This is a genomic window from Cyclobacterium sediminis, from assembly GCF_054781075.1.
Genome location: NZ_BAAGVC010000002.1, coordinates 1 through 115,343 on the forward strand (window position 1 = coordinate 1; position 115,343 = coordinate 115,343).

Below are 115,343 nucleotides of genomic sequence, written 5' to 3' on the forward strand. Positions count from 1 at the left end.
TCCGCTTTATCGTGGTACTGTAAGTTAAATGAAACTTCTTAAAAATTAAAACACTTACTATATTTGAAAAACAAAAGTGTCAACCATTTTCAGGACGAGACCGATGGATGGGAAAATAGTGACTGGAATGGATGGACTGGAAGTGATGCCTATAGAGCGGAAAAAGCTTATGCGGAGAGCAGTGGTGGCTATGGTTTTGGAGGATCTTTTAAAGATGGAAGCGGTAAGGAAGTTGGGTTCGTAAACGGGCAGCTTCAAGTATGGTATCCTATGGGAGGTGATTTAGCCTTTCAGGTAGAAGGAAAAGGATTTGTTGATCAGTACTATTTTGGTGCTTGGGGGGATCCGATTGGGGGGAGTAATAACGCCATTAACACCACGTTAAACTTATCTGGCGGAATATTATCAGCTCCAGCTGGAACTATGTCGTTACGCGGATGGGGGCATGATATGCTTCTGAAGGAGAGCCAATGGCTTGGTAATAATGGAAGATTATATTCAACAAAGTTTTATGGGAGCAATAAGTGGCTTTCGGGTACCCAAAAGGCCTTTAGGGCAGCTGGATCAGCTGCCAAAGCTGGGGGAAATATCCTTGGAGGTTTAGGAGTTATGGTAAGTGTAGGTTCGTCTTATAATGCATTTTTGAATGACAGAGATAACACATCCACTTGGGTTGACCTTACTATTACAGGAGGATTATTTATTGGAGGTTTAGCGGCGGGAATAACAGGGGCACCAGTCGTTGCTACCTTTGGGATATTTTATGGAGTCTATCGTCTGACAGTTGGCTCAAACGGAGATGCTTTAATTGATCAATATTTTGGATATCGATGAGAAAGACCTTTTATACCTACTTATTCTGGTGTTTTTATAGCATGGTGCGGAAAAGAAAAGGTGACACAAGCCACCAAAGGGCGGCCGTATTGCTATCAGTTTCTGAATGTTTACTGATAATAGTAATTCTTTCTTGGTTAGGAATAATTTTTTATGATTCAAGTTATAGTTTTTCCTTTAGATCAATAGACTTTAGGTATGTATTTGGTATAATGGTACTGATTATAATAGGTCTTAACTACTTTGTACTTCTCAGAGACAAAAGATACGTTAGAATAAACAGTTTATATAAAGGAAAATATTCTGAGCGAAAGGCTAAAGCAATTGCAATATTTATTCTTTTTATAACCTTTTTTGGCATGATTGCGTCTGGCATTTTTCTAAGTAAAACTATTAATGGTTGGTAATCAAATCATATACCTGTTCAACCCTGCCTGGGTGTAGTATTCACTACACCCTTGTATTCCTAACCTCCTTTGAAATCGTCATCCTTTTTATGCCATTTGCAATGGCTTAAAAAAGCACTTCTTACGTAAACAAAAGTTTGCAATTTTGACTATTGTATGATTTAGGCGGAAATAAACCTCCAAGCTGTTCCTGTTTTCTTATTATTCAGCAATAATCATTTGTATATTCTGTGGAGATAAACTACTTTTAGTTATGAGGGAAGCTTATCAAATCAGCGTTCAGAAAATCCTGCCATGGCAGCTATGGTCCCAGGCTTAAGCCCCTATCATTTTGGGTTTAATAATCCGGTTCGGTACAGTGATCCGCTTGGACTGATGGGGCAGGATGCAGGGATATGGGGTACGGGAGATACCTACGCCTCAAACAATTCCCAAAATCCCTTTGACTTTATGCCCAAATTTACCCGAACCAATCCGGGTTCTGGGAATCATTGGTCGGATGAATATAGGGATCCGTATCATAATTGGATGTCGATGGATACCGATAGTTTTAACGGTATGGATTATATACTTAAGTATAAGTGGATAGATCATCCAGACTATACAGTAAAAGATCCAAAAGGAACTTATGTTACAGCAAAGCAATCTGAATTTGTATTATATCATGCTGTACAGAATAAAGGGATGACAGATTTTTCTAACTTCAACCATGCCTTAAACATAGGTAGCGGTATTTACGGTGCGATGCAGGGTCTTACCTCCAGTCAAGGTTATTGGCTTGGTAAGAATGGGAAATATTATGAAGGGTTTTCAGGTCGTGGACCTAATCAATACACTGGAAGTAGAGGCTCTGCATTAAAAGCTGCTAATACTTATAAATTGGCAGGGAATGCTGTTGTTTTAGGGCAGGTAGTGCTTGGTGGATATATGACTTATGAAGGCTATGTAGCAGATGGTGCCCAATTCGGGTATAATGCCCAAAGGGCAGCAGCAAGCAGTGCGGGGGGTATCGTTTTAGGTTTGGCAGGAGCAGAAGCTGGTGCATTAATAGGTGCTAGTATAGGAGTTTGGTTTGGTGGTATAGGAATATTTCCAGGAGCGGTAATTGGTGGGGTAATCGGAGGTTTTGGCTTCGGTGTAGGTGGAAGCTATTTAGGTAGTCACCTAGGTGAAAGTTGGGTTGACTCTTATCATGGACGTTAAGTAGGTGAAGATGAAAGAAAGAGTTGAATTATGGCTAAACATCATTCATTACTGCTTCTACAAAGCTGAATACAAGCGCCATATGCTATCGAACAAATTAAATCCTTTTGTTCTTCTAGGCAGGATACCGGTAGTAAAGAGGAAATTTAAAGAGCAGGGGACTACCCTTCTGGATTCTACAAATAAAATTTGGACAGACAAACGACTGGGTTTTGGAATCATGATATCTGGCGGGGCATTAGCGGGAATTGTAACTTTTTTATTATGGGGCTTTGTAAGTACTTTTTTAGGCTTTTTGAATGTTTATTTCTTAGTTAAGCCAACTTACGTTTTTGCCTACGCAATACTTTCTTTTATTCTTTGTTACTATAGTGTTTTCAAGGGAGATAAGTATGTCAAGTACTTCAAGAAGCTAGATAAGCGATCAAGGAGTGAGAAATGGAGATATGCTTTATTATCGCTTTTGTTTGTGGTTGGATCAGTAGCTCTGTGGCTATACAGTTTTAGATTTTTACCGAAACTTTAATGCGTTAGCTCTTGCCTAAGACTGGCTTTGAGTAGAAAAGCAGAGAGTAGATCCATAACCGCCAACTGGGTGTAGAATCCTCTACACCCTCATATTCCTAATCTTTATTAAAGTCGAGAATCTTTTTTGGCCATTTGCAAAGGCCTACTAAAGTACCTCTTAATAATCAAAAGATTAAAATTCTGACACTATAAGGCTAAGGCTCCAATATAGCATCCAAACTGATCCAAGGTTTGTTCTATTAACTTTCAGTATTTATTTGTAATCCCCTCCTAGTTATAATTTGCAATTACACCTTTCTATCCACCTTAATAAAATTTAGGGAAACTATTCTAAAATGGCCATTTGCAATGGCCAACTAAAGCCGACACTAGGTTATGATTAAATGGAAGGGAGATAAAATATTTTCGAGATTCTTGCAAGGGCAATAATTCGGGTAAACCGGGCAACTTATTTTTATTTAATTGCCGGCAACCAATCTAGTGTTCCGAAAGCTAATACACTTGACCTTCAACTCAAATTCAAACCAAGGAATACATGTATTTTTAATGGCTAAATGAAATTAATGGTTATTTATCCTTTCCCTTTACATAAATTGTACTTTACGGTGATATTTTTTAAAAGTATTTCAGTATATTACCTGAGGCATTTAATGAGAGAAAAAGCAGATCCATGAAATTTGATAAGTCTTATTTAGTTTTACTATTTACATTTTTTAATATTTTCCTATTTGCACAAAATTCCAGTGGCAAAATTTTTGAAAAAACTATTCAGTGGAAGCCTGAAAATGGGAAAAATGGATGTGATGCAACAATAAACTTAAAGCTCAATTATTATTTAAAAAATGACAGGCCATGGGTCAACATTTCTTATTCCATTGAAAAGGGGAATACCGTTTATTTCGAAGGAAAACAATATGCAAGGCAGCAAATAGGAGAAGAAGCCTACAATGCTATTAGGGTGCAATTCCCAAGATTTGTGGTTGACCTTTATGAAGGCAGTAATTTTATTACATCAATTGGCTTCGATAGTAAAGGAAATATGACCTATGGAGGAGATTGGCTAAACATATTCGAGGGTCATATACATGCAGAACACACCAAGCGAAATCTTCCAAGTGGAGAGAGAGCTAAAGAGATTTTTTTAAGCAATGCATTTTCTATTAAAAATATGCGCCTCACTTATATTGATGCAGTAAATTTCCATTTGGTTAAAATGTATGCTTTGGGTGAAAATGATAAAAGTGCATCAGCTACTCCAAGTACTGACTCCGACCAACCGGTAAGCAACAATAATGGCTACGAAACTTCTCAATCAAATTCCTCAAGCTACCAAAGTGGCACAAGTGCTGCAAATTCACATTACCAAAACGCCTTAGAAAGACAACAAGTTTATACCCAAAATTTAGAAGCCGCCGCTACTCAAATAGTTAATGTGGGTTTAAGTATTGCCAACGATATTCAACAAGCTAGGATTAGGAATGTAAATAATAAGAATGAAAACATAAGGGAATATCTTGAGGAAATTATCCCTTTAGACAAGGAGTGCGAAGCCTTGTATACAACGGATTATTCAGCCTTTCTTGTAAAGGAAAAAACATTACGAAGTTATGAAAACCTAGCCATTGATAATTTAAACTGGCTTATTGAAAAGGAAGGTGACGCAAGGTATAAAAATTTAAAATCAGAAATTTTTTCCAACCAAGTAAATAGACTAAAGAAAATATTGGCGTACAATACGGCACAGCTATTAAAAAATGAGAAGGAACTTGAAAATATGGCGCTAATCAATGAGTTTTATTATGTTAATTTAAATGAACTGATTGATTTCGCAGGAGATTTGTCTACAGATTTGGGCTATCATAACAATAATGTTCATGGATCAACAGGATATGGATTGTTTAAATTTTGGAGAAATTTTGTTGACGAAGAGAAGAGTGAAAGAGCTCGGAAAATGTTAGCCTCCAACGAAACAAATAAATTTTTAGATCCTATCTATGAAATATTTTTTTATACAAGACAAAATTATGTCAGTGACTATTATGACAAAAAAGCCATTGATTTATTTAACGCAGCCAATGATCAAACCAAAAAGTCATTGCTAATTGGTGTGCTTTTTGGAAGAAACTATGCTAAAGATTTAGATTGGGATCAATTGTACATAAAAGATGACCGACTATTGAAGTTGTTTTTGGAAAATACTAACGAAAAAATATATTATTATGAAATTGAATTTAATGGAACCAAAGGGAAGGAAAAAATGCCTTTGTATAAATTTTTAAATTCAAAATATGGATTTAAAAATTCAGCGTCTAATGCCCTTGTAAAAGATTGGTTAAAAAGGGATAAAAAATTAACCGGAAAAAATCCGGATGATTTTGTTGAAGAACAATTGGCAAAAGAAAAAAAAGCCTCTCTTCTTGAAAATGAAAATATTGAAATTAGAAATTTGATTTCACAATCTCAAGTACTGTCTGAAAGTGGAGATTTTAACAAAGCCCTTACACTCATTCAAAAAGCTAGAGAGGATTTCCCTGACAACTATGATTTATTAATAACAGAAGCACATATTTATAATAAACTCAATAATAAAGACCGTTTTTTAGAACTACTCAAGGAAGGAGAAAAGTCAGCTAACGCAAACGATATATTGTTTTTTAATATTGGCGTACTTGAACAAGGGAATGAAAATTATGATGAAGCAGAAAACTATTATTTAAAAGCAATTGAGATTAATCCTGAATATGTTGATGCTTATTATAATTTAGGAATTGTGTACAGTGAACAAGCAACCTTACTTAAAAATGACATCAATAATTTCATAGATCAACCTGAAAAATACGACGAAATCTTTCTAGCCATTATAGAAATTTTCAGAAAGTCAATTTCAAGCTATAAGCATGCAGTAAAGTTACAGGAATACGATTATGACACATTATTTGAGATAGGATTCACCTGTACTGCACAAGCAAATGAAATCGGGAAGCAGGCCAATAAAAAATTAGAATACCCAAAAAAATACGGCTGGCTTTATTTGAAGAGGATGGAAATGTACAATCATTCATTGTTCTTTTTTAAAAAAGCGCAACAATTGGATGATACAGATGAGGACTTAAATCAAAACATAATAATCCTTCAAAAAGTTGTGGATGATTTTAATGAGAAGCGCAAGAAAAAAAGCTAGGCTATCTTGAGGGATTTTAGGCTAGCAGTAATTCAACTTTAGTATCCCACTTTGGCTTCTTTCAGGATTCGGCTGTCTCCCACCTAGTTGTAATTTGCAATTACGCCTTTTATATCTTTAATGCATAATTATTTTAATGCCATTTTTATTGGTAAGCCAAGTCCGATTGTTATAAATGTAAGAACCTAAATAGCATGAATTATTTTTAGAGATTTCGGTTAAGACAGGCATTATTAAAAACCTTCAAGCTTTTTTTCCTCAAGTGCTGCAAGGATACAGGTGTAATAGTGGAGGGTATTAGGGATATCTTCCCTCTTCCCATTGAAGGTGATAGTTTTTTGTAGTTTTATATTACAAGCAGTAGGGAAAAGCCTTGCTGAGCAGATCAGCATACAGATTTACGCTAATTTTAAAAGATGCAATACAGGCTGGTCAAGTCGCACCAATTGTGTAAAGTTTAAACCTTTTTTCCCTTTTCTTCTCTTTTATCATTTGATGGATAGGGGAAATATTTCGAGGCCTTGCATTAACTTTTATGGATCAATTTGCATTTAATTATTATTGATTCAATAAAAAGTTACATTTCACACCAGATCAATCTTAATAAAGTTAAATTTGTGTAAAATGTTTTAGATGTTATTTTTAATAGGTGTAGGATTTAGTGGTTTTACCAGCATCTTTTTTACATAATGACATGCAAAAATTTAAATAAAAATATGGACCGATCAATTTTTGATTTTGCTCCTTTTCCAATGTGGATTTATGATTTGGTAACATTTCGTTTTCTTGCCGTCAACAAGGAGGCCATTCGTTCTTATGGTTATAGTGAGAGGGAATTTCTAAATATAACGATTAAGGACATTCGTCCTCCGGAGGATATCCCAAGACTAGAAAGAGCAGTAAAAGAAGCCAGAACCCGTTCTGAATTGTATAAAGAAAGCCTTTATAGACATAGAAAAAAGGATGGCACTATAATTTATGTACAGATAAAAAGCAATCATATTACATTTAATGGAATAAAAGCTGAGATAGTTACAGCCATTGATCTGACAGACCGCTATGAAAGAGAGCAAAAAATAGAGGGGCAAAAGAATTATTTAAAAGCGATTGGCACCATAAGCCAGTTACTTTTGAAATCCAATGACTGGCTTCAATCTCTAAACGCTTGTTTTAAAATCGTTGGGGAAACCATTGGAATTGATCGGATCTACTTTTTTCAAAATAACCTAAAGGATAAGACCACTTCCCAGAGGTTAGAGTGGAGTGGTGAGGCGATAGCACCTCAGATTGATAATCCTAAACTTCAAAATATTCCCTTCTCAGAATTGCCTTTATTTATGGAAGCTTTACAGAAGAAAAGCTATTTCGAATCCATCGTTAAAGACCTTCCACAGTCGACCCTTAAAACCATGCTGTCACAGCAGAATATCAAATCTATACTTGTCCTACCATTATGGGTTAATGAATTGTTTTATGGCTTTATAGGCTTTGATGATTGTACGCAAGAGCGAGAATTTTCAGAGGAAGATTTTCAATTGATACAAGTGCTTACCACAAATTTGGCCCATGTGATTAAACAACTTGAAGCTTATCAAGAGCTCTCCTACAGAGAAGCAAGGTTTAAATCTTTGATTGAAAATGGAAAAGATCTTATTGCGATCATAGACAAAAACGGGAATTATAATTACGTAGGGCCCACCTCAAAAACAGTTTTGGGAATTGCTCCGGATGAATTTATAGGTAAAAATGCTTTTGAATTTATCCATAAAGAAGATCAACCTCGTATAAAGGATTGTTTGGCTGGAATTTCAACGGTTAAATACATGACCATCGAACCTTACCGTTTTCTGGATGCCAGTGGGGACTGGCGATGGATTCAGACGGAGTTAACAAACCATTTAGATACGCCATTTATTTATGGAATTGTAGCCAATACACATGAAGTTACTGCAGAAGTGAAGCAGGGAAGGATTGAGAGGATGACAGCTTCTTTAGCCAAAGAAATTGGAAAACCCGGGAAATTATCAACCTGTTTCAATCAAGCAATAAGTCAGTTAACTGATTTAAATGGTATCGATTATAGTGAAATTTGGTTGGTCTCTCAGGAAGCAAGTCGATTAGACTTGATTTCTTATTCCTTTCAAAATGAAAAATTTTCTTCGTTTTACGAATACGGAAAAGAACACACCTCTTTTACTCTAGGGGAAGGTCTTCCGGGTTATATTTGGAAAGAAAATGGTCCTATTTTGTGGAAAGATTTACCAACCAGAAAAGAATTTGTTCGAAACCCCGCTAAATTTAATACAGCAATGGGTTTTCCCATTGCTTATAACAATGAGTTTATTGGTTGTATTCTTTGTTTTTCATCAAATCGGGAAGATGAAATAGTAGAGGAATACCATTTGCTTAAAGAAGTCACCCAATTTCTTGGGCCGGTAATTAAGCAAAAAATTACTGAAGAAGAATACCGCAATTTTTTTAATATTTCTCCGGATCCGCATTGTATCATAGGTTTTGATGGATACATCAAAAAGTACAACAAAGCCTTTCAAAAATTGATGGGGTATAAGAAAGAAAAGTTACTCGCTAATCCTATTTATCATTTTATTCACAAAGATGATAAAAAAGAATCCCAAACAAGGCTTCAATCCTTAATCGCTCATCAGTCCTCCCTATCTCATACGTCCCACCCTAAATACGAAGTCCGTTTTGTGACTTCCGATGACCATATTATATGGTTGGTATGGAGTGTTACGGTAATTCAAGAATCGAAAATTATTGTTTCGGTAGCCAAGGACATCACTGAAGAAAGATTGGTTCAAGAAAAATTGGAAGTGGCATATAAGCAGTTAAAAACTGCCCAAAAAATTGCCAAGCTTGGCTATTGGTCCAGGAATCTTGATTCAGAGCTTTCTGTTTGGTCAGAAGAAACGTATCGCATTTATGGCTATTCACCTCAGGATTTTATTCCTACCCAAATTAATATTGCCCAAACCTTCCATCCTGACGATCGACACCTGATGGAAAAAGACCCAATTGGGTTATTAGAGGATAATAATGTTCAAAGTTTTGAACACCGTATATTGACAGGTAAGGATAGTATTAAATGGGTCCATCAGGAAATTCGATTGTTAACCGATAAACAAGGCCAACCTTACGGAATAGAAGGAACCATACAAGACATTACTGAACGTAAGCTATATGAGAAAGAATTGGCACTAAGCAATGAGCGATTTAGGTTAGCCATGAAAGCAAGCAATGAGTTTATTTGGGAGCTTGACCATCAAGCCGGAATAATTACTAGAGGTAAAGGAGGAAAATCAATGTTTGAATTTAATAGTATTGAAGGCTTTAATAAAAAGAGTTCCTGGTTTAGTAAGATTATAACAGAAGATAGGGAGAGGGTATGGGATTCTTTACAAGATACCTTAGCTGATAAATACGAATCCTATTGGAGTTCAGAGTATAAGGTTTTGTCTGAAAAGGGTAGCATTATCTATTTTATTGATCGTTGTTATATATTACGAGATGATGCTGGTAACCCAATAAGGTCCATAGGTTCGGCATTAGATGTTACTTCTTCTCGCCAACAATTAGATAAAATTAAAATTCAGAACAAAAAGCTAAAAGAGATAGCCTGGCTTCAATCGCATGTAATTCGGGCTCCTCTGGCAAGAATCTTGGGATTAATTAATTTATTCGAAAACATAGGTGATGATGATGAGGAAATGACCAGGGATCAAATAATACAAATGATCACGACATCAGCTCATGAATTGGATGGGGTGATTAAGGATATTACCACAAAAATAAATGCAGAAGATATTGGTTAAGCACAGAACGAATGTTTAATTTCCCCGAATTTTAAAGGCGTTTTATTTATAACCGAAGCAATCTGAAGGGTTGCTACGCAACGTCAAAGCCAGGTAGATGAGCGGAGTCGAAGCTTTAGGTTAACATATCCGAAATAACTACTTCTTTGGTTCCGCTCAGGGTCCGGTGATACCATCGCAATTAGCTTTAATTATGTACCGTAAAAGGTCTGTTTACAATTGTAATTCCAGATTAGGGATACTTTTTAGTTGTAAAGACACTGTATGAAAACCAAAATTTTTTAAACTCGGATTATGTAATAGAATTTCTCCGCCCTGACAAGGTCAGGGGTGAAGCCTGTCCCGTGTTTACGGGAAGTGTTGCAATCGCAAGACCATCAGGCTGTTTGGATATTTTAGCGTAGCACCGCTAAGGTGAAATTGAAAACAGCAACCGAGTAGCTGATTTTAAAGCGATTTCAGCACGTAATAGATTGTCTATTGCATATTTCGGGTTAAAATTAAACCTCAGATTGGAGATGTATAAAGCGTCTTAGATAAACTTATTTGCACCAATTTACCCTTTTCCATAAAAACCTGTAGTAGGTCTTGTTTTGTCTTACCGTGGTTGTAAAATACAAAGTCCAGGAAATATTTTTCTAAAAAAATGCCCTAAGCTCTTGCAGTGAAAAGCCCGGTCTTGGTTCATGTGCTCTTTTTAATAGCAAATCATCCTGAATAAAATCATCAAGGAAAATCAAAAAAAAGGACACATAATTTAAAAGGAATCGTTCTCTAAATTTTTTTTGTAAAACTTAAACTTCATTTTATTGATAACATTATAAATTTTCTTAAATTTAGATAAGGTTGAGAAAAATAATTACAGCTAAGCATAAATATATCTTGGAACAATGGGATATGTAGCAACTCATGGTCTAGTTGATAGTGAAATATCCTGCTTGTCAATTGATGCTTAATTATGATTATTGGTTTCTCAAATGCCCGAAAAACTCATGAAATTTAACCTGAACTATGCAATAGCTATTTTATTTAGAATTGAAGTCAGTTCTAGATTAATTGTTTTGCTGTTTGTTTGAGATTTCACTCCTTGGTAAGAAACCTTTGACATAATATTGATTTAAAAATTCAAAAGTGCCTGGCATTAATGACAAACTGAGTAAATAGATTAGGGCATATTTGTTACTTATTCAATAGGGAATTATGGTTGAGCTAGGGGGGTAAAAACTTCGGGTTTGCAGTAATAATATCTTTTAAAAATGAAAAGGCTCTTGGTTACCAGAGATAAAACTAAAGAATTTTATTATATCGAATGGGCAATTTCCTTAATTGCTTTGCTTTTCGGTGTGCTGGTAATTTTAGGTTGGTTTTACAATGTTAGCCTATTGCAATCATTAATTAACTCCTTCACCAATTTAAAGATTAATACCGCATTGATAATATCACTTTCAGGACTTCATATGGTTATCAATCTAATTTATGAGTCAAGAAATCTTATAATTTTAAAAAGTCTTTCTTTTTTAATATTTGCAATAGGAGCATTTACCCTTTCAGAATACTTTAACTTATTTCCTTTTTCAATTGACAATATTTTGAAATTTGATAACCATTCTAATGGTTATCCTGGAAGAATGGCTCCTTCAACGGCAATTTGCAGTATTTTGTTAGGCTGCTTTTTTTGGGTGGAAAACTCAAAAAGGAGATTGGTACGGAGAATTGGTGTCTTTTCATTAATGTTTATTATTGCCCTCACGATGGTAGGTATCATTGCTTTCATGGAAGGGGTATCTACTTCAGAGAGAGGTATATTTTTCAGTACGATGGCGCTCTCTACATGTATTGTTTTTTTTTCAATTTCAAGTATAAAACTGGTCAATAATCCCAATGCTAATCTAATTGATTTAATCGCTGGCAAACATCAAGGAAGCGTATTGGTAAGAAAAACCATTCCTTTGTTGGTGCTATTCCCTATCCTCTTCAATTACCTATTCATGTGGGGAGTAAATAGTAATTACATCTCTTCGGATTTGAGCCTAATTTCCTTCGCCTCAATTATCATTACCTTAAGCATTTTATACATCAGTTTCCTGGCAGTAGGTTTTAATGAGGAATCTGCAAAAAGAGAAAAAGCAGAGAGTGACCTTAAAAATAACAACCTTTATTTAAAACAATTTAAAGAAGGTTTAGATCGGGCCTCCATCGTTGCAATTACAGATAAGAAGGGGGTAATTACTTATGTCAATGATGTTTTCTGTAAGATTTCTAAATATTCTAAAGGTGAATTGATAGGAAATACTCATGCCATAATCAATTCCGGATACCACAGTCAGCACTTTTTTAGAAACATGTGGAAAACAATCAGTTCCGGTGATATTTGGGTAGATGAAATAAAAAATAAAGCAAAGGATGGATCCTATTATTGGGTTTTGACTGCAATTGTTCCATTTAAAGATGAAAACAATCAGATCACTGAATATATGGCCCTCAGGCAGGATATTACTGATCGAAAAGTAGCCATTCAGGTAAAACTGGATTCTATTCAAAAACTTGAATACAAGAACAGAGAATTGGAGCAATTTGCTTATATCGCTAGCCACGACCTTCAGGAACCCTTACAAACCATTCTAAATTACACCTCATTGCTCTCTAGTAATGAATCAAATAATCTGGATGAATTAGAACAACAAAGCATGCTATTTATTCAGGAGGCTGCAGGTAAAATGCGAAAGCTTATACATGGACTTCTGGAATACAACTTATTAGGAAAAAATTTAGAAAATCATAAAATAGACACACAAAAATTAATCAAGGAAGTAATTGAAGAGGTTAATAACATTATCATTACCAGAAAGGCAACTGTTGAAGTGCTGAAATTGCCCCCAATTTATGGCCACAAGGCCTCACTAAAGCTTCTTTTCGAAAATCTAATTCTAAATGGTATAAAATTTAGTAAGGAAGACCGCCTGCCTAAAATTACTATTTCCGGAGAGCAAGTGAAAGATCAGGTAGTTATAAGTGTAAAGGACAACGGCATAGGTATAGATAAAAAGTATCATGAAAAAATTTTCGATATTTTTCAAAGAATAAATAAGAGGGAAGCTTATGAAGGTCTTGGCATAGGCCTTTCTTATTGTAGAAAAATAACTGAATTGCATGGGGGAAAGATCTGGGTAGAATCAACTTTAAATGAAGGAAGCGTATTCAAAGTATTGATAAACCAACATAGGAATGACTAAAAAATTAAAATGTGTATTGCTAATTGATGATGACAAGTCCGCAAATTTCCTGCACAAGTTTGTCATCAATAAAACTGGTCTAGTTGAGAATATTGTGGACGTACAGAGTGGGGAGGAAGGCCTTGAGTTTCTACGACAAAAAGAAGATAGTAAATACCCTAAAACTGATTTAATTTTTCTTGACATCAATATGCCTGGGATGACAGGGTGGGATTTTCTGGAAGAGTACAACAAACTTGATGAAAGTCTGAAAGGTAAGATTATGATTATCATGCTTTCCACTTCAGATAATCCTGAGGACAAGGAGAAAGCTTCAAAAATAGGAACTGTACACGATTTCCTTAATAAACCCTTGACCGTGGAAAGGTTTACAAAAATTGTAGAACATTTTTTTTAGCGACTTGCCTATTTTCAATGTTGCAACTATTAATAGCCTTTACCAAATCCAAAATACCTGCCCATTCAGCTCCGCTCAGGGTCCGGTGATTTTATCGGAATATAATTGACAAATCTCCTTAAAAAGGTTCCTGTCAAGCCTTTACTGCCCCAGGTTTGAATTTGAGGAAAACAAGACGACCCAATAATAGCCATGGGAAACCATGCATAATGAAATCTCCCCAATCGATTAATTGCATGCCATTGGCACCACCGGCTATCCACTTAATTTTTCCCCAAAAATGGGGTTCCGGGAAAAAGGGTGCCAATCCCAACCATGCGCACATGATCAGCACCAATGTCCAATTATTAATGGGATTCTTAACTGTGTTGACTTCTTTTCTGACCATGCTTTTCATCATTTCTTATCCAAAGGTAAAAAGACAACATCTTCAATATGGTGACAATGGTTACAGAAGTTAATTTTATCCCAAAATAAATTATATGACTATTTATAAAATTTAAAATATAGGAATAATAGTAGGCCTAATAAAAGTGCCATGCCCCCGATAAAAGGATAAACGCCTACATTACTGATGAGCGGAAGGGCGATGCCTGTGACAATCCCCCCACCAACAATAGGTTCATAAAGGGGTTGCTTATAGCTAAAGGTGGAGGTGAATTTTTCTGCTTTATTGCCCGCTCTTTTGATCAAAATTAATCCAATGGCTGTGGTGCCGGTAGATTGACCAAATTCTCCTAAGGCTCTTAATCGCCATTCTTTGGGAAAGAAAATTTTCCCCATCAAAAAATAAATGGCAATATTATAGCCTACGCCGGCTCCACCAAGAATTAATAATGGGGCCAAATTATCCGTCAAAGCTTTAATGGAAAGGCTTCCAATGGCGGCCACAATAAGTAGGTCCAGTGAGAGGTTGGTGATATAATTGATGTGCTTTCTACTGATATAGCCTGTTAATTTTGCTTTTTCAGCTATCACTTGTACGGCTAAACCAGACAGCATGGCCACGGGAAACAATGGAATGAATTTATTTATTTTTGACTCTTCTTGAGAAAATATAGCCATCTCACTATAAGCTAGCCCTTTTAAAAATAACCAACCTAAAATTATGGTGAGCCCAACGATGGCTATCTGTAATGGGAAAGACACCTTCTTTACTTTTTCCAAGTTGTCATCTTTCTCTCCATTGTCCGACATTTTCATATCATGTGTTTCCTCCTTGCCATTTACATTAGACATAATGGTGCCAAAAATTATGGCAGAAACTAGCCCTATAGTGGCAATACCAAGCCCTAAGTCTACTCCCTGTTCAAAGTCTATGGCAGAGAAGGTGTTTTTCAATCCGGCCACGGTACCATGTCCTCCCTGAAAACCAATGGCAATCAAAGCACCTGAAACTACATCGATGTCAAACATCGGTTTAAGCAGGAGTAGAGCAATAAGCAAGCCCACAATATATTGCCCAAGGGCTAGGGTGTAACCAAAGCATAGATTGGGCATGCTTTTATTTAGGATGGTCTTGAAGTTGGGGATATTTTTACCAAGGAATAGGCCCGCAAAAACCACTACAATCAAGTAGGCCGGAAAATCCTTCCAGATATTTATACTCTCCTCAGGAAGCAAACCCTCAGGTAGCGCACCTATTCCGATGCTTTTAGAAATAAGGGGGCCTAGAAGATCCGGCCCAAGCAGTAGTGCCAGCACACCACCAATTAGCGAGGCTGGGATCATTAATTTTTTTAGAAAGGCCTCTTTAAGCACATAGGCAATAAAGAGGAAAAGGGTAATCAATAGCAAGGCATTAAAAAACTCAAATGTCGCAAATTTCTCCATGAATCTGTTTGATTTTTGTACGGTGAATTAATTCCGGATTGATTTAAAATGGCCAGGGGGTTTAGGTGTATTTGAAAACTGTTACAATGTTAAGGCTGTCCGTAAATGCGGAGTTTTATCAGCCATTTAGATAATTTAAGTTTATCCAAAAAGACTTTATCCGTTTTTCAATAGGATGCATGTTGGAATTCCGATTGCCTATTGAGAGGATAAAGCATTCAATTCACCCCTTTGTTTTGCCATAATATTTGGCAACTAAATTTGTTTTTGGTCATTCTATAGGGCAATTATTGGAACAAAAGTTTTGCCAAAAAATAAAAAGTACAGCTTTGATTTTTATATAGTTAACAATAATAGGAAACCCAAATTGAAGTTCCTTTTTTGAATTATTATTGAGATTAGCCAACCGGTAAAAGGTGCATTATAAATAAAATGAGCATGAGCTTTTTTAGCGAAAGCGTTGTTTTATTGGCTTTTGGAGTGTTTGTTGTCAATTATTCCTTGGTATCAGTTGATAATCTACCATAGAATCACATCCAAAACTTGGCTGTGATTGCAATTATCCCTCTCTCAAAATGAGTTCTGAAATTTGCGAAATAGTACGGTAAAGGTCATCTGCAATAGCCTAGCCCAATCTATGGGTTTTTTTAAAGGACTTTGTATCGATTATTTCACCGTTGATTTGAGCCAAATTTCGGCCAATGCCGGCCAGGTCTCTCCGGCAGGGTTGCCATTCCTTAGTCCATAGCCATGTCCTCCTTTGGGAAGTAAGTGTAAGGAAACAGGGATTTTATTGTCCCTCAATGCTGTGGCAATTACCAAAGCACTATTGGCATGCGCATCGTCGGCTGTAGCAAAAAGAAACATAGGAGGAGTGTTGTCGTCAATTTTTAGTTCAGGAGTAAGGCTTCTATTTTCACCCTTGTCAAGGTAGGCAGGGTAGATCAACATGGCAAAATTTGGCTTGGAGGATAATTTGTCCTTGGCATCCTGAGCTTTATAGGTTACCTCATTGTACCGTGTACTTGCGCGGGCTGCCAAACTTCCGCCTGCTGAAAACCCAATTACGCCAATCTTTTCAGGATCCAATTTCCATGCTTCTGCTTCGCTTCGGACAATGCGGATCGCCCGTTGTATGTCGTTCAATGCGCCTTCCTGCTTTTGCGGTACCCGGTATTCCAGGACAAAGGCTGTGTAGCCCAAAGTATTCAACCATTCAGCTACCTCATAACCTTCTTTATCGATGGCTAAAATACGATAACCTCCTCCGGGGCAGACAATAACGGCTGCTCCATTGTTTACTTTATCATCCGGTAAAAAAACCTTTAAAGTAGGATCGGTTACATCGGTCAACCTGGTCACTCCTCCACTGTTGTTATCTGTGACCACTGCCGGGTGTTTCGGGGCTGTTTCTCCCGGCACTTTATCCGGCCAAATGTGAATGAGCTCGTCATTTTGAGCTTGCGCAACGAAAACAAGTGAGAAAAAAAAGGAGCAAAGGATAAGCATTACTTTTTTTGGCTGCGGTTGTGTTTTCATGGGAGGCTTTGGTTGTTGACTTTTAGAATCAATTCAATTTCATAAATGGTTCCGCTTGTAAATTCCCTTTTAAATAAACGTCAAGGAAGTAAACGAAGCTTTAATATACCCTAAAAAAAATATTCTACCAATAGCTAATCATAGCAATGGTAGAGAGTGGTTATCTAAAAAAATAATAGTTGAAATTCTTAAACCCTGAGTTAAAAATTAACAGAAAAGAGGGAGCGTGATTTTTTTTAACCAGCTCTGAGTTGGTCTGCTTCTGGGTAACCTTCATTAAAAATACGATCTAAAAAAATATAGACCTAACCAATAGGCGGCCTGTTAGAACCACCTATTAGGGATTTACTCCTCCATCTTCAATTCACTCTTCAGCACTTTGATGGTCAGAACATTATTGTCGGAGGAAATTATTTCCCATTCCTTTGCTGTTTCGCCTCCCCAGAATTTGCCCTGAATAGTGATTATCTGATCATTTTTGGTCCAGCTTCCTTTAAAATCATTGGTGACAATGGGAGGTGTGCCACAAAAACCACTGTTGGCACGGTGAATAAAAGTGCCATCGCTTAGAAAGCGATAACCATAAGTGTTTTCCTGCAATTGGTCAACTTTCTCCATTATCAGCTCATGCTCATTATAAGAAATATTGCTCCAAGAGCCCACGGGCATCGGGCCTGTTTCTGAAGCTGAAAGTTGAGGGTCTTCCACACAGGAAACGATAAAAAATAAAGTTATCAATAGCATTGTAAATGTGTTTTTCATCACTGTTTTTATTGGTTTTTCCCTTGACGAAGCCTAAAAAGGTTTTGTTGAGGTTATTATCAAAAAAGATGGGATTTTCTCTGCCACTTTTTACCTTTACATCATTTCCTTTGGGAATTGTTTCCTAAAAAGGTGTTAACTTATACAAACCTATACTTAGGCTGAAGAAAGATATGGATTTGTAGCTTTTGAATGATCCCTACTGAAGCGGTTGATGGTTATTGAATTTGCAGTAAAGCCTGATGAGAGCTTTAGCGTGAGAAAAGATTTCTTTTATTAATTAGTAACGAATGCATTTACTGAAGAAGACCCTCCTGTTAATACCATTGATTTTATCAATAGCCTTTCAACCCATATATGCACAACAAATCAACAATGGGAAAAGGCCAAACATTGTTTTTATCATGGCCGATGATTTGGGTTATGGCGACTTGGGTGCATATGGACAGGATTTGATCCAAACCCCCAATATAGATGCCTTGGCTAAGGAAGGTATGGTATTTAGTCAAGCCTACGCCGGGGGACCGGTATGTACCTCATCCAGATCTGTGCTGATGACCGGCCAGCACAATGGGCATACAGTAGCCAGAGACAATGTGCCACATTATCCTACATACCTCCAGGAAGGAGATATTACCTTGGCTATGGTCTTGAAGGAGTCCGGATACCGGACGGGAGGGGTAGGAAAATGGTCCTTGGGAGATGCCAAAACGGAAGGTCGAGCCACCAATATGGGCTTTGATACTTGGACGGGCTATTTAAATCAGGACCATGCCCATTACTATTACCCCAGTTACTTGGATCATGACGATAGAAAAATACTATTAACGGATAATCCCATCCTAAGAAACAATTACAGTCATGACATTCTCACCAATTCGACTTTAAATTTTATTCGCAAGCATAGAAAAGCGCCCTTCTTTTTTTATGCTGCCTATACCAGTCCTCATTTTTCTGCCCCTGAAGAAGATGAGCATGGTTTGACAGTTCCTTCCACTTACCCCTATACGGAAAAAAATTGGCCTGAGGCAGCCAAAAAATATGCAGCCATGATTTACCGTCTTGATAAGGATGTGGGCAAAATTGTGGCTCTTTTGAATGAGCTAGGCCTTAGGGAGAATACCTTAATTGTCTTTACTTCAGACAATGGAGGACACAGCAATGTGTGGAAAAAATTCAGGACCAATGGAAAGCTAAAAGGGTATAAACGAGATCTGTATGAGGGAGGGATAAGGGTACCTTTTATTGCAAGTTGGCCCGGTGTAATCCCAACCGGGCAAAAATCAGATGAGCCGATTGGTTTCCAAGACATGCTACCAACTTTTGCCGAACTGGGCAGGGCTCCCGTTAAGGCGAAGATTGATGGGGCCTCTGTTTTTGAGGCTCTGAAAGGCAATCCATTACCCAAAAATGAGCGGGTATTCTATTGGGATTTTGGTCATACCAGAGAAAGGTATGATCAGGCTGTGAGAATGGGTAAATGGAAAGGAATCCGAAGAGGGCAGGGCCAAGCGATTGAAGTATACAACCTTGCCGAGGATATTTCTGAACAATATAATCTGGCGGATGAAAATCCGGAGTTGGTAGAAAAAATGGACAAGTTAATGGATGCCATGGTGGTGCCTTCTCCTAGGTACTCGGTTGGTGAAATATATACAGGAGGTCCCATTTGGAAAAAAGACTGGTAAAGGGATGCATTCATTTCAAGTAATGAGCAATTTCTTTTTGTACATAATCGGACATAATCTTGTACGGAACCGTAGCAAGGAAGGGCTTGATATTGTCTTCAAGCCCTTGAATCCTTATTCAAGGGCCTATTATTTTTTGGCACTTAATTGGCCTTTATTTTCCCAAAAGAAAAATCCATTTAATTCATGAGAATATTTATCGGAATGATCCTTTGGGCCATCTTATTGGTGCTTTGCTGGCCTTTAGCCTTAATTGTTTTATTGTTATACCCTATAATATGGTTGGTATTACTGCCATTCCGCTTGCTGGGATTTGGGGTAACCCTTACCCTTTCCATGATATTTGCCTTGTTTATGTTGCCATTTACCCTGATGCGGGCTTAATTACCTCTTGCTTATAAGGAGCAAACCCATATAAGTAATCGCCGCATTTACCAGAAGGATTTCAAAGCCAAACTGAAAGCCATTGAACCAGCTGGCAGCGTTCCAGTCCAGGATAAACGAAAGGACAGGGCTTAAAAGACAGATAAAGGGTACCCATTTGTCCCTGACGCTAAATCTATTACTAAGTCCAAAGGCAAATAGACCGAGCAAAGGCCCATAAGTGAAACCTGCTGCCTTGAATACGGCACTTACTACACTTCTGTCGTTCACCTCATTGAATGCAACAATGGTTAGGAAAACCAAGAAGGTAAATCCAATATGGATCCAACGTCTGGTTTTATCTTGGTCGATGTTATTGCGCTCAGGAAGGTTGACAATGTCTATACAAAAAGAGGTGGTCAAGGCCGTTAAAGCGGAATCGGCGCTAGAAAAAGCTGCAGCAGTAATCCCCAATAAAAAGACCACACCTGCCAGGGTTCCAAAGTGGTTCAATGCCAAGAAAGGGAACAATTCATCTGTGGCCTTTGGTAGCTCAATGCCATTAACTTCTGCGTAATGGTAAAGCAATACCCCTAAACTTAAAAAAAGTAAGTTTGAAATAAAGAAGGTAATGGAAAACCAGAAGATGTTTTTCTGAGCATCCTTTTGATTGCGACAGGTCAGGTTCTTTTGCATAACGTTCTGATCCAGCCCGTTCATGGCAATGGTAATAAAAATACCACCTGCAAACATCTTGAAGAAATTCTGGCTAGAATTGCCTCCCCAAACAAAGATGGAGGACAAATCGCTTGCTCCAACCACGGTCAATAATTCAGAGGTACTTTTGTCCAGGTGTTTGCCTATTACCACAATGGTGATCACCACCGCCAAAAGCAAAAATATGGTTTGTAGGGTATCTGTCCATACAATGGTTTTGATGCCACTTTTATAGGTATAAAGCCAAATCAGCACCATGGTGGTCAATACAGATGCATAAAAGGGAATATTGAAGGCGTCAAAAAAGGCAAGTTGTAAGACAGTAGCAGCCAAAAAGAGCCTAAAAGAGGCACCGATGGTTTGCGAAATAAGAAAAATGGTGGCTCCAGAAAGGTAGGCTTTCTGCCCAAATCTTGTTTTGAGGTATTCGTAAATTGAGATCAGGTTTAATTTGTAAAAGAGCGGTATCAATATCAGGCCAATAACTGCATAGCCAACCATGTTTCCCATTACAAATTGCAAATAGGCCCATTGCGTGTTGCCTACCTCTCCGGGTACGGAGATAAAGGTAACCCCTGATAAGGCAGCACCCACCATGCCAAAGGCCACCAAGAACCATGGGGATTCCCTGTTTCCTGTATAAAAAGTTTGGCTATCAGATTTGAGTGAAGTGAGGTAACTTATCAATAATAAAAGTGCAAAATAAGCGGCGATTACACCAAAAACGAGCAATGGACTCATGGTTCTCTTTTTATAATATATTTTTTATCCCCAATGATAGGCATTTTCTTTAAATCATTTTAATGAGACGCCACAAATTTGGTATCTTTCAATCGAATTTGATTTGTTTGAAAGTATGGCCAATTATATTGAAAATAGCATAAGCTTTAATGCTGCGAGACATCTAGTACTATCTTTAATTGATTTAGCAAAAAAAGGATTGCTTACTTTAATTTTGCTTTCCATTAATTTTGTCTCACTTTTTGCACAACAAACGCCTCCTTTTTTGGCAGAGAAATATGAATATTGGGCAGATTCGGTTTTGGCTAACTTAAGTCCTGAAGAACGAATTGCACAGTTGATTATGATTCCAGCCTATTCCAATAAGGACAAGGTTCATGTGGATTCCATTGCAGGTTTGGTGAGAGAATACGGTGTAGGGGGGATCATCTTTTTTCAAGGTGGACCGGTTCGTCAGGCACAAATGATCAACCAATTCCAACAAATTTCCAAGGTGCCATTAATGATAAGCCTGGACGGAGAATGGGGGCTCAAAATGCGATTGGACAGTACGGTTCGTTTTCCTTATCAAATGGCTTTGGGAGGATTAACAGATGAAAGCCTGATTTATGAAATGGGGGCAGAAGTGGCCCGCCAGGCAAAAAGAGCCGGAATCAATGTGAATTTTGCGCCGGTGGTGGATGTCAACAATAATGCGAATAACCCGGTAATCGGCTTCCGTTCCTTTGGTGAGGAAAAAGAAAATGTAACCAGCAAATCATTGGCTTATATGAAAGGCATGCAGGACAATGGTATTTTGGCTTCTGCCAAGCATTTTCCAGGCCATGGAGATACAAATGTAGATTCACATTATGGGCTTCCTGTGCTTCATTTCTCCAAAAAACGGCTTAAGGAATTGGAGTTATACCCTTTTCAGCAATTAATGGATCAGGGATTGGGCAGTGTAATGGTGGCCCATATGGAAATCCCCGTTCTTGATAGTACAGTAAACAGCCCCTCTAGTCTTTCCAAACCCATTGTTACAGACTTGTTGAAAGATGAAATGGGTTATAAAGGGCTGATTTTTACAGATGCTTTAAATATGCAGGCTGTCGCAAAATATTATCCTCCTGGAAAGGTAGATGCCAAGGCTTTGCTGGCAGGGAATGACATGCTGTTAAATACCATGAATGTGTCTGCTGCCATTGCGGAAATAAAAGCTGCCATAACACGTGGTGAGATTAGCCAAGAAGAAATAGATAGAAGGGTATTAAAGGTATTGAAAGCAAAAGCCTGGCTTGGACTAGACCAATGGGCACCTGTAGAAACAGATCATTTGATTGCTGACTTGAACAATTCTTCAGCCAACTTTTTAGCGGAACGTTTGACAAAGGCCTCCCTTACACTGCTTAGGAATGAAGAAAATGTATTGCCGGTAAAAGGACTTGAAAACACAAAAATAGCAAGCCTATCTTTAGGAGCGAATCAAAGAACTGAGTTTCAACACCAGCTAGAAAGGTACAGTCCAATGGATCATTTTGTTTTCCCAAAAGAAGGGGATGTGAATGATATAATTGCCTTAAAAGAAAACCTTGCCGGTCACCAGTTGATCTTGGTAGGCATTCATGGACTTGGGATAAGACAAGGGAGAAACAACTTTGGAATAAGTCCTGAAATGGTAACCTTATTGAGAACACTAATAGAAAGCCATACTGTAATAGTAAGCGTTTTCGGTAATGTTTATAGCTTGGGGAAAATTCAGGGATTGGAAAATGCGGCCGGGGTAATAGCGGCCTATCAAGAAACCCCTCTTACACAGGATTTAACTGCCCAAATGATATTTGGTGGAATTGGTGCGCAAGGAAAATTGCCTGTTACCATCAACTCATTTTTTAAGCGAGGAGACGGGTTGCAGTTAGAAGGAGGGATTAGAATGGCCTACACATCTCCCGAGGGAGTTGGATTGTCTTCTAAAGATTTGGCAGGCATCGATTCCATTATGCAGCTAGCGGTTAAAGGCAAAGCCATACCCGGAGGACAGGTTTTAGTGGCCAAAAGTGGTAAGGTTTTTTACCACAAGGCTTTTGGCTACCACACTTATGATTCCTTAAAGGAGGTGAAGCCGGATGATTTGTATGACCTTGCCTCTGTAACCAAAATTAGTACTTCATTGGCTGCATTTATGCATTTGAAGGGTTTAGGAAAGTTTGATGAAAACAATACCTTAGGGCATTATTTAACAGCGGCAAAAGGAACGAATAAGGAGGATTTGAAATACAAGGATATTTTAACGCATCAGGCCAGATTACGTTCATGGATTCCCTTTTGGATGTCCACTGTAAAGAAAAACGGGAAGTTCAGATGGTTTACCATGAAGAAGGATTCTTCAAAAAGATTTCCTATAAAGGTTGCAGATAGCCTGTACATTCACCGTAATTATGCAAGGAAAATTTATAAGGAAATATTTTCCTCCCCTCTTAATGCCGAACCGGGATATGTTTATAGTGATTTGTCATTTATTCTTGCACCAAAGGTAGTAGAAGAGATCACCGGCGAGTCCTTTTATTCCTATTTAGAAGAAAACCTTTACAAACCCTTGGGGGCCGGATCGCTTACTTTTAATCCTTATTTAAAATTTGAATTGGATAGGATTGTTCCTACTGAATATGATTCTGCTTTTAGAAAACAGCTTTTACATGGAATGGTACATGATGAAGGGGCAGCAATGCTCGGGGGAGTGAGCGGCCATGCCGGATTGTTTGGCACAGCCAACGATGTGGCCAAGCTGATGCATCTTTACCTAAATGATGGGTTGTATGCTGAGGAACAGCTCATTGCTTCGGGAGTGGTGCATGAATATAGCAAATGCGTATATTGCGATGAGGGAAATTATAGGGGGATGGGATTTGACCGGCCCAATAAACCGGGTGATCCAAATGGAAATGCTGCTCCGAGTGTCTCGGAAAAGAGCTTTGGGCATTCAGGCTTTACCGGTACCTATACCTGGATAGATCCTGAAAATGAAATCGTCTATGTTTTCCTTTCCAACAGGGTTCATCCAACCAGGGAAAATCGAAATATTTACAAACTGAATTTGCGAACAAACATATTAGAGGAGGTCTATAAGGCTATAGAAAAAGCAAAGAGTAGATAGTAAATAATCCTTTTATGCTAAGTCACAAGTGACGCATTGATGTAAGCTGAAGTTATAGACAGGCACCCGCTGATAAGTATAGGTTATTCTAATACCATAATAATAATAATAATAATAATAATTGGGGAATAAGATGGGGGAAAGTTGTTGAAAGGAGGCCTTTTTTTTGCTTGTTGGTCAAGTTTAATACTCACCTTCCACTATTTTTCTCTTAAGATTTTTCACCTTGTCTAAAGTAAGCGGCTTGACAATATAATCACTGACATGCTCATATTTTTTGGCTTTGTCCATTTCGTCTTTGTTAATGGATGAAGAAATCACAAAGATTTTAATGGGATGATCTAAAGTAACCTCTCCAATTTTATCCAATAATTGCCAACCATTCATCAGAGGCATATTGATGTCAGTAAGGATAACATCTGGAATAGGTTCATTGTTTTCAACCCGCTGGCGAAAGTCTTCCCATGCTTCTTCACCATTTAAGAAAAACAGTGCTTTTTTGGTAAAAGCGGTTATTTCTATAATTTTTTTAGTCCCAAAATTATAAAGTGGGTCATCATCTACTATGTATGTTAGCCCTATCTCACCCATAAAAAGTATTTGTTATTTGAAACATTAATTGAAGATAGAGATTTCATATAGACTATCACTGGTTAAACTATTCAATACTATCTAGTAAGGGTCAAGAAGTTAATCTTCCTTAAAACAGCATCTTTAGTCGTTGTGGGTGGCCAAAACGCCAAAGAACTGTTTCATGTATGTTTGGCAACTCTCTACAAAAAATAACGAATTGCCAAACAAACCTAAATTTAAATCATTTAATTTAATTTTTTCTATATTTAGCTTTAATTTTTCCTAAAATGGAGACGAATATCAGATCTCAATTGTATAATTAGATTTAAAATGTTTCAAATCAAAGTTTGTTTTATATAGGGCTTGGTCGTTTCAATAAGAACATATTTTTCTATGAAGGGGCATTTTTGTTTTTTTTCATTTACTTTACAGTATTAAAAGTGTTAAGACCTAAATACAACCTTTCTATGAAACCATTATTTTCGATTGCGGTAATTTTATTATTTATAGCTTTTGGCTGTCAGTCAGGAGGAAATGTAGAAACAAGTGAAGAATCAAAAGAAATGAAAAATACTTTAAGCGCTGAAAAACCCTTATTGAGGCATGTAGTCCTTTTTTCTTTTAAAGAGGAGTCAAGTCCAGAAGATGTAGCCAAAGTTGAGGAAGCATTTATTGGGCTTCAAGATAAAATTCCTCAGATTGTAGGTTTTGAATGGGGGACCAATAATAGTCCTGAGGGATTAAACAAAGGGCTGACCCATTGTTTTTTGCTCACTTTTGAGAGTGAAGAAGACAGGGACGCTTATTTGCCTCATCCTGCCCATAAAGCATTTGGCGAAGTGTTAACGCCTCATTTAAAAGATGTTACTGTGGTTGATTACTGGACCAAATAAATTTAAATGGATAAAGCAATGCCATTTCAATTTGATGGCATTGCTTTATCCATTGGTTGTGATAAGTTATCCCATTGTACCACAGCCTGTAGAATTGGAAAAATGCTGCATTTAAATCTATTACTTAATGTTTATGCGGTAAAGTTTTTTCATCCATGCTTACATCTTTCTCAGAACGAATCTGCATGCGGTAATATACCAGGATTTCCTCGGCGCCTTCAGTCAGGACGGCATCTTGAGCAGCTTTGGCAATTGCCATTAATTTTTCTTCCGGACCTTCCATTACAGTTTCGAAGGGAGTAACCTCGTATTTCACTCCTGATGCAGCAATAACTGCTATGGCTTTGTCTACCAATTCGTAGCTGTCCCGGTCTTTACTTTTAGGGACTATCTGGATTCCAAGATTTATATTTTTCATGATGCTATTTATTGAATTGATTCATGGTTTTTTCCAGCCCTATAGTGCTAAACGCTGTGATCATGTCAATGGTTTTGTCCATATATATTGGCAGGGTATCGATTTCTTCCTGTGACCACCTTCCCAATACATAATCTATTTGCCTACCTTTTGGGTAATCATCACCAATTCCAAACCTGAGACGTGCATAATTTTGGCCACCTGTTAGTTCTTCGATATTCTTTAAGCCATTGTGCCCGGCGCTAGATCCTTTGGGCTTCAATCGGAGTTTGCCAAAAGGGAGAGCCAAGTCGTCTACTACAACCAAGACATTCTCTTTTGGTATCTTCAAGGTTTTCATCCAGTAATTAACGGCTTTTCCACTCAAATTCATATAAGTGGTAGGTTTGATTAAATGCAATTGTCGACCTTTGTGTTTGAGCAAGGAGGTAAAAGCAAGCCGGTTACTTTCCCAGCTCAAATTCTTCTGATCAGCCAATCTGTCTAATACCAGAAAACCAATATTATGTCTTGTCAATTCATACTCCGGACCGATGTTTCCCAGTCCAACAACAAGGTATTTCATACGCTTTTTCGCCTTTTACAATCTTCAATTTTTAAAACTAAATAGTTATAGCCAATTAGGGAGTAGGGTATTCAATGAAAAACTTCTTTCTAAAGGAGTTAATCCAATAAGCCAGGAAAGTAGGGTAACAGCCTTTGTTTTTCATCAAAGCTCATTAATTCACCAATAGGTTATTGGGCTTCACTTGCATTGGATGGCCCTACTTAAAGGTGAAGATAAAAAAATCCTGTTCCGTGAAAAACAGAACAGGATTAAAATTTTATAAGAGAAATGGCAAGGATTATCCTTCTTCTTCCTCCTCATCGCCTTTCTTACCTCTCAAGGCTCTTGGAACACCTACGGTGGCAATTGTTACGTTTGGACTGTTAAGTAATTCAAACTTCTCAACACTTAGGTCTCCTACTTTTACAGATTTACCCAATTCAAGGGTTGAGATATCAAATGGAATCTCATCGGGAAGGTCGTTAGCAAAACCTTTAACCAATAGGGTTCTGGTTTTGATTTCCAATTTACCACCTTTGATGATACCTGGAGAAGAACCGTAAGGTTTCACAGGGATTTCCATCTTAATTGCCTTTTTATCGCTAAAAGCTAAAAAGTCTGCATGAAGTAAAATTTCACTTACCGGGTGAAATTGCGCTTCTCTAAGAATTGTTTTAATGACAGTTCCTTCAATATTCAGATCCACCATATGTACTTCAGGTGTGTAGATTAAGTCTCTGAATAATATAGCCGGTGCTACGAAGTGAATTTGTTCTTTAATACCCGGTCCGTAAACAACACAAGGAACATTTCCCTCTTCGCGGATTGCGTCAAGAGATCTTCTGTCGAGATTTGCTCTTTTAAACCCTATAATCTCAAGTGATTTCATAATTTATGTTTGGTTAAAATAATAAATGCTTAAATAAATAGTGAACTTATAGAGGAGTTTCCTGTAACTGCATGAATTGCCTTTGCAAATAAATCTGCTACTGTTAACACCTTTATTTTAGAGGATTCCTGTCTTACTGGGATTGTATCGGTTATGACCAATTCTGAAAGAACGGAATTCTCAATATTTTCATAGGCCTTGCCAGACAAGACTCCATGAGTGGCAATGGCTCTAACCGAAGTTGCTCCCTTATCCATTATGATTTGGGCGGCTTTGCACATGGTTCCGGCAGTATCGACCAAGTCGTCTATCATCACCACATCTTTTCCTTTTACATCTCCAATCAACTGCATTGACGCCACTTCGTTGGCCCTTTTTCTGTGCTTATCACAAACGACCATGTCTACCTCAAAATGCTTGGCGTAAGACCTCGTTCTACCCACTCCTCCAACATCCGGAGAAGCAAATATAAGGTTTCCTAAATCCAAGCTTTTTAAATAGGGCACAAAGATAGCTGATCCATTCAAATGATCCAAAGGAATGTCAAAGAATCCCTGAATTTGTCCTGCATGAAGATCACATGTCATGATGCGGTCAGCACCTGCGGATGTAATCATGTTGGCAATAAGTTTGGCGGCAATACTAACCCTGGGCCTATCTTTTCTATCCTGTCGTGCATATCCAAAATAGGGAATTACAGCACAAACTTTGTATGCACTGGCTCTTTTGGCTGCATCTATCATCAGGCATAATTCTAATAGGTTATCTGCTGAAGGATTTGTGGATTGTATCAAAAAGACATTACAACCTCTGATCGATTCATTATAACTTGGTGACATTTCTCCATCGCTGAATTTAGCTAGGGTCAAGTCGCCAAGTGCTTGGCCATAGGATTTGGCAATACTCTTGGCCAAATGGGGAGTATTTGAACCTGAGAAAATTTTTGTCTCGGGCATGATATTATTTTTTTAGGTGGATTTTGTACAAAGGAATAACAAATGTAAGAAAAAAATGATGGTTACCTTTTCTTGATAAAAATAAAAAATTGGTAGTTCATATTTTTGAATCACCTAAAAGCCTTATAATTCTAAATTGTCATAAGTCTCATTTAAATAATCAATTTCTTCTATGATCCGCTGTCCTAGATCAAAAAGGGGTTTGTCTTCTTTGGCTTTTTCTATTTGATTCGTTAATTCTAAAAGGATGAAAAAGCCTGTGGTACCAGCTGAATTTTTTATTTTTTTAATAATTTGTAATAAAAAAATTTTGTCCTGTGACTGGAGAGCTTGTTTTAAATAAGTTTTATTCTCTTGTAGGTTTTCATGGGCAATTTTCAATAATTCCTTTCCTATTTCCTTGTCTCCGTCGAATAGATTCAATAGATGTACTTTATCAAAATGCTTAGGCTTATAAACAGTGTTGCTCTCCAATTCTTCTTTTTCTAATGAATCTGAATTTATAGGCCTAAGAAGCTTAATAATTTTTTCTGTTAATTTGTCCTGTACCAAAGGTTTGCTCATGTAATCGTTCATGCCTGAATCAATGCATCTTTCTTTCTCTCCTTTAACTGTTCCGGCTGTCAATGCTATGATTGGGATTCCTTTGCCATGATCAATTGTCCGAATGGCCTTGGCAGTCTCATACCCGTTCATTATAGGCATCTGAATATCCATTAAAATTAAGTCAGGTTGATTTTTAATCACATGTTCGTAGGCCATTAGCCCATTTTCTGCTTCAATTATATTGATGGTAGGACTTATTTTTGACAAAATTATTTTTGACAACTTCATGTTCACCGGATTGTCTTCAGCAATCAGGATATTAAATTCCTGATTGGTTAAGAAATTTTGATCTATTCCTGATTCTGATGGACTTTGAGAAAATTCACTGTAACTGGGGTTTTGCAATTTTTGAAACACTTTATCAATTTGATGGTTTTTAATTGGCTTAATTAAGCGATGATGTACGTTTAGTTTAACAAGTTTTTCCTTGTCCAACTCATTGTCATTTGAGCTGGATAGAAGTACTACTGGAACTTTCGCTATATTTTGGTTGCTTAGGGATCGGATTTTTTCTATTGTTTCAATACCATTAAGAAAGGGCATTCGTAAATCCATTAACACCAAATCCAACGGCCATTCTTTTTCCAATACTTGAAGGCCTTCCAGTCCATTGGTTGCTTCAAGGCATTGTATGTTTTTTACTTCTAGAATTTCTTTCACCAAATATAGGTTGGTTTGATTGTCGTCCACCACCAAAACTTTGTTTAAGCCATGGTTTTCGCTCCACTTTTCTTTCTCTCCTTCTTCAGATTTCAGGTGAAGATCAAAATAAAACAAGCTCCCTTGGTTGGGCTCGCTTTTTAGTTCGAGTTTACTGCCCATTAAGCCCAATAATTTATTAGAGATGGTTAATCCTAGACCTGTACCGCCAAATTTTCTTGTAGTACTTGCATCTTCTTGGGAAAAAGCATCAAATATTTTAAGCTGCTTGTCATAAGATATGCCTATTCCTGTATCTTTTACAGAAAATCGGAATTTTATCGTTTCATTATTGGGGTCATTTTCGAGGGTTTCTACCTTCAATTCTACCTCTCCTTTATGCGTGAATTTAATTGCATTCGTTAGGAGGTTTACCAATACCTGTCGTATTCTAATGTCATCACCATATACAAATCGAGGTAAATGAGGAGAAAGGTTAAGGATGAGCTCCAGACCCTTTGAATGGGCCTGATAATTTATAATATCCGCTACCTGAGTACCAAGTTCAAATATATCCACCTTGTCAATGGACAATTCCATTTTACCAGCTTCAATTTTTGAGAAGTCTAAAATGTCATTTATGAGATCTAATAAGGAATGAGCCGAATGGTAAACGGTCTTCATGTACTGAAGCTGGGTCTCAGTTAAAGGTGTTTTCATCAATAAATCAGAAAAACCTATCACACCATTCAACGGTGTTCTAATTTCGTGACTCATATTGGCTAAGAAATCAGATTTTGCCCTGTTGGCATTTTCTGCACTCTCTTTGGCAGCTTTGAGTTGGCTATCAAATTCCTTTCTTGCACTAATGTCTTGAAAGGTGCCGTACATTAGTAGTGGCTTTTCTTCCTGATCCCAAGAAAATACTCTACCAATTTCAAGGACCCAAACCCAGTGGCCATCCTTATGCTTTATGCGGATTTCACATTCATAAACTTCCGTCTCTTTATTAAAATGTTTAGCCAGGCCTTCTTTTTTAAGTGCCATGTCTTCGGGGTGGCATAAATTGTTCCAGTCTTCCTGAAATAAGATGGTTTGCTCGTCAATACCATAACCTATAATTTCCCAAAATCTTTGGTTAACTAAGATTTGATTGGTGCTCATGTTCCATTCCCAAGTTCCTGTATTGGTACTGGTAATGATCGCATTGAGCCGTTTCCCGTTTTCTAATAAAGCCATTTCAGCTTTCTTTCTTTCACTTATATCGTTGGTTATACCAACCATGCCTGTTATCTCCCCGGTTTCGGTTTTCAAGGGCAATTTAGAAATTAAACAGAAACGTTTGGTTCCATTTTTCTGTTCAAGGACAACCTCTTTATTGATGATACTTTTCCCGTCTTTTATCACCAATTCATCTTCAATTCTAGAGGCTTTGGCAGTTTCTTTTTTAAATAATTCTTCGTCCTTTTTGCCCAGGACTTCTTTCTCATTTGATAAACCGATGTACTCTAATTCCTTTTGATTAATGAGTGTCTTTTCAAAATTTGTGTTTTTTGTATAAATATTTATTGGGATGTTATCAATTATAGTTCTAAGAAGGGTGCGTTCCTTGTTGATAGATATTGCAGCAGCCTCCAGTTCCTCATGGGCTTCTAGGTAGCCGGAAGTATCCATTCCATTGCATAATACAAAAGGGGCTCCATACAATGGTTCAAACATGACATTGTTGATCTGGAAGGTAATCGTTTTTCCTGACTTGGAAATTAGCCTTCCTGTACCATTATATGCTTTATCGGATTTTATTTTTTGGAGGTATTCGGAGAAAATGTCTTTATTTACCACCAAGTCAAACATGTTTATTTTTAATAGCTCTTCCTTAGTGTATTCTAAAATTCTAATACCAGAATTATTGATATGTAAAATTCCCCCATCTAAATCATGCTTAATCATCAACCCCTGAGTGTTTTCGAAAAAATCCTGGTATTCTTTTATCGTCTGCTCAGTTTCGATTTCTTCACTTTTTTGTCGACTGATATTATTTACGATACATAATATATCATTATCAGTCAATAGCATTTTTTCAAAGGTCACTTCGAACCATTCGGTTTTGCCATTGATTTCAAGATTGTATTCATGTTTTTGCTTTTCTCCTGTTTGTAGTGCCTGGGTAAATAATTTCTGAAAAAGTTTAACCAAATCGGGTCTAAATCCGACTTCACTTATTTTTTTATTGAGAAATACTTTCGGAGGGAATTTTAAATGTTCTTCGTTGGCCGTGAAGTATTCTCTGAAAACTTGATCTTCATCTAGTAAAAATACAACATCTCCAATGTTTTTAAGTATAGTCCCCGTTTTTTGATTGAAGGAGCGTAGTTTGATTTCTTTGAAGCATAAATCGATTTGATTTTCTATTTGCTCAGCAAAAACTTTTAAGGTTTTCCTTTGACTATCCAGAAGCTTTTTAGGCTTATGATCAAAAATGCACAATGCACCAATAGGAAAACCTCCCGGTGAAAATATAGGATGACTCGCATAGTAAGTTACCAAGTTCCCCTCAAGTTCCAGTTGTTGCTGTAAAAAGCGAGGGTCTTTCGTTAAATCAGGAACCTCAAATTCTCCATCCCTCGTAACCAAATAAAAACCCTCTGACTGTTTACGGGAAATTTCACTTGTTTTTAAGCCTGATTTGGATTTAAACCACACCTTGTCATGTCCTAAAACAGTAACCAAGGCTATAGGCACATTAAAACTGTCAGCAATCAATCCGGTAATACTATCAAAAGTCAGATCAGATAAATCGCCTAGCGATTGAACAGTATTTACTGCCTTCAACCACCTGGAATCTTTTTCTGGGTCTTTATATACGGAAATGCTCATTTCAGATAAATACAGTCAATTAAATGGTGATTTTAAAGAAATTTACAAGTATTTCCTAAATATTCACTAGTAATTTTTAAATTTTTGACATGGAAAAATCCATGAAATTATTTGATAATCAAAATTATTAATTTATATAACATTTTTGATTATGTGAAAGTTAGAATTTTGAAATTTAAATATTTATAAGTAATCAGGAATGTTAATGGTTTCGATCAATTTTTTTTAAGATGAAATGAATTTCCTAATATTCCTTTTAAAAATACCTTGTCTACATCATCTAAGCTTTAAATATGCTTCCAAATTTATTAGCTTTAATTGTTTTCTTTGAGAAGATTTTTAGAAAAAATAGTAAGAAAAAGAAGAAAATTCAACTGAGAATTACTGTTTTTTGACACTGGCGGTAAATTATGAATGTAGCTTTGAATTTAAAATGGAAGGAATATGATACCTTTAGGATACTAATTTCAATAATTAATTTATGCTTGTTCAATGAAAAAAACACTTGAAAACAAATCATTTTTTTTGCTGGCAATCCTTGCCATTACAATATTGATGTCCGGACCTATTTATGGTCAGAAAGCAAAAGAATTAAGAGTGATGTCCTATAATATTCATCACGCCAATCCACCTTCAAAGCCTGATTTGATTGATATAGATGCGGTTGCCAAGGTAATAAACGCTTCCAAACCTGATTTGGTGGCCCTACAAGAGGTAGATGTAAACACCAAAAGATCAGGAGTTAACCTAAATCAAGCCAAAGAATTGGCCAAATTGACCGGGATGAACTATTACTTTGAGCCTTCCATGCCATATCAGGGTGGTGGGTACGGAAATGCTATCCTTTCAAAATTTCCCATTGAAAAACAGTTTTTTCTTCAATTGCCTGGCAAGGAAAATTCTGAGCCTAGATCTGTATTAATTGTACAAGTAACTTTACCCGGCAACCAAAAAGTGAAGTTTGCTTCCACGCATCTTGATTTTAAAAATGATGCGATTACTGCTCTGCAAACTCAAGCTGTCGTTTCTTATTTCAGTAAGGAGAAAATACCCGTGCTTATTGCAGGAGATTTTAATGCCATACCTAAGTCTGAGGCCATACAATTAATGGATAAGAAATTTGAAAGAACCTGTCAAGAAGATTGTCTACCTACTATTCCTGTCAATAAACCCAATAAAGCCATTGACTTTGTATTTTATAAGCCCCGGAAAGCATTTGTTGTAAAGCACCATGAGGTTATTGCAGAAAGATATGCATCTGATCATTTACCGGTTTTTGCTATTTTAGCTTATTAAATTACGGCTGTGGTTTGTTCTTGGCAAATGGAACGCAAATGTACCATTTGGCCATACTTAAAAATTACTAAAAGTGGATCCTGCTATCATCATTTTTGGTTTTAAATTTCATTTGAATTCTATACTTTGGAATGAAGTTTATTTTATAAAAATATTTGGTTAAAAATGTCTGCTCTAATTTCTCAGTAAGTATTATTTACTCATTACTCATTACTCATTCACCTACTTAAATAAAGGGTAGTAAATTAAATAGGTATGAACAAAGTGTTTGGTTTGGTTTTTTTAATTGGTTTGGCTTGTTCCATTCCTGAAGGGGAAGGGCAAGAAATTAGCCAAGGAGAGCGTTTCAGGGTATTGGGTTATCTTTTTGTTAATGACGAATTAGAGGAAGAAGTTAATAAAATTGATTGGTCTTCCTATACTGACATTAATTTGGCCTTTGTACAGCCGGATTCTAATGGGGATTTTGTAGAGAGTAGAGGTTATAAATATTTGGTTGAAAATGCTCATATGAACAATGTTCGGGCCTTCATCTCCATTGGTGGCGGAGCTCCTCCAGAATATTTGGGTGATCTAATGCAGCCATCACACAGAAGTCATTGGGTGCAACAAATAGTAAAATTGGTAAATAATTATGGCTTTGATGGAGTAGATGTTGATTTAGAAAATGCCTTGATCAATGAAGACTACGCTCCTTTTGTCAAGGAATTGCATCAGGCTTTAAAAATGTCCGGAAAATTAATGACAGCCGCCTTGGCAAGTTGGAATGGAAACAAGATATCGGATGAGATATTAGGTCTATACGATTTTATAAATATTATGTCCTATGATGAAACAGGTCCATGGAACCTAGAGATAGTCGGACAACATTCTCCTTACGAAATGGCAGTTAACGATATTCATTATTACCATAAAGAGAGAGCTGTTCCAAAATCCAAGTTATTGCTTGGTTTACCTTTCTACGGCTATGGTTTTGGCTCAGGAGTTCCTGCAAGTTTAAGGTATAAGCATATCTTAGAAACTTTTCCCAATGCATATTTACAAGATAGCATTGTTTCCAAGGACGGTGGAGTGCTCTATTATAACTCTCCGGGACTTATTGGTAAAAAGACAGCATTGGCCAAAGACTTGGAGTTGGCTGGGGTGATGGTCTGGCACATCACGGCAGATGCTGAGGGCCCGCACTCCTTATTAAAAGCCATCAATGATGAGCGCTAACCTTAATATGATTGAATAAGATTAAAAATTAAAAATATGGATTTAAAAATAGCATCAGCTCAATTTGAAAATAAGAGTGGAGACAAGGAATACAACCTTAACATGATTGATGAAATGAGTAAAAAGGCTGCTGAGGAAGGTGCAGATATTATTGCCTTTCACGAGTGCTCCATTACTGGATATTCCTTTGCCCGCAAATTGACCAAAGATCAAATGTTGGACCTTTCGGAGTATATCCCTGATGGGCCGAGTATTCAAAGGTTGATTGAGATAGCAAAGCAAAATAAAATCACCCTATTGGCAGGTCTTTTTGAGAGGAGTAAAGATGGAGAGATTTATAAATCATATGTATGCGTAGATCAAAATGGTTTGCAAGCCAACTATCACAAACTGCACCCATTTATTAATCCTCACATTAAACCAGGCTCAAACTATTGCGTGTTTGATTACAAAGGGTGGAAATGTGGTATTCTGATTTGCTATGACAACAATATAATTGAAAATGTAAGGGCAACCTGCTTGTTAGGTGCCGAAATAATTTTTATGCCACATGTTACCATGTGCACTCCTTCCACTCGGCCAGGAGCCGGATTCGTGGATCCTAAACTTTGGGAGAACAGAAAGAACGACCCTACTTCTTTGCGAATTGAATTTGATGGCATGAAGGGTAGACAATGGTTAATGAAGTGGTTGCCTGCAAGAGCGTATGACAACGGGATATACGTGGTTTTTTCTAACCCAATTGGGATGGATGATGACCAGTTAAAAAATGGATGCTCGATGATAATAGACCCCTACGGTGATATTATTGCTGAGTGTAGAAAACTCAACAATGAGTTTGTAATAGCAGATGTAACCCAAGAAAAGCTAAAACTTGCGGGAGGATATCGTTATAGAAATGCCCGAAGACCGGGATTATATGGTTCAATTATTGGCCAAACACACGATGCCAGTCAAAAGGTGTCATGGCTGGACAAATAAAGAATAAAATGGTAAGTCAAATACCTGAATGCTTTTACAGAGTAAGCGTAAAAGCCTTAATTCGCGATAAAAAAAATCGTTTTTTGTTGGTGAGAGAAGACAATGGCTTTTGGGAATTGCCCGGAGGTGGATTGGATTTTGGGGAATCTCCAATAGAAGGTCTGAAAAGAGAAATATGGGAGGAAATGAAATTAAGTACCAGCTATATTTCTACCCAACCCTTGTACTTTTTTACTATAAAAAACCACAACAATATTTTTATAGCCAATGCCATGTATGAAGTGCAGCTGGAAAGTTTAGCATTTCAACCAACTTCTGAGTGTATGGAAATTAGGTTTTTTTCTCCCTTGGAGGTATATAAGGAATTGAAAGTATTCCCCAATGTATTGGCTTTTGCTAAAATATTCGAAAAAGAACCTTTAGACTCATCGCCCAAGGTTTAGCAGAAAAATTAAAAGTGAAGGATGTGTCGGGGCTCGAAATAAAATTGAGCTTTGATAAGCCCAAATTTTATTACCACCTGATCAATTTTGCTAAAAATAAGTAGCACAATGAAGGCCTTGGTGCTTTAATTGAAATGAATATTTACCTACAAACTTCATTTTTACATCTTGGCAATTAGATGCGGATGGTCTTAATAATCATTGTTTACGTAAACATCTTCATTTTTGGATTATTTATAGTATTTTGCATGGTAAAAATGCCCAGGAACCTATTTTACTAAATTTTGAATTTCCGAGTGTGAATTTCAGCTCAGCATTAAAAAAGAAAAAATGAATAATAGTCCAAACAGAAGAAGCTTTTTCAAAAAATCATTGGTCCTGGCCGGCGCATTTTCATCGGGTAGTCTCTTTAATCAATTGCATGCAAAGGATTTTGAAGAGAAAGCCAATATTTATAAAGATTTAAGTCCGGAAGAAATGGCAAGCAACGAGGATTATTGGTCTTTAATTCAACAGGCCTATCCGGCAAGCTCTTCTCCGGTGTTGAACCTTAACAATGGAGGTGTTTCTCCTAGTCCTAAATTGGTGCTGGACGCCGTAGACCGATATGATAAAATGACTAATATGGCGCCTTCTTATTATATGTGGAGGATTTTGGATCAAGGGAGAGAGCCACTGAGACAAAAATTAGCAGATCTTGGGGGCTGTGATCCCGAGGAAATCGGTATCAATAGAAATGCGACAGAAGCACTCAATTCGGTGATTCATGGTTTAGATTTAAATAAAGGAGATGAGGTAATTGGTAGTATTCAGGATTACCCCAATATGATGAATGCGTGGAAGCAAAGAGCCATGAGAGAGGGGATTGTTTACAAACAATTGTCATTTGATTTCCCAATTGAGGATGATGAATTAATCGTCGATAGGTATAGAAAGGCAATTTCTCCTAATACCAAAATCATACATGTAACACATGTAATCAATTGGGTAGGGCAGATCATGCCGGTGAAAAGATTTGCCAAATGGCCCATGAAAGGGGTATTGAAGTGGTTGTTGATGGTGCTCATTCTTTTGGACTATTAGATTTTGATATACCTGACTTAGGTGCGGATTATTTTGGTACCAGTCTTCATAAGTACCTTTCTGCGCCTATAGGTACAGGCATGATGTGGATTAAGAAAGAGCATATTTCTAAGGTATGGCCGTTATTCTGTGATCAAGATCCTACGAGAGGAGATATCAGGAAATTTGAATCGCTCGGTACCCGCAGTTTCCCTTTGGAGCAGGGGATAGGGGAAGCTATTAATTTCCATAACGCAATAGGGAGAAAAAGGAAAGAAGCACGTGCCAGGTACTTAAAGAATTATTGGGCTGAAAAAGCAATTAAAATCCCGGGCGTGAAGCTGCATACTTCGTTGAAGGCTGACTACAGCTGTGTGATCGCCGGGGTGTCCATTGGTGGTATGACAACTAGGGAACTTGAAAGTACACTTTTGAAAAAGTATAAAATCCACACTTCACCTGTCAGTTATGAAAATATAGATGTTGTCCGTGTTTCGCCACACGTATACACCAAACCTAGTGATTTGGATAGGTTGGTGAAAGCTTTAGAGGAATTGGCAAGCAAATAAAAAGTTATATAATTCATGTTAACAAAGCCGTTGGTTCGGGCCTAATAGGTTTGGCAGTGGCTTTTTTTGCCAAAAAGGCCAAGGTATATCTGTAAAAAAAACAATTTAATCTGCATGCAATCAATTGTCTATTTCAGGTGAAATCAAAGAAGTAGGTCCTTTGAATAGGTAGGTAACCATAGGTCTGATGCCATGGTACATCCTTGTTCCTGTTTTTGATTTATTAAATTGCGTTTTAAAAAAAAATAAAGTTATTGAATTAGGTTGTATATTGTCAAACACTTGATTAAAGATTTGTATAGCTATTTTTTCATCCTTTTTCTTATCTTTAAGGAATTACGTTTTTTTTATATAAGTACACCTGCAACGCAGGGATTATTTAATGGAGAACCAGGATTGTAGAAATTGAATGGGTAGTTTAAGTAATATGTTTTATTTGAAGGGTTTATTTTTTTGCTTTATTAGTTTAGCTTCATTCCAATCTTTTGCCGGCGATTTAGAAACCATAGATTCCTTACTTAAAGCATCTGTAGCGGTCCAATACGATCACAAAGACAAAGCCATTTCATACGTAAATCAAGCGAAAGAACTAGCTGGAAATATCGATGACCCCAAGTTAAGTGCAAGGATTAATAATCAAGAGGGTACAGTTTATTATATATCAGGAGAGTATGAGCTTGCGTTAAGGCGATTTGTATTGGCTTATGAATATGCTGTACAAGCTGAGGCTGTAATTGAAAAAGAAATGGCCTTAAATGGAAGAGGACTTGTGCTAATGGTGGAAGGAGAGTATGAGGTGGCAAAAGGGATATTTGAGGAATGTATAGCCATTAATCATTCATTGAATGACAGCGTCAGATTAGCCAAAAATCATTTCAATTTAGGAATACTACAAAATGAATTGGGTGACCTTGAATTATCCATGAATCACCTGAAAACTGCGAGTGATTTCTTGACTAACTTTCCTGATAAGCACTTAAACCTTATGGTAAATAACCGAACAGCCAAGGTCTACCATGAAATGGGTGCCTTGGAAAAGGCTTCGGAGAAATACATTGATGTACTTCAAGATAGTCTAACCCTCTCAAATTGGGAAAAAACCTTTGCATTGACAGGTTTAGCTCAAATAAAGTTTGAAAATGGATCCATAGAAGAAGCCTTGGATTTAGGTGAAGCTGCTTATGGTACGGCTGTAATTCACGGCGCTCATTGGGATTTACAAAACATTACTCAATTACTTAGTGAAATATATAAAAAACAGAAAGAATTTGACAAGGCTTACCATTTTTTGTCCTTGAGTAAGTCTTATGGAGACAGCCTTTATAATGAGGAGAAAAGCAGGCAGATAGCTAGGTTACAATTGAAATTAACTCAAGCAGAAAATGAGAATTTAAAAGTAGAAAGTGAAAAAGACCAGGCTTTGCTTAAGCAAAGGAATAGGCTTTTAATTTTTTTAAGCCTTTTAGTGCTTTTATCAGGTTTTGCCGTTTACTTTTTTCGTAAAAGTGTGAGGCTAAAAGAGCGCTTTAATGCTTCTCTTCAGAAGAAAAACAATGCAATTGAAAAACAAAAACATCACATACATGAGCAAAATAAGAGTTTACTTGAAATGAATCTGGCCAAAACCAAACTTTTGGGCATTATTTCTCATGACCTAAGGTCTCCCATAAACTCCATTAAGCAATTGTTGGAAATGAAAGGGAAGGGGTATTTCAGTGAAGAGGATGAGAATGAAGCTTATGAGCTGTTGGCTGTTCAAATTAAAAACACCGAAATAATGCTCAACGAACTCTTGCAATGGGCAAACAGGCAAATGGATGGGGTGAAACCTAACCCTACCACAGTAAATCTGTCCCAAACCGTAACTGAGGTATTGCTTGGTTATAGTTTTCAGATTAAAACGAAGCTTTTAAAACACGATCATCAAATCGTAAAGAATACTGACATCATAATTGATAAGATGCAGTTAAAAATTATTTTTCAAAACTTAATTGGTAATGCCATTAAGTTCACTCCTGAGCGTGGGGAGATTAAAATCTATTATGAATTGAATGAAAACTTTGTCATAGGTCATATTGAAGATTCGGGTGTGGGTATAGATCCTAAATACCATGAGTTGATCAATGGTAAGGGGTATTCAAGAATTCCTTCGGCGAGGGGGACTGCCAATGAAAAAGGAACGGGTTTGGGCATTTTACTCGTAAAGCAATTTATAGACCTCAATGGAGGTAAATTTAAAATGAAAAATAGAGAAGGAGGTGGTACCCATTTTATTTTGTTTTTCAAACGGGATTAAGCTTAGCTCCTATGCCTCGCCTCTTTAAGGGAAAAGGCTAATAGGAGCTAAGAATAAACCCTTTATCTAAAAGGATAAACAAAACTGCCAAACCTATCGAAAATTGCTCGGTCTAACTCTTCTTGGTGCTCAGGGGCAGCTATTTTTTTTAACTCATGAGCCCTTTGAGAAAGGTTTTTTCCATACAAATAGGCTGTTCCATATTCTGTTACCACATAGTGGACATGTGCTCTGGTAGTTACTACTCCTGCACCTTGCTTTAAAAATGGCGTTATTTTGGATTGACCTTTATTGGTGGTAGCGCGCAAGGCCATTATTGGTTTACCATCATCTGACAATGCCGCTCCCCTAATGAAATCCATTTGACCACCTACTCCGGAATAATGATAACTCCCAATAGAGTCTGCGCAAACCTGTCCAGTGAGGTCTATCTCTACACATGAATTGATGGAAATCACTTTTGGATTTCTCCTTATTGTGGCTGTATCATTTACATAGGCGGCCTCATGAAAAGAAAATGCCGGATTATCATTGATGCTTTCATAAAGCTTTTGGGTTCCTATTACGAAAGAGGAAACAATTTTTCCGGGATGTTTTACCTTGTATTTGTTCGTTATGGCTCCTGAATTAAAAAGATCTATTACCCCGTCAGAGAACATTTCCGTATGAATACCTAGGTCTTTGTGGTTTGTAAGGGATTTTAATACGGCATCTGGAATCCCCCCTATTCCCAATTGAAGCGTGGAGCGATCATCTATCATTTCCGCAATATAATGACCGATTTTATAGTCGGCCTCTTGTAGTTTGGATGAATAATTTACTTGCGGTAAAGGTTCATCTACTTGAATGGCGGCGTCTATTTTGCTAACATGTATTTGCCCGTCACCCATAGTTCTGGGCATTTGCTTGTTAATTTGAGCGATCACAATATCTGCTGTATCTACTGCCGGTCGGGCAACATCTACGGAGGTGCCCAAAGTGCAGTATCCATGCTGATCCGGAGGAGAAACATTGATAAAAGCCACGTCTATAGGTAAAATTCTTTTCCTAAATAGTCGCCCAATTTCACTTAAAAAAACCGGTACATAACCTCCCTGATCAGTGTTAACTGCATTTCTGATATTCTCTGAAACAAATAAAGAATTCAGATAAAAACTCCCCTTACATGATTGGTCTGCCAAAGGCATTTTGCCCAAAGTAGTGATTGATACTACTTCTACATTTTTCAATTCATGTTTCCTATTAGCCAATGCATTTAGTAAGGATAGAGGAGTTGCAGCACTGCCATGAATAAAGATTCTTTGGTTGCTTTTTACGCAACTTACTGCTTCGTCGGGGCTAACGATTTTAATTTGATTTCCCATTTCAAGTGAGATTTTATTGTTAGGTTAATATTTAAAAATTAAGTCATAAACCCTTAAAAGGAAGGCTGTCTTTTGGTTTTATTTTGATAACCTAAAGTTACAATTAATTGATCGACTGGCCAATTTTACTAGAGAAGTTGGTATGAAAATTTATCAACGATTTGTGATAAGTTGGAGGATTCCAATACGATATATGGCTTATTAATTAAATTTATGACCCCTTCTGTTTAACCCGGCAATTTTTTATGAGTAGAGGCTGTGCTGTGGAAAAAAAGAGTATTGTCAACCCTATTTGTTTTAGAAACGTTAATATTTATTAATAATTTATCTTTTTACTTGTTAAGGACGCTATTTTTTTAATCTTGAACCTTCAATTTTTTAATTATAAGCACAAGCTTGCTTAATTTTGTTTCCTAAAATATAAAATAGATTACAAATCATTTAAAATAAAAATCAATTGTTATGAATAAGAAAGAAATAAGACTTCACATGGTTGCTGATAGAGAATACGAAGCAGTTAACCCGGAAGGGAATAAAGTCCAAATGGACATGTATGATAGCACTGAAAAAAAACATCAATCGCCGATGGAACTATTGCTTTCCGGATTGGCAGGGTGCTCTGCAGTAGATGCTGTGCTCATGATGAAGAAAAAGCGCAAACAAGTAGTGAATTTTGAGATACATGCTGAAGGGATAAGAAATGATGGTACGCCTGCATTCTATAAGTCTATTCATTTACATTTTATCCTCACCTCTCCTGATGCCACTGAGGTAGAGTTTGGTAAAGTAATTAAGTTAGCTGTTGACAAGTATTGTTCAGTGGCCTCTAGCTTGAAATCTACAATCACTCACTCCACAGAAATTAAAAAGCCTTTATGAGGGTTGTTAATGAACTTGTCAAAGAAGGGATTAGGATTAGTTTGTTCGATTGGAACAATAAATATATTCTAAAATTTGAACTTGGAAATATGGAGCAAACTTTCAAGGTTCCTTCTATGGATGTGCTTGAAGAAAGTGATTTAGAGGCGCTGATGGAAGGTCAATTCTTTGAAGAGGTGAAAAAAAGGTTTGATGAAATGCACAAGTCTCTTCAAAAAGTAACAAAAAATTTCTAAATTTGTATATAATTTAAATATTTAAAGATGTAATATTTATATTCCTAATTAATATTCCGTTTTTATTGTGTTTTAATTGAATTTAAGAGATTTAATATTTTAATTATAAATATTTGTTATTATTAAGTGCTTTTATTCGAATTGATAAAGCTTGTTCACCAGTGTTTTAAAATGATGTTTTGTATTTAAACTTCTTGCAATATTATATTGTGCCTAAGGCTGTTATTCCTTGGCCTGTCAATAAAAAAAAACTGTGATGTTTGAAAGTACTAACAATATTTAAATACTAATCATTGGAGATAAAAGATATCAGATTATTTGATGCGCTTGAAAGCAGTGATAATAAGGAAGGCATATGCCTTATTAGATATAGATGACCAATAACAATAATATTCAGAAATATGAAATGCCACAACCACCGGCGACAAAAAATCGCTGGTGGTTGGTAGGCTTGGGAGCTGTGTCAATAGTGTTTACCTTGCTTCTAGCCTTATTTTTTTACAATTCTATTTCGAAAAACCTCATAGAAAATAAGGCTTTTTTCCTAAATAAGCAGGTGGAATTTGCAGCACATGAAGCTCAGAGATCTTTCAAATATTTCAATGAAGACTTGCATTTTTTTCTTGAAAACCAAGAGCTTATCAATAGAGAAGGCTTGGATGATAATTCCGAAAAAATGGATTCTCTTAGGATGGGTAAGTTATTAAGAACTTACCATCAATTAATTGATACTTTAAGTATTAGTATCGGGGATATCGGCCATATTTATACCTTGGGTGAAAATGATAGACTGATTTCCAATCCAATAGAAAGTGATAGGATGAACAGTTATAATGCCTCCTCATCTTTGGTAATCACTTCGAATGCCGGAAATATAAAAGTTGCTGTAAAACTAAATATTGAGAATTATTTTGAAAACCTATTGGACAACTATTATTTGGGACCCAATACTGGTAAACTGGTTTATGGAAAGAACGGTTTTTATAAACTAAATAAAAAAGGACCTGTATTTTTTCAGGATGAAATAATCGAAAGTGAAATTATACATGAAATCAAAAGTGGGGTAGAAGGTAATTATTGGATCCATATCACTGAAGACAGAGGAGAAGAGGGCAAGAAGTTTCTTTTGGTTCAATATCCTTTTCAATTAGTTAATCTAAACGAGAACTTTGCCTTTGTTTTTGTTCAGGAAAAACCCTCTATTGATGCGGGGATATTCGAAAACTATTTCCATTTATTTGCTGCCTTACTCGTTTTGTTGGCAATAGTAGTTGCATTCATTTTTAAATATTTCAAAATCACCAAGGAGAATAGTAATTTCCTTGAAAAAAAATCCAAAAACTTAAACCAATTATTAAAACAACAGACCATCTTGCTTCAGCAATCTAAAGGCTTTATCTATTATCAGGATCGTGAAGATAAAATATATAAGGTAAGTGAGAATGTAAGCGAAGTTCTGGGGTACAGCCCTGACGAGTTGGTAGGCAGTTCGGTCAAAGATTTAATTCTTGACCAAAAAGATGAATTTTTGAAATCCAGAAATACACTAATTGAAAAAAATGAAGGGGTGTACCATTTCGAATTTACATCGGAAATGAAAAATGGCGATTCCATCAGGGTTAAGATTTTTGAAAAATTAATATATAGTAATGATTTGAAATTTGAGGGGTCTGTTGGGATTTTTACAGATATTAACGCCAAATATATAGCAGATCAAGAGTTGTTAAAAAGTGAAAATAGGCTACGATCGGTGTTGAACTGTTTGCCTGATATAATTTTTATTTACAATAATCAAGGCGTATACCTTGACTATTATGTGCAACAAGAAGAGCTTTTGGTAGTCCCTCCTGATCAATCGCTAGGTAAGAAAATTGATGAAGTTTTGGGAGGCGAAGCAGGAGAAAAGGCGATGCATGCATTCAATAAAGTTATTACGACCGGTAAGATGCAGACTGAAGAATTGGACTTGCTATTGGATATAGGCCGTAGATACTTTGAAGTTAGGTTTTTTAAACTGGATGAAGATAGAGTGATTTCAGTTGCCCGAGACATTACCGGGCAGCGGCTATGGGAGCGTGGTCTTAGCGAGGCCAAAGAGGCAGCCGAACTGGCCAATAGGGAGAAATCCAGTTTCTTGGCAAATATGAGTCATGAAATTAGAACGCCATTGAATGGGCTATTGGGAATCACTGGCTTACTATTTAAGACTCCGCTTTCCAAAGAGCAGAATGAACTTCTGTCAATAATTAGTGATTCAGGAGAGTCCCTATTGAATATAGTAAATGATATACTTGATTATTCTAAAATTGAAGCAGGGAAAATGGAGTTGGTTCCGGTTTCCATGGATTTAACTGCTGAATTGGAAAAAATAATAAAGGTATTTTCCGGTATGGTTCAACAGAATTCTCTGGTTATTAACTTAAATATTGAGAAAAATATCCCCAAAATAATTATACTTGATAAAGATAAACTAGCTCAAATTTTTTTTAATATCATCGGGAATGCAGTAAAGTTCTCTAAAGTGGGAGGACAAATAGATATTAATATAAGTGGGGAGTTAATTTTCACAAAAAATCTAATTCTTACCTGCACAGTTAAAGACAATGGGGTGGGTATAGCCAAAGATAAGATTCCACAGTTGGTGAAACCATTTACTCAGGCGAGTGATTCCTCAAATGGTGATTATAAGGGAACAGGGCTGGGCTTGGCCATTGCAAATAAACTAATCGAGTTAATGGGAGGTGTGCTCCATATAGAGAGTGAAATTGACAAAGGATCGACTTTTTCCTTTGCACTTATTTCACAAGGAAGTGAAGAAAAATTGAATGATCCTAAGGAGGCATTTATAAAAAGTGAGGACCAAGCTATTGAGGAGTTGGCCAAAGAGCATCCGCTTGATATTTTGCTGGTGGAAGACAATGACATAAACTTAAAGTTTATGCTTATGCTTTTGTCACAAATGGGGTATACGCCGAAAGTGGCCTTGGATGGCCTTGAAGCCATAAGTGCGGTAGAAGAAAAACGTTTTGACTTGATCTTTATGGATAACCAAATGCCACGAATGAATGGGATGGATGCAACTAAAGTAATTAGGGGAATGGGCAATGGTCAAAAAGCAATGATTGTAGGTTTGTCCGCCAGCGTATTTAAAGAAGACATTGCGTTAGCGATGAATATAGGGATGAATGACTATCTAACCAAACCGGTTAAGATTCATCAGATCGTAGAGAAAATCAAGAACTGTATCATCTGGAAAGAAAACGGATTTAAATAACCGTTTTCATATCAAAAAATTCCAAGTAGTCAGCCACTTTTTTAACAAACATTCCACCGAGTGCGCCATCCACCACTCTATGGTCATAGGAGTGAGATAATATCATTTTATGCCTTATCCCAATCATATCTCCTGTGGGGGATTCTATCACGGCCGGTTTTTTGGTAATGGTACCAACTGCCAATATGCCAACCTGTGGCTGAACAATAATTGGGGTGCCCATAATATTACCAAATGAACCAATGTTCGATAAGGTGTATGTTCCACCTTTAAGTTCTTCAGCACTCAATCTATTCTCTCTTGCCCTTAATGCAAGTTCATTTATTTTTTTCGATAGACGTGAAAGTGTTAATTTATCTGCATTTTTTATTACAGGTACAATTAGATTACCATTGGCTAAGGCAACTGCAACACCTATGTTAATGTCTTTTTTCTTGATGATTTTATCTCCCTCTACCGAAATATTCATCATAGGGAAGTCTTTTAATGCTTTGGCAATGGCCTCAACGAAAAAAGGAGTAAAGGTGATTTTCTCACCTTGTTTGGCTAGGAATTCGTCTTTAATTTTATTTCGATAAAGTACAATGTTTGTCAAATCCGCTTCAACGAAAGAGGTGACATGGGCAGAAATGTTTTTCGATTCCAACATTCTTTGCGCAATCATCTTCCGCATCCTATCCATTTCTAGAATTTCGTCTGTTTGACCAGCGGAAGAGGATAGCTGAGCAGCATCTCTCTTTGAAATATAGTCCAGGATATCTTTTTTTGTTACCCTACCACCTTTGGCTGTTCCTGAAATTTCAGCTAATTCCCGGTGGCTGACATTTTCTTGGGTGGCAATGCTTTGAACCAAGGGAGAATAAAATCTTTTTTCTTCAATATTGGAAGGTTCATCATAGGAAGCTTTTCCTAGAATAAGACTTGTGTATTCGGGAACATCCTGTAAAAGCTCTTTATCGTTATCTATTGAAGGGTTCTCCAAGTCTGGAAGATGGTCCTGGTCATCAGATTCATCTGCTTTTACTTCAATAATAGCAATTGGTTTCCCTACTTCGATGATCTCTCCTTCTTTGGCAAGTATTTTCTTCAATACTCCGGCATGTGTGGCAGGTACCTCTGTGTCTACTTTATCCGTAGCCACTTCCAATACGGATTCGTCTTGTTCTATCAGGTCTCCTTCTTTCTTTAGCCATGAAAGAATAGTGCCTTCCATAATGCTCTCTCCCATTTTGGGCATCACCATTTCCACTGTTGCCATAGCTTTTACTTGTATATTTAATTCTCCCTAGCTATAAAACTAAAATTTAGTAATTGGTTTACAAAAGGAAAATCCCTAAAATTTATTTAGTATTTTGTAAGATTGTCTCCCTCAATAAGTTTAAAGAGGCAGTACTTGTTAGTTGAATATTAATAAGACGGTCTTTTGTTAGCTGTAACTTACGTGTACGGCAATTTTCCCCGTCATGGCATGCGATCCACACAAGTCCTACAGGCTTCTCTTCTGTTCCTCCTCCCGGGCCTGCGATCCCACTTGTAGCTAATCCGTACGTAGCTTTAAACTTAAGCCTAACTTGCTTGCTCATCTCTATCACAGTTTCTTCACTTACAGCACCATTAGTTATAAGTGTTTGTGGATTCACATCTAGCAACTCTTCTTTAAAGTCATTATGATAGGGAATGATGGATCCATTGTAATAATTACTAGATCCGGGGATACTGGTGATAACATGAGTCAAATATCCACCTGTACAACTTTCAGCGATTGCCAGGCTTTTTTTCCGTTGAACCAATTCATGGCCCAATGAAGAAGCTATGGTGTCGGTGTCATAGCCATAAATGTATTCAGCAATCAATGGCTCCAGTTGGATGACTTGTTCATTTACCTCAGCAGCCAAAGTTGCTAAAGATTCACCAAAAGCGGTTAATCTCAGCTTAACTTCACCCAAGGAGGGGAGATAAGCCAATCGTATATGTGAGGGTAATTGTTCTTCCCATGTAGAGATCTTGTCAGACAGCCAACTTTCTCCTATTCCAATTGTTTTTATCAGCTTGTGATAGATTACCGGTAATTTGAACTTCTCTTTGATTTTAGGAATTACGGTGTTCTCCATAAGGTATTTCATCTCATGAGGAACGCCCGGCATTGACATCCATGCGACACCATTCTCTTCAAACCACATTCCCGGAGCCGTACCAACGGCATTCGGAATATAGGTGCAATTGGAAGGCAAATTGGCCTGATTTTGGTTGGTGGGAGTTAGCACTTTTCCTCTGTTTTCAAAAAAGACCCGAAGATCCTCAAGAGCTTGAGGGAATAACTTTACTGAAGCATTAAAGAAGTCTGCCAAGACATGCTTGGTCAAATCATCTTTGGTAGGTCCCAAGCCTCCTGTCATCAATACAATATCCACTTCTTTTGAAGCGGCTTCAAATGCCTGGGTCATGGCTTCGGGATCATCTCCGATGGTGGTCTTCCTTTTCACCCTTACCCCAATTTTATCCATTTCTTCACTTAACCATTTACTATTGGTATCCAATATTTGGCCATAGAGCAATTCATCGCCTATAGATATGATTTCTGCTGTAACAGGTTTATGCATGTGACACGGTTTTAACCTTAATTGGTTTCAAAATTAACTGTTTCCTTTGAGCAATGATTAATTTTGAAAGAAATCTTTATTGAAAAATTACTTTATGGAACAGCTTTTCTTTTATAGGTCACAAACGAAAAATTGAACGGGTTGTTTTCATCTTTTTGATAGTTGCTTTTATCGCTAATTGCCCAGTTTTCTTTTTTAAAATCCGGAAAATAGGTGTCTGCTTCAGGAACAGCATCTATCTCAGTTATGATCATTTCATGACAATAGGGTAAGGCAAGTTTGTAAATCTCTGCTCCTCCCAAGATAAAAATTTTTTCTAACTCTTTTTCTTTTCCTATAGCAATTGCCTCTTCCAAACTGTGTACCACTCTATGACCTTCGGGAACCGAATAATTTCGGTTACTAGTGATCACTATATGGGTTCTGCCGGGGAGGGGTTTTTGCAATGTTTCAAAGGTTTTTCTGCCCATGATAACATGGTGACCTGCTGTGGTTTTTTTGAAGTGCTTAAGGTCTGCAGGTAGGCGCCAAGGCAAGTCTCCTTTTATGCCGATTGCATTGTTTTTGGCCTTTGCAACTATAATAGAAACGATCAATGGATAGGGAGATATTTATGCATAATTAATTGGCCTTCATTGGATTTGGATAGTCAGCCAACTCAAATGATTTCGGTTGGTTGGTATCAATTTTTATAATTTTCATTTCAGTAGAAATACCTTCATCATTGTCCATGAAATACATTTCCATGATGTTACCATCAGGGAAATTGGTGAAATAAGAGCTGTTTTGTTCTTTCATTTTTTTTGTGATTAGAGGGCTGTTTTTGCTCCAAAACCCTTCTAATCCTTCTACAGGATTCTTGCTGATCCAATAAGTACCTTCTCCATCCTCAGAAACCATTTGGTACTCTTCACAGGTATATCCTAAAATATTTTTTGTGTTTCCTGTTTTTTCAAAGGAAGTATTGCTTAAAGAATTCCCATTATTGTCAACTTGATAGTTGTCCATCATACCACCATAGTCCATTCCAAAGGCCATACTTGATTTTTCCTTTTCATTTTCTACCAAAATGACAGTGGCATTGTTCTTATGATCCATAATAATCACCGATTTTTCGGACTTATTTTTACCTTCGGGATCTATGAATTCCATTCCAAAATAATCAGCATTGTCTGTTAGAAAGGAATTAAAATTCATCGGATCTTCTTCTTTCCCTTTTTTATTGGTGCTTTTTATTTCTATTACGGCCAATCCTGTAAAGTTATATTCACTTTCCGTATCAACATTCATATTGATTGATCCCATCACTTTACTGAAATCGTAGGAAGGTTCACTTGAAGCCCCCTCTTGATCAGAATTTTCCCCATTAGGGCTCCCTATATTGTCTCCGTAGAGATTCCTAAATGTTTTTTCAAGTTGCCTTTGCGTGGCCTTTTCAACTTCCTTTTCTACGGTCTTTTCTACAGCCCTTGAAACCCCTTGTGAGGCAGCTCTCTTTATTTTTCGCAGAAGTTGTGAATGGGCATCAAAACTAAAGCCGGACAAGACTATTAATAAAAAAAACAATGATTTAACTTTCATAGCATATTTTATTTATACATAATTTAAAGTTATGAAATATTCGCAAAAAGTCCTAAAGTCTGAATTAGTGTAGGTGATTGGTTAGATTTCAAGTATATATTCTATGATTCCGGCGTTTTTGCCTTTAGGTCTCGTGACAAGTAAAGGTACCGTATTATTGACTTGTATGAGTCGTTCTGCGAGGCTACCTATAAACAAGGCAGTAGCAGCTGTTCTGCCCTTGGCGCCTATGATAATGAGGCTGGCATCTATTTCTTTTGCCTTATTGATAATGTCAACCACAGGGTCATCGTCTTCATCTTTCGTATAGAGCGGTTTAATTTTGTGCCCTTTTGCGTCAATTTTCCGAATGAATTTTTTGTAATTAACCTCAGCATTCATGAGCATGATCTCACTAAACTCTTCATAGGTTTTGCCCGTAAAATGATACCCGGAAGGAACTGAATAAACATTTTGACAAATAATTTCTGATTTACCTTTATTTTTTTCTGTAATTTCAATGGCCTCCTCTAAAGCATCTTTGGAATAATCTGAGAAATCACTTGGTACAAGAATTCTTTTTACTTTTGGACTACTGTTCTCAGGCACAATTAAAAGAGAGCAGGAAGCCCTTCTTGCCAATCGCTGTGTGATTACTCCAGAACCACTGATACTCGTTTTTTTACCCACAAGTATTAAATCTGCCGATTTTTCACTGGCTAGTTTAAGTATCTTCTTGGAAAGCTGCCCCTCTCTTACAACAAAGCTGGTATTTATTTTCAAATCAGGATCCAAATTCTCTTTGACCACTTGTTTCATCTGGGTCTTCCTTTCCTCTACTATGTTATTAATCAGGTTGGGGAATTCAGACAAGACATCCTTTGGGATACTTAAATTTCGAATAATATTGGTGAAATAAATCTTTTTGGACTGGTTGCTTTTTGCTATAAATGCGGCAAATTGTACCAATGTTTTGTCCATTTCAGATTGGTCAAGACAAACAATGATTTTTTTGATTTGATACATTATTTTAATGATTAATTGTTCTGTCAGGTGAATGTTTTGCGACAATGTCCCAAGCCAAACTCAATTGCCTAAGGTTTTTAAATTAATAAAATAATTTCTTAATTCAATTTTTTATAGCCGGTTTTTAAAAGATTAAATAAGGGCTTAAGCTTTACCTCTTTGAGCCGGCAATGCGCAAATACTGGAGGCGGAGGTTTGAGGTTTCCTCATATAGATTGTATATTTGCATTGTGGTTCGGATCAGCGACATGTTCAAACTTCACAATTGATTAATATACCGAGTGAAGCGCATTTTCAAAACCAGGCCTCATCTTTCTTAGGAAAGACCTCGCATCATTTATGATGAAGGATAACAGTGGAAGGTTGCGAGAAAGGCGCAGCTCAAATCTTGTTTAACTGGAGGTTTGTAACACTCCATGGTTCGGACCATATTAAAAGGGGGACTGCTTGTCAGTCCCCCCTTTTTTTTAATAAAGTACTCTAAATCTGATGGTGCCTTGAATGGCCTTCAATTCGTCTATTACCTTGCTACTATACGCTTTGTCTATATCCGTGATGACATAGCCAATTTTCTCATTTGTTTTGAGATATTGACCCACAATGTTTATGTCAAAATCAGCCAATGTATTGTTAATTTTGGCCATGATGCCGGGCTCATTTAGATGAATATGAATTAGTCTATGCGCGTCGTGCAAGAAAGGTAACTGAATATTTGGGAAGTTTACACTATTATAAGTGTTTCCGGTATTGATATATTCAATGATTTTGCCCGGAACAAATCGAGCAATGTTTTGCTGAGCTTCCAACGTACTGCCTCCAATATGGGGAGTTAAAATAGTATTCGGTAATCCTTTTAAAGCAGACTCAAAGGGTTCAGTATTGTTCTTGGGTTCTTTAGGAAATACATCTATTCCTGCACCGGACAAGTGGCCGGAATTTAATGCATCACGAAGTGCAGGTACATCCACCACATGCCCTCGACTAAGGTTGATTAGATAGGCTCCTTTTTTCATTTTCGCGATTTTTTCCTCGTCTAGCAGGAGCTCATTGTCCTTCCTACCGTCCACATGTAAGGAAATCACATCACATGTTTCAAGAAGTTCATCTAAAGAATCTACTTTCGTAGCATTTCCTAACGCAAGTCTTTCCACCAAGTCATAGTAATACACATTCAATCCCATGTTCTCTGCTAAGACTGATAATTGGGAACCAATATTACCATAACCAATGATTCCCAGCTTCTTGCCCCGAATTTCAAAACTTCCATTGGCGCTTTTATTCCACTTGCCTTCATGCATGCTGGTGGTTTTGTCAATCATACCGCGCATCAAAAAGATGATCTCTGCAATGGCAAGCTCCACAACAGATCTGGTGTTGCTAAATGGCGCATTGAATACCGCAATGCCTTTTTCCTGACAGGTTTCTAAGTCGATTTGATTGGTGCCAATACAAAAAGCACCTATGGAAATTAATCGCTCTGCATTTTCTAAAACCTTTTTGGTGACTTGGGTTTTGGAACGAATACCAAGTACGGATACTTTTTTGATTTTTTCTGCAAGTTCCTCTTCTGAAAGAGCAGAACTGATGACTTCTACATTGTAGCCCTCTGCTTTCATTAATTCAATCCCTATAGGGTGAACATTTTCCAACAAAAGTACATTGATTCGGCTTTTTGGATAAGAAAACTTTTTGTTCATTTTATTTACATAAAGAATCTCATCTAAGCTAGGAGCGATATGATCAGCCTTGGAAGATACAGATGGTCTGTGAATATTCTCCGTAAAAGCATAAAACTTATTGGCAACACCTGAAGCTTTTATTTCATAGTCAGTATATCCATCTCCGATGACATATATGTCACCACTGAGGTTCAATTTTTTGATTGTTTCAGGTTTACCATTGTTTTTGGACAATGGGTTGTTTTCATTAAAACCGATGATTTTACCGGATTCATCATACACAAATTCATTGGCAAAAACATTTTCCGGTTTGATGCCGTAACTTGTCACGATTGGAGCAACAAAATCCTTAAAACCATTGGAAATGATGTAGATGTCAGCTCGGTTTTCAAGCAAAAACTCTTTATTTCTTTGGAATGAATCTGAAACTTTTTTCTTTAATTCAGAAATCAATTCAGAGATTTGATCTTTGTTGGCATTCAAAATCTCTACCCGCTTGACAAGGCTCTCCCTAAACGTGAGTTTACCTTCCATTCCCTGATCGGTAATGTCCTTTATTGATTGTAGCTTTTCAGCCTTAGCAGGATCATCCCTAAGACTGATTTCACCTAAAATATCCAAAGCTTCTACCTTTGTAAAAGTGCTGTCAAAATCAATAATAAACTTTTTGGTGGCGGTCATTTCTAAGCAATTTTTTATGAGTTGCAAAATTAATAGATTATCGGGGAAATTTTAATTATTAGGATAAAATTACTTGGGAACATTTCAGGGATTTTCCAACTTTCTAGCCCCTTCTTAGTTTTAAAAGCAAATGAATTTAGAATTATGAAACCTTTTCTTTCTCAAATGGATTTAAGAAGGAAAAGAAATTAACTTTGAGTAATTCGACTTTTAGCAAGGACAATTACAATAAAAATTTTCCGAATGCCTTTAGCAATAGATAACATAAGAGTAGGCCGAGTTTATAAGCTTGTAAATTTTGGAGAAATCAGATTTTTGGAAGTAATGGAGAGGACCGGCAGGGAGAATTTCATGATGAAAGATTTGGATACTTTGGAACTTTATGAACTCGAAGAATTATTACGTTGGGGGAGAGGTAAAGATTATGACTTGGACGAAGTACGTTAATTGATTTATAAATGAATGAAGATAATAGTTTAATAGGCGCTATCGCCAAAGCAAAATGTCCCAAATGCAGGAAAGGTAATATTTTTCCTGTTGCGCTATTTAGTTTTCGGAAATTATCAGAAGTAAACCATAACTGTCCCAACTGTGGCGCAGAACTCGTTCCCGAACCGGATTTTTATTATGGGGCCATGTATATAAGCTACGCATTATCTGTTGCTTTATTTGTGAATGTTATGATTGTTCTTAATTATGTTTTTGACGATCCTGACCTTATGGTATACATTCTTTCAGTCTTGTTTTTCAATGTGCTGTTATTGCCTATTATGCTTAGGTATTCTAAGGTGCTTTACCTTTATTGGTTGGGAGGGATATCTTATCAAGAAAATAAAAACAATACTGTACATTAAATCTGATTATTCATTTTTAAACTTTGAATTGTAAAATTGTACACTACTAGTTAGTTTTACTTACAGAAAATAAGTCTACTATAGTATTATTATATAGGTCTTACTAAAAATTTATTATGCACCGAATACTGAAAAATATTGTAATACCTGTGAGTCAAGAGATTTTCATTAAGGACCCAATAAGTTCAGCCCTTGGAAAGCGAATTCTTAGTGAAAGCCTTGTTTTAATAGAGTTAAGGGGGATTGAAGCATTTAATTTTAAACTGCTTTCCATTCATGTGGAATGTACAGAAGCTGCGATTTACAGGTATTTTGAAAACAAAAATAAATTGTTGCTTTATTACATCAATTGGTATTGGGGGTGGCTGGAACATAATCTTGTGTATAGCATTTCCAACTTAGAAAGCCCTGCCGAAAAAATTAAAATGGCGATAACCCTTCTCGTGGAGGGTCCCATTTATAAAGAGAATTTTTACCTAAACATTAGTTCACTGAAGAAAGTTGTATTGGAAGAATCGAATAAATCTTTTATGAGTAAAGAGGTGAAGTGCAAAGCGAAAAGTAAATTGCTGCATCAATTTTATGATTTTAGTGAGCGCCTTAAAGATTTGATTTTACTTAATAATCCCGATTATCCTTTTCCAAAAGTATTGGTTTCAACGCTCATTTGGTCAACCATTCTGAATGGATTTAGCCAATTGTATGGTGCAGATTTAATTGAAGAGAATTTTAATGAACAGAATAAAGTGGACTTTTATTACAATTTGGTTTTTAATTCGCTTAAAAGATGAATGAACAAATAATTAATACTCCTCTAAAACGTTTTTTTAGTTTATTGAAGAGTGAAAAGAAAGAGATTTATGCGATCTACTTTTATGCTGTACTCAATGGTTTGGTCTCCTTGTCCTTACCTTTGGGGATTCAGGCAATTCTAAATTTTATTTTGGGAGGAAGGCTTACCACTTCCTGGGTTATTTTAGTAATTGTGGTGGCTCTAGGGGTGGTCTTTGGTGGCTTTTTACAGGTCAGTCAGCTTTACTTATCAGAAAAATTACAACAGAGGGTGTTTAGTAAGTCAGCTATAGAATTTGCCTACAGGTTACCAAGGTTAAAGATGGAAGCCTTAAGAGGCAATTATGCCCCTGAGTTGGTCAATAGGTTTTTTGATACCATTAATTTGCAAAAAGGACTTTCAAAATTACTTATAGACTTTAGCACGGCTTCTCTTCAGGTCTTTTTTGGTTTGGTATTACTGGCCATCTACCACCCATTTTTCATCATTTTCTCTCTGGTCTTGGTTCTTACCATTTATTTGATTTTTAAATTCACCAGTCCAAAAGGAATGAAAACAAGTTTGAAGGAATCCTCCGCAAAGTATGCATTGGCCTATTGGTTAGAGGAGATAGCAAGAACTTTAGAAACATTCAAACTATCAGGATTTTCCTCCCTGCCCTTTAAAAAAGTGGATGAACTTGTAAAGGAGTACGTAAATTTCCGTAATTCCCATTTCGCAGTATTGATTTTCCAGTTTAAGGCCTTGATTGCTTTTAAGGTTCTTATTGTAGTTATATTATTGGTCGCAGGAAGTTTATTACTGTTGAATAATGAGATTAGTATTGGGCAATTTGTGGCGGCAGAAATCATCATTGTACTTATTATTAATTCAGTAGAGAAAATAATCCTTAGTCTGGAAACAGTGTATGATACCCTCACTGCTACTGAAAAACTTGGACTTATCATGGATATGGACTTGGAGCGGACAACGGGCAAGGCCAACGTATTCAATGAAGATTTGTCAGGTTTAGCTTATGGATTTAGGAATCTAAGCCTTCAGTCAAATGATAATAAATACGCCATACTTAACAATATCAATTTGGAGATTAAAGAAGGGGAGAAGATAGTGCTCACCGGTTCTAGTGGAGCAGGGAAAAGTACCTTATTACAAGTAATGGCAGGATTGGTTGAGGATTATCAAGGTAATGTAATTGTCAATAAATTGCCTATGGATACCTTATCCTTGGAGAAACTAAGGTCAATGATAGGTGATAGCTTGTCGAGGCAGTCCATATTTCATGGTACCATAAGGGAAAACATTACGGTAGGAAAAGAAGGGGTGGACGAAACGAAACTGAGAGAAGTGCTAGAGATTGTAGGGCTCAATGATTTTGTTTTCCGGCTAAAAGATGACTTGGAAACTGTTCTTTTGCCGGAAGGTAAAAGCCTTAACAATTCAGTTATTAGTAAAATAATTTTAGCCCGAAGTTTATGTTTTAAACCCAAATTGCTATTACTAGAAGAAGAGCTCAATTATTTGAGCAAAGAAGAATCTGACAGCGTCTTTGATTTTATTTTTTCAGGCCCTTGGACGCTGGTATTGGTCTCAACTAGGGATGTGCTCTTGAAAAAAGCAGACAGGGTTCTAGTAATGGAAGCCGGAGAAATTGCATACTCTGGGGATTATTCCGGATACAAATTTTACCAAAACAACTTGAATAACCGTTAATCTTATGTTAAATATTTCTAGAAATTCGATCAAAGAATTAATTGATCTCAATTCCTTTGAAAGTTATAGGTTGACCATATCAAGTAACCAAAGCAGGAGAAGGATAAGGATTTTATTGTATTTGTTGATGACCGGCTTTGTTTGTCTATTCTTACCCTGGACTCAAAATTTTCGGTCGAAAGGTACTGTTACTGCACTAAAACCTGAACATAGACCTCAGACCATCCATTCTGTGATTCCAGGTAGAATAGAAAAGTGGTATGTTCAAGAAGGAGAATTTGTAGAAAAAGGGGATACCATACTTTATATCTCTGAAGTGAAGGAACAATACATGGATCCTGATTTATTGAACAGGACACAGTTACAGGTAGAAGCCAAGGAATTGTCTGTGAAGTCATATGAGGAAAAAATCAAAGCCCAACAACAACAGCTTTCGGCTTTGGAGCAGAACAACAAACTGAGAAAAGAACAAGGGCAAAACAAACTTAGGCAAGCCCAATTAAAGGTGCTTTCTGATAGTATCATGCTGGAGGCTGAAAAGGTTAATTTTACGGTGGCAGAAAAACAGTACCTTAGGATGGAAAAGCTATATGAGGAAGGCTTGAAATCACTTACTGACCTGGAAACAAGAAAAATAAAACTACAAGAAGCCAACGCAAAAACCTTAAGTGCAGAAAACAAATTGTTGGGTAGTCGAAATGAATTGATTACAGCACAAATTGAATTGAATGCCATTGACAATGATTTTAGAGATAAACTGGCGAAAGTAAATTCGGAAAGATTTTCAGCGCTTTCAGGGCAATACGATGCGGAGGCCGGAGTCAATAAGTTGAAAAACACCCTGACCAATTATACAGTTAGGTCCGGAATGTATTATGTGCTGGCTCCTCAATCCGGATATATAACCAAAGCCATCCAAGTAGGTATTGGAGAGACCATTAAGGAAGGTGCTGAAATTATAAGTATCATGCCTGAAAATTATTCCTTGGCAGTAGAGATATATGTTGACCCCATAGATCTTCCTTTGGTAAAATTAGGAAGTAAAGTACGGTTTATTTTTGATGGCTGGCCGGCTATTGTTTTCTCAGGATGGCCTGAGTTATCCAATGGAACCTTTGGAGGGGCCGTCATCGCAGTAGATAATTTCACCAGTGCCAATAATAAATATAGGGTTTTGGTGGTTCCAGACCCGGATGAAGAACCTTGGCCTCAGGCTTTGAGGATTGGAGCAGGAGCTGATGGAATAGCATTACTAAACGATGTTCCTGTCTGGTATGAGATTTGGCGTCAAATGAATGGTTTTCCACCAGACTATTATACCCTTCAGGAGTCAAAGGAATTGAAAAAACAGACAAAATGAAATATAGCTTAAGTTTACTTGGACTGTTGATGGTTTTGTCCTTGCCTTTAAGCGCACAAGACGATAAGCTTTCTTATGATCAATTCATGGAATGGGTAAAGCAATATCATCCCGTTGCAAAACAAGCTGATTTGTTGTTAGACCTTGGAAAACAAGAAGTGAGAAAAGCGCGTGGAGGATTTGACCCCTATTTATATGGAAGTATTGACGAGAAACAGTACAAAGAAAAAGAATATTACAATAAAGAAGAGGCGGAGCTCATATTGCCTACTATAGCAGGGGTTGAGTTTCAGGGCGTTTTTGAGAAAAATCGAGGTACCTACCTAAATCCTGAACTGAATGTACCTAACAACGGGCTTTATGCCCTGGGAGCATCAATAAATGTTGGAAAAGGCTTGTTGATCGATAAGCGCAGAGCAGCGCTAAAACAAGCCAAAATCTACAATAAAGCTACTCAGGAGGAGAGAAGGCAAAGTCTAAACTTGCTCTACTATGATGCGACGGCCGTTTACTGGAAGTGGGCAGGAGCTTTTGCTGATTTGAAGATCAATGAAGAGGGCTTGCGGGTGGCTAAAGAAAGATTTGAAGCTGTGAAAGGAAGTTTTGAACAAGGAGATCTTCCGGCAATTGATACGGTTGAAGCTTATACTCAGGTATTGAATAGAGAGATTAAACTACAAAAGGCAGGCTATACTTATTATTCAGGCTTGCAGGAATTAAACGTTTATCTCTGGGATGCTGATCAAAACTCCATAGACCTTTCGCCTTTAATAGCCCCTGAACCACTCACAGGAAACAATGCGTTCACATTGGATGAAGACTACATCAATCAGGCTTTATTTAACCATCCTGAGTTACGTATACTGGATTATGACTTGGCTTACTTAAATATTGAGCGCAGATACAAAGCCGAGCAGTTAAAGCCAAAAATTAAATTGAAATATAATTTTTTGACAGAAACACTTGGCGGGTTGGAGCAAGTCGGATTTTATGAAAACAATTATAAGTTTGGTATTCAGGTTTCTACCCCTCTATTGCTGAGAAAAGAGAGGGGAGATCTAGGCTTGACTCGGGTGAAAATCAAGGATGTAAATTATAAAAGGGATTTAAAGCTTGAGCAATTGGGGGCAAAGCTTAGAAAAGTTATTAATGAATACAATGTATTGAACCGCCAATTAAATTTTTTATCTCAAAATATTATAGGCTTAGAAACCTTACTAAGGGGGGAAAGGATGAAATTCGATATGGGGGAAAGCTCATTGTTTTTGATTAATGCCCGAGAAAAAAGTTTGTTTGATTCTCAATTGGTCTATAATAGTGTATATGTGGACTTAATCATTGCCTATTCAAAAATTAGAACTGCAGCTGGCCTGGGATTTGAGGGGCTATAATTATGAAGCAATTTTATGTGTTCCGAGGACTGACATGGCCGTTTAGATACCTGTTTTCTTTATTAAAAAGAAAATTGGGTAAACTTGATGTATTGCGAATTGAAGTTTTTGTGGTGTTAGGAAATGATACACACCTATTTGTTAAAGGCCGTGTGGTTGAAGCCTATAAACAAAGTAGACCTTCTGGCAAGCAAAACGTTTTTCATAATATCCTAGCCACATTAAGAAGGTATGCAGGGAGTAGTGTACCAGAGGCAAAAGTAAAGCTAAGTTTGGGAAAGCTGAATACGATTCTAATTACAGATGAGGAAGGAGTTTTTGAGCGGTACCATGAATTTGAAAATGAAGAAGAAAAAGTGGCGCATGATATTGAACTTTCCTTAATTGAAGAGGATGGGTTGAAAGCTGAAAAGAAGTTTATAGTAAAAAGTGTGCTTAGATTTCATAAAACTTTTCCTCGGGCATTAATTTCAGATATAGATGATACAATCATTATTTCGAAAGCTACAAATATTCAGGAAAAATTTTGGCTTTCGGTTTCCAAGAATGCTTACACCAGACGGCCATTTCCCGGAGTAAGTGAATTCTATCGTTTGCTTTCTTCCAATGGTGTTTACCCTGTGTTTTATGTTTCCAGTAGCGACTGGAATCTTTTTGACTTAATCAAAGATTTTATGAACTACAGAAACATTCCCAAAGGCCCAATATTATTGAAAGATCATCATATGAGTTTGAGAAATATTTGGAAATCCGGGGGAGGCAGCCATGATCACAAAGTAGATAAAATATCATTTTTGATGAACTTTTACCCCAAACTAAACTTTGTTCTTATTGGCGATAGTGGTCAACATGACCCAGAAATTTATGCCGAAATTATCAATAAGTATCCGGAAAGAGTGGAGGCTGTATACATTAGGCAAGTAGGAGAGGTTGATGAAATTAGAGAAAAAGAATTAAATGCCTTACTGCCGGCGAATAGAATAGCATGGGTCAAAAATTCAACTGAAGCCATTGAGCATGCAAAGATTTACCTGGACTTATAGCACTGTAAAGGTAAGATATAAAGCTTTATCGAGGGGTTAAGCAAAAAATAAGCTAAGGAATAAAGAAGGATCAATTTGAAATATATTGCTAATTGTAAGTGTTCTGCTGAAACTAAAAACTACAATAAAGATTTTAACTTTTCGTGAGTTAGCGGTTTTTCTATAAATCCACTTACAAAAGGGAATTCTCTGGATCGTTGCCTATCCTGAAAGTCTATGGAGCTTGAAAGCATGATGATACGATCTTCTCTTCTACTTTCAAGGTCTAAATATTGACCTAAAAAATCCCAACCATTCATAACGGGCATATTAATGTCAACAAGAATCAATAACCTTTTTTCCAATTGTGGATCCCTGAGGTATTCAAGTGCCCTTTCAGCCTCTAAAAATTCAATGGTTTTGGGGGATAGATTTAATTTGTTGATTAACCGTTTATTGATCAGATTATTAATGGGGTCATCATCAATTAAAACAATTAAATCGAATGGATACATTGATATATGAATAAAAACTTTTCTCTCTCTCGTTCTCTTACACCGGAAATTTAACACTATAATTTCACTATTAAAATAAAGTGTGAAATTTTTGACCTCAAAGTACCGTTAAAATTCAAAAATTGATTTAATAAACAACTGATTTCCTATTCCTTAAATTTTTTATAAATTTTTAGTTTTATTTTTAATCTTTATAGCCTTGATTAGAAAAGGTGGTATTCTGATCCTCTTTTAGGTTTTTCTGTATATTCTATAAAATTCAAAACCAGGCCATGCAAGAATAAAAAGTTCAAACAATAGGGCTAAAAAACATATAAAAAAAGGGAAGCACATCTGTGCTTCCCTTTAATAATTTTCAAGAAAATGGGATTACATCATTCCACCCATTCCTCCGCCTCCTCCCATTGGAGGAGCTGCCGGAGCTTCTTCTTTAATATCTGCTACTACACATTCTGTGGTCAATAACAATGCTGCAATAGAAGCGGCATTTTCTAAAGCAAGACGTGTTACTTTAGTAGGGTCTATGACACCTGCTTTTAATAAGTCTTCGTAGCTATCGGTTCTTGCATTGTAACCGAAATCTCCTTTAGAATCTTTGATTTTATTGATAACTACAGAACCTTCTCCACCTGAATTAGAAACAATTGTTCTCAATGGAGATTCAACAGCCTGCTTGATAATGTTGATTCCAGTATCTTCGTCTTCATTAAGACCTTTAAGTTTTTCAAGGGCTACAGAAGCTCTGATGAGTGCTACACCACCCCCAACAACTACACCTTCTTGTACAGCAGCTCTAGTAGCGTGTAAGGCATCATCTACTCTATCTTTTTTCTCTTTCATCTCCACTTCAGTGGCCGCCCCAATATATAGGATAGCAACTCCACCGGATAGCTTAGCTAACCTTTCTTGAAGTTTTTCGCGGTCATAATCAGAAGTAGTTTTTTCAATTTGAGATTTAATCTCATTGATTCTAGCTTCAATTGCTGCCTTTTCACCTGCACCATTAACAACAGTAGTGTTGTCTTTGTCGATGTTTACTTTCTCAGCAGTACCTAGGTAATCAATGGTTACATTCTCTAGTTTATAGCCTCTTTCTTCAGATATTACTGTACCACCGGTAAGGGTAGCAATATCTTCCAACATTGCTTTTCTTCTATCACCGAATCCTGGAGCTTTTACAGCAGCCACTTTAAGTGCACCTCTGATTTTGTTTACTACCAAGGTAGCCAAAGCTTCACCATCTACATCTTCAGCAATGATCAACAATGGCCTTCCTGACTGAGCAACAGGCTCCAATACAGGTAGCAATTCCTTCATTGCAGAAATTTTCTTGTCGTAAATAAGGATATATGGGTTTTCCAATTCAGCCTCCATTTTCTCAGTATTGGTGGTGAAATATGGAGAAAGGTATCCTCTGTCAAATTGCATACCTTCAACAGTTCTTACTTCTGTCTCAGTACCTTTGGCTTCTTCTACAGTGATCACACCATCCTTACCAACTTTTTCCATGGCATCTGCAATCATTTCACCGATTTCAGAGTCATTGTTGGCAGAAATAGTACCTACCTGAGCAATTTCTTTTGAAGTAGAGATTTCTTTAGAGGCAGCTCTTAATTCAGAAACGATTGCTTCTACAGCTTTATCAATACCCCTTTTAAGGTCCATTGGGTTAGCACCCGCAGCTACGTTTTTGATACCTACAGAGAAAATAGACTGTGTCAATACAGTGGCAGTAGTGGTACCGTCACCCGCATCATCAGCTGTTTTAGAAGCTACTTCTTTTACCAATTGAGCTCCCATGTTTTCAATAGCATCTTCCAGCTCAATTTCTTTAGCTACAGTTACACCATCTTTAGTAATGCTTGGTGCACCAAATTTCTTGTCCAAAATTACATTTCTGCCTTTTGGTCCGAGTGTTACTTTAACTGCATCAGCAAGAGCGTCAACTCCTTTTTTTAGACGATCCCTTGCGTCGGTATTGAAAAATAATTCCTTAGCCATTTTTAAAATTTTTTTTAATTTAAATTAATTAAACTTGATTATTAGACCTGTAATTAAAGGATAGCGAAGATGTCCGCTTCTCTCATGATCAAATAATCAGCACCTTCTACAGATAGCTCAGTGCCGGCGTACTTACCATACAAAACAGTGTCGCCAACTTTTACAGTTAATGGCTCATCTTTTTTGCCATTACCTATGGCTACAACTGTACCTTTTTGTGGTTTTTCTTTGGCAGTATCAGGGATATAAAGGCCTGAAGCCGTTTTTTCTTCTGCGGCAGCGGGTTCTACCAAAACCCTATCTGCTAGAGGTTGGATGTTAACTTTAGACATGTGATTTAGTTATTTTTAAAGTTTGATTTCTATAATACAAAAACCTTATTTACACTTTCTGTGCCAATCATGTTTTTTAATTTATTACTGACATAAAGTCTTGATTAAGCTTCAATAATGTCAGGCCGGTCCTTTTATGAATTTTGCATTCCTGTCAGTTTTGCTGATGATAATTGCGATTCCTGACATATTTACGTATTTTATCTATGAAAATTTAATGAGCTAAAATATGAGAAACTTATCAGACAACTGGATAGCTGAAGGCTTGATTGATTTTGAGTACAAAAAATATTTGCTTTTGGCTTATCTCAAAGAAGTTGAACATGAATTTAAGTCAGTAAAACTTTACCCTCCTCTCACAGAGTTGATTTCTCATTACCATAAACTTAAACATTTTGATACGAACAAAAACCATATCAATTCAAAATTTCCTAAAGAAATTCAATCCTTTGATCTGAAAAAAGTATCCATAAACTATAAGAGTAAAACTGAGGATGATGAAACCATGAAAGAGTTGGTAAGTATAATTAGCTATGCCCTTCCTCAAATAAAAAAGCATATCGAAGAGGGGAAAAGTATTTATGATTTTATTGAAAATCAGTTGGAGATAGAACCTGTAGGGCTATCTGCTCTTTATCAGAAAGAAGGTTATGCACTGGTCTCTAATGGTTACTCTAAAGAGATTTTGGTCTATCGATATAAAATTGATTTGTTTCAAAACAACTTGGACAAATACAGAGGTATTGCTCTCAAGTTTATCGCTTCCATTAAAAAAAGCATCACAAAAACCTGCCATCAAATCAAACTGGATTTGATCAAAAATTTCAAAGACTTGCCAAATCCATCCACTTGGCGTATTGTGTCAAAGAATGCTATTCCTCTAGAGCAAAGTTTACTGCCTATAAGCAAGCGCTTGCTCCTTAAGCATGTTGAAATTGAATAAAAAAAGGGAAGACTAGTCTTCCCTTTTTTATTCAAGCAATGATTTATTCTTTTAGTCTTCCTTTTTCAATAGTGAATTCTCATTTGAGACCAATATTGGTGTAGGGCTGCTTTTTGCGGCGCTTTTAGCTTCTGCTTTTTCTTTGAAGCCCTCTTTTTCTGCTTGTTCCCTCAACTCTCTGTTTTTTATCACCTCATCACCAGGTTTACCAAACAAGATCTGGTAGACTTCCTTAGAGTCCTTTGCCTTACGGATGTCTTTCACTATGTCCACCCATTCATGAAATACCAAATAAACAGGATTGTATGAAGTAACTGGTTTGGTGATTCCATAAGTAGGTCTTTCTTTCTCCTCCATAAAAGTTCCGAAAATTCTGTCCCATATGATAAAAGTGGAGCCATAATTTTTATCTAAATAATGCTCATCACTTCCGTGGTGAACCCTATGGTGGGAAGGTGTTACAAAGAAGTATTCAATTGGTTTAGGAAGCTTTTTGATATACTCAGTATGAATCCAGAATTGATACAAAACAGCCACTTGATGACAGATGAAGAAAACGAATGGATTGAAACCCATCAGCATTACAGGTACAAAGAAAATAATTTTAATATGTTGTGTCCAACCTAAACGGAAGGATACAGAGAAATTATATTTTGCAGAATTATGGTGTGTAATGTGTGTAGCCCACCAGAAACGTTGCTCATGAGTGACCCTGTGCGCCCAATACCTCGCCAAGTCTATGGCAAAGAAACAAAAGATAAAAGACCACCAAGTGGCAGGGATTTTCCATGGTACAATATTCCAACAGAACAAAGCAACCCCAAAGGTGAAGGCTTTGATCAATGCACTAATTCCTACATTCACCAGTCCAATAGTGGAGGCTGCCAAGAAATCTTTTTTATCGTATGTGTCCTTTTTTTGATATAAGCTGATGCCCCATTCTATAAAAACCAATAAAAACATCACAGGAGCGGCCCATAAAATGACATTAGGCCATTTATCAGCGCCTAAATCTTCCAGACTTAAATGATTTTCAAACATAAATATAAACTTTGAGTTGTTTTTTTAGGATTTTAAAATGTCAATTTAATCATATTCCCGCTCATCTTCAATTTTTGCATCCTTAAATAATATTAAAATTTTAAATAAAAAAGGCCTGTTGATTTCAACAGGCCTTAGAATTTCGGTAAGCGGAATAACTTATTCTTCAGTATCGGGGCTTGTTTCTTCTGAAGCATCTTCTTCATTTCCTTCAGCAGGCAAAATGGACTGGTCGTCAAAAGACGGAGTAAGAATTTGCTTTTGGGCATTCTCTACATTTGGAGAAGAAAACCCTGATGAGCTACTGCTCTCATGAAAGGCCGAAGAACCCAATGATAAGGCCAATATTGCAACGGCTAAAACCCATGTAGCTTTTTCTAAAATATTCCCTGTTTTGGTGACACCCATAATTTGTGAGGCACTTCCACCAAAAGCTGCTCCGGCACCTCCCTTAGAATTTTGACCTAAAATGACCAAAATCAATAAAACGGCCAAAACGATGATGATACTTATGATTACTGTAAACATGCTAGTTATATTATATTATTCTCTTAACTTCTCAATTTGGTCTGCAAAGTAAGCCCTTTTCTTTGGAAAGTTCAATATTAATTTTTGATATATTTCCACAGCTTCATTTTTTTTATTTTGCTTGACCAATAATTTGGCATAGGACTCTGAAAGCATTCTGTGATTTAAATGAGTACTTTGTTCAGACAAGTCAGGCAATGCTACAGACTCATCCAATTTATCTTTGCTTAGCCGAATAGGTTTCTCCTTGAAATCATCAATTAATTTTTGCTGGGCTTTTTTGTTTTTCTTGGCTGAAGGTTTTTTTCTTTTTTTCTTGCTTTCAGTGACGGGATCTTTTTTATCAGCTTTTTTTTCTAGGTCCTCCTCCTTTTTTTTTACATGCGATTGATTTTGCTCATTGGATGGTGGAGCTGTTTTTTTTATTTTTTTTAAATTTTCCTCCAAGCGCCTCAATATTTCATCCCTTTTTGGTCTGGAAGTATTGTCCGTAACAGTTTCTTGTTTTTGTGTAGTTGTTTTTTCGGGTATGGGCGGAGCAATGGTTGATACTATTTCCTTTGTTTCATCCCTGTTAGCAAGTGCTTCCGGAGGCGTAATGGGTTCGTTTTGGACAATTGGAGAGGAGCCCGTTAGGAGGCTTTTTAATCTTTTCCTATCCGGACTAACCACTGCGGCCCAGTGAAGTAGGGTTTTAGAGGCTCCTGAAGCCTTGTCCCATTCGTATTTAGCTGCAATTATTTTTGGCGCCAAAAAGTAGGGGTACTTCTCTTGAAGTTTCAATGCATTTTTTAAATCTGCATTTTCAAGGTCATTGGCCTTACTTACTAAGTCTAAAAATCCCTGAGCGTTCACGACGTTTCTTTTTAAGTGTAGATGTTAAATTTAACAAATTTTACCAATTGGCCACAGTGGAAGTGAAAATATCCTGTATGATACCCTCAAAAATAGTTTCCACCAATTCCGATTCTACCTCGAGGAGTGTAGTGTTGCTTGGGTTGTAGTCTTGGAAATAAGAAAAGGTTTTTTTCGTATTTTCTTCTTCGTTTTTAGTATTGATGAATTCTACTTCCACCCTAATGGTAACCCGCATCTGACCGGCCCTATCAGGCTGATTGGCATTGGTGCTGGAAACTGTGGCTTGTGGGCTAATGGTATATCCGGTAATAGCCCCTGAAAATTGTAGGTCACCACTGTTTTGAATCAATTCCAGTTGTGTATTTCTTTGGAAATAATCCTTCAGGTCTTCCGTAAACAATTGCCCCATGTTCGCAGGCCCTCCTCCTGAATCATTAAAGAAATTTGCGACAGAGAAAGTATTCGTCACATTGTAATCCAGCGTGGTACCCGTAAAACTGTACTCAACTTTGCAGGCTGAAAATAAGACCGTAAAACTAAAAAAGTATAAGCAGATTTTATTGAATGTCATATTGTTTGATCTTCCGATAAAGTGTCCTTTCAGAGATTCCCAAATCCATCGCTGCATATTTTCTTTTGTTATGGTGTTTTTTTAGAGCTTTGGTAATCAATTCTTTTTCTTTTTTCTCTAAAGAAAGTGAATGGTCGTCCTCCTCATGTATGATGTCTTCAATGATGTCCTCTTGGTAGTTTTTTCTGCCAATTTCTGCTTCGTCTTTTATTTCTTTTTTCGCTCCTAAAGTCTCCAAAACTAGCGGAAGATTCTTAGATGGTTTGTTGCTCTCTTCGTACTGGTTTGAGGATTCCATGTCATCAAAAAGATTTTGATGCTTTTTCATGATGTTTTGATCCAAGCCCCCGGAATGATAGGATTCTAAAATTAATTTTTTTAAATCCGTCATGTCTTTTTTCATGTCAAAAAGAACCTTGTACAAAATCTCACGCTCAGAAAAATCAGAAAAAGCTTCTTTTTGATCATTATTCCCCTGAATGGAGGCAGGCAAGCTGCTTTTTTCCTTGGGTAGATACTTGATTAATGTTTCTGCATCAACTTCTCTTTCCTGTTCCAATAACGAAATTTGCTCTGCTAAATTTTTCAGTTGTCGGATATTTCCCGGAAAAGGGAAGGTTAATAATATATCCCTGGCATCCTGGGTAAGGGTGATGGGCCTTACCAAATACTTTTCAGAAAAATCTGTAGAAAACTTCCTAAACAATAATGCGATATCATCTCCTCTTTGCCTCAAAGGGGGAACAAAAATTGGGACAGTGTTTAAGCGGTAATACAAGTCTTCCCTAAATTTCCCTTTTTCTACAGCATTTATGAGGTTGACATTCGTGGCTGCAATAACGCGGACATCTGTCTTTAAAACTTTGGATGAACCGACTTTAATAAACTCCCCGTTTTCCAAAACACGCAATAGACGGGCTTGAGTTCCAAGAGGCATTTCACCGATTTCATCTAAAAATATGGAACCCCCATCAGTGACCTCAAAATAGCCTTTCCTGGCCTCGTGAGCACCGGTAAAGGAGCCTTTTTCATGCCCGAATAATTCGGAATCAATTGTTCCTTCAGGTATGGCCCCACAGTTAATAGCTATAAATTTCCCATGTTTTCGTTTGCTCAGTGCATGAATGATTTTAGAAAAAGATTCCTTACCACTACCACTTTCTCCGGTGACCAATACAGTCATTTCCGTAGGCGCAGCTTGCATGGCTACCTGAATGGCATGATTTAATAATGGACTATTTCCAATTATCCCAAACCTTTGTTTGATACTCAATATTTCCGAAGCACTGATAGAGATCATGGTTTTGCTATTTATCAATTGATTATTTCTCCAAATAAGGTTGCTGAGGTGCAGTCGGTGATTTTAACCTTGACATAATCACCAATCTTCAAATCTCCTTTTGGAATAATCACTACTTTGTTCGCTGAGTTTTTTGCCTTTAGCTGTTCGGTAGATCTTTTAGAAACTCCTTCTACCAGGACTTCTTGTACTTGGCCTATTTCCCTTTTATGCCTGATCATAGATAAAATGCTTTGTTTATCTATGATTTCTTGCAACCTGCGTTTTTTTACTGCCAAAGGAATATCATCCGGGTATTTCTTTGCAGCCAAGGTACCGGGTCGCTCTGAATAATAGAACATATAAGAGAAATCATACTGAACGATGTCCATTATGCTTAGGGTGTCTTGGTGTTCTTCCTCTGTCTCTGAACAAAAACCTGCAATCATGTCGGAAGATATGCCACAATCCTCACCAAGAATTTCACGAATCTTTTGAACCCTGTTGAGGTACCAGTCTCGGTCATAGGTCCTATTCATCAAATCCAGCACCCTGCTATTGCCACTTTGCACAGGTAAATGAATGTATTTACAAATATTGTCGTAACGTTTCATGGTATACAAGACCTCATCCGTGATGTCTTTGGGATGAGAAGTAGAAAATCGAACCCTGAGTTTTGGGTTAACCTTGGCGACCATTTCCAACAAGTCAGAAAAATGTACAACCTCAGTGATTTCGGACGCTTTTTTATTGAGCCTCGCTTTATTGTTCTCTTGAGGAGACCATTTGTAACTGTCCACATTTTGCCCCAGAAGGGTCACCTCTTTGTACCCTTTGTCAAATAATTCTTGAGCTTCTTTTGTAATGGAATAAGGGTCGCGACTCCTTTCCCTACCACGGGTAAATGGAACCACACAAAAGGAACACATATTGTCACAGCCCCTCATGATAGAAATAAATGCACTTACACCATTTGAATTAAGGCGAACAGGTGAGATGTCAGCGTATGTTTCTTCTCTGGATAAAAATGTATTGATGCCTTTTTGCCCTTCTTCGACCTGCCCAACAAGATTAGGTAAATCACGATAGGCATCCGGTCCTACCACCATATCCACCAGCTTTTCTTCTTCTAGCAGTTTTTCTTTTAGGCGCTCTGCCATGCATCCCAATACTCCTATTTTTAATTCCGGATTGGCACTTTTGATTTGGTTAAACTGACTTAGCCTTTTGCGTACGGTCTGTTCTGCCTTGTCCCTTATAGAACAGGTGTTTAGGAAAATGACATCCGCATTTTTATAATCTGAAGTTGTATCAAATCCGGTTTCTTTCATGATAGAGGCTACAATCTCACTATCCGAAAAATTCATTTGACAACCATAGCTTTCGATATACAACCGCCTCGACTTCCCGGTATTTTCGTCAGCCGTTACCTTAAAATCACAGGTTTTTGCCTCCTCCCCACTGATGATATCGATATCTTTAATAATATTTTCCATTGACTAACTATAATTTCAGATCGCAAATTTAATAAAATACCGACATATTGACAGTAGTTCACTTTATTATTCTGACATTACTTTACTAAAAGCCGGATTTGTATTAAGAATTTGAGCACAATAAAATTTTTATAGACTTCCTTTTAGTGTTAAGCTCTGCTGATTAAGAGGTTATGTATCAACATAGATAAAAACTATTATTATATAGAGATAATCAATTTTTACTATGGGTGTATTCTTCCTACTTTTATTCAAGCGAATCAATAACATAAACCATTATTAAAAGTCTAGTATCATGGAAGAAGAAAACAAGCATAACAAACTAACGACAGCTTCGGGTAGAATATATGTCGAAAATGAAAATTCAAAAACAGTTGGTCCAAGAGGCCCGGTGCTTTTGGAAGATTATATACTTCATGAGAAGATGGCTCACTTTAATAGAGAGCGAATTCCTGAAAGAGTAGTTCATGCCAAAGGATCAGGTGCATTTGGAACCTTTACGGTGACAGATGATATATCAGCCTATACCAAGGCGAAAGTCTTTAATAAATTAGGTAAAAAGACCAAAGTCTTCCTTAGATTTTCTACAGTGGGTGGGGAAAAAGGATCTCCGGATACCGAAAGAGATCCTAGAGGCTTTGCTGTTAAATTCTATACAGAAGATGGCAATTGGGATCTTGTGGGAAACAATACTCCGGTGTTTTTTATTAAAGACCCCAAAAAGTTTTCAGATTTTATCCATACCCAAAAGAGAGACCCCTATACCAATTGTAAATCGCCAACCATGATGTGGGATTATTGGTCACTGACTCCTGAGTCCTTGCACCAGGTTTTAATTTTAATGAGTGATAGAGGAACGCCCGTAGGTTATAGGCATATGAATGGTTATGGTTCTCATACCTTTTCCATGATCAATGCAAAAAATGAAAAAACCTATGTAAAGTATCATTTTAAAACTGCTCAGGGAATCAAGAACTTTACAGATGAAGAAGCTGCTCAGATGAAAGCCAAGGATTTGGATTTCTCTCAAAGAGACCTTTTGGAATCCATTGATAAAGGAGATTTTCCAAGGTGGAACATGAAGATTCAAGTCATGACACCTGAACAAGCTAGAAAGGTTGATTTTAATCCTTTTGATGTGACCAAGGTTTGGCCTCATTCGGAATTTCCGTTAATTGATGTAGGTGTATTGGAGTTGAATCAAAACCCTGACAACTACTTTCAGGATGTAGAGCAATCTGCTTTTGCCCCTGCCCACCTGATAGATGGCCTGGGTTACAGTCCTGATAAGATGCTTCAGGGAAGATTACTTTCTTACCCGGATGCACATAGGTACAGATTAGGGGGCAATTATGAACAAATTCCTGTAAATAGATGCCCTTATGCGGTAAATAACTACCAACGAGATGGAATGATGAGTGTGAATGGCAATGGAGGAAGAAAGCCCAATTATTGGCCAAATAGTTTTGATGAAGTTGAGGTGGACAAAACTTATCAGGAACCTTCTGAACAACTTGAGGACAATATTGTTGATTGGTACGACAGGAATAGCAAATTAGGAGGGAACGATCATTATTCCCAACCTAGGGCTTTGTTTAGGGATGTCATGAGTAAGGAAGAGCAAGACAATACCATAAAAAACACCATAGGGGCGATGAGGGGGATCTCGGGGCCCAAAAGGGATCAAATTATAAACCGACAGCTATGCCACTGGTTCAGAATGGATGAGGAATTTGGAGCACGAGTAGCTAAAGGTTTTGGTGTAGATTTAAATGCTGTGATGGCTGCATCTTCGGGCGCACATTAAAGATTTGGTATAATAATTGATATTTGTATACCCGGTGAACGGAATATTGATTTTTAATTCAGGAGTGGATCGTTCGTCCACTCCTTTTTTTAGTTAAACACATTACTTTGGCACATAACTTAGGTAAAAAGATTTTTAAAATTGGAGGATGGATTCTGCTCGGCCTAGGTCTGTTGGTGCTTGTTATTCTTTTATTTATCCGTAGTCCTTTTGGGCAAGATATTATCGTAAGCAAGGCCACCCAATACCTTGCTGAAAAAACCAACAGCAAAGTTAATATTGATAAATTGTACCTGACATTTCGTGGTAATCTTTATTTGGAAGGGCTGTATTTGGAACAACCCAATGGAGATACCCTTGTATACAGTAATAAACTTGAAACAGGACTCGAATTAGTGCCATACCTTTCAAGCAATAAAATCAATGTGTCAAGACTAGAATGGAAAGGACTCAAGGCCAATATAAAAAGAGATAGCACAGGGTCCTTCAATTTTGATTACCTGATGGAGGCTTTCGTAAGCCAGGGAAGTAATACTGATACCACAACTGCTGATACCATGTCTTCGAACGAAAGCAGTTACCCTGATATTAATATAGGACCGGTCAATTTAGAAGATTGGGACCTGCAATTTACTGATAAGCTAATGGGCCTATCAGGATCGCTTAATCTCGGTAAACTTTCCGTAGCGATCAATGGAATGGACTTGAATAAAATGGAATTTCACGTAACTGAAATTTTATGGGAAAATTCAGCCCTTTCTTATCAACAATTCAAGCCTTTGCCGGCTAGTGAAGATTCTTCCGAGAGTGATATGCCAATGCCATTGTTGGTATTGGACAAACTTTCCTTAAAAAATATTAATGCCGACTATCATTCTTTGCCCGATGGAATGAAAGTTCAGGCCAATCTTGGAGACTTTTTACTTGAAATGCCGGAAGCCAATCTTGATAAGCAAAAGGTATTAATAAAGCGCTTGTCTCTTTATGATTCACGGATTGATTACCAAAGTGAAACAATAGTTGAGGAGGAAAAAAAGACCGTTGACAAGGAAGATTCCGTAGCGCCATTTGCATGGCCGGAATGGGAGGTGGAGCTTTCCACTATAGACCTTTCCAATAATCAAATAAATTATGGGGTAAATGGTGTTCAGGGTCAAGCCGGTGAATTTAATCCGGAGGATGTTGGTGTGAAAGATTTTATCCTACAGGCCAATAACCTCTACTATAAGCCTAAAAAAGCCGGTTTTTCTTTAGATAAGTTTGGCTTTACCGAACGTTCGGGTTTCAAACTTGAAAACTTTCAGGCCCGGTTGTTCTTAAATGATTCTTCTTTGCAAGTAAACGAGTTATCTGTAAATACAGGGCATAGTGGTTTGGAGGGTGATTTTAACCTGGAATACCCTAGTCTTGTAGCAGTTATGGATGAACCTGAAAAGGCATCCATGGCATTGGCCATCCAAAATGTAAACCTGGGAGTGGAGGATGCTTATTACTTTGCACCTTCCCTGGGGAATAATCCCTACCTCAAGACTTTTGAAAGGAAAAGCTTTCAGGCTTCCTTGCTTGCCTCAGGAAATAGGAACAAGGTTCTCCTGAAAGAGATTGCCGCCAAATGGGGGAGAAATACAAGCATGGACATCTCCGGAACACTTTCCAATCCCTTGGATACCGATCGGCTTGCATGGGATTTGGATAAGTTCAGCTTTGTTTCCACGGCAGCAGATTTGAACCTCTTTACACCGGAAGATAGTTTGGGTATCAAGTATCCTCAAAACTTGGATCTTTCAGTATCTTCAGCAGGATCGCTTGATGATTTTAATTTAGAAGCTAAACTGAAAGCCTACAATGCTTCAGTAGCATTGGCTGCAGAACTGTCTACAGAACAAGGGGCCTATAATTTTGACTTAAATTCTACCATTTCGGCTGTGCCCTTAGGTAAAGTAATGGGAGATACCCTTACTTATGGACCACTGGATATGGAACTGGCGGCCCAGGGAAAGGTTGGATCACTTGACAGTCTAGATCTTAGTTTAGATAGCAAGCTGATTAATTTGGTGTATAATGGGCACAATTATAAAGGTTTAAAATTGAGCAGTGAAATTGTAGATGGGGAAGGCCAAATCAAAGTGAACCATAAAGATGAGATGCTGGATATGGATTTATTAGCCAATGTGTCTTTAACACCTTCCAATTATAAGGTGGATATGGATTTGGAACTCAAAGGGGCGGACTTGTATGGGCTTAATTTTAGTGCTAAAAAATTAAGAACCCAATTTTCTTTAAACGCAGCTTTTGAGGGCAAGCTGGAAAACTTTGATCTTGAATCAAAATTGACAGATGGAACCCTTGTATTAGACGATCAGGCCTACCCTATGGGAGGAATGGATCTTTCACTACGGGTTTTACCTGATTCAACGGACTTTAGTATTCAGAGTAATTTATTAAATGGATTCTTGCAGTCCAATGTAAGCCCGGGAGAAACATACGAAGGCCTATCCCGACATTTCAACGGATATTTTCTTGACAGCGCCTCTCTTTCTACTGAGCAAGTTTCAAGGCCTGTTAACGTGGACATGGACTTTACCATACCTTCTACATTGCTTTTGCAGCGAGTGATTTTACCTGGCTTAGAAGAGATGGACGAAGGGTCAATTGAAATGAAATTCAATGAAAAGAAAGCCAAATTAAATGGGCGGATTAACTTTCCTTATCTTTCTTATTCAGGAGCAGTATTGGATAGCTTGGATTTAAATGTGCTAAGTGACTCGTCTAACTTTGAATTTGATTTTGGAGTCATGGCCTTGTCTTTTGGGAGGTTGGCAATAGGTCCGACTTATTTTTCCGGTGAAGTATTGGAAAATCAATTGTATGTTAATTTTAATGCTTTGGATGAAGAGGAAGTATTGGCAAATATTGATTTTGATCTGGGATTTGGAGAGGATTCCATGCGATTGCACATCAATCCTGAAGGCCTGATTTTTAATAAATTGAAATGGGAGGTAGCAGAAAACAATGCTTTTACATTGGCTGATAATAAGGTGTTTTTTGAAGCTTTTGAGTTTTCAAGAGAAAAGCAACTTGTGTCTTTCGGGAATGAACCGGGAGAGAATTCATTTGATCTTACCTTCAATGATTTCAGGTTAAGAACTTTCACCAGTTTATTGAACCCTGATGAAATTTTAGCTGCAGGGTTGGTCAACGGTGCCATTAAAATAGAAAACCCCTTTGGAGCCACCGGTTTACAAGCCGACTTAACCGTGCAAGATATGGCCTTGCTCAAGGTGCCTCTCGGTAACTTGACTTTAAAAGCTTCGGGCAATGATCAAAAGAATTATGATTTTGACCTAATGATCAAAGATCAAGGCGTGGACCTGGATCTCACAGGTGGTTTTGTAGCGGATCCTCTAGGGGCCAAGCTCAATTTGGCGCTGGACTTGAATAAATTTGACTTGGACATATTGGATGGACTTACGGCCGGAGCCATAAGCGATGGGAATGGATTTATTTCAGGTGAATTTAAAGTGGAAGGAAGTTCTTCAGACCCAATTTACTCCGGAAATTTAGCCTTCAATGAGACTGAATTTACCGTTGCCACCTTGAATGCTCGCTTTGCAATTGACAAGGATGAAATAAGGGTGGATAATCAAGGTGTGTACCTGAATCAGCTGACCATTAAAGATGACCAAGACAATAACTTTGTACTGGATGGGGATATCATTACCGAAAATGATTTTATCAACCCTCAATTTGACCTCTCTTTGACAGCGGATAATTTTAAAGTGCTGAACTCTACGCAAGAAGACAATGATTTATTTTATGGTGATGCATTGATTGGAGCAGATGTAACCATAAAAGGAGACTTGAATTTACCCATAATAGATGCCGATATTTCAGTCGACAAGGGGACAAACTTAAGTGTGGTGATCCCTGAAAGTCAGCTGGATGTGGTGGAAAGGCAAGGGGTAGTCACCTTTGTCAACAGAGAAAACCCTGAAGATATCCTTACCAAAAGACTCGAAGAAACAAGCAATTCAGGCTATACCGGCTATAAGGTAGATATGCTATTAAATGTATCTTCGGAAGCAGTTTTTAATCTTGTAATTGATGAAAGATCCGGAGACAATTTAATGGTGGAAGGGGCGGCAAATCTCCAATTGAATATGGATCCAAATGGGAGAGTGACCTTAAGTGGGATTTACGAGTTGTCCAAAGGCCATTATGAATTGAGTTTGTACAATTTGGTAAGCAAGCGGTTTGAAATTCAAGAAGGAAGTACCATTAGCTGGGCAGGTGATCCCATGGATGCCAATATGGATATTACGGCAATATATAGTGTTAAAACCTCTGCTTCAGACTTAATGACAGCCACAGCATCCGGGGGATCCCGAGAAACAATGTCCAAATACAGGCAAGAGTTTTCTTTTATCGTTTACCTTAATATAGATGGAGAGCTGCTCAAACCTGAGATCTCATTTACAATGGATATGCCTGAAGACGAAAGGGGAGCATTGGGTGGTGCCGTATATGCGCAAGTGAAGCAATTGAACAACCAGGAAGGGGAGTTAAACCGCCAAGTTTTTTCATTATTGGTGTTAAATAGCTTTTTTCCTAGTGGAGATAATTCGGGCAGTGGAGGAACCGCAGCCATGGCCAGATCCAGTGTGAGCCAGTTACTTTCAGGTCAATTAAATACCTTTACCAACAGTTTAGTAGGGGGGACAGGATTAGAATTAGATGTGGGGTTGGATAGCTTTGAGGATTATCAAGGAGATTCCCCACAGTCAAGGACCCAGCTCAATGTAAATGCCAGTAAAAGGTTTTTAGACGATAGGCTAATTGTTCAGGTAGGTAGTCAAATTGACATAGAGGGAAGTTCTTCTACAGGCACAGGTAATTCTCTGCTAGGCAATGTTAGTGTAGAGTATTTAATTACCGAAAATGGACGCTATAGAGCAAGGGGCTTTAGAAAAAATCAATTTGAAAGTTTTATAGATGGACAATTGGTTGTCACCGGGCTTTCTGTAATTTTCAATAGAGAGTTCAGTAAATTCGAAGACCTCTGGAGAGGTATAGATTCTAGGAGAAAAGAACAAGAAAATCAAGCAGAAGAGGAGAACAATGAAAATTAATAAATGCTATACTTTATTCCAATTATCAAATATCAAGTCATTGTTAGCAATGGCTTTACTATTACCCTTGTGGTTTTTGGTAAGTTGTAGCGTTTCTAAATATATTCCTGAAGACGAAAAATTATATACGGGAGCCACTTTGAAAATCAATAGGGATTTCTCTGTAAAAGGTTTTAAAGCGATTAACGCGGAACTTGAAGGCCTGCTCGAGCCCGAACCCAATGCTAAATTTTTGGGAATGCGGATTGGTTTGTGGAGTCACTATAAAATGCAGCAGGAAAATCCGGGCTTTATCAATCGATTTATTTATAAGAAATTGGGAGAAGAGCCTGTGTATTTAAGTGATGTGGACGCCGAAAAAACCCAAAGCCTGGTTGTAAACAGACTAGATAACAATGGATTCTTTTTTTCTAGGGTGAGTGCAAATGTGGAGGCCGGTCCCAAAAAAGCATCAGTTAACTATTCGGTAGATTTGGCTAAACCCTATGAATTGGCCACCTATCAATATGAAAAAGACAGTTCTGCAATAGACCGTGGCATCAGGGAATTGCTTGATAAAACAGAAATAGCTGAAGGAGATTACTTTTCTCTGGAAATGATGAAAAATGAAAGGGTAAGATTAAATGAAGCCCTTAAAAATAAAGGTTTTTATAATTTTAACCCTGATTTTTTAATTTTTGAAGCCGATACCAACCAATATGAAGATAAAAGGTTTGACCTCTTTTTAAGGCTCAAACAAAATGCGCCTGAAAAAGGTATAGTGCCCTATGAAATTCAAAATATCCGTGTCTATCCTAATTATTCTATGGATAAATATGGGCAGGAGACAGATACGACCTTGGTTGACAATGTGATGGTTATCCAAAATGAATTGACTTTCAAGCCTGATTTACTCGATCAATACATATTGATTGAAAAAGACAGCCTTTATAATTCGAAAGACACACGATTAACCAGTAGTAGATTAACTGGTATTGGAAATTTTCGGTTTGTGAACCTGAGGTATACAGAAACAGATACCAGTCTGAGCGGAGGGAAAGGGAAATTGGATGCAAATATTTACCTTACTCCGTTAGACAAGCGCTCCATTAGGGCCGAATTACAAGGTGTTTCCAAATCCAATAATTTTGCCGGCCCCACTTTATTATTGAATTATAGAAATAGAAATTTATTTAAGGGAGGGGAAACATTTAATCTAACGGCAGAGGTAGGCTATGAAAGCCAAATTGCCGCAGGTGATAGAGAAAGTTTAAGTGCTTTTGAAATAGGCTTAAAAGGTGATTTGATCTTTCCTAGAGTGGTATTTCCTATTGCCATTAAAGAAAGATTTGCTTATTCCGTACCCAAGACAAAAATTAGTCTTGGCACTGAGTATCAGGATAGACGAGGTTATTATAAGTTAAACACGGTTTCGGCTACTTATGGATATTTCTGGAATGCCAATCGTTTTGTTTATCATGAGATCACTCCCATCTCACTAAACTTTGTAGACATCTCCAATACTTCTAGTGAATTTGAAGAAATATTGGAGGACAATCCATTTTTAAGGCAAAGTTTTGAGCATCAATTCATCGCAGGAATAACCTATAATTTTGCTTATAACAAGCTAATGGATAAATACAGGGAGCATAGTATATATTTTGGAGCCAATTTAGACCTGGCAGGGGGCGGATTGAGGTTGTTGAACAATGTATTTAACAATCAAGACCAGAACAAATTCTTGGGATTTAACTATGCCCAGTACAATAAAGGGGATATCGATTTTAGATATTACTGGAGATTTACAGAAGAAAAATTGCTTGCTGTCCGCTTGTTTGGAGGTGTAGGACTTCCTTATGGCAACTCCGTTTCCCTACCATTTGCCAAACAGTTTTTTTCCGGAGGGCCCAATAGTATCAGGGCTTTTAGAATCAGGTCTTTGGGACCCGGATCTTTCACTCCTGAAACCGAAACCACAGCCAATTATTTTGATCAGGCAGGTGATATAAGGTTAGAAGGAAATTTAGAATTTAGATTTCCAATATTCTCTTACCTTAAAGGAGCCACTTTTGTAGATGTAGGTAATGTTTGGCTGGTTAATGAAAATGAGGCATTACCCGGAGGTAAATTTGGAAAAGATTGGTTCAAAGAGCTGGCAGTGGGAGCCGGAATTGGGCTCAGAGTGGACATTGAATTTTTTGTAATCAGGTTTGATTTAGCTACCCCTCTTAGAAGCCCCTCCTTGCCGGAAGGAGAGCGTTGGGCTTCAGAATTTAAATTGCAGGATAGCGACTGGAGGAATAGCAACTTAGTTTTTAATTTTGCCATAGGCTACCCTTTTTAAGGACCGGTGTTTAACTTTTCCTTGGTTTTAATAAGGCTGGACAAATAAGCCAACATGGCCGGTGTAACCACAGAGAAAGTAAGTAATTTCCCTAAATTACTTGACTTTTTCATGGCTAAAGTAGCGCCAATAACAGCCAATGGTATCCCATATTTCAATCCAAACTGTAGGTATTCTTTTTCTCTATTCATGATTTTTAAAATTATATAAACAAAATGCACGGGAGCTTTTAAAAGCCGTATTAATTGGTTTTTTATAAGCTGATTACAGTAAATAATAGATTGTGCTTAAGGTAGCAGATAGTGCAATTCTTATGCCGCAAAGGGCAAAAGGTTTGAATCGAATATAAGTAAACTTAAGAATGTTTTAAAAGAGATAAGGTTCTGTATATGTGGCGTTCTTTTATAAAAAAGTATACTGAATTTTTGAGAGCCTATAAATCCACCAAAAGCCTTAGGTTTAATAATCAAACTTAAGCTGTTCACCTGAGGGCCTGTCATGGTCATCTGAAATAAGATTAGAAAGACTTATTCCTAACAAGCGAATGGGTAGATTTAGTGCTTCCTGATGTAGGAGATCCAAAGCAATTTCTTCCATCTTTTCTAGAGCTATCGGATTTACCTGTGTTTTGCTACGAGTTTGAAGGCTAAAATCATTGTATTTGATTTTGACGGTAATCGTTCTGCCTTTTGCATGGTTTCTTTCCAGTCTTCGATAAAACTCCGGTAAAATATTTTCTTTAAGTGTAGCTTCTATGGCTTGAATAGCTGATAGGTCCTTGTCGAATGTTCTTTCCACTCCAATTGACTTCCTGATTCTATCGGGTTTGACTTCACTCTCATGAATACCCCTGACAATTTTATAGAAGTGAAGCCCTGATTTCCCAAACCTTCCGGTTAAAAAAGGCAATGAAAATTGTTTAAGGTCATAGCCATTGTAGATCCCAAATGCATTCATTTTCTTGGCCATTACCTTGCCGATGCCGTAAAATTTCTCAATGGGCAATTTCTCTAAAAAGGCTTCTGCTTCTGCCGGTGTGATCACCGCCTGTCCATTGGGCTTGTTCAAATCAGAAGCAATTTTAGCAAGGAATTTATTGTAAGATATGCCTGCAGATGCGTTTAACCCCGTCTGTTCCTTGATTTTTTTACGGATATCCTTGGCTATTAAAGTAGCAGAGGGGAGTTCCAAAAAATTGGTGGTCACATCTAAAAACGCCTCATCTAGAGAAAGGGGTTCCACAAGGTCGGTATAGCTCAGGAAAATCTTCCTGATTACCATAGAGATTTCCTTATACCTTTCAAACCTGGGTTTTACAAAGATTAAATTGGGGCATTTAATTGCTGCCAGTTTTGAAGACATGGCTGAGCGGACACCAAATTTTCTGGCCTCATAACTGGCAGCAGCCACCACCCCCCGTTCTTTGTTTCCCCCGACAGCGAGCGGCTTGTTTTTATATTCTGGATGATCCAATTGTTCTACCGATGCGAAAAATGCATCCATGTCTACATGTATGATTTTCCGGTAGTTTTCCATGGTTTATTATACGGTTCCTTGGGCATGCATGGCTTTGGCCACTTTTTCAAAAGCGCCTATATTGGCAGCATTGAGGTAATCCTGTTTTTTCAAATCATGCTTGCTGATGGTTTCCAGGCATTTTTCATGAATACCTTTCATGATGGTTCGCAATTGCTTCTCCAAGTCACTTTTTGTCCAATAGTTACCCATTCTGTTTTGCGTCATTTCAAGTCCTGAAACGGCTACACCTCCGGCATTGCTGGCTTTACCCGGTCCATAAAGCACATTGGTTTCTTGTAAATAATTTATGGCTTCCGGCGTGCAAGGCATATTTGCTCCTTCAGCCAATAAAAGTAATCCATTTTTTTTGAGAAGCTTGGCATCTCCTTCATTCAATTCATTTTGTGTGGCACAAGGGAAGGCACAATCTGCAGGAATAGACCAAATGTTTTCACTCCCTGCTGCCGTAAATGTGGCCGATTCAAATTTTTCCGCAAAAGCTGAAATGCTTTTTCTCTGCCCATTTTTTACAGTTTTCAAAAAATCTAATTTTTCTTCCGTCATCCCTTCCGGATCATGAATAAAACCCGTGGAATCAGAAAAGGCAACTACCTTAGCCCCTTCTTGTAGCAGTTTTTCTATAGCAAATTGAGAGACATTTCCTGCACCTGAAACCAAGCAAACTTTGTCATTTAAATTCTCATCAATCTCTGTGAGCATAAAGTGGGCGAAATGGATTAAACCATAGCCTGTCGCTTCGGGCCTTAAAAATGAACCTCCCCAATCCTTTCCTTTTCCCGTTAAAACTCCCTGGAATTCATTTCGTATTTTTTTGTAAGTCCCAAAAAGATAGCCTATTTCTCTTTCTCCGACGCCTATGTCTCCCGCAGGAACATCTGTGAAATGCCCTATGTGTCGATAGGCTTCCATCATCCAGGCTTGGCAAAATCGCATGACTTCGCCATCAGATTTTCCTTTAGGATTAAAATCGGCACCTCCTTTTCCTGCGCCAAGTGGTATTCCGGTCAAAGCATTTTTGAATACCTGTTCGAAAGCCAAAAATTTAAGTATGCTTTGGTTTACACTTGGATGAAAGCGCAAGCCTCCTTTATAGGGCCCCAAGGCACTGTTCATTTGTATTCGATATCCTTTATTGACTTGAACCTTTCCATGGTCATCTGTCCAGCAAACGCGAAAGGAAATAATTCTTTCTGCTTCACAAATGCGTTCAAAAAGTTTTTCATCCACATATAAATCATTGGCCTTTAGCACCGGGAGGATACTATCAAATACTTCTTCTACTGCCTGGTGAAATTCAGACTCGTTGGGGTTTTTATCGATTACGTTTTTAAGGATATTTTTTAATGATGACATTTAAATGGGGTTATTGAAATTTGAATAAAAGTTTTTTAAAGTATTGATTAATGAAGCAGCTTTGAGCAGGCATTCTTGGTATTCAGCCTTGGCATCTGCATCAATTGTAATGGCACTTCCAACGCCAAAATAAATGGAATTTTTTGTTCGATCTATAATTAAACTTCTAATTATTACACAAAAATCAAAATCTCCATTGCTGTCTATATACCCTATACTGCCTGAAAACCAAGATCTTTTAAATTTTTCATGAGCTTCTATAAGCTCCATGCATTTGATTTTGGGAGCTCCGGTCATGCTTCCCATAGGGAAGGTTTTAGATATAATTTCTTCAAAACCAACGGAGGGTGGCAATTGGCAAGTGACGGATGAAATCATTTGAGAGATTTGCTTGAATGAATATATGCCAAACAACTCCTTTACGTCCACGCTTCCTGTTAGTGCCAGTCTTGCAAGGTCATTTCTCATCAAATCCACGATCATCAAGTTCTCCGCTTGCTCTTTTTTACTTTCAGCCAACTGTTTTTTTAGTACTTTGTCTTCTAGCTGATTTCTTCCTCTTCTAACAGTACCTTTTATGGGTTGCGTAAGCAAAGTCTGTCCCTGCTTTTTTAAGAACCTCTCAGGAGAAGCACAGCAAAGATACAGGTTTGCAGACTTGAACAAAGCACTAAAGGGCATGGGTGAATTTTCACATAGGTCTAAAAACAAATTGATAGGCTCAGTATGGGAAACGGTACCCTGAAAATCCATGCAATAATTCAATTCATAAATATCTCCTTCTAAAATATGATTTTGAATTTTTTGGAAAGTAGCTGTATAGCTTTCTTCGTCCTGAGAACAATTGAGGTTGCAATTTCCCCTCCTTCGTCTTTGGGAGGCTGTTGTATTCAATATTTCAGCCAAGATCTGATCAGGCGAGGTTCCTTCAATGGTTATTTGTGTATTGCTGATAAGAATGGTTATCTCCGGGCTAAAAAACAAACTGTCAGGACAATTGATCCATTCCCTGTTTTGGCTGGATAATTTCTCATATTTGTTTTTTTGATCATAGGATATGATGCCCACTTTAGGCTTGTCTGAGGGCAATTGATCCAAATTCTCCAAATTGACAGCTTTGGTCCCTGCATACAATACATGGTTAAAACCACCGGATGGATACGCTATTTCCTGTGAAGTGAAATAGCCAAAACAGGTAAAGTTCAGGTCTACCCATGCCAGCATTTTTGGCACCCAATCGGAGTTAGTTTGTATAGTGAGCTTGTTTTCGTTTGATGGCATCTTTGCAAAATTAAGTAAATGCCATGAAAAAAGGGGAATAAAATTATCCCCCTATCAAATATTAATTTAGATATACCAATACTATTAGTTGGCTTTGATGTCAAAGTTCACACTTACAGAGTTGTAAATAAATTTGTCTTTGGTTTTGTCTACAGCTGTGGCTTCATCACCATATGCTAAACCCCATTCCGTTCTATCGATGTTAAATCCGGCTTGAGCGGAAACACTTCCATCTGTCATAGAAACTGATGCAGGGAATTTAATATTTTTGGTTGTTCCTCTCATGGTTAGGTTTCCACTGATCCAATGAGTAGGTGAAGCAGGTGCCAGTTCAGACTCGCCTTTAGGCGTATTCTCTGTTTCAAACTGTTCTTGATCTTCGATGGCATCACCAGAACTATAAGGAGAAACTTCTGTGATTACAAATGTAGCTTGAGGATGATTGGCCGCATCAAAAAAGTCATCAGATTGTAAATGATTCCACAACTTGCCATGGTTTTCACTTCCTTCCTCTAAATCATGGATCTCTAATTTAGTAATGTCGAAAGTGAACTCTCCGGAAGTTATGGCATCTCCTTCTACCGAAATTTCGCCATCTGTGACAGGGATAATTCCATGGTGCTGACCAGTAGGCTTATACCCCCTCCAATTTACTGTACTTGAATTGGTGTCCAATTGTAATGTTTCACCACTAGACTGAGCCTCTTCCTGAGCTTCCGAAGTTTCAACTGTTTTGTTGTTTTGTCCACAAGAAAAGGTCAATAATGCTGCTGCCAGTAAAAAACCTGATAATTTAATTGTTTTCATAGTTATAGTTTGATTTAATAAGTTGTGATTGGTTCTAAAATTAAATGTATATACACTTAAACTAATTGTAGATAAAAAGGTTCAATAAATTTTAATTAATTTAACCAAGATTAGAGCTTTATCCAAATTAAGCTTTGCATATCCTTCTTCTTTATAAAAAAATCCTGTAATTCATGGATTATCAGTTAATTTCGTGATAAAAAAATCTAAATCCAGTGCAGGACTTTGCGGATATTTTTGCTACGATTCTCATTAATTATTTAGATTTATATGTGTCTATGGTGATTTTAACCTGGCAATTTCATAATCAAAATAAATAAATTAATGCTTTGATTAAGAAATAAGGTGTTAAAATTGTGAGTGAAAATAGAGTGTCAAACAAGTTTTATATGGGACATTCTTACACTAGTTAAATCGATTGTAATGTTTTGAATAGGGGATGGTTCGCTAAACCTTTTAAAACCTAAATATTATTTAGATAGCATGGCATTGATCAAAAAAGTAAATGACAAATCGCCCCAATGGGGCAAAGAATGTTGGTTAGCAGACAATGCTACCCTTACCGGAGATGTGATAATGGGAGATCACTGCACCGTTTGGTTCAATGCAGTGATCAGAGGAGACGTACATTATATAAAGATTGGCAATCATACCAATATTCAAGACGGGGCAGTAATTCACTGTTCTTACCAAAAATCTCCCGTAAATATAGGCTCTGAAGTATCCATTGCTCACAATGCCATAGTTCATGGCTGTACCATCAAGGATAGAGTAATGATAGGAATGGGGGCTATTGTTATGGATGATGCTGTGGTCAATGAAGGAGCGGTTATTGCTGCAGGAGCTGTTGTATTGGCAGGGACGATTGTAGAAGGCGACAGCATATATGCAGGAATTCCGGCAAAGCGGGTGAAAGATACCGGAAAAGAAATGAAGGAGGCCATTGCAAGAATTGCCTCCAACTATCCTAAATATGCCAGCTGGTACAAAGACGAATGATCTAGACCGTTTCATCCGGTCGGAATCGCATGGATTCCGGGTACGGGAAGGCATGAATCAGTTCTCCTTTTCTAAGTTTGTTTTGAATACCACTCCAGTATTCAGGGTCAAACAATTGCGGGTTGTTTTCAATAAAGTAGGCCTTTACGTCTTGTCTGCCAATCATGAAGCGTTTAAAATCTTCCGGGAACACATCATTTTCATTGACTTCATACCAAGGCCTTGAGGCATAAATCTGATCATAAGTTTGGGGTTTGGGCTTGGCCCGGAAATTCATGGTATGCAGAAATTCTATTTCATCATAATCATAAAAGATCACCCTATTTTGCCGCGTTACTCCAAAATTTTTGGTCATCATGTCTCCAGGAAAGATATTTGCCTGGGCCATTTGTAAAATGGCTTTGGCATATTCATCTACAGCATGCTTGGCTTCTTCCAGACTGCAGGTTTCCAGGTAGAGGTTCAAAGGTCGCAAGCGACGTTCGATGTACAAGTGCTTTATTACAAGTGTTTCTCCCTCAATGGACAAAAGAGAATTTACATAGGTTTTCAATTCTTTCATCAACAAGGGGTCAATCCTGTTCAGTGGAAGTCTAAAATTTTCAAACTCATGAGTGTCTGCCATTCTACCTACCCTGTCGTGAAGCCCCACCAGTTTGTATTTTTCTTTTACCTGCTGTCTGGTCATGTTTTTAGGAGGTTCAAAATGGTCTTTAATTAACTTAAATACAATATTTGACGAAGGAAGGGTAAAGACAGTCATGACCATGCCCTTGATGCCTTCAGCTAAAATAAAGTTGTCCTCACTCTGCTTTAGGTGGTTTGTGAAATCCTTATAGAAGGCTGTTTTGCCATGCTTATTGAATCCTATGGCATTGTAAAGCTCATAAGGTCGTTTATGTTGGATAACTGATTGGAGAAAATTGACAGTTTGTGACGGGATAGCTATTGGAGCCATAAAATAGGACCTGGTATAACTGAATATTCCACTCATTATGTTAGGGTCGAAAATAAGTGTATCGACAAATATACCTTTTTCATTGTGTAAGAGGGGGATTATAAATGGCATCCATTTATTACCAAGATAAGTTCTACCTATTAAATAGGCTGCCTTATTGCGATAGAAAACATCCCTTAATACCTGCGTGGTGGTTTCCTTTGTTGCTTTATACCTGGTTAGAATTACTTGTTTAACACTTTCTACTAAATATTTTATATCTTTTTCCTTTTGATAATAAGGAACACCAAAATCAAAATCTTCCAAAATTTTTGTAAATGCATCATGCAGTTCCACTTGAGCCGGATAGTTTCGAAATAAAGATTCGTCTACATTACCTCTATCATCGCTACCTGATAAATCATAAAACATCAATGCCTCATCAATCACCATTCCCGGGAATACCTTCCTGAAAACCGAATTAAAAAATGTGCCGGCCAGCTCCCGATCATCATAAGAAGCAATGGCATGTAAGTAACTTTTCCGGATTTCAGCCCAGACTGCTTTGCTGTCAACCTCTTCTTGTAGCAAAGCCTTACAAGCCTCTACAATACTTTTTAGGTGGTCTTTATATAAACGTAGCCTTTCTTTGTGGTTGGCATGTAGCTGTTGCCAATCTTTATTTTTAAAGTTTTTAGGAATTCTTTGGGTAATTTGTCTAAAATTAAGAATGTAGGCATCATATCCATCTAAAACTGTTGCAACTATTTTTTTAATAAGCTTTTTATTCATAATGGCTATGCCTTTTGGTCTGGAAGTAGATTAGAAGTGGATATTAGAATATTATTTTTTTATTGCAAAATTATTAACCTTTGGATTTGCAGATATATTCCTTAATTTCGTTCGAGTTTATTCTATTATAGATTAAACACAATAGGTTTAATAGGTTTGATAAGTGAAAAAGGCCTGAATAATATTCAGGCCTTTTTTCAATTTAAAAAACACCGAATATGGATTTGAATCATTTGATAAACAATTTGGTAAAAGTTTTGGAGGGGCCTTTGCCCGGAAGGCCGGCTCAGGAGCGAATGGCTCCGATACCTCTTGAATTGGATCGATTTGATAAACAGCAAATGGTTAATGCCAGAAAAGGTGCCGTATTGATGTTGATATGCCCTACTCCAGACCAAAAAAGTATATTTGTCCCATTTATCAAAAGGGCTACTTACGAAGGGGTTCACAGTGGGCAGATTGCTTTGCCCGGAGGGAAGAAGGAGCTTACAGATCAAGATTTAGGAGTAACAGCTTTGAGGGAAACAGAGGAAGAGATTGGGGTACCAAGTGACAGCATTGAAATCATTGGTTCTTTAACTGATCTTTACATACCTCCAAGTAATTTTTCGGTGAAACCATTTATTGGCTATTCTTTAAAATCTCCGTCATTTTCAATTGACAAAAGAGAAGTCGATCGGCTTATCCTATGCAATTTTAACGAATTGACGGATGAGGCCATAGTAAAGAAAAAGGGAATGGATTTAGCCGGAGGTCACAGGATTGAGGCGCCTTATTACGAAATTAATCAAGAAGTGGTCTGGGGAGCTACAGCCATGATATTAAGTGAGTTTTTAACACTTTGGAAAGAAATCAAATAAATGTGGAAAGTGCGCTGATAACAAATGATGCAGTAGTTTTTGGTCTCCTAATGGGAGTACTTGGATTAATTTTTTATACTTCGGCAAGTGCCCACCCTATTTTTAAGGCCATATACCGGGTAGTGCCGGTGGTATTATTGTGTTATTTTTTACCGGCTTTGTTCAATACTACAGGCCTAATTTCCGGAAAAGATTCTCAATTGTATTTTGTAGCGTCCAGGTACTTACTGCCTACCTCACTGGTGTTGTTAACCTTAAGTATAGATCTCAAAAGCATCGCAAGATTAGGACCCAAAGCGCTTATCATGTTTTTGACAGGAACATTTGGTATTGTGATAGGGGGACCGGTTTCCTTATTTTTAGTGGCTCAATTTTTTCCTGAAGTACTGGGAGGAATAGGTGCTGATGAAACATGGAGAGGTCTTGCAACAATTGCGGGTAGCTGGATTGGAGGCAGTGCCAACCAAACGGCTATGTTGGAGCTATTTGGAGCCAGCCCTTCCCTTTTCAGTCAGATGATTGCAGTAGATGTTATTGTTGCAAACCTATGGATGGCTTTTTTATTGTATTGGGCAGGTAACCCAGGCTTCTTTGATAAAATTTTAAAGGCCGATACCTCGGCCATTACGGCTCTGAAGAAGAAAGTAGAGATCCAACAAAAGAATAACGTAAAAATCCCTGGCTTATCAGATACCATGAGCATTTTGGGACTTGGCTTTTTTATTACCAGTTGTTCTCATTTCTTTGGGACCTATTTGGGAGATTTTATTGGTGTGAATTATCCTGAGCTAAAACCTTATTCCTTGGATTCCCAGTTCTTTTGGTTGGTGATTTTAGCCACTACCGGAGGTTTGATTTTGTCTTTTACCCGATGGAGAAAATTAGAAAATGTAGGGGCATCCAGAATGGGTAGTGTCTTGCTTTATATTCTGGTGGCTACCATAGGTATGCAAATGGACCTTGCTGCAGTTTTAGATAACCCAGTTTATTTTTTAGTAGGGATTATTTGGATGGGTTTTCATATATTATTTATGCTTATTGTAGCCTTTATAATTAAGGCACCGTTTTTTTATGTAGCCATCGGTTCTCAGGCCAATGTAGGAGGAGCGGCATCTGCTCCGATAGTTGCTTCTGCTTTTCATCCTGCACTGGCCCCGGTAGGCGTTTTATTGGCTGTGTTAGGTTATGGTGTTGGTACCTATGGTGCTTATATATGTGGCATTTTGTTGCAATTGGCTTTTGGAGGATAACTATGAAACCCAGGAAAAAGTATATTTTTATTTGTAATGGTAAAGATTGTAAAAAAAATGATAACAAATCATTTTCCTCATTACTCAAACAAGCCATGAATAGGGCTCCTTTGAAAGGGAATTTTAAATTGGTAAAAACCAAGTGTATGGATTGTTGTAAATCCGGACCTATAGCTGTATATAATAATCAGTTGGTTAAAAAAGGGGATACTGATCAAATAGTCCAATTCCTTATGAAAGACCTTTTATGAAAAGTACCATAATCAATTGAATTTTTATTGTATAAACGTTTAAATAATTGGCTGACTAATATTTACGGAGTATCTTTACGGTGTTTTAATAATTTTTGCTTATTAAGTTCTAGTAATCATTTGATACTTAGTTTTTTTGATAGAAATAGTTAGAGATTTGAATATTGTTAGTAACTTATAGGTTTAAACCTATGAAATCCAATACTTAGTGTTTTCAGTTTTTAATTTAGCATTGTGACAGGTTAATACCTGATTTTAATCATGGAAAAAGAGTTTTATAAAAATCTCTTTCAAGGCAATGAAAAAAGTCTTGATTTATTTTTGGTATTTGATGACAGCCAAGTGATATTTTCAAGCGGTAATTGGCTAAGTCAATTAGCGGAGGAAGGATTATGGGAAAATTATTTGTCTAATTTTGAAGGCTTGGTTACCGATGTACGTTCATTTTTTGAAGATCCATCTCAAGCTCAATTCCGTAGTTATGCTCATATAGACCAGAAGCTGGGACTTCAAATCAGGGTAGAAGGAAAGACAATTGATGGTAAAGGTAAAATTTGTGTGGCCAATGGAAAATTTCTAGAAGGAGCGTTGAATCACTCAAAAGAACTTTTGTTAGATAATGAGCAAACGATCTCATTGGGACAAGAAGATGCTACAGAGTTTTTAAAAGGAAAGCTGGAATTTGATCAGCAGGTCAATGAAATATCCACTGCATTTCTAAATGCTACAGAGGAAGAATGGGACAAGGTATTTCTTAAATCCCTGGCCATGGTAGTCCGATTTCAAGGAGCAGACGTAGGAAATTTTTTTTACGTCAATCATGAGTTAGAACAACTTGAATGTTTTTTTGAATACAAGACAAATCCTGATGCAGGGATACTTAAAATAAACCAAACCATATCCCTTGAAGGACAACAGGCTTTTATAAACAATTTAAAAAACTCAGGATTTATTGCTGTAGGCGATTTGAATAAATCTGAATACAAAGAAACCTTCGAGGCATTAATTGCAGAGAAATTTGGTTTCACAGCCTATATCATTGTCCCTATTTTTGCGGATAACAACCTTTTAGGCTTATTTACATTAAGTTCTGCCCAGGTCCAACCCAACTGGACACCTAAGCATAAGAATAGGTTTGGCATCAGGCAATTGGCTGATGTATTTGGGGCTGCAGTGATCCATCGTTCAACCAAATCCAAGCTGTTTCGAAATGAGAAATTACTTAGCTCTACTGAGGTTTTGGCCAAGTCTGGGTCTTGGAGATTGCAGAATACTGGCAGGAAGATTTTTCTTTCCAAAGGTATCAACAGAATCTTTGATTTGGATCCGTCTTTAGATGTATTAGAAGTAGGCGAATTCCTGTCACTTATCTCTTCTCCGGATAGGGAAGGTGTCAAGGCCAAAGTTCAGGAAGCGCTGGCTCACCGAAAATCTGTTTCCGGTGAATTTGTGTTCACCAACCCTAATGGGAAGGAAAAACACATTTCATACCTTATTCAGATCAATCAACTCACCACTAAAAGTAATTTAGAGGTTTTTGGTTATTGTAACGACATTACTGAGAAAAAAACTGTTGAGCGACGATTGTTGTTCGAATCCCAAATTCTGGCCCAAGTAAATGAACCAATTTATGTGACAGACCTCAGCCTGAAGGTGGTTTATATGAATGAGGTGGCGATTTTCGAAGGAGAACCTTTTCAAAACGGTCAAGGTGGAAAGATCAGCGACTTTTTTAAAATCACCAATGATCAAGCCATTTCTTTTCAACAATTAATTGAAAAAGCTTCTGATTCGGGGACCTGTGTAGAAGAACTTCAGATACTTGATAATTCAGGGCATGTTCAACCCTATGAGGTTTCTGTCAAACCCATTCAAAATGCAGAGACAGAAAAAATCGGTTACTCTTTTTTGGTGAGGAACCTTACCACCAAAATACAGCGGGAAGAAATGGCAAAAAAGGCCAAGCTGATTATTGAGAATAGTCCTGCCGTTTTGTTTGAAGTTGAGCCGAATGAAGGCTTCAAAATCTCCTATATTACAGAAAACATTAATCAGTTTGGATACCTTTCAGAAAACCTGGTGGAGGAAGCCCGAAGTTTAAAAGACTTTATTCACCCAGATGATCGTTGCACTTTTGAAAAAGAACTCCTACAGGGAGAAAAGAAGCAATACAGTAGGGAGTATAGGTTTTTAACTGCTGAGGGTAATTATAAATGGGTGGAGGATAAAATTCGTCCCAAATTTGACAACGATGGAAATGTGGTGCTTTTTGAAGGCTTGTTTCATGATGTTACCGATAGAAAAAACGACAGGCTTGAAATTGAAAAAATTCAAGACAGGTACCGGGTGCTTGCGTCCAATATTCCTTATACCAATGTATTTTTAATTGATAAAAATTTAAGGTACTTGGTGGCCGAAGGTCTAAATTTCGACAACTGGGGTTTTGGTAAATCTTATTTTGAAGGAAGGAAAATTTCAGATGTACATACCGTGACGCGCAAAGTGGTAGAGCCACTTGTTACCAATGCGGTGAACAAGAAAAAAACCCTTTCTGATACCCTAAACTACCTTGGGAGAATCTATGAGTTAACGGCCAAACCCATCTTTAAAAATGACCAATTGGAATATATTTTAGGGATTGTAAGGGATATATCAGAAGAGTATGTAGCCAAAAAAGAGCTGAAAAAGAGCGAAATAAAGTACAGAAGCCTGGTAGAAGAGTCTACTGAAATCATATTTTCCATCACTGCACAATTAGAACTTAGTTATGTCTCCCCAAATATCAAGCAGTTTTTAGGCTACGAGACCTATGAATTTACAAGCGGTGACTTTACAGATTACCTTCATCCTGAGGATGCCCAAGTATTGCAGGAGGGGAATGCAAGTTCTATTAATTATTTCGAGGAACACCCTATATTCGAGTTTAGATTAAGGCATAGGCAAGGGCATTACCGGATTTTTAGCTCCAGCGGTAAGGTTATCAGAGATGAGAAGAATGAAATCAGGTATTACACAGGGATCGCCAGAGACATTACAAAATTAAAAGAAACCCAGAATGAGCTATACAAGGCCAAAGAAAAAGCTGAGGCTGCTTTGAATGCAAAGAGTCAATTTTTATCCGTAATGAGCCACGAAATAAGGACACCAATGAATGCGGTGATCGGGCTTTCACATCTTTTGATTGAAGACAAACCTCGAGAGGATCAATTGGAAAATTTGAGAACTTTACAATTTTCTGCAGAAAATCTCCTGGGGTTAATTAATGATATTCTAGACTTTAATAAAATAGATTCCGGAAAACTGATTTTAGAGCGAGTACCTTTTGAGCCCAAGAATTTAATCAATAGGATTATTCATTCTTACAGTTACCAAACCCGAGACAAGGCTTTGGAAATTATTTATGAGCCTGACTTTTCTATTCCCAACACCCTTATTGGGGATCCCGTGCGAATTGCTCAGATTTTGAATAACCTGATTAGTAATGCGATTAAGTTTACAGACAAGGGATTTATTAAAATAATATTAGAACTGGTAGAAAAGGAAGAAGATCATGTAAACTTACGGTTTACAGTAAAAGATTCGGGAATAGGGGTTGCCCCAAGTAAGGTAGATAGTATTTTTGATGCTTTTACCCAGGCAAGTTCAGATACCACCAGGAAATATGGAGGTACGGGTTTAGGTCTGGCTATAGTGAAAAAGCTTACCAAATTATTTGGTACAGACATTCATCTGGAGTCCAAGTTGGGTGAAGGGTCCACTTTTTGGTTTGAAATAAGGTTTCAAGTGCAGGAAGAGTCCATGCGCAAGTCCAAAACAAAGGAAGTGGTAAAAGACGATCACCTTGGAGACAAAAGAATACTGGTGGCTGAAGACAACCTTGTAAACCAAGTTTTATTAAGAAAATACCTATCCAAATGGGGTGTGGGAGAAATAAAATTTGCTGATAATGGAAAGATAGCCTTGGATTGCTTTATCAAAAACGATTTCGATTTGGTACTACTCGATCTGCAAATGCCCGAAATGGATGGTTTTGAAGTGGCAAAAATTATTCGTAAACTTGATCTGGTTGAGAAAAGAAATGTTCCCATTATAGCCCTCACAGCCGCCTCTTTACTGGAAGTGAAGGATGAGCTTGAAGCTTCAGGTATGGACGATTACGTTTCCAAACCATTTACTCCTGAGAATTTATACGGCAAAATAATTAATTATCTCTGATATCATATAGATTTTTATGGTTAAACGGTAACAAGATTCCCCAGCTAAAATTATATCTTTGCATCTTTAATTAGACCTATGAGATGGATTTTATACATACCCCTTTGGTTGGGGATAGCCTTTAATCTACATGCCCAAGGCGATGTTTCTGAACGGTCTACCATTTATGTATTGGCCGGTACCTCGGGAGCAAATATCAGAGAATTCAACGAGATGCTTGCTGACAAAGGCATTTCAAACCTGAGAGGAGGATATACCACCCTGGGAGTAGGTTATCAATACAGATTGTCTGATTTTATATTGGGGTTTGAACTCTATCAAAATACCGGTGCAAATTCCTATTACAGAGATTATGTTATAGACAATAGGAGTACCCGGTTTTACATGAACGTTGGCTATGCGCTTACCCAGGAAAGTAACTTCCATCTTATCCATTATATGTCTTTAGGTGCAGGGTATGTAAATTTTGAAATGCTAAAAGATCAGAGAAATGTTGAAGATTTTAGCGCATTTTTACAGCAACCTGCACAGGGTTTTATTTTGAGGGAACGTAACATCCAAAAGGGTACGCAAAATTTTGGCGGCTTTTTAACTGAAATAGGTTTCCAGTTTGGATATGATTTTAGCCTTCCCGGGCTTGAAGAAACGGTTGGGATTTTGGGAAAGTTTGGCTATTCCTTTAGCCCTTTTGAAGGGGCTTGGGGAATGAACAACGTCACATTCGATAACCTACAAAGCGGAGCCTTTTTTCGGTTGGGCGCAGGTTTGTCAATGCCTGACAAAAACCTGTTTTTTCCTGATGCAGGAATTGGTGCCCATTTTTTTTATGGCTATAACTTTACAAAGCCCGACATGCTAAATGATTACTTGGCCAACAATGGCTTGATGCCTTTTAAAGACCAGCCAAATAATTTTGGCATGAAGATCATTGGAGGAAATCGAAGATGGTTGTATTCATTTGATGTTTTCAATATAGCCAATTCCGGAAGAGCCAGTGAAAATCAAGACCACACCTTAAACAGTGTGAGGTTATACGGTAACTATGGCTATCAGCTTTATAAAATGAGAAACCTTGAGCTTGGGGTGTTGGCAGGCTTGGGATATGGCAATGTACGATATACTCTTTCTAAGGATAACAAGCCGGATTTTCCTGCTTTATTTGAAGAACCGGATTACGATGGCTACTTGAAAAGCAGTGGCTTAATGGCAAAAACCGAGGTGATGGTGGCTTACGCCATCCCGGTCTTTAAAAAGATGTTTAGGGTGGTTTCCTCGGCCCATGCAGGATACGAACAGCCATTGAATAAGTACAAATTTGGGGATTTGAATATGAGCAGTTATATGGCCGGACCCTATTTTCAAATTGGTCTTGGAATTAGGCCCTAAAGGTTCCATCCTCCTGCTTGAGATTTTAAGTTTGATGGGAGGGAAGTACATTATATTTGAGCAGTTTATATTAAAGAATAGTAGGAGTACATCCAAAATTTATTTGTTTCAAAAAGTCATGAGGCAAATTTGATTTCAGAAATTATAGTTATTGATTTCTCCTATTTGTTCAATTTATCTGGTTGGATGCATTTGTTAAACCCTATATCTCTATAGGTTATTAAAGATTTTCACAAAAAAAAGAACTTATTTACTGAATTCATGTTACTTTTGAATCGCTTATCGAGAAAGACTGAGGGTAGGGCCCTATGATGTCTTAGCAACCTGAGTTGACAAGGTGCTAATTCCCGTTCCGGAAATGCCGGATAAAGATGAGCCGCAAAAGTTAGAAATATGCTCTAGTTTTACATCGGTTCATGCTCGTATAAGCTTTTTTATTTTAATATACGATTCACATGGCAAACAGAACCAACTTATTACTTCAACAATTACAAAAGCGCATTTTGATATTGGATGGTGCTATGGGTACCATGATTCAAAGGTATGGGCTTAAGGAGGAGGATTTTAGAAATCAAGAGCTTGCCACTGTCAAAAAATCATTAAAAGGTAACAATGACTTGCTATCTTTGACACGGCCGGACATCATCAAAGCTATACATAAGGCCTATTTTGAAGCGGGTGCAGACATTGTTGAAACCAATACTTTTAGCAGTACCACCATTGCCCAAGAAGACTATGGACTTGCTGAACTGGCTTATCAACTCAATTTTGAGTCTGCCAAGATCGCCCGAGAGGTGGCAGACGAATTCTCTGCCAACGAACCCGACAAACCAAGATTTGTCGCTGGAGCGATTGGGCCAACCAACAGAACTGCCTCCCTTTCTCCGGATGTAAATGACCCGGGATTTCGAGCTGTAAGCTTTGACCAATTGGTAAGTGCATACGCTGAGCAGGTAGAAGGCCTATTGGATGGAGGTGTAGACACTTTATTGGTAGAAACAGTATTTGATACCTTAAACGCTAAAGCAGCTATCTTTGCCATTCAGGAAGTTTATGAAAAGCGAGGATTACCTTTGGAACCTTCCGAAGGAGGCATTCCCATAATGGTCTCGGGAACCATCACTGATGCTTCGGGAAGAACCCTCTCAGGACAAACCACCGAGGCATTCTTAATATCTATCGCTCATGTTCCTTTACTAAGTGTAGGCTTAAATTGTGCTTTGGGCGCAGCAGAGCTTAGACCCTATCTAAAGGTCTTGTCAGACAAATCACCTTTCCATGTAAGTGTTTACCCCAATGCAGGTCTTCCCAATGAGTTTGGAGAATACGATCAGGGTCCGGAAGAAATGGATAAAGAAGTAAACCTGTTTTTAAAAGAAGGCTGGGTCAATATAGTAGGCGGTTGTTGCGGAACAACCCCGGAACATATTGCTGCTTTGGCAGCTTCTGCGAGTAAATACCCACCCAGAAATCAGCACGTTTTAACGGAAGAAGATTAATTTAATGAGTAAACCTACTAAAATATCCACCTTGCAATTATCAGGGTTAGAGCCACTGATTTTTAATGAATCCTTAAATTTTGTGAATATTGGTGAGCGTACCAATGTCACAGGCTCTAAGAAGTTTGCAAGATTAGTATTGAATGACAACTATGATGAAGCCCTGGAAGTAGCTTTGGACCAAGTGCGAGGAGGGGCACAAATTCTGGATGTCTGCATGGATGAGGCCATGCTTGATGGAGAAGCAGCCATGGTTAAATTCCTGAATCTGGTGGCATCCGAACCCGAAATAAGCAGGATACCCGTGATGGTCGACAGTTCCAAATGGAAAATTATTTTGGCTGGACTTAAATGTATTCAAGGCAAAGGAATTGTCAACTCCATCAGTCTGAAAAATGGGGAGGAAGAATTTTTGTTTCAAGCCAAAACCATTAAAAAGTTTGGTGCGGCTGTGGTAGTCATGGCCTTTGATGAAAAAGGGCAAGCAGACACCTACCAAAGACGTATCGATATTTGTAAAAGATCCTACGACTTGCTCACGGATAAAATAAACTTTAATCCACAAGACATTATTTTCGACCCAAATATATTTCCGGTGGCCACCGGAATGGACGAACATAAAAACAATGCAGTGGACTTTTTCAAAGCCACCAAATGGATCAAAGAAAACCTTCCCGGAGCAAAAGTTAGTGGAGGGGTTAGTAATGTCTCTTTCTCTTTTAGGGGCAATAATCCGGTAAGAGAAGCCATGCATGCAGTATTCTTGTATCATGCCATACAGCATGGCATGGATATGGGTATCGTCAATCCTTCCATGTTGGAGATATATGACGACATCCCCAAAGACCTGCTAGAAAGAGTGGAGGATGTAATGTGGAACAAACGTGAAGATGCAACGGAGCGATTACTGGATTTTGCAGACTCCGTAAAATCCCAGGGAAAGAAAGGCAAAGCAGATGAAGCCTGGAGAAGCCTGCCCGTAGAGAAGAGAATTCAACATGCCCTGGTCAAAGGAGTATTGGATTATATCATCGAGGATACAGAGGAGGCGAGACTGCAATTAATAGATGCCTTGAAGGTAATTGAGGGCCCACTGATGGATGGGATGAATGTTGTTGGAGATCTTTTTGGGGAAGGAAAAATGTTTTTGCCTCAGGTAGTGAAAAGTGCCCGGGTAATGAAAAAAGCGGTGGCCTACCTCGAGCCCTTTATGCCCCTACCGGGCACCAACGAGACTACAGGAGAGCAAGAAGACAATGTGAAGCGAATTTTACTGGCAACGGTAAAAGGAGATGTGCATGACATTGGTAAAAACATAGTAGGAGTGGTATTGGCCTGTAATTCTTACAAGATCATAGACTTGGGGGTGATGGTTGAAACGGAACGAATTATTCAGGAAGCTTTGGACAATGATGCCCATATAATCGGCCTGAGTGGCTTGATTACCCCTTCCTTGGATGAAATGGTCAACGTGGCATCAGAAATGGAAAGAAGAGGTTTGGATATTCCATTGCTGATAGGTGGAGCAACTACTTCCAGGATTCACACTGCCGTGAAGATCGATCCGGTTTACAGTGGCATCGTTGTCCATGTGGCAGATGCTTCCAAGTCAGTTCCTGTGGCAGGGGAGGCCATCAGCAAAGAAACCAAAGACGCCTATAAACAGGAAATCAAAGCCACCTACCAAAAGTTAAGGGAAGTTCATGCAGCCAAGCAGGAGGTGAAGCAGATGGCTACCTATAATGAAGCCAAAGCCAATCCGGTGGCCATAGAGTGGGGCAATTATACTCCGGTAAAACCAAAAAAACTGGGGGTGACGGTGCTGAAGAATATGGACCTTTCCATTATTAGAAATTATATTGACTGGACACCCTTTTTCAGTACCTGGATGCTTTCAGGTAGGTTTCCAAAGATTTTGAAAGACCCGGTAGTCGGGGCAGAGGCACTCAAATTATACAATGATGCCAACAAGATGTTAGACCGCATTGTGAACGAAGGCTGGTTGACAGCCAATGCAGTTTTTGGTTTGTTTCCGGTACAAAGATCTGGTGATGATTTGGTGGTTGATCCTGCTTATACTGAGGGAAAACCGTATTCTTTCCACTTTCTAAGGCAACAGGGTAAAAAAGGTAGGGGGATTCCCAACCGTTCTTTGGCCGATTATATTCACCCGGACAGTACCGATTATATGGGTGGATTTGCAGTGACTGCGGGCCTAAATATAGAAGGAAAGCTCAAGGAGTTTCAAGAACAGGGGGATGATTACAATGACATCATGTTAAAAGCCATGGCCGACCGCTTGGCAGAAGCAGCTGCGGAATACCTTCACCTGTTGGTGAGAAAAGAATATTGGGGTTATGCACCGGATGAGTCCTTAGAAAATGAAGAGTTAATCAAGGAAAATTATACAGGGATCCGACCTGCACCGGGGTACCCTGCATGTCCGGAACATTCAGAAAAAAGAACCCTCTTTGATTTATTGGAAGTGGAAAAAAATGCTGAGATGAAACTTACCGACAGCTTTGCCATGTACCCAACTTCTTCAGTGAGTGGTTATTACTTCGGTCATCCAGAAAGCAGGTATTTTGGTCTGGGGAAAATTAGTAAAGACCAGGTAGCAGATTATGCCCGAAGAAAAGGTGTGTCTACCGCTCAGGCTGAAAAATGGCTTTCACCTAATTTGGCCTATACGCCCAAATTGACTTCGGAACCTCGATAGGAAGACATACAAACCATTGGGCCAGGTAGGCCCATGAGTACAGGTAATATTATTGGCAATAAATTTAAGCTTTTTAAGTACCAACCTTAAAGAGCATTTAATACAAAATCATGAAAGTCACCGAATACTTAAAAAACGCAGATAAAACACTTTTTTCATTTGAGATTCTTCCTCCATTAAAAGGACAGAGTTTAACCAACCTGCTCGATGGTATAACCCCCCTTATGGAGTTTAACCCACCTTTTATAGATGTGACCTATCACAGGGAGGAATACATGTATAAGAAACATGCCAATGGACTGTTAGAAAAAATAAGTACCAGAAAAAGGCCCGGAACGGTGGGGATCTGCGCTGCCATTATGAACAAGTTTAAAGTGGATGCAGTACCGCATTTATTGTGTGGAGGATTTACTAAAGAAGAAACAGAAAATGCACTGATTGATTTGTATTTTATTGGAGTAGAAAATGTATTGGCTTTGCGCGGTGATGCGCCCAAATTGGAGTCACATTTTGTTCCTGAAAAAGATGGACATCACTATGCCTCTCAACTAGTAGAGCAAATCATAGGAATGAATCAGGGGAAATACCTGCATGACGAAACCGAAATAGGTTTTCAAACGGACTTTTGTGTAGGGGTAGCAGGCTACCCCGAAAAGCATTTTGAAGCACCAAGCCTCAATTTTGATTTGAAAAAATTACAAGCTAAGATTGATGCAGGAGCTGATTATATCGTTACCCAAATGTTTTTCGACAATCAGAAATACTTTGATTTTGTAGAAAAGGTAAGGGCAGCAGGAATTGATGCGCCCATTATACCCGGCTTAAAACCCATAACCACTTTGTCTCAAATCGTAAACTTGCCCAAAACCTTCTTTTTGGACTTGCCGGACGATTTATTGACCGCCTTGGAAAAATGTAAAAGTAATGCAGACGTGAAAGCGGTAGGGATAGAATGGGCCATTCAGCAAAGCAAAGAATTGATTAAATATGGAGTGCCTACCCTCCATTATTATACCATGAGCAAGGCGGACACCACTTATAAAGTAGCCAAAGAGGTCTTTTAGTTTACCTAACCTCAACCTTTGATAGCGGCATGCTTTTGGTTTAAATGGAGCACTTTTATTGACTTAAATGTGTTTTATTTCTAGTGCTCCATTCAAAAAATAAAATAGACCTATACCATTAAAACCGAAATAGTGGACAATAAAGAGATTAGCAAACAGTTTTCCTTAGACGGTAAGATAAGTTTTGAAGATCCCAATGGCTTGAGTTTTGAATGGATCAAAGTGGAGCAATGGACACCAGAAATGGAAGGATGTTTTTTGATCCATGAAATTTATCAATTGAAATCTTTGGTAGGTAACTTTTCAGAGATCGCCTTGGACATTGTAGAATATGCCGCTGATGAAACTATTTTCCTTAGCCCACAGCCGTCCTGGAATATAAATAAGGGTAAATCCGGAGGATTAATTAAATTTGCATTGGTAGGCGTTCCCTACTGGAAGCTAATACTTCAGCAAATTGGAGAAATTGTTTTCTTACAATGGAAAGCGGAAGTAGGACCTTCAACGATTAAAGGGACCCAGGCTTTTCCCTTTACACGGAAATCTAAGCTTATGGGGCTATATGAAGATGGTCGTGTGAAAATAATAAATGGATGAATCTGTCAAATTCTATAGATAATATTAAAACCTTTGAGGAGGTCGGCCGGGTAGCGGATAGTTTGGGAATGGAAACCTACGTAGTAGGAGGCTTTGTCAGGGACCTTCTATTGAAAAGGCCATGCAAGGATTTGGATTTTGTGTGCATTGGGGATGGAATCAAGCTGGCTAAAGGAGTAGCTGCCGCCTTAGAAAACAAACCTCAGGTTTCAGTCTTCAAAAATTTTGGTACTGCCATGATAAAAGTGGATGACTGGGAACTGGAATTTGTAGGGGCTAGAAAAGAATCTTACCAAACCCATTCCAGGAAACCAAAAGTAGAGGCCGGTACGCTGGAAGAAGACCAGGAACGAAGAGATTTCACCATCAACACTTTGGGCATAGGTTTAAATGCCAATAATTTTGGGGAATTATTAGACCCCTACAATGGCATAAAAGATTTGAAACGCAAAATCATTCGAACGCCTACAGACCCCAATATAACTTTTTCGGATGATCCTTTGCGCATGATGAGGGCCATTAGGTTTGCTGCCCAATTGAAGTTTGATATTGAAGCAAATACCTTTGATGGGATCATCAATAATGCACATCGAATGTCCATCATCTCCGGGGAAAGGACCATCGTGGAGTTGAACAAAATCATTATGACGGATAAGCCCTCCTACGGGTTTAAGTTGTTGTTTGTAAGTGGCTTATTGAAAGAGTTTTTTCCGGAGATGGTAGCCCTTCAAGGGGTGGATTCTGTAGGTGACAAGTCCCACAAGGATAATTTTTATCATACCCTTCAAGTGCTGGACAATGTTGCGGCAAGATCGAATAGCCTCTGGCTAAGGTGGGCAGCCATTATGCATGACATTGCCAAGCCACCTACCAAAAGATTCAATCAAAAAGTGGGCTGGACCTTTCATGGCCATGAAGACAAAGGTGCCAGAATGGTACCCGGAATCTTTAGAAGATTAAAGCTTCCCATGGACGAAAGGATGAAATATGTGCAAAAATTAGTAAAATTGCACCTAAGGCCCATTGCTTTGGTTAATGATAAGGTGACAGACGCTGCAGTAAGAAGATTGCTTTTCGAAGCGGGAGACGATGTGGATGATTTAATGCAACTTTGTAGAGCTGATGTCACCTCAAAAAACAACAATAAAGTCAAAAGATTTTTGGCTAATTTTGATAGGGTGGAACTTAAGCTTCAAGAGGTAGAAGAAAAAGATCAAGTAAGAAATTTCCAACCTCCTGTGACTGGTGACGAAATCATGGCTATATTTGGATTAAAACCTTCTAGGGTGGTTGGTGATTTGAAAGAAGAAATCAAAGAAGCAATCCTGGAAGGACAAATACAGAACAATAAAAATGAAGCCTTGGAGTTAATGTACAAGTTAGCTGCAAAAAAAGGAATAGTAAACAACACTGATAAATGATGAAAATGAAATTTGCCGTATTGATTTTGTTGCTGTGCATCGGTGCACAAAGTTTTTCCTTTGCTCAGGAAGCTACACCCGCTGCTCCTGAGACCAAAGAAACAAGCGAAAGCAATAAAGCTAAAAATGATGTTGACAACAGGATATATTCACTGGCCATGCGATACAATGATGCATCAGTGGCGAAAATTAAGCTTTATGAGCTGATGGAAAGAAATCCCGGTAACCTTGTTTACGCGGAAACACTGGCTTCCATGTATTTTGAAATGGAACAATATGGTTCAGCAGCCCTTGTGTCTTTGGATCTGTTGGAGAGAAATGACAAAAACCTGACTGCTTTGGAAGTGGCAGCTTTTTCTCTAGAGCAGTTGGGAGCCTTAGAACGTGCCTTGCCACATTTCGAGTCTTTACACCTATTGTCAGGAGATTTATTTAGCTTGTATAAAGCAGGTTATTTGCAGTACACCCTGAAAAAATACGACGAAGCCCTCAATTCAGTAAATATGCTGATCAAGGACAACAAAGCGGCTGAGCAAAAATTGAATTTTCCCAAGGGCGAAAACAATGGAATGCAGGAAGTTAGCATGACAGCCGCAGCAGAAAATTTAAAAGGATTGATTTACAAAGAGCAAGGAAGTAATGCAGATGCCAAAACAGCATTTGAAGCAGCTTTGGCAGTTAATCCGGATTTCGAATTGGCCAAAGAAAATCTGGCAGGTTTGCAATAAATTTATTCGCTTAGGGATGCTTATCCAGTCGTGACAGGCTTACCCTCCTTTGACTAAGGGGGCGTTGGGGAATGAGGTTTTAAAACGAATTTTCTTTACCGGTGGCTGAGCTGAGTCGAAGCCTTAAGTTAACGTATCCAAACCACCCACTCCTTCAGCTCGGCTCAGGGTTTGGTTTCTCCATTGACATCTCGGAAATCAGCAGCCCCTACATTAATCCTTAAAAAGACATTAACAATAAAGAGTATCAAGAAGCCTGAAGGGCTGACAGGATTATAGCCACGGGTGAAGCCCGTGGTAAGTTAAATGAACGCTCACTTGATTTTGGCGGTATTGTTGCCTTTTTTCTGCAACAATGCTGACAAAATCATACTTACGAATCCGATTTTTCAAAGGATTTTGGTTCTTCAGTAAATCCCCTCCCGAATAAGGTGGCGTTGCGAAATGAGGTTTTAAAACGAATTTTCTTTACCGGTGGCTGAGTGGAGTCGAAGCCTTAGGTTAACGTATCCAAACCACCTACTCCTTCAGCTCGGCTCAGGGTTTGGTTTCTCCATTGACATCACGGAAATCAGCAGCCCCTACATTAATCCTGGAAAAGACATTAACAATAAAGAGTATCAAGAAGCCTGAAGGGCTGACAGGATTATAGCCACGGGTAAAGCCCGTGGTAAGGTAAATTAACGCTCACTTGATTTTGGCGGCATTGTTGCGCTTTTTCTGCAACAATGCTGCCAAAATCACACTTACGAATCCGATTTTTCAAAGGATTTTGGTTCTTCAGTAAATCCCCTCCCGAATAAGGTGGCGTTGCGAAATGAGGTTTTAAAGCGAATTTTCTTTACCGGTGGCAGAGCGGAGTCGAAGCCTTAAGTTAACGTATCCAAACCACCCACTCCTTCAGCTCGGCCAAGGGTTTGGTTTCTCCATTGACATCACGGAAATCAGCAGCCCCTACATTAATCCTTAAAAAGACCTTAACAATAAAGAGTATCAAGAAGCCTGAAGGGCTGACAGGACAATAGCCACGGGTAAAACCCGTGGTAAGGTAAACCAACGCCCCCTTGATTTTGGCGGAATTGTTGCCATTTTTCTGCAACAATGCTGACAAAATCACACTTACGAATCCGATTTTTCAAAGAATTCCGTTTCCTCCACAAATCCTCCTTTGACTAAGGGGGCGTTGGGGAATGAGGTTTTAAAACGAATTTTCTTTACCGGTGGCTGAGCGGAGTCGAAGCCTTAAGTTAACGTATCCAAACCACCCACTCCTTCAGCTCCGCCAAGGGTTTGGTTTCTCCATTGACATCACGGAAATCAGCAGCCCCTATATTAATCCTTAAAAAGACATTAACAATAAAGAGTATCAAGAAGCCTGAAGGGCTGACAGGACAATAGCCACGGGTAAAACCCGTGGTAAGGTAAATGAACGTTCACTTGATTTTGGCGGCATTGTTGCCTTATTTCTGCAACAATGCTGACAAAATCACACTTCAAATAGGAGTAAAGATCATTTTATGTGAACTGGTGTTCTTCAGGAAAAATAATAGCTACAGGATGTTCAGGGATAGAGAGAGAAGTAAAATAAGAATTGCTTCGGGCTTTCCTCCGCTTTTATTTCCATTTTAGGGAATAAAATTGCAGTTTTGCAAAAATAAAAACAGCTCATGACCGTACGCTTCCAGTCACTAAAAATCATCACAGAAAAAGAAATCCTACCTGCCGCTGATTATATATTTGATGGAAAAACCATACATCCAGTAAGCACTGATACCCCGGCCGAAGATGAAATACTATTAGATTGCAAGGGTTTATTGGGTTCCAAAGGCTGGACAGACTTAAGGTGTTTATCAGGTGAACCCGGTCAAGAATACCGAGAAACCTTAGAGAGCCTCTCCAAAGCCCTTTGTCAGGGAGGAATGACCGAAGCTGTGCTTCTTCCAAACAGTAACCCTCCCATTCAATCCAAAAGTGAGGTGGCCTATTTAAAAAGCCATACCCAATTTTTGTTTCCTACCTTTCATATTCAAGCGGCTGTCACCAAAAACTTTGAAGGGAAAGAACTTACGGAAATGCTGGACCTTAACCAATATGGCGTAAAGCTTTTTGGAGAAGGATTGGTTTCCCTTTCACATTCAGACCGGATGATGAAAGCTTTACAGTACTTACAGAAATTTGACGGGGTCTTATTTGATCAATCACAGGACCCCATGCTTGCCCTTTTTGGCCAGATGCATGAAGGAATCCCTTCCACCATGCTGGGATTAAAGGGAATTCCTGATTTAGCAGAAGAAGTAGCCGTTCAAAAAAACCTGGAAATATTGAGGTATACCGGTGGAAGGTTGCACTTTCAGGCCATCAGCACACTTGGAGCTTTGGCACATATTCGCCAAGCCAAAAAAGAAGGCTTGGCAGTGACTGCTGACATGTCTATCTACCAGTTACTTTTTTCAGAGGAAGATTTGTTGGGTTTTGATACCAATTTAAAGGTAATGCCTCCTTTTCGTGGAAAAAAACAACAGGAGGGCTTAATTGAAGCCTTGGTAGATGGTACAATCGATGCCTTGGTATCCAACCATATCCCACATGAATTGGATGCCAAAAATATGGAATTTGACCTAGCCCCATTTGGGATGGCCGGCTTGCCAACTTTTGTTCCTGCCCTGGTTAAGTTAGCTGAAAAATTAGGCTTCCCTTTGCTGATTGAAAAGTTAACCAAGGGACCTCAAACCATTTTAGGCAATAGAAGTGATTCTTGGGACAGCCTTACGGTTTTTGATCCCAATGAAGAATGGCTATTTGATGCCAAAAGCAATGCTTCCCTGGCAAGCAACAATCCTTATTACAACCAATCCTTAAAAGGGAAAGTAAAATACCTCATCAACAGGGGTAAAATGGAGGGAATTAATGAATAGGTATTTAAAAGCTGCATTGCCATTCGGACTTTATGGTGGAGGACTTTGTTTCTTAGGCTTCTTGACGATTTATTTTTTGGACATTGAGCCATTGAGCATGAACCTTATATTTGGGTACTTGGTCATACCCATCTTTGTGTTTTTTGGCATCAAAAACTTCCGGGATAATTATAATGGAGGCAACTTGTATTTTGGTCAAGGCATGACGGTAGGTTTTTTTACTTACACCATCATTGCCGGACTGTCTGCCTTGTATATATTGGGAAGTATACAGTTGGACATGGACTTGTTCACTACCTTCAAACAAATCAACTTGACCTTGATGAGTGATAATAAAGAAGTTTTGGAGGAGCAATTAAATGTTGCAGCCTATGAAGAAACCTATGCAAACATTTCAGAAATGACAGTGTTTGATGTGGCGATAAATGATTTTTTGAGAAAAATATTCCCCGGACTGTTCTTTACCATCATAATTTCCATAATTTTAAAGAGGAACGTTGAATTTTAAAACTCTCTATTATGGAACAAAATGAAAAAACATCCCCAACGAAAGCAGCCCTCAATTCCGGATTAATTGTTGGTCTGGTGATGGTGACCCTCACCTTTGTCATTTATTTTATCAACTATAGCTATTTGGTTTCAGCCTGGTATGGTTTTGCCGTCTTTGCTTTGTTTTTTGGCATGGTAATTTACTTTGGCTTACAATACCGCAAAGATATAGGAGGTTTTATGACCTTTGGCACCGCCTTCCAATTTGCCTTTGTGACTTTAATTGTCTCCGGATTGATAACCACCTTTGGCAATATCCTATTGTATCAAGTGATTAATCCGGAGCTTGCAGAAATTCTGGTAAAAGTGCAACTTGAAAACATGATGGACCTAATGGATAGTTTTGGGGCAGCAGACAGTCTTTCTAGTGAGCAAATCAAGGAAATGCGAATGGAATTGGAAGATCAATTTACAATTGGCGGACAAATTTCAGGTTTTGGTATTTCTTTGTTCATTTATGCCATCCTCTCCCTAATCCTCGGTGCCATTATTAAAAAAAGAGACAAATCAACAGATTTTTAATTGACCTATGCCCCAAATTTCAATCATCATTCCTGTTTTTGACGAAGAAGAATCATTGCCTGAACTGCAGGCTTGGATAGATAGGGTGATGGTGTCCAATGCGCTGGATTATGAAGCCATTTATATTGATGATGGTTCCAGAGACAGCTCCTGGGAGGTAATTCAAAAACTTTCAGAAAAAAACAGTAATATCAAGGCTGTAAAGTTTCTCCGAAACTATGGGAAATCCGCGGCCTTGAATATTGGCTTTTCAAAAGCCCAGGGGGAGGTAGTGGTAACCATGGATGCAGATTTGCAAGACAGTCCTGAGGAAGTGCCGGCCCTTTACCGCATGATTACCGAGCAAGGGTATGACCTGGTAAGTGGATGGAAAAGAAAACGACATGACCCCATTTCTAAAACCGTTCCTTCCAGGTTATTCAATGGGGTGACCCGGCTAATTTCAGGTATCAAGCTCCATGATTTTAATTGTGGTCTAAAGGCCTATGCCAATAAAGTTGTGAAAAACATAGAGATTTACGGGGAAATGCACCGATACATTCCTCTGATTGCCAAATGGAATGGCTTTGGGAAAATTGGGGAGAAAGAAGTGACCCACAGCCCAAGAAAATACGGCAACACAAAGTTTGGTTTGGAGCGCTTTATCAATGGCTTTCTGGACCTTATATCAGTGTCTTTTGTCAACAGGTACAAAAAGAGGCCCATGCATTTTTTTGGTACCATGGGCTCACTCTCTTTTATAAGCGGATTTGTCATCACCCTGTGGTTGATTTACGAAAAAATATCCGGACTCAGCAAGGGTATAAAGGTCAGGGAAATAACCGATCAACCCTTGTTTTTCCTCGCATTGGTTGCCTTAATTGTAGGCGTGCAATTGTTTCTTACCGGGTTTATGGCAGAAATGATGACTTCAAATAATGCTCATAAAAGCGATTACACCATTGCCGAGGAAATTAATTCTGAGGAATAATGCGGTTTTCTGTAATCATCCCGGTTTACAATCGCCCCGAGGAACTGCAAAAACTACTCCAAAGTTTATGCAAGCAGTCCTTTACTGATTTTGAGGTAATTGTGGTGGATGATGGTTCAGATTTGTCCTCCCAACCCATTGCCAATGGTTTTGAAGCGCTACTTTCAATCCATTATTGCTACCAGAATAATACAGGGCAAGGTTTTGCCCGCAATAAGGGCATGGAATTGGCAAAGGGAGATTATTTCGTTTTCTTTGATTCCGACTGTGTGATTCCCCCCGATTATTTTAGCATTCTCAACACAGCCCTTATTTCCCGGCGTTTGGATGCGCATGGCGGACCGGATGATGCAGGGGAGGACTTTTCTGACTGGCAAAAAGCCATGAATTTCAGCATGACTTCTTTTTGGACCACCGGAGGGATTCGGGGCAAAATGAAGAATCCGGCAAAATATCAGGCCCGTGGTTACAATATGGGGTTTTCCAGGGTAGTTTATGCGAATCTTGGTGGTTTTGTTCATCCCAATATGGCTGAAGACATAGAGCTCAGCATTCGCATTAAGAAAGCAGGCTATAAGCTGGAATTGGTAGAGGAGGCTTTTGTTTACCACCATCGTAAAAATGATTTTTTCTCCTTCATCCGTCAAAGTCACCAATTTGGTAGAAACCGTGTATTCATTACCCGCTTTCACAAAGATGCGCTCAAACCGGTACATTTACTGCCCATGTTGTTTTTACTGGGCCTAGTGTTTCTGCCTATCGGTTTCCTGTATTTGAAGCCATTGGGATGGCTGATGGCCGCCGCTTATTTCCTCTGGACCATGGCGGTATTGATTAGTGCCAAAGGAGGAGCTAAGTCCAGGTTTTTAGCAGTATTGACCTCCTATGGCCAATTGATAGGTTATGGTACGGGAGTGCTAAAGGAAGTCTTCAATACTTTTCTTAAATAGTTTTTTTGGAGTTATCCAAGGATGGTACTTCGTTGCTTCCGGCCCCTGAGCCTGTCGAAGTCCCCTACCTTTCGGCCATTGAGCCTGTTAAAGTCCCCTGTCTTCCGGCCACTGAGCCTGTCGAAGTGAGCCATGATGAGCTTCTTTCGTCCCTGCGAACTCTTTTCTGGGGAGGTGTTGTGTAGAGAAAGGCTGTGGCAATCTCATCACATTGGAGATTCCTTCGCCTTCCAACGCAGAATACCCCCGCAAAGTCTCAGAATGACGTAAAAATCGTCATCGGTCACACTATCTTTCGGCCACTGAGCCTGTCGAAGTGAGCCAGGATGTGCTTCTTTCGTCCCTGCGAACTCTTTTCTGGGGAGGTGTTGTGTAGAGAAAGGCTGTGGCAATCTCATCACATTGGAGATTCCTTCGCCTTCCAACGCAGAATACCCCCGCAAAGTCTCAGAATGACGTAAAAATCGTCATCGGTCACACTATCTTTCGGCCACTGAGCCTGTCGAAGTGAGCCATGATGTGCTTGTTACGTCACTGCGAACCCTTTTTTGGGGAGCTGTAGTGTAGGGAAAGGCTGTGGCAATCTCATCACATTGGAGATTCCTTCGCCTTCCTTCCCGCATGGCTCCTGCAAAGTCTCGGAATGACGTAAAAATCGTCATCGGTCACACTATCTTTCGGCCACTGAGCCTGTCGAAGTGAGCCAGGATGTGCTTCTTTCGTTCCTGCGAACCCTTTTTTGGGGAGCGGGAGTGAAGGAAAAGGCTGTGGCAATCTCATCACTTAGGAGATTCCTTCGCCTTCCTTCCCGCATGGCCTCTGCAAAGACTCGGAATGATGAGGAAACGCGTCACTGCGAACCCTTAGGGGAGGGCAGTGGAGAGGCAAGGGTGTGGCAATCTCATCACATTGGAGATTCCTTCGCCTTCCCTCTCGCATGGCCCCCACAAAGTCTCAGAATGACGTAAAAATCGTCATCGGTCACACTATCTTTCGGCCACTGAGCCTGTCGAAGTGAGCCATGATGTGCTTGTTACGTCCCTGCGAACCCTTTTTTGGGGAGCTGGAGTGTAGGGAGAGGCTGTGGCAATCTCATCACATTGGAGATTCCTTCGCCTTCCCTCCCGCATGGCCATCGCTAAGCCTCGGAATGACGAGAAGACCCGTCACTGCGAACCCTTAGGGAATGGCAGTGGAGGGGCAAGGGTATGCAGTCTCGCCACTGTTGAGATTCCTTGGCCTTCCAACGGGAAAGGCCCCGCAAAGTCTCGGAATTATCTTTCGGCCACTGAGCCTGTCGAAGTGTGCCAGTATGTGCTTGTTATTGCGAACTCTTAGGGGGGGCATAGGAGAGGTAAGGCTGTGGCAATTTCATCACTGTTGAGATTACTTCGCCTTCCTTCCCGCATGGCCCCTGCAAAGTCTCGGAATGAGGAATACATTAACTTCCGCCTTGTAGATTTTCGGCGTTAAGAAATATAAGAAGCGAAGGCAAGGGCACAGGCACTGTCTGACGAAGTTTTTGGTTTAGTAATCATTAAAAAAACAACGAAACAATAATACCAAAAACTAAGGAGTTTGCCTGTGTGCGGGAGGCCTTAAATTTTAGCCGAAAAGATACTCAGCGGCGGGGTTTTTTCCTGACTAGCTCCGCTTCAGGACAGGCCTGACTTGCTACGCATCAGGACAGGTTGTTTACTTTTTGGGCCTATAGCAAAAAAGTAAAAATGCTCTTTTTAATTGAATGCTGTCAACTTGATTGCTGCATATTAAATGTTAATTCTAAGAATGATGTACCGTCATTGCGAACTCTTTTCTGGGGAGCTGGAGTGTAGAGAAAGGCTGTGGCAATCTCATCACATTGGAGATTCCTTCGCCTTCCCTCCCGCATGGCCATCGCTAAGCCTCGGAATGACGAGAAGACCCGTCATTGCGAACCCTTAGGGGAGGGCATTGGAGAGGCAAGGGTGTGGCAATCTCATCACATTGGAGATTCCTTCGCCTTCCAACGCAGAATGCCCTCGCAAAGTCTCGGAATGACGAATATATTAACTTCCGCCTTGTAGATTTTCACAGTTATAAAATTCATTTTAGGATACGATCCTTATTCTCGTAGTTTTGGCTAAAGCCACAGAAACGATAGATTTTAGAGATCCTATTGAGAGTGTGAGTTCGATAAAATTGCAATGATTCATTCAAACCTATTCATCTCTCCATTTTTTTTATAAATGCAACAACTCAATAGGAATGGGCTTTAGCCCATTTATTAAGGCCATATCCTCACATTTTGCTTTAGCCAAAATACCGAGAATAAAATAATCAACAGGCTCAATAACCAACAATACCGACCATCTTTTTTAAAAACTTCAACAGGATTAGCCAGCGGTAATTAATTAATGTTTTGGCTAAAGCCACAGGAACGATAGATTTTAGAGATCCTATTGAGAATGTGAGTTCGATAAAATTGCAATGATTCCATTCAAACCTATTCATCTCCCCATCTTTTTATAAAGGGAACAACTCAATAGGAATGGGTTAGCACATGTACACCCAACCAAATTACAATTCATTTGACAACCTTAATCCAGCCAAGAGAGGCAAATCCCTTGCTGTAAGACATTTAAACCAATAATTTTACATATAAAGACCCAGAATTAGGAATGCTTCTCAGTTACCGACCAAATGTCCAACAAAATTTCCCCGGCTAAAATCATTCAAATTTTGCCGAAAAAAGCAGTTCGTATATTGAATAATGTATTTAAATATATCTTTAGTGTAGTTTGTCTTTTTTGGTGAAAAAAAGGTATTAAACAGTTTTTTTACTGACCTACTTTTAAATATCTTTGTGCCGAATTAAAAAGTTCATTTTATCGATTAAAAATGAAGCCACTTAACAGATTATTTTTTACCCTTTTTATTGTCGTCCTAGCCGGCTCCTGTGTTTCTAACAAGAAGATCATCTATATGCAGGATTTATCTGAAGAAGACATTCCTTTGTTTACAGAAAATGAGCTTGTGGCCAACAGTACAGCCGATTATTTCCTCCAATACAATGATGTGGTAGATATCAATGTCAGCACTACCTCCCCCGAACTCAATGAGATTTTTGGGATTGCGGCAGGAGATCAATCTTTACGTATGACACCACAAGGAGCTCAGGATGGAGGAGACATTTTCTTTATCAATGGCTATACGGTGGATGAAAATGGTATGGTGGAATTACCTCTTTTAGGAGAAATTAAATTGCTGGGTTTGACCACCAAACAGGCCCAAGCCTTGATTGAGTCTGAATTATCAAATTATGTCAATGAAGAAGACTTTTTTGTAAGGGTACGTTTGGGAGGTATTCGCTTTTCTGCCCTGGGAGAGTTCAAAAACAACGGTAATTTTACCATTTTGCAGAATCGCATTAGCATCTTTCAGGCCATTGCACATGCAGGTGATTTGACCACCACGGCCAAAAGGGATCAGTTGGTGTTGATGCGACAGTATCCTGAAGGGACCAAAACCTTTAGAATCAATTTAAATGACGAAAGATTGATCGAATCAGAGTTCTATTTTATTCGCCCCAATGATATGCTCTATGCAGAACCCATGAAAATTCGGGAATTGGGAACCGGCGTGAATTTTGTCCAAACCTTCCAATTGGCGGTTACTACACTTTCTGCTGTTTTACTTGTATTGAACGCCATCAATTAATTGCAAATGAACCAATCTGAAGCTAATAGAACTCCGGTGATAGGTCAGGAGGAAGAAGTAATTGATATCAAAGACTTATTGCTAAGAATCTGGCGAATTTGGCCCTATATTGCGCTTTCTGTTATTGTAGCCATAGGGATCGCTTATATAAGCCTCCGTTATTCTGTCCCGGAATACCAGGTTTCCAGCAAATTTTTTGTCAAAGAAAAAGAAAACCCTTTTAACCTATTTGAATCTGCAGGTTTAAACATGGGTGGATCAGCCGAAATGGAATTGGGTAATCAAATGATTATCCTTAAGTCCAGACCCATAGCCAATGCAGCCCTGGATCTTTTAAATTTTGATGTAGAATATTATGCGCAGGGTAGGTTCTTAACTACTGAAGTGTACAAAAATACCCCGGTTGCTGTAGCAGTAGACTGGAACCATCCCCAATTGACCAATGGAGATCTTTTAATCCAATGGACAGATAGAAAACAGTTTACCGTATCCTATCTAAGTGAATCCTATACCCAAATTTTCCCTGATACGGATGGAAGAAAAAAGTTAGATAATCCCGGTTCCCCATCACAAAAATACAATTTCAATGAATGGGTAGAATTGCCCATGAACCGATTTAAAGTAGGGCTCACATCTGCTGAAGACAGTGGGGAAATGATCATTCGTTTTAGAGATCGACATGGGTTGATTAACCATTATACCGGTGAAAATTTGCAAATTGCTGCCATGGACAAGCAGTCCACCATTCTTAAACTGACCGTTAATACCCATACGCCTGAAAAAGGCAGGGATTATTTAAATACCTTGCAAGAAGTTTATTTGGAAAACGAATTGCAGGAGAAGAATGCCATGGCCACCAATACCATCGATTTTATTGATGCCCAACTGGTGGTTTTGTCTGATTCCTTAATGTTTATAGAAAACAGATTGGAAAACTTTCGCTCCAACAATTCCATTTATGATTTGAGCTCTGAAGGCACCGCCATCTTTGAACAATTAAAGGAACTAGAAAATGAATTGGCCAAGGAAAAATTCAAAAGGGACTATTACCAGCAATTGACCAAGTACTTGGAAAGGGAGGATTACAATCAGGTGGTGGTTCCCTCAGGTTTGGGTATAGAGGACCCCATTCTAAACACCCTGATTACCAATCTATTGGAATTGCAAGCAGAGAAATCCATGCATGCCTCCAAATTGACGGAAATTTCACCACCCCTTAGGGAAGTGAATCGAAAAATTAAAGACCTGAATCTTTCTATTTTAGAATTGCTTCAAAATGTTGACAATAATGCCCAGCTTTTGATTGAGGACCTGCAAGAACGGATCAATAAAATTACCGGTACTTTCAGTAGTTTGCCCCAAACCGAGCAAAACTTATTGCGCATTCAGCGAGAGTTTTCCTTGAATGAAGAATTGTACACTTTTTTGTTGGAAAAACGCGCTGAATCAGCCATCACAAGGGCTTCGAATACCCCCAGTAATAAAATCATCGAGAGCGCTTTAATTAATCCCATTCCCATAAGTCCAAAAACGGCACTCACCTATTTAATTGCCCTAATATTAGGTGTAGCCTTGCCCATAGGGATCAGTTTTGCACGCGCTTTTTTAAGCAATACCATCAAGGATGGAAAGGAACTGGAAAGAAAGGCCGATCTTAATTTAATTTCCACCGTTGGAGAGAGTGAAGAGAATGACAATTTGGTAGTCTTAAAGAAGCACCGCTCCGGCATAACAGAAGCCTTTCGTTCTTTGCGCGCCAATATGAACTTTATCCTTCCGAAAGACAAGAGTTCAGTAATTTTGATCACCTCCAGTATCTCGGGTGAAGGAAAAACTTTTTGTAGCATCAATTTGGCTTCAGTCTATGCCCTAAGCAATAAAAGAACCCTACTGATTGGTTGTGACATGCGGAAGCCCAAGATTTTTGAGGATTTTGGTATCAGTAATAAAGAAGGCTTGTCTACCTACCTGAGTCAAAATCAAGAGGATGTGGACAAGGTGATCCAAAAAACGGCCTACGAAAACCTGGATGTCATTGTGTCCGGGCCAATTCCACCCAATCCGGCAGAATTGTTGATTACCGATCGTTTTGGCCAATTGCTAGAGGAAATGAAGGGACGCTATGATATGGTG

The 115,343-nt window shown here is 38.2% G+C and carries 85 protein-coding genes, 1 pseudogene and 1 riboswitch (1 of these 87 running past the window's edge); of the genes and pseudogenes, 51 read left to right on the forward strand and 35 right to left on the reverse strand.

The genetic code is table 11. From position 1 onward, the window contains the following. Positions 1 to 63: 63 nt before the first annotated feature. The 7 genes from ACYVHJ_RS00650 to ACYVHJ_RS00680 all read left to right on the forward strand — a co-directional run bounded on the left by ACYVHJ_RS00650 (position 64) and on the right by ACYVHJ_RS00680 (position 13,616). Positions 64 to 834, forward strand: a complete 771-nt coding sequence (locus tag ACYVHJ_RS00650) for a hypothetical protein (RefSeq protein ID WP_460511641.1) — start codon at positions 64 to 66, stop codon at positions 832 to 834. 701 nt (positions 835 to 1,535) lie between these two features. Beyond that, positions 1,536 to 2,444 carry a hypothetical protein gene (locus ACYVHJ_RS00655; RefSeq protein WP_460511643.1) on the forward strand — a complete coding sequence of 303 codons (909 nt, stop codon included), beginning with the start codon at positions 1,536 to 1,538 and terminating at the stop codon, positions 2,442 to 2,444. Positions 2,445 to 2,454: 10 nt separating this feature from the next. After that, on the forward strand, positions 2,455 to 2,970 hold the full coding sequence (locus tag ACYVHJ_RS00660) for a hypothetical protein (protein WP_460511645.1): 516 nt from the start codon (positions 2,455 to 2,457) through the stop codon (positions 2,968 to 2,970). Between the two features lie 672 nt (positions 2,971 to 3,642). Beyond that, complete coding sequence (locus tag ACYVHJ_RS00665; RefSeq protein ID WP_460511647.1) at positions 3,643 to 6,153, forward strand: tetratricopeptide repeat protein; 2,511 nt, start codon at positions 3,643 to 3,645, stop codon at positions 6,151 to 6,153. A 716-nt stretch (positions 6,154 to 6,869) separates the two neighbouring features. Then, positions 6,870 to 9,986, forward strand: coding sequence for a PAS domain-containing protein (locus ACYVHJ_RS00670; protein WP_460511649.1), 3,117 nt, complete (start codon positions 6,870 to 6,872; stop codon positions 9,984 to 9,986). Positions 9,987 to 11,242: 1,256 nt separating this feature from the next. Next, positions 11,243 to 13,219: a sensor histidine kinase gene (locus tag ACYVHJ_RS00675; protein ID WP_460511651.1), complete on the forward strand. Its 1,977-nt coding sequence runs from the start codon at positions 11,243 to 11,245 to the stop codon at positions 13,217 to 13,219. Beyond that, on the forward strand, positions 13,212 to 13,616 hold the full coding sequence (locus ACYVHJ_RS00680) for a response regulator (protein WP_460511653.1): 405 nt from the start codon (positions 13,212 to 13,214) through the stop codon (positions 13,614 to 13,616). The genes ACYVHJ_RS00675 and ACYVHJ_RS00680 overlap by 8 nt, the downstream gene beginning before the upstream one ends. A 133-nt stretch (positions 13,617 to 13,749) precedes the next feature. On the opposite strand, the gene ACYVHJ_RS00685 is transcribed toward ACYVHJ_RS00680, so the two are convergent. The 4 genes from ACYVHJ_RS00685 to ACYVHJ_RS00700 all read right to left on the reverse strand — a co-directional run bounded on the left by ACYVHJ_RS00685 (position 13,750) and on the right by ACYVHJ_RS00700 (position 17,750). Further along, complete coding sequence (locus ACYVHJ_RS00685) at positions 13,750 to 14,016, reverse strand: hypothetical protein (protein ID WP_460511655.1); 267 nt, start codon at positions 14,014 to 14,016, stop codon at positions 13,750 to 13,752. An 86-nt stretch (positions 14,017 to 14,102) separates the two neighbouring features. Then, positions 14,103 to 15,449, reverse strand: a complete 1,347-nt coding sequence (locus ACYVHJ_RS00690) for a sodium/glutamate symporter (RefSeq protein ID WP_460511657.1) — start codon at positions 15,447 to 15,449, stop codon at positions 14,103 to 14,105. Positions 15,450 to 16,115: 666 nt separating this feature from the next. Continuing rightward, positions 16,116 to 16,988, reverse strand: coding sequence for an alpha/beta hydrolase (locus ACYVHJ_RS00695; protein ID WP_460511659.1), 873 nt, complete (start codon positions 16,986 to 16,988; stop codon positions 16,116 to 16,118). 345 nt (positions 16,989 to 17,333) lie between these two features. Beyond that, positions 17,334 to 17,750: a hypothetical protein gene (locus ACYVHJ_RS00700; RefSeq protein WP_460511661.1), complete on the reverse strand. Its 417-nt coding sequence runs from the start codon at positions 17,748 to 17,750 to the stop codon at positions 17,334 to 17,336. Positions 17,751 to 18,040: 290 nt separating this feature from the next. Between ACYVHJ_RS00700 and ACYVHJ_RS00705 the strand changes: the two genes are divergently transcribed. Beyond that, positions 18,041 to 19,438, forward strand: coding sequence for an arylsulfatase (locus ACYVHJ_RS00705; RefSeq protein WP_460511663.1), 1,398 nt, complete (start codon positions 18,041 to 18,043; stop codon positions 19,436 to 19,438). 186 nt (positions 19,439 to 19,624) lie between these two features. Next, on the forward strand, positions 19,625 to 19,822 hold the full coding sequence (locus tag ACYVHJ_RS00710) for a hypothetical protein (protein ID WP_339904480.1): 198 nt from the start codon (positions 19,625 to 19,627) through the stop codon (positions 19,820 to 19,822). Here the strand turns inward: ACYVHJ_RS00710 and ACYVHJ_RS00715 are convergent, their stop codons facing one another. Then, complete coding sequence (locus ACYVHJ_RS00715) at positions 19,823 to 21,259, reverse strand: sodium:solute symporter (protein ID WP_460511666.1); 1,437 nt, start codon at positions 21,257 to 21,259, stop codon at positions 19,823 to 19,825. A gap of 115 nt (positions 21,260 to 21,374) precedes the next feature. On the opposite strand from ACYVHJ_RS00715, the gene ACYVHJ_RS00720 reads away from it, so the two are divergent. After that, a complete protein-coding gene (locus ACYVHJ_RS00720) occupies positions 21,375 to 24,392 on the forward strand; it encodes a glycoside hydrolase family 3 N-terminal domain-containing protein (RefSeq protein WP_460511668.1) in 3,018 nt (1,005 codons plus the stop codon). 183 nt (positions 24,393 to 24,575) lie between these two features. Here ACYVHJ_RS00720 and ACYVHJ_RS00725 read toward each other — a convergent pair whose 3' ends face one another. Next, on the reverse strand, positions 24,576 to 24,983 hold the full coding sequence (locus ACYVHJ_RS00725) for a response regulator (protein WP_460511670.1): 408 nt from the start codon (positions 24,981 to 24,983) through the stop codon (positions 24,576 to 24,578). A 449-nt stretch (positions 24,984 to 25,432) separates the two neighbouring features. On the opposite strand from ACYVHJ_RS00725, the gene ACYVHJ_RS00730 reads away from it, so the two are divergent. After that, complete coding sequence (locus ACYVHJ_RS00730) at positions 25,433 to 25,858, forward strand: Dabb family protein (protein WP_339902845.1); 426 nt, start codon at positions 25,433 to 25,435, stop codon at positions 25,856 to 25,858. A gap of 124 nt (positions 25,859 to 25,982) precedes the next feature. On the opposite strand, the gene ACYVHJ_RS00735 is transcribed toward ACYVHJ_RS00730, so the two are convergent. The 5 genes from ACYVHJ_RS00735 to ACYVHJ_RS00755 all read right to left on the reverse strand — a co-directional run bounded on the left by ACYVHJ_RS00735 (position 25,983) and on the right by ACYVHJ_RS00755 (position 32,790). Continuing rightward, positions 25,983 to 26,276: a thiamine-binding protein gene (locus tag ACYVHJ_RS00735; protein WP_339902846.1), complete on the reverse strand. Its 294-nt coding sequence runs from the start codon at positions 26,274 to 26,276 to the stop codon at positions 25,983 to 25,985. A 4-nt stretch (positions 26,277 to 26,280) separates the two neighbouring features. Continuing rightward, a complete protein-coding gene (pth, locus tag ACYVHJ_RS00740) occupies positions 26,281 to 26,841 on the reverse strand; it encodes an aminoacyl-tRNA hydrolase (protein WP_339902847.1) in 561 nt (186 codons plus the stop codon). 280 nt (positions 26,842 to 27,121) lie between these two features. After that, on the reverse strand, positions 27,122 to 27,712 hold the full coding sequence (locus tag ACYVHJ_RS00745) for a 50S ribosomal protein L25/general stress protein Ctc (protein ID WP_339902848.1): 591 nt from the start codon (positions 27,710 to 27,712) through the stop codon (positions 27,122 to 27,124). A 29-nt stretch (positions 27,713 to 27,741) separates the two neighbouring features. Next, positions 27,742 to 28,668, reverse strand: a complete 927-nt coding sequence (locus ACYVHJ_RS00750; protein WP_460511674.1) for a ribose-phosphate pyrophosphokinase — start codon at positions 28,666 to 28,668, stop codon at positions 27,742 to 27,744. 123 nt (positions 28,669 to 28,791) lie between these two features. Next, on the reverse strand, positions 28,792 to 32,790 hold the full coding sequence (locus ACYVHJ_RS00755; protein ID WP_460511676.1) for a response regulator: 3,999 nt from the start codon (positions 32,788 to 32,790) through the stop codon (positions 28,792 to 28,794). Positions 32,791 to 33,282: 492 nt separating this feature from the next. On the opposite strand from ACYVHJ_RS00755, the gene ACYVHJ_RS00760 reads away from it, so the two are divergent. The 6 genes and pseudogenes from ACYVHJ_RS00760 (at position 33,283) to ACYVHJ_RS00785 (ending at position 40,655) form a co-directional block, all read left to right on the forward strand. Then, positions 33,283 to 34,086, forward strand: a complete 804-nt coding sequence (locus tag ACYVHJ_RS00760; protein WP_339902851.1) for an endonuclease/exonuclease/phosphatase family protein — start codon at positions 33,283 to 33,285, stop codon at positions 34,084 to 34,086. 255 nt (positions 34,087 to 34,341) lie between these two features. Then, entirely contained in the window at positions 34,342 to 35,304 is a 963-nt protein-coding gene (locus ACYVHJ_RS00765; RefSeq protein ID WP_460511679.1) for a glycoside hydrolase family 18 protein, read from the forward strand. Positions 35,305 to 35,340: 36 nt separating this feature from the next. Further along, positions 35,341 to 36,285: a nitrilase family protein gene (locus tag ACYVHJ_RS00770; protein WP_460511682.1), complete on the forward strand. Its 945-nt coding sequence runs from the start codon at positions 35,341 to 35,343 to the stop codon at positions 36,283 to 36,285. Further along, complete coding sequence (locus ACYVHJ_RS00775; RefSeq protein WP_339904602.1) at positions 36,270 to 36,728, forward strand: NUDIX hydrolase; 459 nt, start codon at positions 36,270 to 36,272, stop codon at positions 36,726 to 36,728. The genes ACYVHJ_RS00770 and ACYVHJ_RS00775 overlap by 16 nt, the downstream gene beginning before the upstream one ends. Before the next feature lie 477 nt (positions 36,729 to 37,205). Further along, positions 37,206 to 38,359: pseudogene (locus ACYVHJ_RS00780) on the forward strand (aminotransferase class V-fold PLP-dependent enzyme). 427 nt (positions 38,360 to 38,786) lie between these two features. Beyond that, on the forward strand, positions 38,787 to 40,655 hold the full coding sequence (locus ACYVHJ_RS00785; protein ID WP_460511684.1) for a tetratricopeptide repeat-containing sensor histidine kinase: 1,869 nt from the start codon (positions 38,787 to 38,789) through the stop codon (positions 40,653 to 40,655). Positions 40,656 to 40,717: 62 nt separating this feature from the next. Here the strand turns inward: ACYVHJ_RS00785 and ACYVHJ_RS00790 are convergent, their stop codons facing one another. Next, the gene (locus ACYVHJ_RS00790; protein WP_460511686.1) at positions 40,718 to 42,019 is read right to left on the reverse strand and encodes an acetyl-CoA hydrolase/transferase family protein; all 1,302 of its coding nucleotides are present in this window, start codon (positions 42,017 to 42,019) and stop codon (positions 40,718 to 40,720) included. 462 nt (positions 42,020 to 42,481) lie between these two features. Between ACYVHJ_RS00790 and ACYVHJ_RS00795 the strand changes: the two genes are divergently transcribed. From ACYVHJ_RS00795 to ACYVHJ_RS00805, 3 genes are all read left to right on the forward strand, one after another. Then, positions 42,482 to 42,898 carry an OsmC family protein gene (locus tag ACYVHJ_RS00795; RefSeq protein WP_460511688.1) on the forward strand — a complete coding sequence of 139 codons (417 nt, stop codon included), beginning with the start codon at positions 42,482 to 42,484 and terminating at the stop codon, positions 42,896 to 42,898. Further along, the gene (locus ACYVHJ_RS00800; RefSeq protein WP_339904363.1) at positions 42,895 to 43,134 is read left to right on the forward strand and encodes a hypothetical protein; all 240 of its coding nucleotides are present in this window, start codon (positions 42,895 to 42,897) and stop codon (positions 43,132 to 43,134) included. Before ACYVHJ_RS00795 ends, ACYVHJ_RS00800 begins: the two co-directional genes overlap by 4 nt. A gap of 373 nt (positions 43,135 to 43,507) precedes the next feature. Beyond that, positions 43,508 to 46,408, forward strand: coding sequence for an ATP-binding protein (locus ACYVHJ_RS00805; RefSeq protein WP_460511691.1), 2,901 nt, complete (start codon positions 43,508 to 43,510; stop codon positions 46,406 to 46,408). Here the strand turns inward: ACYVHJ_RS00805 and ACYVHJ_RS00810 are convergent. From ACYVHJ_RS00810 to serA, 6 genes are all read right to left on the reverse strand, one after another. Next, entirely contained in the window at positions 46,401 to 47,666 is a 1,266-nt protein-coding gene (locus ACYVHJ_RS00810) for a dihydrolipoamide acetyltransferase family protein (protein WP_339904366.1), read from the reverse strand. The genes ACYVHJ_RS00805 and ACYVHJ_RS00810 overlap by 8 nt on opposite strands. 82 nt (positions 47,667 to 47,748) lie before the next feature. Next, entirely contained in the window at positions 47,749 to 49,008 is a 1,260-nt protein-coding gene (locus tag ACYVHJ_RS00815; RefSeq protein WP_460511694.1) for a competence/damage-inducible protein A, read from the reverse strand. A gap of 92 nt (positions 49,009 to 49,100) precedes the next feature. Further along, positions 49,101 to 49,604, reverse strand: coding sequence for a dihydrofolate reductase (locus tag ACYVHJ_RS00820; RefSeq protein ID WP_339902795.1), 504 nt, complete (start codon positions 49,602 to 49,604; stop codon positions 49,101 to 49,103). Between the two features lie 25 nt (positions 49,605 to 49,629). After that, positions 49,630 to 50,589 carry a DUF4412 domain-containing protein gene (locus ACYVHJ_RS00825; RefSeq protein ID WP_460511697.1) on the reverse strand — a complete coding sequence of 320 codons (960 nt, stop codon included), beginning with the start codon at positions 50,587 to 50,589 and terminating at the stop codon, positions 49,630 to 49,632. A gap of 81 nt (positions 50,590 to 50,670) precedes the next feature. Next, positions 50,671 to 51,594, reverse strand: coding sequence for a universal stress protein (locus ACYVHJ_RS00830; protein ID WP_339902797.1), 924 nt, complete (start codon positions 51,592 to 51,594; stop codon positions 50,671 to 50,673). Positions 51,595 to 52,061: 467 nt separating this feature from the next. Further along, the gene (gene serA, locus ACYVHJ_RS00835) at positions 52,062 to 53,954 is read right to left on the reverse strand and encodes a phosphoglycerate dehydrogenase (RefSeq protein WP_460511699.1); all 1,893 of its coding nucleotides are present in this window, start codon (positions 53,952 to 53,954) and stop codon (positions 52,062 to 52,064) included. Positions 53,955 to 54,197: 243 nt separating this feature from the next. On the opposite strand from serA, the gene ACYVHJ_RS00840 reads away from it, so the two are divergent. The 7 genes from ACYVHJ_RS00840 (at position 54,198) to ACYVHJ_RS00870 (ending at position 61,105) form a co-directional block, all read left to right on the forward strand. Further along, on the forward strand, positions 54,198 to 54,401 hold the full coding sequence (locus ACYVHJ_RS00840; protein ID WP_339902799.1) for a hypothetical protein: 204 nt from the start codon (positions 54,198 to 54,200) through the stop codon (positions 54,399 to 54,401). An 11-nt stretch (positions 54,402 to 54,412) separates the two neighbouring features. Beyond that, on the forward strand, positions 54,413 to 54,808 hold the full coding sequence (locus tag ACYVHJ_RS00845) for a DUF983 domain-containing protein (protein WP_339902800.1): 396 nt from the start codon (positions 54,413 to 54,415) through the stop codon (positions 54,806 to 54,808). A 116-nt stretch (positions 54,809 to 54,924) separates the two neighbouring features. Next, positions 54,925 to 55,599 (forward strand): TetR/AcrR family transcriptional regulator, encoded by a 675-nt coding sequence (locus ACYVHJ_RS00850; RefSeq protein ID WP_460511702.1) that lies wholly within the window; start codon positions 54,925 to 54,927, stop codon positions 55,597 to 55,599. Beyond that, positions 55,596 to 57,311 carry a peptidase domain-containing ABC transporter gene (locus tag ACYVHJ_RS00855; protein WP_460511704.1) on the forward strand — a complete coding sequence of 572 codons (1,716 nt, stop codon included), beginning with the start codon at positions 55,596 to 55,598 and terminating at the stop codon, positions 57,309 to 57,311. Before ACYVHJ_RS00850 ends, ACYVHJ_RS00855 begins: the two co-directional genes overlap by 4 nt. Positions 57,312 to 57,315: 4 nt before the next feature. Next, on the forward strand, positions 57,316 to 58,671 hold the full coding sequence (locus ACYVHJ_RS00860; protein ID WP_339902803.1) for an HlyD family secretion protein: 1,356 nt from the start codon (positions 57,316 to 57,318) through the stop codon (positions 58,669 to 58,671). Then, positions 58,668 to 60,062, forward strand: coding sequence for a TolC family protein (locus ACYVHJ_RS00865; protein ID WP_460511707.1), 1,395 nt, complete (start codon positions 58,668 to 58,670; stop codon positions 60,060 to 60,062). The genes ACYVHJ_RS00860 and ACYVHJ_RS00865 overlap by 4 nt, the downstream gene beginning before the upstream one ends. A gap of 2 nt (positions 60,063 to 60,064) precedes the next feature. Then, positions 60,065 to 61,105, forward strand: coding sequence for a phosphatase domain-containing protein (locus ACYVHJ_RS00870; RefSeq protein ID WP_339901823.1), 1,041 nt, complete (start codon positions 60,065 to 60,067; stop codon positions 61,103 to 61,105). Between the two features lie 119 nt (positions 61,106 to 61,224). On the opposite strand, the gene ACYVHJ_RS00875 is transcribed toward ACYVHJ_RS00870, so the two are convergent. The 3 genes from ACYVHJ_RS00875 to ACYVHJ_RS00885 all read right to left on the reverse strand — a co-directional run bounded on the left by ACYVHJ_RS00875 (position 61,225) and on the right by ACYVHJ_RS00885 (position 63,932). Next, the gene (locus ACYVHJ_RS00875) at positions 61,225 to 61,599 is read right to left on the reverse strand and encodes a response regulator (RefSeq protein WP_460511709.1); all 375 of its coding nucleotides are present in this window, start codon (positions 61,597 to 61,599) and stop codon (positions 61,225 to 61,227) included. Positions 61,600 to 61,968: 369 nt separating this feature from the next. Next, positions 61,969 to 63,600 carry a chaperonin GroEL gene (groL, locus tag ACYVHJ_RS00880; RefSeq protein ID WP_339901825.1) on the reverse strand — a complete coding sequence of 544 codons (1,632 nt, stop codon included), beginning with the start codon at positions 63,598 to 63,600 and terminating at the stop codon, positions 61,969 to 61,971. 53 nt (positions 63,601 to 63,653) lie between these two features. Then, complete coding sequence (locus ACYVHJ_RS00885) at positions 63,654 to 63,932, reverse strand: co-chaperone GroES (RefSeq protein WP_073095107.1); 279 nt, start codon at positions 63,930 to 63,932, stop codon at positions 63,654 to 63,656. 229 nt (positions 63,933 to 64,161) lie between these two features. Here ACYVHJ_RS00885 and ACYVHJ_RS00890 point away from each other — a divergent pair, with 229 nt between their 5' ends. Next, positions 64,162 to 64,875, forward strand: a complete 714-nt coding sequence (locus tag ACYVHJ_RS00890; RefSeq protein WP_339901826.1) for a hypothetical protein — start codon at positions 64,162 to 64,164, stop codon at positions 64,873 to 64,875. A 51-nt stretch (positions 64,876 to 64,926) separates the two neighbouring features. Here the strand turns inward: ACYVHJ_RS00890 and ACYVHJ_RS00895 are convergent, their stop codons facing one another. The 6 genes from ACYVHJ_RS00895 to miaB form a co-directional block, all read right to left on the reverse strand. Continuing rightward, positions 64,927 to 65,916, reverse strand: a complete 990-nt coding sequence (locus ACYVHJ_RS00895) for a sterol desaturase family protein (protein WP_339901827.1) — start codon at positions 65,914 to 65,916, stop codon at positions 64,927 to 64,929. A 159-nt stretch (positions 65,917 to 66,075) separates the two neighbouring features. Continuing rightward, the gene (gene secG / locus ACYVHJ_RS00900; RefSeq protein ID WP_460511713.1) at positions 66,076 to 66,444 is read right to left on the reverse strand and encodes a preprotein translocase subunit SecG; all 369 of its coding nucleotides are present in this window, start codon (positions 66,442 to 66,444) and stop codon (positions 66,076 to 66,078) included. 15 nt (positions 66,445 to 66,459) lie between these two features. Continuing rightward, positions 66,460 to 67,299 (reverse strand): hypothetical protein, encoded by an 840-nt coding sequence (locus tag ACYVHJ_RS00905; RefSeq protein ID WP_460511715.1) that lies wholly within the window; start codon positions 67,297 to 67,299, stop codon positions 66,460 to 66,462. Positions 67,300 to 67,339: 40 nt separating this feature from the next. Continuing rightward, positions 67,340 to 67,873, reverse strand: coding sequence for an LptE family protein (locus tag ACYVHJ_RS00910; RefSeq protein ID WP_339901829.1), 534 nt, complete (start codon positions 67,871 to 67,873; stop codon positions 67,340 to 67,342). Then, entirely contained in the window at positions 67,860 to 69,173 is a 1,314-nt protein-coding gene (locus tag ACYVHJ_RS00915; protein WP_339901830.1) for a sigma-54 interaction domain-containing protein, read from the reverse strand. Before ACYVHJ_RS00915 ends, ACYVHJ_RS00910 begins: the two co-directional genes overlap by 14 nt. Positions 69,174 to 69,187: 14 nt before the next feature. Beyond that, the gene (gene miaB / locus ACYVHJ_RS00920) at positions 69,188 to 70,648 is read right to left on the reverse strand and encodes a MiaB/RimO family radical SAM methylthiotransferase (protein WP_460511718.1); all 1,461 of its coding nucleotides are present in this window, start codon (positions 70,646 to 70,648) and stop codon (positions 69,188 to 69,190) included. Between the two features lie 295 nt (positions 70,649 to 70,943). On the opposite strand from miaB, the gene ACYVHJ_RS00925 reads away from it, so the two are divergent. From ACYVHJ_RS00925 to tamL, 3 genes are all read left to right on the forward strand, one after another. Further along, the gene (locus ACYVHJ_RS00925; protein WP_460511720.1) at positions 70,944 to 72,455 is read left to right on the forward strand and encodes a catalase; all 1,512 of its coding nucleotides are present in this window, start codon (positions 70,944 to 70,946) and stop codon (positions 72,453 to 72,455) included. A gap of 107 nt (positions 72,456 to 72,562) precedes the next feature. Continuing rightward, positions 72,563 to 77,584, forward strand: a complete 5,022-nt coding sequence (locus ACYVHJ_RS00930) for a translocation/assembly module TamB domain-containing protein (RefSeq protein WP_460511722.1) — start codon at positions 72,563 to 72,565, stop codon at positions 77,582 to 77,584. 49 nt (positions 77,585 to 77,633) lie between these two features. Then, on the forward strand, positions 77,634 to 79,907 hold the full coding sequence (gene tamL, locus ACYVHJ_RS00935) for a BamA/TamA family outer membrane protein (RefSeq protein ID WP_460511724.1): 2,274 nt from the start codon (positions 77,634 to 77,636) through the stop codon (positions 79,905 to 79,907). Here tamL and ACYVHJ_RS00940 read toward each other — a convergent pair. The 5 genes from ACYVHJ_RS00940 to ACYVHJ_RS00960 all read right to left on the reverse strand — a co-directional run bounded on the left by ACYVHJ_RS00940 (position 79,904) and on the right by ACYVHJ_RS00960 (position 84,887). After that, positions 79,904 to 80,098, reverse strand: coding sequence for a hypothetical protein (locus ACYVHJ_RS00940; RefSeq protein WP_339905076.1), 195 nt, complete (start codon positions 80,096 to 80,098; stop codon positions 79,904 to 79,906). The genes tamL and ACYVHJ_RS00940 overlap by 4 nt on opposite strands. Positions 80,099 to 80,366: 268 nt before the next feature. Further along, on the reverse strand, positions 80,367 to 81,443 hold the full coding sequence (gene dinB / locus ACYVHJ_RS00945; RefSeq protein ID WP_460511727.1) for a DNA polymerase IV: 1,077 nt from the start codon (positions 81,441 to 81,443) through the stop codon (positions 80,367 to 80,369). A 6-nt stretch (positions 81,444 to 81,449) separates the two neighbouring features. After that, positions 81,450 to 82,799 carry a glutamate dehydrogenase gene (gene gdhA, locus ACYVHJ_RS00950; RefSeq protein ID WP_460511729.1) on the reverse strand — a complete coding sequence of 450 codons (1,350 nt, stop codon included), beginning with the start codon at positions 82,797 to 82,799 and terminating at the stop codon, positions 81,450 to 81,452. Further along, a complete protein-coding gene (locus ACYVHJ_RS00955; protein WP_460511731.1) occupies positions 82,800 to 84,080 on the reverse strand; it encodes an anthranilate synthase component I family protein in 1,281 nt (426 codons plus the stop codon). An 84-nt stretch (positions 84,081 to 84,164) separates the two neighbouring features. Further along, complete coding sequence (locus tag ACYVHJ_RS00960; protein ID WP_339905050.1) at positions 84,165 to 84,887, reverse strand: YceI family protein; 723 nt, start codon at positions 84,885 to 84,887, stop codon at positions 84,165 to 84,167. A 483-nt stretch (positions 84,888 to 85,370) separates the two neighbouring features. Here ACYVHJ_RS00960 and ACYVHJ_RS00965 point away from each other — a divergent pair, with 483 nt between their 5' ends. Then, complete coding sequence (locus ACYVHJ_RS00965; protein WP_339905052.1) at positions 85,371 to 85,886, forward strand: gamma carbonic anhydrase family protein; 516 nt, start codon at positions 85,371 to 85,373, stop codon at positions 85,884 to 85,886. A 1-nt stretch (position 85,887) separates the two neighbouring features. On the opposite strand, the gene aceK is transcribed toward ACYVHJ_RS00965, so the two are convergent. Further along, positions 85,888 to 87,615: a bifunctional isocitrate dehydrogenase kinase/phosphatase gene (gene aceK, locus ACYVHJ_RS00970; protein ID WP_460511734.1), complete on the reverse strand. Its 1,728-nt coding sequence runs from the start codon at positions 87,613 to 87,615 to the stop codon at positions 85,888 to 85,890. Positions 87,616 to 87,833: 218 nt separating this feature from the next. Between aceK and ACYVHJ_RS00975 the strand changes: the two genes are divergently transcribed. The 11 genes from ACYVHJ_RS00975 to ACYVHJ_RS01025 all read left to right on the forward strand — a co-directional run bounded on the left by ACYVHJ_RS00975 (position 87,834) and on the right by ACYVHJ_RS01025 (position 103,605). Continuing rightward, complete coding sequence (locus tag ACYVHJ_RS00975) at positions 87,834 to 88,475, forward strand: NUDIX hydrolase (RefSeq protein ID WP_339903728.1); 642 nt, start codon at positions 87,834 to 87,836, stop codon at positions 88,473 to 88,475. A 50-nt stretch (positions 88,476 to 88,525) separates the two neighbouring features. Then, on the forward strand, positions 88,526 to 89,725 hold the full coding sequence (locus tag ACYVHJ_RS00980; protein WP_460512233.1) for a DUF819 family protein: 1,200 nt from the start codon (positions 88,526 to 88,528) through the stop codon (positions 89,723 to 89,725). Positions 89,726 to 89,727: 2 nt separating this feature from the next. Next, positions 89,728 to 89,976 carry an NAD(P)H-dependent oxidoreductase subunit E gene (locus ACYVHJ_RS00985; RefSeq protein WP_460511736.1) on the forward strand — a complete coding sequence of 83 codons (249 nt, stop codon included), beginning with the start codon at positions 89,728 to 89,730 and terminating at the stop codon, positions 89,974 to 89,976. Positions 89,977 to 90,237: 261 nt separating this feature from the next. Then, positions 90,238 to 94,191: a PAS domain S-box protein gene (locus tag ACYVHJ_RS00990; protein ID WP_460511738.1), complete on the forward strand. Its 3,954-nt coding sequence runs from the start codon at positions 90,238 to 90,240 to the stop codon at positions 94,189 to 94,191. Between the two features lie 78 nt (positions 94,192 to 94,269). After that, positions 94,270 to 95,577, forward strand: a complete 1,308-nt coding sequence (locus ACYVHJ_RS00995; RefSeq protein ID WP_460511740.1) for a hypothetical protein — start codon at positions 94,270 to 94,272, stop codon at positions 95,575 to 95,577. 276 nt (positions 95,578 to 95,853) lie between these two features. Next, positions 95,854 to 95,955, forward strand: a riboswitch (SAM riboswitch). A 77-nt stretch (positions 95,956 to 96,032) separates the two neighbouring features. Then, positions 96,033 to 97,076, forward strand: a complete 1,044-nt coding sequence (locus tag ACYVHJ_RS01000) for a homocysteine S-methyltransferase family protein (RefSeq protein ID WP_460511742.1) — start codon at positions 96,033 to 96,035, stop codon at positions 97,074 to 97,076. A gap of 4 nt (positions 97,077 to 97,080) precedes the next feature. Further along, complete coding sequence (gene metH, locus ACYVHJ_RS01005; RefSeq protein ID WP_460511744.1) at positions 97,081 to 99,795, forward strand: methionine synthase; 2,715 nt, start codon at positions 97,081 to 97,083, stop codon at positions 99,793 to 99,795. 110 nt (positions 99,796 to 99,905) lie between these two features. Beyond that, positions 99,906 to 100,859, forward strand: coding sequence for a methylenetetrahydrofolate reductase [NAD(P)H] (gene metF / locus ACYVHJ_RS01010; protein WP_339904128.1), 954 nt, complete (start codon positions 99,906 to 99,908; stop codon positions 100,857 to 100,859). Between the two features lie 132 nt (positions 100,860 to 100,991). Next, positions 100,992 to 101,456, forward strand: a complete 465-nt coding sequence (locus ACYVHJ_RS01015) for a hypothetical protein (RefSeq protein WP_460511747.1) — start codon at positions 100,992 to 100,994, stop codon at positions 101,454 to 101,456. Beyond that, the gene (locus ACYVHJ_RS01020; protein WP_460511749.1) at positions 101,453 to 102,877 is read left to right on the forward strand and encodes a CCA tRNA nucleotidyltransferase; all 1,425 of its coding nucleotides are present in this window, start codon (positions 101,453 to 101,455) and stop codon (positions 102,875 to 102,877) included. Before ACYVHJ_RS01015 ends, ACYVHJ_RS01020 begins: the two co-directional genes overlap by 4 nt. Continuing rightward, the gene (locus ACYVHJ_RS01025) at positions 102,874 to 103,605 is read left to right on the forward strand and encodes a tetratricopeptide repeat protein (protein WP_460511751.1); all 732 of its coding nucleotides are present in this window, start codon (positions 102,874 to 102,876) and stop codon (positions 103,603 to 103,605) included. Before ACYVHJ_RS01020 ends, ACYVHJ_RS01025 begins: the two co-directional genes overlap by 4 nt. Before the next feature lie 874 nt (positions 103,606 to 104,479). Here ACYVHJ_RS01025 and ACYVHJ_RS01030 read toward each other — a convergent pair. Then, complete coding sequence (locus tag ACYVHJ_RS01030) at positions 104,480 to 104,722, reverse strand: hypothetical protein (protein ID WP_460511753.1); 243 nt, start codon at positions 104,720 to 104,722, stop codon at positions 104,480 to 104,482. Positions 104,723 to 105,030: 308 nt separating this feature from the next. Here ACYVHJ_RS01030 and ACYVHJ_RS01035 point away from each other — a divergent pair, with 308 nt between their 5' ends. From ACYVHJ_RS01035 to ACYVHJ_RS01060, 6 genes are read left to right on the forward strand one after another with little or no spacing between them, the layout of a single operon-like run. Further along, entirely contained in the window at positions 105,031 to 105,234 is a 204-nt protein-coding gene (locus tag ACYVHJ_RS01035; protein ID WP_460511755.1) for a hypothetical protein, read from the forward strand. A gap of 38 nt (positions 105,235 to 105,272) precedes the next feature. Beyond that, positions 105,273 to 106,520: a dihydroorotase gene (locus tag ACYVHJ_RS01040; protein WP_460511758.1), complete on the forward strand. Its 1,248-nt coding sequence runs from the start codon at positions 105,273 to 105,275 to the stop codon at positions 106,518 to 106,520. Beyond that, positions 106,513 to 107,028, forward strand: a complete 516-nt coding sequence (locus tag ACYVHJ_RS01045) for a DUF4199 domain-containing protein (RefSeq protein WP_460511760.1) — start codon at positions 106,513 to 106,515, stop codon at positions 107,026 to 107,028. Before ACYVHJ_RS01040 ends, ACYVHJ_RS01045 begins: the two co-directional genes overlap by 8 nt. 11 nt (positions 107,029 to 107,039) lie before the next feature. Further along, positions 107,040 to 107,591, forward strand: a complete 552-nt coding sequence (locus tag ACYVHJ_RS01050; RefSeq protein ID WP_339905852.1) for a DUF4199 domain-containing protein — start codon at positions 107,040 to 107,042, stop codon at positions 107,589 to 107,591. Between the two features lie 7 nt (positions 107,592 to 107,598). After that, on the forward strand, positions 107,599 to 108,561 hold the full coding sequence (locus ACYVHJ_RS01055; protein WP_460511762.1) for a glycosyltransferase family 2 protein: 963 nt from the start codon (positions 107,599 to 107,601) through the stop codon (positions 108,559 to 108,561). Beyond that, positions 108,561 to 109,511, forward strand: coding sequence for a glycosyltransferase family 2 protein (locus tag ACYVHJ_RS01060; RefSeq protein WP_460511764.1), 951 nt, complete (start codon positions 108,561 to 108,563; stop codon positions 109,509 to 109,511). Before ACYVHJ_RS01055 ends, ACYVHJ_RS01060 begins: the two co-directional genes overlap by 1 nt. A 479-nt stretch (positions 109,512 to 109,990) precedes the next feature. On the opposite strand, the gene ACYVHJ_RS01065 is transcribed toward ACYVHJ_RS01060, so the two are convergent. Further along, positions 109,991 to 110,173 carry a hypothetical protein gene (locus tag ACYVHJ_RS01065; protein WP_460511766.1) on the reverse strand — a complete coding sequence of 61 codons (183 nt, stop codon included), beginning with the start codon at positions 110,171 to 110,173 and terminating at the stop codon, positions 109,991 to 109,993. A 2,302-nt stretch (positions 110,174 to 112,475) separates the two neighbouring features. On the opposite strand from ACYVHJ_RS01065, the gene ACYVHJ_RS01070 reads away from it, so the two are divergent. Continuing rightward, entirely contained in the window at positions 112,476 to 113,210 is a 735-nt protein-coding gene (locus ACYVHJ_RS01070) for a polysaccharide biosynthesis/export family protein (RefSeq protein WP_460512235.1), read from the forward strand. Positions 113,211 to 113,216: 6 nt separating this feature from the next. Then, a protein-coding gene (locus ACYVHJ_RS01075; protein WP_460511768.1) for a GumC family protein crosses the window boundary here: on the forward strand, positions 113,217 to 115,343 show its 5' portion. Its footprint extends 303 nt past the window's final position; 2,127 of the gene's 2,430 nt are visible here — the first part of the coding sequence; the start codon lies at positions 113,217 to 113,219; the stop codon falls past the right edge of the window.

Coding starts and splice junctions, on each gene's coding strand:
- ACYVHJ_RS01040 (WP_460511758.1), top strand. CDS start 105,273: ATGACCGTACGCTTCCAGTCACTAAAAATCATCACAGAAAAAGAAATC.
- ACYVHJ_RS01060 (WP_460511764.1), top strand. CDS start 108,561: ATGCGGTTTTCTGTAATCATCCCGGTTTACAATCGCCCCGAGGAACTG.
- ACYVHJ_RS00865 (WP_460511707.1), top strand. CDS start 58,668: ATGAAATATAGCTTAAGTTTACTTGGACTGTTGATGGTTTTGTCCTTG.
- serA (WP_460511699.1), bottom strand. CDS start 53,954: ATGACCGCCACCAAAAAGTTTATTATTGATTTTGACAGCACTTTTACA.
- ACYVHJ_RS00770 (WP_460511682.1), top strand. CDS start 35,341: ATGGATTTAAAAATAGCATCAGCTCAATTTGAAAATAAGAGTGGAGAC.
- ACYVHJ_RS00850 (WP_460511702.1), top strand. CDS start 54,925: ATGCACCGAATACTGAAAAATATTGTAATACCTGTGAGTCAAGAGATT.
- metF (WP_339904128.1), top strand. CDS start 99,906: ATGAAAGTCACCGAATACTTAAAAAACGCAGATAAAACACTTTTTTCA.
- miaB (WP_460511718.1), bottom strand. CDS start 70,648: ATGGAAAATATTATTAAAGATATCGATATCATCAGTGGGGAGGAGGCA.
- ACYVHJ_RS01025 (WP_460511751.1), top strand. CDS start 102,874: ATGATGAAAATGAAATTTGCCGTATTGATTTTGTTGCTGTGCATCGGT.
- ACYVHJ_RS00830 (WP_339902797.1), bottom strand. CDS start 51,594: ATGTATCAAATCAAAAAAATCATTGTTTGTCTTGACCAATCTGAAATG.
- ACYVHJ_RS00855 (WP_460511704.1), top strand. CDS start 55,596: ATGAATGAACAAATAATTAATACTCCTCTAAAACGTTTTTTTAGTTTA.
- ACYVHJ_RS01020 (WP_460511749.1), top strand. CDS start 101,453: ATGAATCTGTCAAATTCTATAGATAATATTAAAACCTTTGAGGAGGTC.
- ACYVHJ_RS00715 (WP_460511666.1), bottom strand. CDS start 21,259: ATGAGTCCATTGCTCGTTTTTGGTGTAATCGCCGCTTATTTTGCACTT.
- ACYVHJ_RS00840 (WP_339902799.1), top strand. CDS start 54,198: ATGCCTTTAGCAATAGATAACATAAGAGTAGGCCGAGTTTATAAGCTT.
- ACYVHJ_RS00760 (WP_339902851.1), top strand. CDS start 33,283: ATGAAAAAAACACTTGAAAACAAATCATTTTTTTTGCTGGCAATCCTT.
- ACYVHJ_RS00870 (WP_339901823.1), top strand. CDS start 60,065: ATGAAGCAATTTTATGTGTTCCGAGGACTGACATGGCCGTTTAGATAC.
- ACYVHJ_RS00735 (WP_339902846.1), bottom strand. CDS start 26,276: ATGAAAAATATAAATCTTGGAATCCAGATAGTCCCTAAAAGTAAAGAC.
- ACYVHJ_RS00990 (WP_460511738.1), top strand. CDS start 90,238: ATGGAAAAAGAGTTTTATAAAAATCTCTTTCAAGGCAATGAAAAAAGT.
- pth (WP_339902847.1), bottom strand. CDS start 26,841: ATGAAATACCTTGTTGTTGGACTGGGAAACATCGGTCCGGAGTATGAA.
- ACYVHJ_RS00720 (WP_460511668.1), top strand. CDS start 21,375: ATGGCCAATTATATTGAAAATAGCATAAGCTTTAATGCTGCGAGACAT.
- ACYVHJ_RS00815 (WP_460511694.1), bottom strand. CDS start 49,008: ATGCATAAACCTGTTACAGCAGAAATCATATCTATAGGCGATGAATTG.
- ACYVHJ_RS00690 (WP_460511657.1), bottom strand. CDS start 15,449: ATGGAGAAATTTGCGACATTTGAGTTTTTTAATGCCTTGCTATTGATT.
- groL (WP_339901825.1), bottom strand. CDS start 63,600: ATGGCTAAGGAATTATTTTTCAATACCGACGCAAGGGATCGTCTAAAA.
- ACYVHJ_RS00875 (WP_460511709.1), bottom strand. CDS start 61,599: ATGTATCCATTCGATTTAATTGTTTTAATTGATGATGACCCCATTAAT.
- dinB (WP_460511727.1), bottom strand. CDS start 81,443: ATGGAAAACTACCGGAAAATCATACATGTAGACATGGATGCATTTTTC.
- ACYVHJ_RS00785 (WP_460511684.1), top strand. CDS start 38,787: ATGTTTTATTTGAAGGGTTTATTTTTTTGCTTTATTAGTTTAGCTTCA.
- ACYVHJ_RS01055 (WP_460511762.1), top strand. CDS start 107,599: ATGCCCCAAATTTCAATCATCATTCCTGTTTTTGACGAAGAAGAATCA.
- ACYVHJ_RS00765 (WP_460511679.1), top strand. CDS start 34,342: ATGAACAAAGTGTTTGGTTTGGTTTTTTTAATTGGTTTGGCTTGTTCC.
- ACYVHJ_RS00980 (WP_460512233.1), top strand. CDS start 88,526: ATGGGAGTACTTGGATTAATTTTTTATACTTCGGCAAGTGCCCACCCT.
- ACYVHJ_RS00695 (WP_460511659.1), bottom strand. CDS start 16,988: ATGAAAACACAACCGCAGCCAAAAAAAGTAATGCTTATCCTTTGCTCC.
- metH (WP_460511744.1), top strand. CDS start 97,081: ATGAGTAAACCTACTAAAATATCCACCTTGCAATTATCAGGGTTAGAG.
- ACYVHJ_RS00890 (WP_339901826.1), top strand. CDS start 64,162: ATGAGAAACTTATCAGACAACTGGATAGCTGAAGGCTTGATTGATTTT.
- ACYVHJ_RS01065 (WP_460511766.1), bottom strand. CDS start 110,173: ATGACGATTTTTACGTCATTCCGAGACTTTGCAGGAGCCATGCGGGAA.
- ACYVHJ_RS00825 (WP_460511697.1), bottom strand. CDS start 50,589: ATGAAAGTTAAATCATTGTTTTTTTTATTAATAGTCTTGTCCGGCTTT.
- ACYVHJ_RS00685 (WP_460511655.1), bottom strand. CDS start 14,016: ATGATGAAAAGCATGGTCAGAAAAGAAGTCAACACAGTTAAGAATCCC.
- ACYVHJ_RS00795 (WP_460511688.1), top strand. CDS start 42,482: ATGAATAAGAAAGAAATAAGACTTCACATGGTTGCTGATAGAGAATAC.
- ACYVHJ_RS01035 (WP_460511755.1), top strand. CDS start 105,031: ATGAACGTTCACTTGATTTTGGCGGCATTGTTGCCTTATTTCTGCAAC.
- ACYVHJ_RS00675 (WP_460511651.1), top strand. CDS start 11,243: ATGAAAAGGCTCTTGGTTACCAGAGATAAAACTAAAGAATTTTATTAT.
- ACYVHJ_RS00955 (WP_460511731.1), bottom strand. CDS start 84,080: ATGCCATCAAACGAAAACAAGCTCACTATACAAACTAACTCCGATTGG.
- ACYVHJ_RS00895 (WP_339901827.1), bottom strand. CDS start 65,916: ATGTTTGAAAATCATTTAAGTCTGGAAGATTTAGGCGCTGATAAATGG.
- ACYVHJ_RS00940 (WP_339905076.1), bottom strand. CDS start 80,098: ATGAATAGAGAAAAAGAATACCTACAGTTTGGATTGAAATATGGGATA.
- ACYVHJ_RS00885 (WP_073095107.1), bottom strand. CDS start 63,932: ATGTCTAAAGTTAACATCCAACCTCTAGCAGATAGGGTTTTGGTAGAA.
- ACYVHJ_RS00700 (WP_460511661.1), bottom strand. CDS start 17,750: ATGAAAAACACATTTACAATGCTATTGATAACTTTATTTTTTATCGTT.
- ACYVHJ_RS00665 (WP_460511647.1), top strand. CDS start 3,643: ATGAAATTTGATAAGTCTTATTTAGTTTTACTATTTACATTTTTTAAT.
- secG (WP_460511713.1), bottom strand. CDS start 66,444: ATGTTTACAGTAATCATAAGTATCATCATCGTTTTGGCCGTTTTATTG.
- ACYVHJ_RS00750 (WP_460511674.1), bottom strand. CDS start 28,668: ATGCCCGAGACAAAAATTTTCTCAGGTTCAAATACTCCCCATTTGGCC.
- ACYVHJ_RS00710 (WP_339904480.1), top strand. CDS start 19,625: ATGAGAATATTTATCGGAATGATCCTTTGGGCCATCTTATTGGTGCTT.
- ACYVHJ_RS00790 (WP_460511686.1), bottom strand. CDS start 42,019: ATGGGAAATCAAATTAAAATCGTTAGCCCCGACGAAGCAGTAAGTTGC.
- ACYVHJ_RS00810 (WP_339904366.1), bottom strand. CDS start 47,666: ATGGCAACAGTGGAAATGGTGATGCCCAAAATGGGAGAGAGCATTATG.
- ACYVHJ_RS00680 (WP_460511653.1), top strand. CDS start 13,212: ATGACTAAAAAATTAAAATGTGTATTGCTAATTGATGATGACAAGTCC.
- ACYVHJ_RS00805 (WP_460511691.1), top strand. CDS start 43,508: ATGACCAATAACAATAATATTCAGAAATATGAAATGCCACAACCACCG.
- ACYVHJ_RS00845 (WP_339902800.1), top strand. CDS start 54,413: ATGAATGAAGATAATAGTTTAATAGGCGCTATCGCCAAAGCAAAATGT.
- ACYVHJ_RS00995 (WP_460511740.1), top strand. CDS start 94,270: ATGAGATGGATTTTATACATACCCCTTTGGTTGGGGATAGCCTTTAAT.
- ACYVHJ_RS00910 (WP_339901829.1), bottom strand. CDS start 67,873: ATGACATTCAATAAAATCTGCTTATACTTTTTTAGTTTTACGGTCTTA.
- gdhA (WP_460511729.1), bottom strand. CDS start 82,799: ATGTCATCATTAAAAAATATCCTTAAAAACGTAATCGATAAAAACCCC.
- ACYVHJ_RS00725 (WP_460511670.1), bottom strand. CDS start 24,983: ATGGGTGAGATAGGGCTAACATACATAGTAGATGATGACCCACTTTAT.
- ACYVHJ_RS00775 (WP_339904602.1), top strand. CDS start 36,270: ATGGCTGGACAAATAAAGAATAAAATGGTAAGTCAAATACCTGAATGC.
- ACYVHJ_RS00965 (WP_339905052.1), top strand. CDS start 85,371: ATGGCATTGATCAAAAAAGTAAATGACAAATCGCCCCAATGGGGCAAA.
- ACYVHJ_RS00755 (WP_460511676.1), bottom strand. CDS start 32,790: ATGAGCATTTCCGTATATAAAGACCCAGAAAAAGATTCCAGGTGGTTG.
- ACYVHJ_RS00975 (WP_339903728.1), top strand. CDS start 87,834: ATGGATTTGAATCATTTGATAAACAATTTGGTAAAAGTTTTGGAGGGG.
- ACYVHJ_RS00705 (WP_460511663.1), top strand. CDS start 18,041: ATGCATTTACTGAAGAAGACCCTCCTGTTAATACCATTGATTTTATCA.
- ACYVHJ_RS01070 (WP_460512235.1), top strand. CDS start 112,476: ATGCAGGATTTATCTGAAGAAGACATTCCTTTGTTTACAGAAAATGAG.
- ACYVHJ_RS00670 (WP_460511649.1), top strand. CDS start 6,870: ATGGACCGATCAATTTTTGATTTTGCTCCTTTTCCAATGTGGATTTAT.
- tamL (WP_460511724.1), top strand. CDS start 77,634: ATGGCTTTACTATTACCCTTGTGGTTTTTGGTAAGTTGTAGCGTTTCT.
- ACYVHJ_RS01045 (WP_460511760.1), top strand. CDS start 106,513: ATGAATAGGTATTTAAAAGCTGCATTGCCATTCGGACTTTATGGTGGA.
- ACYVHJ_RS00860 (WP_339902803.1), top strand. CDS start 57,316: ATGTTAAATATTTCTAGAAATTCGATCAAAGAATTAATTGATCTCAAT.
- ACYVHJ_RS00660 (WP_460511645.1), top strand. CDS start 2,455: ATGAAAGAAAGAGTTGAATTATGGCTAAACATCATTCATTACTGCTTC.
- ACYVHJ_RS00985 (WP_460511736.1), top strand. CDS start 89,728: ATGAAACCCAGGAAAAAGTATATTTTTATTTGTAATGGTAAAGATTGT.
- ACYVHJ_RS00730 (WP_339902845.1), top strand. CDS start 25,433: ATGAAACCATTATTTTCGATTGCGGTAATTTTATTATTTATAGCTTTT.
- ACYVHJ_RS00925 (WP_460511720.1), top strand. CDS start 70,944: ATGGAAGAAGAAAACAAGCATAACAAACTAACGACAGCTTCGGGTAGA.
- ACYVHJ_RS00655 (WP_460511643.1), top strand. CDS start 1,536: ATGGCAGCTATGGTCCCAGGCTTAAGCCCCTATCATTTTGGGTTTAAT.
- ACYVHJ_RS00800 (WP_339904363.1), top strand. CDS start 42,895: ATGAGGGTTGTTAATGAACTTGTCAAAGAAGGGATTAGGATTAGTTTG.
- ACYVHJ_RS00745 (WP_339902848.1), bottom strand. CDS start 27,712: ATGAAATCACTTGAGATTATAGGGTTTAAAAGAGCAAATCTCGACAGA.
- ACYVHJ_RS00960 (WP_339905050.1), bottom strand. CDS start 84,887: ATGAAAACAATTAAATTATCAGGTTTTTTACTGGCAGCAGCATTATTG.
- aceK (WP_460511734.1), bottom strand. CDS start 87,615: ATGAATAAAAAGCTTATTAAAAAAATAGTTGCAACAGTTTTAGATGGA.
- ACYVHJ_RS01050 (WP_339905852.1), top strand. CDS start 107,040: ATGGAACAAAATGAAAAAACATCCCCAACGAAAGCAGCCCTCAATTCC.
- ACYVHJ_RS01000 (WP_460511742.1), top strand. CDS start 96,033: ATGGCAAACAGAACCAACTTATTACTTCAACAATTACAAAAGCGCATT.
- ACYVHJ_RS00915 (WP_339901830.1), bottom strand. CDS start 69,173: ATGATCTCTATCAGTGCTTCGGAAATATTGAGTATCAAACAAAGGTTT.